The 111,475-nt window shown below is 72.5% G+C and carries 109 protein-coding genes, 1 tRNA gene, 1 pseudogene and 2 riboswitches (2 of these 113 running past the window's edge); of the genes and pseudogenes, 45 read left to right on the top strand and 66 right to left on the bottom strand.

Features of this window, described 5'->3' with window-relative positions:
* Nucleotides 1-465 carry the 3' portion of an N-acetyltransferase family protein gene (locus AC1DUE_RS00615; protein WP_477037442.1) on the top strand. Its footprint begins 636 nt before the window's first position, so only the last 465 of its 1,101 coding nucleotides appear in the window; the start codon falls outside the window, past its left edge; it ends in the stop codon at nucleotides 463-465.
* Nucleotides 466-496: 31 nt separating this feature from the next.
* Here the strand turns inward: AC1DUE_RS00615 and AC1DUE_RS00620 are convergent, their stop codons facing one another.
* On the bottom strand, nucleotides 497-1,450 hold the full coding sequence (locus tag AC1DUE_RS00620) for an AraC family transcriptional regulator (RefSeq protein WP_477037443.1): 954 nt from the start codon (nucleotides 1,448-1,450) through the stop codon (nucleotides 497-499).
* 80 nt (nucleotides 1,451-1,530) lie between these two features.
* Here AC1DUE_RS00620 and AC1DUE_RS00625 point away from each other — a divergent pair, with 80 nt between their 5' ends.
* Both AC1DUE_RS00625 and AC1DUE_RS00630 read left to right on the top strand, forming a co-directional pair.
* Nucleotides 1,531-2,319 (top strand): Rossmann-fold NAD(P)-binding domain-containing protein, encoded by a 789-nt coding sequence (locus AC1DUE_RS00625; RefSeq protein WP_477037444.1) that lies wholly within the window; start codon nucleotides 1,531-1,533, stop codon nucleotides 2,317-2,319.
* Entirely contained in the window at nucleotides 2,316-2,747 is a 432-nt protein-coding gene (locus AC1DUE_RS00630; RefSeq protein ID WP_477037445.1) for an anthrone oxygenase family protein, read from the top strand. Before AC1DUE_RS00625 ends, AC1DUE_RS00630 begins: the two co-directional genes overlap by 4 nt.
* On the opposite strand, the gene AC1DUE_RS00635 is transcribed toward AC1DUE_RS00630, so the two are convergent.
* From AC1DUE_RS00635 to AC1DUE_RS00650, 4 genes are all read right to left on the bottom strand, one after another.
* Nucleotides 2,734-3,498: a hypothetical protein gene (locus tag AC1DUE_RS00635; RefSeq protein ID WP_477037446.1), complete on the bottom strand. Its 765-nt coding sequence runs from the start codon at nucleotides 3,496-3,498 to the stop codon at nucleotides 2,734-2,736. The two genes, AC1DUE_RS00630 and AC1DUE_RS00635, sit on opposite strands and share 14 nt — an antisense overlap.
* 163 nt (nucleotides 3,499-3,661) lie before the next feature.
* Nucleotides 3,662-4,645: an ABC transporter ATP-binding protein gene (locus AC1DUE_RS00640; RefSeq protein ID WP_477037858.1), complete on the bottom strand. Its 984-nt coding sequence runs from the start codon at nucleotides 4,643-4,645 to the stop codon at nucleotides 3,662-3,664.
* On the bottom strand, nucleotides 4,639-6,378 hold the full coding sequence (locus tag AC1DUE_RS00645) for an ABC transporter permease (protein ID WP_477037447.1): 1,740 nt from the start codon (nucleotides 6,376-6,378) through the stop codon (nucleotides 4,639-4,641). The genes AC1DUE_RS00640 and AC1DUE_RS00645 overlap by 7 nt, the downstream gene beginning before the upstream one ends.
* Nucleotides 6,379-6,382: 4 nt before the next feature.
* Nucleotides 6,383-7,447, bottom strand: a complete 1,065-nt coding sequence (locus AC1DUE_RS00650) for a thiamine ABC transporter substrate-binding protein (RefSeq protein WP_477037448.1) — start codon at nucleotides 7,445-7,447, stop codon at nucleotides 6,383-6,385.
* A gap of 69 nt (nucleotides 7,448-7,516) precedes the next feature.
* Nucleotides 7,517-7,632, bottom strand: a riboswitch (TPP riboswitch).
* A 59-nt stretch (nucleotides 7,633-7,691) separates the two neighbouring features.
* Here AC1DUE_RS00650 and AC1DUE_RS00655 point away from each other — a divergent pair.
* The gene (locus AC1DUE_RS00655) at nucleotides 7,692-7,976 is read left to right on the top strand and encodes a DUF4235 domain-containing protein (protein WP_477037449.1); all 285 of its coding nucleotides are present in this window, start codon (nucleotides 7,692-7,694) and stop codon (nucleotides 7,974-7,976) included.
* Nucleotides 7,977-8,060: 84 nt separating this feature from the next.
* Here the strand turns inward: AC1DUE_RS00655 and mnhG are convergent, their stop codons facing one another.
* From mnhG to AC1DUE_RS00685, 6 genes are read right to left on the bottom strand one after another with little or no spacing between them, the layout of a single operon-like run.
* The gene (gene mnhG, locus AC1DUE_RS00660; RefSeq protein ID WP_477037450.1) at nucleotides 8,061-8,435 is read right to left on the bottom strand and encodes a monovalent cation/H(+) antiporter subunit G; all 375 of its coding nucleotides are present in this window, start codon (nucleotides 8,433-8,435) and stop codon (nucleotides 8,061-8,063) included.
* Nucleotides 8,432-8,830 carry an MrpF/PhaF family protein gene (locus AC1DUE_RS00665; RefSeq protein WP_477037451.1) on the bottom strand — a complete coding sequence of 133 codons (399 nt, stop codon included), beginning with the start codon at nucleotides 8,828-8,830 and terminating at the stop codon, nucleotides 8,432-8,434. Before AC1DUE_RS00665 ends, mnhG begins: the two co-directional genes overlap by 4 nt.
* Nucleotides 8,827-9,378, bottom strand: coding sequence for a Na+/H+ antiporter subunit E (locus AC1DUE_RS00670; RefSeq protein ID WP_477037452.1), 552 nt, complete (start codon nucleotides 9,376-9,378; stop codon nucleotides 8,827-8,829). Before AC1DUE_RS00670 ends, AC1DUE_RS00665 begins: the two co-directional genes overlap by 4 nt.
* Entirely contained in the window at nucleotides 9,375-10,916 is a 1,542-nt protein-coding gene (locus AC1DUE_RS00675; RefSeq protein ID WP_477037453.1) for a Na+/H+ antiporter subunit D, read from the bottom strand. Before AC1DUE_RS00675 ends, AC1DUE_RS00670 begins: the two co-directional genes overlap by 4 nt.
* Nucleotides 10,913-11,380 (bottom strand): Na(+)/H(+) antiporter subunit C, encoded by a 468-nt coding sequence (locus AC1DUE_RS00680; RefSeq protein WP_477037454.1) that lies wholly within the window; start codon nucleotides 11,378-11,380, stop codon nucleotides 10,913-10,915. Before AC1DUE_RS00680 ends, AC1DUE_RS00675 begins: the two co-directional genes overlap by 4 nt.
* Nucleotides 11,377-14,394: a Na+/H+ antiporter subunit A gene (locus tag AC1DUE_RS00685; RefSeq protein ID WP_477037455.1), complete on the bottom strand. Its 3,018-nt coding sequence runs from the start codon at nucleotides 14,392-14,394 to the stop codon at nucleotides 11,377-11,379. Before AC1DUE_RS00685 ends, AC1DUE_RS00680 begins: the two co-directional genes overlap by 4 nt.
* Before the next feature lie 244 nt (nucleotides 14,395-14,638).
* Here AC1DUE_RS00685 and AC1DUE_RS00690 point away from each other — a divergent pair, with 244 nt between their 5' ends.
* Together AC1DUE_RS00690 and AC1DUE_RS00695 are read left to right on the top strand one after the other, a co-directional pair.
* Nucleotides 14,639-16,741 carry a (Fe-S)-binding protein gene (locus AC1DUE_RS00690; protein ID WP_477037456.1) on the top strand — a complete coding sequence of 701 codons (2,103 nt, stop codon included), beginning with the start codon at nucleotides 14,639-14,641 and terminating at the stop codon, nucleotides 16,739-16,741.
* Nucleotides 16,742-16,838: 97 nt separating this feature from the next.
* Entirely contained in the window at nucleotides 16,839-17,321 is a 483-nt protein-coding gene (locus AC1DUE_RS00695; RefSeq protein WP_477037457.1) for a pyridoxamine 5'-phosphate oxidase family protein, read from the top strand.
* Here AC1DUE_RS00695 and AC1DUE_RS00700 read toward each other — a convergent pair.
* The 3 genes from AC1DUE_RS00700 to AC1DUE_RS00710 form a co-directional block, all read right to left on the bottom strand.
* Nucleotides 17,306-19,483 (bottom strand): eCIS core domain-containing protein, encoded by a 2,178-nt coding sequence (locus AC1DUE_RS00700; protein ID WP_477037458.1) that lies wholly within the window; start codon nucleotides 19,481-19,483, stop codon nucleotides 17,306-17,308. The genes AC1DUE_RS00695 and AC1DUE_RS00700 overlap by 16 nt on opposite strands.
* A gap of 95 nt (nucleotides 19,484-19,578) precedes the next feature.
* Nucleotides 19,579-20,844 (bottom strand): threonine/serine exporter family protein, encoded by a 1,266-nt coding sequence (locus AC1DUE_RS00705; RefSeq protein WP_477037459.1) that lies wholly within the window; start codon nucleotides 20,842-20,844, stop codon nucleotides 19,579-19,581.
* Between the two features lie 309 nt (nucleotides 20,845-21,153).
* Complete coding sequence (locus AC1DUE_RS00710) at nucleotides 21,154-21,570, bottom strand: MarR family winged helix-turn-helix transcriptional regulator (RefSeq protein ID WP_477037460.1); 417 nt, start codon at nucleotides 21,568-21,570, stop codon at nucleotides 21,154-21,156.
* A gap of 94 nt (nucleotides 21,571-21,664) precedes the next feature.
* On the opposite strand from AC1DUE_RS00710, the gene AC1DUE_RS00715 reads away from it, so the two are divergent.
* From AC1DUE_RS00715 to AC1DUE_RS00730, 4 genes are read left to right on the top strand one after another with little or no spacing between them, the layout of a single operon-like run.
* Entirely contained in the window at nucleotides 21,665-23,557 is a 1,893-nt protein-coding gene (locus tag AC1DUE_RS00715) for an ABC transporter ATP-binding protein (protein WP_477037461.1), read from the top strand.
* Nucleotides 23,554-23,901, top strand: a complete 348-nt coding sequence (locus tag AC1DUE_RS00720) for a VOC family protein (protein ID WP_477037462.1) — start codon at nucleotides 23,554-23,556, stop codon at nucleotides 23,899-23,901. The genes AC1DUE_RS00715 and AC1DUE_RS00720 overlap by 4 nt, the downstream gene beginning before the upstream one ends.
* Nucleotides 23,898-24,818 carry an RNA polymerase sigma factor gene (locus AC1DUE_RS00725; protein ID WP_477037463.1) on the top strand — a complete coding sequence of 307 codons (921 nt, stop codon included), beginning with the start codon at nucleotides 23,898-23,900 and terminating at the stop codon, nucleotides 24,816-24,818. Before AC1DUE_RS00720 ends, AC1DUE_RS00725 begins: the two co-directional genes overlap by 4 nt.
* A 52-nt stretch (nucleotides 24,819-24,870) precedes the next feature.
* Nucleotides 24,871-25,686, top strand: a complete 816-nt coding sequence (locus AC1DUE_RS00730; RefSeq protein WP_477037464.1) for an MBL fold metallo-hydrolase — start codon at nucleotides 24,871-24,873, stop codon at nucleotides 25,684-25,686.
* A gap of 1 nt (nucleotide 25,687) precedes the next feature.
* Here the strand turns inward: AC1DUE_RS00730 and AC1DUE_RS00735 are convergent, their stop codons facing one another.
* From AC1DUE_RS00735 to AC1DUE_RS00760, 6 genes are all read right to left on the bottom strand, one after another.
* Nucleotides 25,688-26,032, bottom strand: a complete 345-nt coding sequence (locus AC1DUE_RS00735) for a hypothetical protein (protein WP_477037465.1) — start codon at nucleotides 26,030-26,032, stop codon at nucleotides 25,688-25,690.
* Nucleotides 26,033-26,060: 28 nt separating this feature from the next.
* Entirely contained in the window at nucleotides 26,061-26,681 is a 621-nt protein-coding gene (locus tag AC1DUE_RS00740; RefSeq protein ID WP_477037466.1) for a hypothetical protein, read from the bottom strand.
* Nucleotides 26,682-26,751: 70 nt separating this feature from the next.
* Nucleotides 26,752-27,876, bottom strand: coding sequence for a hypothetical protein (locus AC1DUE_RS00745; RefSeq protein ID WP_477037467.1), 1,125 nt, complete (start codon nucleotides 27,874-27,876; stop codon nucleotides 26,752-26,754).
* Nucleotides 27,876-28,451, bottom strand: coding sequence for a dCTP deaminase (gene dcd, locus AC1DUE_RS00750; protein ID WP_477037468.1), 576 nt, complete (start codon nucleotides 28,449-28,451; stop codon nucleotides 27,876-27,878). Before dcd ends, AC1DUE_RS00745 begins: the two co-directional genes overlap by 1 nt.
* Before the next feature lie 22 nt (nucleotides 28,452-28,473).
* Nucleotides 28,474-29,121 (bottom strand): response regulator, encoded by a 648-nt coding sequence (locus tag AC1DUE_RS00755; protein ID WP_477037469.1) that lies wholly within the window; start codon nucleotides 29,119-29,121, stop codon nucleotides 28,474-28,476.
* Nucleotides 29,118-30,266 (bottom strand): sensor histidine kinase, encoded by a 1,149-nt coding sequence (locus AC1DUE_RS00760; protein ID WP_477037470.1) that lies wholly within the window; start codon nucleotides 30,264-30,266, stop codon nucleotides 29,118-29,120. Before AC1DUE_RS00760 ends, AC1DUE_RS00755 begins: the two co-directional genes overlap by 4 nt.
* 157 nt (nucleotides 30,267-30,423) lie before the next feature.
* Here AC1DUE_RS00760 and AC1DUE_RS00765 point away from each other — a divergent pair, with 157 nt between their 5' ends.
* The 6 genes from AC1DUE_RS00765 to AC1DUE_RS00790 all read left to right on the top strand — a co-directional run bounded on the left by AC1DUE_RS00765 (nucleotide 30,424) and on the right by AC1DUE_RS00790 (nucleotide 36,398).
* Nucleotides 30,424-30,807: a DUF6069 family protein gene (locus AC1DUE_RS00765; RefSeq protein WP_477037471.1), complete on the top strand. Its 384-nt coding sequence runs from the start codon at nucleotides 30,424-30,426 to the stop codon at nucleotides 30,805-30,807.
* Nucleotides 30,808-30,985: 178 nt separating this feature from the next.
* Entirely contained in the window at nucleotides 30,986-31,984 is a 999-nt protein-coding gene (locus AC1DUE_RS00770) for a hypothetical protein (RefSeq protein WP_477037472.1), read from the top strand.
* 193 nt (nucleotides 31,985-32,177) lie between these two features.
* Nucleotides 32,178-34,610, top strand: coding sequence for a glycoside hydrolase family 94 protein (locus AC1DUE_RS00775; RefSeq protein ID WP_477037473.1), 2,433 nt, complete (start codon nucleotides 32,178-32,180; stop codon nucleotides 34,608-34,610).
* Between the two features lie 87 nt (nucleotides 34,611-34,697).
* Nucleotides 34,698-35,504, top strand: coding sequence for an ion transporter (locus AC1DUE_RS00780; RefSeq protein ID WP_477037859.1), 807 nt, complete (start codon nucleotides 34,698-34,700; stop codon nucleotides 35,502-35,504).
* A 57-nt stretch (nucleotides 35,505-35,561) separates the two neighbouring features.
* Nucleotides 35,562-35,632, top strand: a tRNA-Gly gene (locus AC1DUE_RS00785).
* Between the two features lie 142 nt (nucleotides 35,633-35,774).
* Nucleotides 35,775-36,398 (top strand): hypothetical protein, encoded by a 624-nt coding sequence (locus AC1DUE_RS00790; protein ID WP_477037474.1) that lies wholly within the window; start codon nucleotides 35,775-35,777, stop codon nucleotides 36,396-36,398.
* Between the two features lie 188 nt (nucleotides 36,399-36,586).
* Here AC1DUE_RS00790 and AC1DUE_RS00795 read toward each other — a convergent pair whose 3' ends face one another.
* Nucleotides 36,587-37,192, bottom strand: coding sequence for an N-acetyltransferase family protein (locus tag AC1DUE_RS00795; protein WP_477037475.1), 606 nt, complete (start codon nucleotides 37,190-37,192; stop codon nucleotides 36,587-36,589).
* Nucleotides 37,193-37,248: 56 nt separating this feature from the next.
* Between AC1DUE_RS00795 and AC1DUE_RS00800 the strand changes: the two genes are divergently transcribed.
* Nucleotides 37,249-39,165, top strand: coding sequence for a glycoside hydrolase family 15 protein (locus AC1DUE_RS00800; RefSeq protein ID WP_477037476.1), 1,917 nt, complete (start codon nucleotides 37,249-37,251; stop codon nucleotides 39,163-39,165).
* Nucleotides 39,166-39,284: 119 nt separating this feature from the next.
* Here the strand turns inward: AC1DUE_RS00800 and AC1DUE_RS00805 are convergent, their stop codons facing one another.
* Entirely contained in the window at nucleotides 39,285-40,307 is a 1,023-nt protein-coding gene (locus AC1DUE_RS00805; protein WP_477037477.1) for an NADPH:quinone reductase, read from the bottom strand.
* 214 nt (nucleotides 40,308-40,521) lie between these two features.
* On the opposite strand from AC1DUE_RS00805, the gene AC1DUE_RS00810 reads away from it, so the two are divergent.
* A complete protein-coding gene (locus tag AC1DUE_RS00810) occupies nucleotides 40,522-41,325 on the top strand; it encodes an FRG domain-containing protein (protein WP_477037478.1) in 804 nt (267 codons plus the stop codon).
* 84 nt (nucleotides 41,326-41,409) lie between these two features.
* Here AC1DUE_RS00810 and AC1DUE_RS00815 read toward each other — a convergent pair whose 3' ends face one another.
* The 7 genes from AC1DUE_RS00815 to AC1DUE_RS00845 form a co-directional block, all read right to left on the bottom strand.
* The gene (locus tag AC1DUE_RS00815; RefSeq protein WP_477037479.1) at nucleotides 41,410-41,787 is read right to left on the bottom strand and encodes a nuclear transport factor 2 family protein; all 378 of its coding nucleotides are present in this window, start codon (nucleotides 41,785-41,787) and stop codon (nucleotides 41,410-41,412) included.
* Nucleotides 41,788-41,922: 135 nt separating this feature from the next.
* Complete coding sequence (locus tag AC1DUE_RS00820) at nucleotides 41,923-42,501, bottom strand: hypothetical protein (RefSeq protein WP_477037480.1); 579 nt, start codon at nucleotides 42,499-42,501, stop codon at nucleotides 41,923-41,925.
* Nucleotides 42,498-43,031 carry a DUF6286 domain-containing protein gene (locus AC1DUE_RS00825; RefSeq protein WP_477037481.1) on the bottom strand — a complete coding sequence of 178 codons (534 nt, stop codon included), beginning with the start codon at nucleotides 43,029-43,031 and terminating at the stop codon, nucleotides 42,498-42,500. Before AC1DUE_RS00825 ends, AC1DUE_RS00820 begins: the two co-directional genes overlap by 4 nt.
* Nucleotides 43,028-43,387 (bottom strand): Asp23/Gls24 family envelope stress response protein, encoded by a 360-nt coding sequence (locus AC1DUE_RS00830; protein WP_477037482.1) that lies wholly within the window; start codon nucleotides 43,385-43,387, stop codon nucleotides 43,028-43,030. Before AC1DUE_RS00830 ends, AC1DUE_RS00825 begins: the two co-directional genes overlap by 4 nt.
* Nucleotides 43,380-43,559: a DUF2273 domain-containing protein gene (locus AC1DUE_RS00835; RefSeq protein WP_477037483.1), complete on the bottom strand. Its 180-nt coding sequence runs from the start codon at nucleotides 43,557-43,559 to the stop codon at nucleotides 43,380-43,382. Before AC1DUE_RS00835 ends, AC1DUE_RS00830 begins: the two co-directional genes overlap by 8 nt.
* 14 nt (nucleotides 43,560-43,573) lie before the next feature.
* On the bottom strand, nucleotides 43,574-43,885 hold the full coding sequence (locus AC1DUE_RS00840; RefSeq protein WP_477037484.1) for an Asp23/Gls24 family envelope stress response protein: 312 nt from the start codon (nucleotides 43,883-43,885) through the stop codon (nucleotides 43,574-43,576).
* The gene (locus AC1DUE_RS00845; protein WP_477037485.1) at nucleotides 43,882-44,334 is read right to left on the bottom strand and encodes an Asp23/Gls24 family envelope stress response protein; all 453 of its coding nucleotides are present in this window, start codon (nucleotides 44,332-44,334) and stop codon (nucleotides 43,882-43,884) included. Before AC1DUE_RS00845 ends, AC1DUE_RS00840 begins: the two co-directional genes overlap by 4 nt.
* Before the next feature lie 161 nt (nucleotides 44,335-44,495).
* Between AC1DUE_RS00845 and AC1DUE_RS00850 the strand changes: the two genes are divergently transcribed.
* Both AC1DUE_RS00850 and AC1DUE_RS00855 read left to right on the top strand, forming a co-directional pair.
* Nucleotides 44,496-47,057, top strand: coding sequence for a circularly permuted type 2 ATP-grasp protein (locus AC1DUE_RS00850; protein ID WP_477037486.1), 2,562 nt, complete (start codon nucleotides 44,496-44,498; stop codon nucleotides 47,055-47,057).
* Complete coding sequence (locus AC1DUE_RS00855) at nucleotides 47,054-47,974, top strand: transglutaminase family protein (RefSeq protein WP_477037487.1); 921 nt, start codon at nucleotides 47,054-47,056, stop codon at nucleotides 47,972-47,974. The genes AC1DUE_RS00850 and AC1DUE_RS00855 overlap by 4 nt, the downstream gene beginning before the upstream one ends.
* Before the next feature lie 125 nt (nucleotides 47,975-48,099).
* On the opposite strand, the gene AC1DUE_RS00860 is transcribed toward AC1DUE_RS00855, so the two are convergent.
* From AC1DUE_RS00860 to AC1DUE_RS00880, 5 genes are all read right to left on the bottom strand, one after another.
* Entirely contained in the window at nucleotides 48,100-48,996 is an 897-nt protein-coding gene (locus AC1DUE_RS00860) for a hypothetical protein (protein ID WP_477037488.1), read from the bottom strand.
* Nucleotides 48,997-49,340: 344 nt separating this feature from the next.
* Nucleotides 49,341-49,871, bottom strand: coding sequence for a DinB family protein (locus AC1DUE_RS00865; RefSeq protein ID WP_477037489.1), 531 nt, complete (start codon nucleotides 49,869-49,871; stop codon nucleotides 49,341-49,343).
* Between the two features lie 84 nt (nucleotides 49,872-49,955).
* A complete protein-coding gene (locus tag AC1DUE_RS00870) occupies nucleotides 49,956-50,339 on the bottom strand; it encodes a DUF779 domain-containing protein (RefSeq protein ID WP_477037490.1) in 384 nt (127 codons plus the stop codon).
* A gap of 126 nt (nucleotides 50,340-50,465) precedes the next feature.
* Nucleotides 50,466-51,989 (bottom strand): acetaldehyde dehydrogenase ExaC, encoded by a 1,524-nt coding sequence (gene exaC, locus AC1DUE_RS00875; RefSeq protein ID WP_477037491.1) that lies wholly within the window; start codon nucleotides 51,987-51,989, stop codon nucleotides 50,466-50,468.
* Nucleotides 51,990-52,365: 376 nt separating this feature from the next.
* A complete protein-coding gene (locus AC1DUE_RS00880; RefSeq protein WP_477037492.1) occupies nucleotides 52,366-53,646 on the bottom strand; it encodes a response regulator transcription factor in 1,281 nt (426 codons plus the stop codon).
* A gap of 192 nt (nucleotides 53,647-53,838) precedes the next feature.
* Here AC1DUE_RS00880 and AC1DUE_RS00885 point away from each other — a divergent pair, with 192 nt between their 5' ends.
* The 3 genes from AC1DUE_RS00885 to AC1DUE_RS00895 all read left to right on the top strand — a co-directional run bounded on the left by AC1DUE_RS00885 (nucleotide 53,839) and on the right by AC1DUE_RS00895 (nucleotide 57,635).
* On the top strand, nucleotides 53,839-54,444 hold the full coding sequence (locus AC1DUE_RS00885) for a TetR/AcrR family transcriptional regulator (protein ID WP_477037493.1): 606 nt from the start codon (nucleotides 53,839-53,841) through the stop codon (nucleotides 54,442-54,444).
* Nucleotide 54,445: 1 nt separating this feature from the next.
* Entirely contained in the window at nucleotides 54,446-55,570 is a 1,125-nt protein-coding gene (locus AC1DUE_RS00890; protein ID WP_477037494.1) for a methyltransferase, read from the top strand.
* A gap of 85 nt (nucleotides 55,571-55,655) precedes the next feature.
* Nucleotides 55,656-57,635 (top strand): NHL domain-containing thioredoxin family protein, encoded by a 1,980-nt coding sequence (locus AC1DUE_RS00895; protein ID WP_477037495.1) that lies wholly within the window; start codon nucleotides 55,656-55,658, stop codon nucleotides 57,633-57,635.
* A gap of 97 nt (nucleotides 57,636-57,732) precedes the next feature.
* Here the strand turns inward: AC1DUE_RS00895 and AC1DUE_RS00900 are convergent, their stop codons facing one another.
* The 4 genes from AC1DUE_RS00900 to AC1DUE_RS00915 all read right to left on the bottom strand — a co-directional run bounded on the left by AC1DUE_RS00900 (nucleotide 57,733) and on the right by AC1DUE_RS00915 (nucleotide 61,457).
* Nucleotides 57,733-59,169, bottom strand: a complete 1,437-nt coding sequence (locus AC1DUE_RS00900; protein ID WP_477037496.1) for a GGDEF domain-containing protein — start codon at nucleotides 59,167-59,169, stop codon at nucleotides 57,733-57,735.
* A gap of 229 nt (nucleotides 59,170-59,398) precedes the next feature.
* Nucleotides 59,399-59,614, bottom strand: a complete 216-nt coding sequence (locus tag AC1DUE_RS00905) for a hypothetical protein (protein ID WP_477037497.1) — start codon at nucleotides 59,612-59,614, stop codon at nucleotides 59,399-59,401.
* A gap of 42 nt (nucleotides 59,615-59,656) precedes the next feature.
* Nucleotides 59,657-60,661, bottom strand: a complete 1,005-nt coding sequence (locus AC1DUE_RS00910) for a chymotrypsin family serine protease (RefSeq protein WP_477037498.1) — start codon at nucleotides 60,659-60,661, stop codon at nucleotides 59,657-59,659.
* A gap of 73 nt (nucleotides 60,662-60,734) precedes the next feature.
* Nucleotides 60,735-61,457 carry a helix-turn-helix transcriptional regulator gene (locus AC1DUE_RS00915; RefSeq protein WP_477037499.1) on the bottom strand — a complete coding sequence of 241 codons (723 nt, stop codon included), beginning with the start codon at nucleotides 61,455-61,457 and terminating at the stop codon, nucleotides 60,735-60,737.
* Nucleotides 61,458-61,522: 65 nt separating this feature from the next.
* Between AC1DUE_RS00915 and AC1DUE_RS00920 the strand changes: the two genes are divergently transcribed.
* The 3 genes from AC1DUE_RS00920 (at nucleotide 61,523) to AC1DUE_RS00930 (ending at nucleotide 63,815) form a co-directional block, all read left to right on the top strand.
* The gene (locus AC1DUE_RS00920; RefSeq protein ID WP_477037500.1) at nucleotides 61,523-62,230 is read left to right on the top strand and encodes an alpha/beta fold hydrolase; all 708 of its coding nucleotides are present in this window, start codon (nucleotides 61,523-61,525) and stop codon (nucleotides 62,228-62,230) included.
* Between the two features lie 78 nt (nucleotides 62,231-62,308).
* Nucleotides 62,309-63,136, top strand: coding sequence for a DUF4397 domain-containing protein (locus AC1DUE_RS00925; protein WP_477037501.1), 828 nt, complete (start codon nucleotides 62,309-62,311; stop codon nucleotides 63,134-63,136).
* 7 nt (nucleotides 63,137-63,143) lie between these two features.
* Nucleotides 63,144-63,815 carry a class F sortase gene (locus AC1DUE_RS00930; RefSeq protein WP_477037502.1) on the top strand — a complete coding sequence of 224 codons (672 nt, stop codon included), beginning with the start codon at nucleotides 63,144-63,146 and terminating at the stop codon, nucleotides 63,813-63,815.
* 51 nt (nucleotides 63,816-63,866) lie between these two features.
* Here the strand turns inward: AC1DUE_RS00930 and AC1DUE_RS00935 are convergent, their stop codons facing one another.
* The 4 genes from AC1DUE_RS00935 to AC1DUE_RS00950 all read right to left on the bottom strand — a co-directional run bounded on the left by AC1DUE_RS00935 (nucleotide 63,867) and on the right by AC1DUE_RS00950 (nucleotide 69,107).
* Nucleotides 63,867-64,121, bottom strand: coding sequence for a DUF6458 family protein (locus AC1DUE_RS00935; RefSeq protein ID WP_477037503.1), 255 nt, complete (start codon nucleotides 64,119-64,121; stop codon nucleotides 63,867-63,869).
* A gap of 94 nt (nucleotides 64,122-64,215) precedes the next feature.
* Entirely contained in the window at nucleotides 64,216-66,267 is a 2,052-nt protein-coding gene (locus AC1DUE_RS00940) for a S9 family peptidase (protein ID WP_477037504.1), read from the bottom strand.
* A gap of 60 nt (nucleotides 66,268-66,327) precedes the next feature.
* Entirely contained in the window at nucleotides 66,328-68,415 is a 2,088-nt protein-coding gene (locus tag AC1DUE_RS00945) for a bifunctional copper resistance protein CopD/cytochrome c oxidase assembly protein (protein ID WP_477037505.1), read from the bottom strand.
* Between the two features lie 23 nt (nucleotides 68,416-68,438).
* Nucleotides 68,439-69,107: a copper resistance CopC family protein gene (locus AC1DUE_RS00950; RefSeq protein ID WP_477037506.1), complete on the bottom strand. Its 669-nt coding sequence runs from the start codon at nucleotides 69,105-69,107 to the stop codon at nucleotides 68,439-68,441.
* Between the two features lie 156 nt (nucleotides 69,108-69,263).
* On the opposite strand from AC1DUE_RS00950, the gene AC1DUE_RS00955 reads away from it, so the two are divergent.
* From AC1DUE_RS00955 to AC1DUE_RS00965, 3 genes are all read left to right on the top strand, one after another.
* Nucleotides 69,264-71,066 (top strand): MDR family MFS transporter, encoded by a 1,803-nt coding sequence (locus tag AC1DUE_RS00955; RefSeq protein ID WP_477037507.1) that lies wholly within the window; start codon nucleotides 69,264-69,266, stop codon nucleotides 71,064-71,066.
* Between the two features lie 125 nt (nucleotides 71,067-71,191).
* A complete protein-coding gene (locus AC1DUE_RS00960; RefSeq protein ID WP_477037508.1) occupies nucleotides 71,192-71,683 on the top strand; it encodes a QcrA and Rieske domain-containing protein in 492 nt (163 codons plus the stop codon).
* 3 nt (nucleotides 71,684-71,686) lie between these two features.
* A complete protein-coding gene (locus AC1DUE_RS00965) occupies nucleotides 71,687-72,076 on the top strand; it encodes a hypothetical protein (RefSeq protein ID WP_477037509.1) in 390 nt (129 codons plus the stop codon).
* A 1-nt stretch (nucleotide 72,077) separates the two neighbouring features.
* Here the strand turns inward: AC1DUE_RS00965 and AC1DUE_RS00970 are convergent, their stop codons facing one another.
* The 5 genes from AC1DUE_RS00970 to hisC all read right to left on the bottom strand — a co-directional run bounded on the left by AC1DUE_RS00970 (nucleotide 72,078) and on the right by hisC (nucleotide 77,762).
* Nucleotides 72,078-72,764: a hypothetical protein gene (locus tag AC1DUE_RS00970; protein ID WP_477037510.1), complete on the bottom strand. Its 687-nt coding sequence runs from the start codon at nucleotides 72,762-72,764 to the stop codon at nucleotides 72,078-72,080.
* Between the two features lie 19 nt (nucleotides 72,765-72,783).
* The gene (locus AC1DUE_RS00975; protein ID WP_477037511.1) at nucleotides 72,784-74,304 is read right to left on the bottom strand and encodes a dihydrolipoamide acetyltransferase family protein; all 1,521 of its coding nucleotides are present in this window, start codon (nucleotides 74,302-74,304) and stop codon (nucleotides 72,784-72,786) included.
* A gap of 21 nt (nucleotides 74,305-74,325) precedes the next feature.
* The gene (locus AC1DUE_RS00980; protein ID WP_477037512.1) at nucleotides 74,326-75,348 is read right to left on the bottom strand and encodes an alpha-ketoacid dehydrogenase subunit beta; all 1,023 of its coding nucleotides are present in this window, start codon (nucleotides 75,346-75,348) and stop codon (nucleotides 74,326-74,328) included.
* Nucleotides 75,345-76,490: a pyruvate dehydrogenase (acetyl-transferring) E1 component subunit alpha gene (pdhA, locus tag AC1DUE_RS00985; protein WP_477037513.1), complete on the bottom strand. Its 1,146-nt coding sequence runs from the start codon at nucleotides 76,488-76,490 to the stop codon at nucleotides 75,345-75,347. The genes AC1DUE_RS00980 and pdhA overlap by 4 nt, the downstream gene beginning before the upstream one ends.
* A 204-nt stretch (nucleotides 76,491-76,694) precedes the next feature.
* Nucleotides 76,695-77,762: a histidinol-phosphate transaminase gene (gene hisC, locus AC1DUE_RS00990; RefSeq protein WP_477037514.1), complete on the bottom strand. Its 1,068-nt coding sequence runs from the start codon at nucleotides 77,760-77,762 to the stop codon at nucleotides 76,695-76,697.
* A gap of 92 nt (nucleotides 77,763-77,854) precedes the next feature.
* On the opposite strand from hisC, the gene AC1DUE_RS00995 reads away from it, so the two are divergent.
* Nucleotides 77,855-78,274, top strand: a complete 420-nt coding sequence (locus AC1DUE_RS00995; RefSeq protein ID WP_477037515.1) for a phage holin family protein — start codon at nucleotides 77,855-77,857, stop codon at nucleotides 78,272-78,274.
* Here the strand turns inward: AC1DUE_RS00995 and AC1DUE_RS01000 are convergent.
* From AC1DUE_RS01000 to AC1DUE_RS01030, 7 genes are all read right to left on the bottom strand, one after another.
* Nucleotides 78,268-79,647 carry a hypothetical protein gene (locus AC1DUE_RS01000; RefSeq protein WP_477037516.1) on the bottom strand — a complete coding sequence of 460 codons (1,380 nt, stop codon included), beginning with the start codon at nucleotides 79,645-79,647 and terminating at the stop codon, nucleotides 78,268-78,270. The two genes, AC1DUE_RS00995 and AC1DUE_RS01000, sit on opposite strands and share 7 nt — an antisense overlap.
* Nucleotides 79,644-79,877 (bottom strand): hypothetical protein, encoded by a 234-nt coding sequence (locus tag AC1DUE_RS01005; protein WP_477037517.1) that lies wholly within the window; start codon nucleotides 79,875-79,877, stop codon nucleotides 79,644-79,646. The genes AC1DUE_RS01000 and AC1DUE_RS01005 overlap by 4 nt, the downstream gene beginning before the upstream one ends.
* Before the next feature lie 78 nt (nucleotides 79,878-79,955).
* Nucleotides 79,956-80,510, bottom strand: a complete 555-nt coding sequence (locus tag AC1DUE_RS01010) for a hypothetical protein (protein WP_477037518.1) — start codon at nucleotides 80,508-80,510, stop codon at nucleotides 79,956-79,958.
* A complete protein-coding gene (locus AC1DUE_RS01015; protein ID WP_477037519.1) occupies nucleotides 80,507-81,781 on the bottom strand; it encodes a DUF58 domain-containing protein in 1,275 nt (424 codons plus the stop codon). Before AC1DUE_RS01015 ends, AC1DUE_RS01010 begins: the two co-directional genes overlap by 4 nt.
* A gap of 2 nt (nucleotides 81,782-81,783) precedes the next feature.
* The gene (locus AC1DUE_RS01020; RefSeq protein WP_477037520.1) at nucleotides 81,784-82,758 is read right to left on the bottom strand and encodes an AAA family ATPase; all 975 of its coding nucleotides are present in this window, start codon (nucleotides 82,756-82,758) and stop codon (nucleotides 81,784-81,786) included.
* On the bottom strand, nucleotides 82,755-83,228 hold the full coding sequence (locus AC1DUE_RS01025; protein ID WP_477037521.1) for a hypothetical protein: 474 nt from the start codon (nucleotides 83,226-83,228) through the stop codon (nucleotides 82,755-82,757). Before AC1DUE_RS01025 ends, AC1DUE_RS01020 begins: the two co-directional genes overlap by 4 nt.
* Entirely contained in the window at nucleotides 83,225-83,926 is a 702-nt protein-coding gene (locus AC1DUE_RS01030; RefSeq protein WP_477037522.1) for a DUF4129 domain-containing protein, read from the bottom strand. The genes AC1DUE_RS01025 and AC1DUE_RS01030 overlap by 4 nt, the downstream gene beginning before the upstream one ends.
* Nucleotides 83,927-84,031: 105 nt before the next feature.
* Between AC1DUE_RS01030 and purB the strand changes: the two genes are divergently transcribed.
* Complete coding sequence (gene purB, locus AC1DUE_RS01035) at nucleotides 84,032-85,480, top strand: adenylosuccinate lyase (RefSeq protein WP_477037523.1); 1,449 nt, start codon at nucleotides 84,032-84,034, stop codon at nucleotides 85,478-85,480.
* Nucleotides 85,481-85,830: 350 nt separating this feature from the next.
* Nucleotides 85,831-86,685 (top strand): hypothetical protein, encoded by an 855-nt coding sequence (locus AC1DUE_RS01040; RefSeq protein WP_477037860.1) that lies wholly within the window; start codon nucleotides 85,831-85,833, stop codon nucleotides 86,683-86,685.
* A gap of 124 nt (nucleotides 86,686-86,809) precedes the next feature.
* Here the strand turns inward: AC1DUE_RS01040 and AC1DUE_RS01045 are convergent.
* The 3 genes and pseudogenes from AC1DUE_RS01045 to AC1DUE_RS01055 all read right to left on the bottom strand — a co-directional run.
* Nucleotides 86,810-87,445, bottom strand: a pseudogene (locus AC1DUE_RS01045) (response regulator transcription factor); the annotation flags it as partial.
* Nucleotides 87,433-88,680 (bottom strand): sensor histidine kinase, encoded by a 1,248-nt coding sequence (locus AC1DUE_RS01050; protein WP_477037524.1) that lies wholly within the window; start codon nucleotides 88,678-88,680, stop codon nucleotides 87,433-87,435. The pseudogene AC1DUE_RS01045 and the gene AC1DUE_RS01050, both read right to left, overlap by 13 nt.
* Before the next feature lie 170 nt (nucleotides 88,681-88,850).
* Nucleotides 88,851-90,095 (bottom strand): glutamyl-tRNA reductase, encoded by a 1,245-nt coding sequence (locus tag AC1DUE_RS01055; RefSeq protein ID WP_477037525.1) that lies wholly within the window; start codon nucleotides 90,093-90,095, stop codon nucleotides 88,851-88,853.
* 46 nt (nucleotides 90,096-90,141) lie between these two features.
* Between AC1DUE_RS01055 and hemE the strand changes: the two genes are divergently transcribed.
* The 7 genes from hemE to hemL all read left to right on the top strand — a co-directional run bounded on the left by hemE (nucleotide 90,142) and on the right by hemL (nucleotide 97,118).
* Nucleotides 90,142-91,206, top strand: a complete 1,065-nt coding sequence (gene hemE / locus AC1DUE_RS01060) for a uroporphyrinogen decarboxylase (RefSeq protein ID WP_477037526.1) — start codon at nucleotides 90,142-90,144, stop codon at nucleotides 91,204-91,206.
* A 7-nt stretch (nucleotides 91,207-91,213) separates the two neighbouring features.
* Nucleotides 91,214-92,527, top strand: a complete 1,314-nt coding sequence (locus tag AC1DUE_RS01065; protein WP_477037527.1) for a protoporphyrinogen/coproporphyrinogen oxidase — start codon at nucleotides 91,214-91,216, stop codon at nucleotides 92,525-92,527.
* Nucleotides 92,528-92,698: 171 nt separating this feature from the next.
* A complete protein-coding gene (locus AC1DUE_RS01070) occupies nucleotides 92,699-93,070 on the top strand; it encodes a hypothetical protein (protein WP_477037528.1) in 372 nt (123 codons plus the stop codon).
* A gap of 18 nt (nucleotides 93,071-93,088) precedes the next feature.
* The gene (gene hemC, locus AC1DUE_RS01075) at nucleotides 93,089-94,009 is read left to right on the top strand and encodes a hydroxymethylbilane synthase (protein WP_477037529.1); all 921 of its coding nucleotides are present in this window, start codon (nucleotides 93,089-93,091) and stop codon (nucleotides 94,007-94,009) included.
* Entirely contained in the window at nucleotides 94,006-94,794 is a 789-nt protein-coding gene (locus AC1DUE_RS01080) for a uroporphyrinogen-III synthase (protein ID WP_477037530.1), read from the top strand. Before hemC ends, AC1DUE_RS01080 begins: the two co-directional genes overlap by 4 nt.
* A gap of 45 nt (nucleotides 94,795-94,839) precedes the next feature.
* Nucleotides 94,840-95,775 (top strand): porphobilinogen synthase, encoded by a 936-nt coding sequence (gene hemB, locus AC1DUE_RS01085; RefSeq protein ID WP_477037861.1) that lies wholly within the window; start codon nucleotides 94,840-94,842, stop codon nucleotides 95,773-95,775.
* Nucleotides 95,775-97,118 (top strand): glutamate-1-semialdehyde 2,1-aminomutase, encoded by a 1,344-nt coding sequence (gene hemL / locus AC1DUE_RS01090; protein ID WP_477037531.1) that lies wholly within the window; start codon nucleotides 95,775-95,777, stop codon nucleotides 97,116-97,118. The genes hemB and hemL overlap by 1 nt, the downstream gene beginning before the upstream one ends.
* Nucleotides 97,119-97,361: 243 nt before the next feature.
* On the opposite strand, the gene AC1DUE_RS01095 is transcribed toward hemL, so the two are convergent.
* Entirely contained in the window at nucleotides 97,362-97,820 is a 459-nt protein-coding gene (locus AC1DUE_RS01095) for an RrF2 family transcriptional regulator (RefSeq protein ID WP_477037532.1), read from the bottom strand.
* A 93-nt stretch (nucleotides 97,821-97,913) separates the two neighbouring features.
* On the opposite strand from AC1DUE_RS01095, the gene AC1DUE_RS01100 reads away from it, so the two are divergent.
* The 4 genes from AC1DUE_RS01100 to AC1DUE_RS01115 are packed head-to-tail and all read left to right on the top strand — an operon-like array spanning nucleotide 97,914 to nucleotide 101,800.
* Nucleotides 97,914-98,207 carry a metal-sensitive transcriptional regulator gene (locus AC1DUE_RS01100; RefSeq protein ID WP_477037533.1) on the top strand — a complete coding sequence of 98 codons (294 nt, stop codon included), beginning with the start codon at nucleotides 97,914-97,916 and terminating at the stop codon, nucleotides 98,205-98,207.
* A gap of 16 nt (nucleotides 98,208-98,223) precedes the next feature.
* Entirely contained in the window at nucleotides 98,224-98,454 is a 231-nt protein-coding gene (locus tag AC1DUE_RS01105; protein ID WP_477037534.1) for a heavy-metal-associated domain-containing protein, read from the top strand.
* A gap of 47 nt (nucleotides 98,455-98,501) precedes the next feature.
* A complete protein-coding gene (locus AC1DUE_RS01110) occupies nucleotides 98,502-100,913 on the top strand; it encodes a heavy metal translocating P-type ATPase (protein WP_477037862.1) in 2,412 nt (803 codons plus the stop codon).
* Nucleotides 100,914-100,963: 50 nt separating this feature from the next.
* On the top strand, nucleotides 100,964-101,800 hold the full coding sequence (locus tag AC1DUE_RS01115; protein WP_477037535.1) for a CPBP family intramembrane glutamic endopeptidase: 837 nt from the start codon (nucleotides 100,964-100,966) through the stop codon (nucleotides 101,798-101,800).
* Here AC1DUE_RS01115 and AC1DUE_RS01120 read toward each other — a convergent pair.
* Nucleotides 101,797-102,372 (bottom strand): HdeD family acid-resistance protein, encoded by a 576-nt coding sequence (locus tag AC1DUE_RS01120; RefSeq protein WP_477037536.1) that lies wholly within the window; start codon nucleotides 102,370-102,372, stop codon nucleotides 101,797-101,799. The two genes, AC1DUE_RS01115 and AC1DUE_RS01120, sit on opposite strands and share 4 nt — an antisense overlap.
* Nucleotides 102,373-102,568: 196 nt before the next feature.
* On the opposite strand from AC1DUE_RS01120, the gene AC1DUE_RS01125 reads away from it, so the two are divergent.
* Nucleotides 102,569-105,124 carry a flippase-like domain-containing protein gene (locus AC1DUE_RS01125; RefSeq protein ID WP_477037537.1) on the top strand — a complete coding sequence of 852 codons (2,556 nt, stop codon included), beginning with the start codon at nucleotides 102,569-102,571 and terminating at the stop codon, nucleotides 105,122-105,124.
* Between the two features lie 87 nt (nucleotides 105,125-105,211).
* On the opposite strand, the gene AC1DUE_RS01130 is transcribed toward AC1DUE_RS01125, so the two are convergent.
* The 3 genes from AC1DUE_RS01130 to AC1DUE_RS01140 all read right to left on the bottom strand — a co-directional run bounded on the left by AC1DUE_RS01130 (nucleotide 105,212) and on the right by AC1DUE_RS01140 (nucleotide 108,149).
* On the bottom strand, nucleotides 105,212-105,598 hold the full coding sequence (locus AC1DUE_RS01130) for an SHOCT domain-containing protein (RefSeq protein ID WP_477037538.1): 387 nt from the start codon (nucleotides 105,596-105,598) through the stop codon (nucleotides 105,212-105,214).
* 222 nt (nucleotides 105,599-105,820) lie between these two features.
* On the bottom strand, nucleotides 105,821-105,976 hold the full coding sequence (locus AC1DUE_RS01135) for a hypothetical protein (RefSeq protein ID WP_477037539.1): 156 nt from the start codon (nucleotides 105,974-105,976) through the stop codon (nucleotides 105,821-105,823).
* A gap of 16 nt (nucleotides 105,977-105,992) precedes the next feature.
* A riboswitch (cyclic di-GMP riboswitch) is annotated at nucleotides 105,993-106,067 on the bottom strand.
* 165 nt (nucleotides 106,068-106,232) lie between these two features.
* Nucleotides 106,233-108,149 carry a cytochrome c biogenesis protein DipZ gene (locus tag AC1DUE_RS01140; protein ID WP_477037540.1) on the bottom strand — a complete coding sequence of 639 codons (1,917 nt, stop codon included), beginning with the start codon at nucleotides 108,147-108,149 and terminating at the stop codon, nucleotides 106,233-106,235.
* A 214-nt stretch (nucleotides 108,150-108,363) separates the two neighbouring features.
* Here AC1DUE_RS01140 and AC1DUE_RS01145 point away from each other — a divergent pair, with 214 nt between their 5' ends.
* Nucleotides 108,364-109,041, top strand: coding sequence for a fasciclin domain-containing protein (locus tag AC1DUE_RS01145; RefSeq protein ID WP_477037541.1), 678 nt, complete (start codon nucleotides 108,364-108,366; stop codon nucleotides 109,039-109,041).
* A gap of 450 nt (nucleotides 109,042-109,491) precedes the next feature.
* Here the strand turns inward: AC1DUE_RS01145 and AC1DUE_RS01150 are convergent, their stop codons facing one another.
* The 4 genes from AC1DUE_RS01150 to AC1DUE_RS01165 form a co-directional block, all read right to left on the bottom strand.
* Complete coding sequence (locus tag AC1DUE_RS01150; RefSeq protein ID WP_477037542.1) at nucleotides 109,492-110,349, bottom strand: anti-sigma factor; 858 nt, start codon at nucleotides 110,347-110,349, stop codon at nucleotides 109,492-109,494.
* Nucleotides 110,346-110,954: an ECF RNA polymerase sigma factor SigK gene (gene sigK, locus AC1DUE_RS01155; protein WP_477037543.1), complete on the bottom strand. Its 609-nt coding sequence runs from the start codon at nucleotides 110,952-110,954 to the stop codon at nucleotides 110,346-110,348. The genes AC1DUE_RS01150 and sigK overlap by 4 nt, the downstream gene beginning before the upstream one ends.
* 189 nt (nucleotides 110,955-111,143) lie before the next feature.
* Nucleotides 111,144-111,350 (bottom strand): hypothetical protein, encoded by a 207-nt coding sequence (locus AC1DUE_RS01160; protein ID WP_477037544.1) that lies wholly within the window; start codon nucleotides 111,348-111,350, stop codon nucleotides 111,144-111,146.
* A gap of 1 nt (nucleotide 111,351) precedes the next feature.
* Nucleotides 111,352-111,475: the 3' portion of an ArsR/SmtB family transcription factor gene (locus AC1DUE_RS01165; protein WP_477037545.1), read on the bottom strand. Its footprint extends 542 nt past the window's final position; 124 of the gene's 666 nt are visible here — the last part of the coding sequence; the start codon falls outside the window, past its right edge — the gene reads right to left on this strand; it ends in the stop codon at nucleotides 111,352-111,354.

The raw sequence follows: 111,475 nt of genomic DNA on the forward strand, positions 1-111,475 counted from the left end.
GCGCACCACTGCCCCGAGGAGTGGCTCGACGGCTACGCGTACCTGGCCTCGCGGATGAGCACGGACACGCCGCTGGGCGAGCTCGAGCTCGACGCGGAGGTCTGGGACGGCGCCCGGATCCGCTCCACCGAGAAGCAGCTCGCGGAGCGCGGCCTGGGGCTCCTGGTGATGGCCGTGGAGCACGTCCCGACGCACACGCTCGCGGCGTTCACCGAGCTCATGACGGTGCCCGACAAGCCGGAGTTCGTCTACCAGAACGACACGCTCGTGCTCAAGGAGCACCGCGGTCACCGGCTCGGGATGCTGGTCAAGGCGGCGAACCTGCAGCGGCTCGCGTCCGAGCTCCCCGCCGTGCGACGCGTCGGCACCTGGAACGCCGAGGAGAACTCCTACATGCTCGCCATCAACGTCGGGCTCGGCTTCCGCCCGGCCGGCGGGTCGGGCGAGTGGCAGCTCAAGCTCTAGTCGCGACGAGGCGAGGTGCGGCCCCGCGCGCTCAGGCGGGCGTCGCGACGAGGTTCGCGCGGTACTGCTGCGGGCTGACCTGGTGCTCACGCTTGAACGCGGTGGAGAAGGCGAACGGCGTGCCGTACCCGACCTGCCGCGCGACGGACGCGACGGTCGCGGAGGGCTCCTCGAGCAGGTCGGCGGCGAGCGACATCCGCCAACCGGTCAGGTAGGACATGGGCGGCTCGCCGACGAGGGCCGTGAACCGCCGGGCGAACGCGGCGCGGGACAGCCCGGTCGTCGCGCCGAGGCCCTCGACCGTCCACGGCACGGCGGGCTGCTCCTGCATCAGGAGGAGGGCCTTCCCGACGACCGGGTCGGCCGATGCTCGGTACCAGCCGGCGGCGTCGGCATCGGCGTCGGCCGTGGACGCGAACCACCACCGCAGCACCGCGATGAGGACGAGGTCGAGCATGCGGTCCAGGACGGCGACCTGCCCGGGCTCGTCGCGGGAGATCTGGGCGGCCAGGTAGTCGATCAGGGCACTGGGCACGTGCTCCCGGGGCGCGACGACGATCGCCGGAAGCCCGGTCAGCACGCGCTTGCCGACCATCGTCTGCGACTCGTAGGCGCCGGTCAGGACGAGCGTGCTGCCGTCGGGCGAGTTGCCCCAGGTGCGGACGCCGAGCTCGGTCATCGGCGGGGCGTCGGACCCCAACCAGACGCAGACCTGGCCCGGGTCGATGCGGACCTGGGCCTCGGTGGAGGGGTCGTCGGCGATCGTGTAGTCCTGCGTCCCCCGCAGCACCGCGACGTCACCGGCCCGCAGCAGGACCGGATCGCCGTCCGTCGGGATCAGGTACGCATGACCGCGCACGAGGGCCAGGACGGTGAGCGGCGACCGGTCCTCGGCGCGCAGGGCCCAGGGCGGTTCGAGCGAGCAGCGCAGCACGAAGGCACCGCGGGCGGACGGCCCGGCGAGCACCGATGAGAGCGGGTCCATCCACCCAGCGTAGACGTTCACGTATGACAACGCGCTCCTCAACCATTCAGACGCTCGCCGAACAGGGCTCAGATGGACGCATGACAACCTTCATCGCCGGCGGCACCGGCAAGACCGGCAGCCGCGTCGCAGCTCGTCTGGAAGCCCGTGGACTCGACGTCCGACGCGGCTCACGTAACGGCACCCCGCCGTTCGACTGGGACCGACCCGACACGTGGGAGGCCGCCCTCGACGGCGTCGACCGGGCGTACATCGCCTACGCACCGGACGTCGCCGTCCCCACCGCGCCCGACCACCTGGCGGCGTTCGGCAAGCACGCGAGCCACCTCGACGCGATCACGCTCCTCTCCGGCCGCGGCGAGCCGCAGGCGCAGGAGGCCGAGGACGCGCTCCTGGAGGCTGCCCCGCAGACCACCGTCCTGCGCGCCAGCTGGTTCGCGCAGAACTTCTCGGAGGGACTGTTCCTCGAGGCGGTGCGCCACGGCGTCCTCGCGCTGCCCGTCGGCGACACCCCGGAGCCCTTCCTCGACGTCGACGACCTCGCGGACGCGGCGGTCGCGACCCTCGTCGACACCCGTCATGCCGGCGAGCTCTACGAGCTGACCGGACCTCGCCTGCTGTCGTTCGCCGACGCCGTGCGGGAGATCGCCGACGCCGCCGGGCGGGAGATCGCGTTCCGGAGCATCGCGCCCGAGGACTTCCGGCCCGAGGGGATGCCGCCGGACGACCTCGACCTGGTCCTCACGCTCTTCCGTGAGCTGTTCGACGGCCACAACGCGCACCTCAGCACGGGCGTCCACGACGTGCTGGGCCGCGAGCCGCGTGACTTCACGGCGTTCGCGCGGGCCAACGCGGACGTGTGGCGATGAAGCTCGCAGCAGCCGTCGGGTCCGCGGTGAGCGGCGGCATCCTCCTCGCGTTCTCCACGTTCGTCATGCCCGCGCTCAACCGGCTCGGCCCGGAGAGGGCCACGGTCGCGATGAGCTCGATCAACGTGACGGCGCAGCGGCCCCCGCTGATGATCGTGCTGTTCGGTACGGCCGTCCTGACGGTCGCGACCGGCATCGCCGGCGTCAGGCAGCGCGACGGGCTGCTGATCGTCGGCTCGGCTCTGTTCCTGGTCGGCGTGATCGGGACGACGGCCGGCATCAACGTGCCCCTCAACGACGCGCTCGCCCAGGGCACGACGACCTGGGTGGACTTCTACCGGTCCTGGATGGTCGCCAACCACGTCCGGTCGCTGGCCGGCATCGCGGCCGCGGTCCTCATCGGGACGGCGGCGATCAAGGCGTCCTGACGGACCGCGGCATCGACGCAGCCCACCAGTGGTCCCAGCGGTCGCGGACCTCGGCGAACGTGCCCTCGTCGAGACCGTACGTGGACAGGATGGCGCCGACGGTGCCGTGCGGCGGGGCGGCCGCCGCGGGCGTCTCCATGATGACGAAGTAGATCGCGCTGATCCCGTGCAGCCGCAGCCCGAACTGCATGGGCGTCATGTAGTCGACGGTGCCGCCGAGCAGGGTGCCGTCGGGTCGGCGGGCCTGCACGTGACCGCCGACGGGGACGCTGCGGATGTCGGCGATGCCGGCGTGGTCGAGGAGCCGGTCGCCCGGGCCGCCCGCGTCCAGGCCGAACACCGACAGCGTCCGTCGCTCCTCGCCGGGATGGACGGTGACGGCGAAGGCCAGCTGGTGCACGAACGCGATCCAGCCCTCGTCGACCTCGTCGCGGATCCCGTCGTACGACGACGTCCCCTGGTGGCTGCGGCGCGTGACCGACAGGCGCGTGTGGCCCGGCAGGGACACGGTCGACCGGGCGGTGAGCACGTCGTGGTGCGGCCAGGTCAGCGTGTGGATGGTGGCCTCGCCGACGACGTCGTGCGCCTCGACCGGCTCGGCGTCGAACATCGAGGCGATCTCGGCGTCGAGCCCCTCGTAGTCCCAGCCGAACCAGCGGTGCACGAGCCTCGGCTCGCGCAGGTACGGCCACAACGTCGCGAGCGGCACGGGGATGTCGACCGACACGACCTCACGGTTCTCCAGCGTCATCGCTGCTCACCTCGCCCTCTTCCCACCGACGGTAGCCCGGGGCGTCAGGAGGGGAAAGCCGGGGACGCTCGTCGACGAGGACTTCTCCACGACGATCACCAACGGCTCGTCGTGACCGATGTCCGCCTCGACCTTGCGGAGCCTCCCGTCCCGGTCGACGAGGTCAGAGCGGGAGGACGGCCAGCGCGTCCGGCTCGACGCCCAGCTCGACCACGTCGCCGGGCACCCAGCGACCGCCGACGGGACCGAGCGCCGTCACCGCGCCGATGCCGTCGACCTCGACGCGGACCTCCGAGCGGCCCCGGCGGGAGGCGACGCCCGTGACCGTGCCCTTGGCAACGCCGGACCGCCCGACGACGAACGCGCCCTCGGCGAGCGCGATCGTCGAGTCGTCCCGGAGCCGGGTGCCGAGGGCCTCGCGCAGCGGGGCGGCCGCGTCCACGGACGCGGGGACGAACGCCTCGTACCCGAGGAACGAGGCGACCTCGCGAGAGGCGGGTTCCCGCCACAGCACGGCCGGCTCGGCGACCTGCAGCAGGCGCCCGGCTGCCATCACGCCGACGCGGTCGGCGACGGCGAAGGCCTCGTCGTGGTCGTGCGTGACGAACAGGGCGGTCGTGCCGGTCGCGACGAGGGCAGCGCGCAGGTCGACGGCGAGCCGCTCGCGCAGCGTCCGGTCGAGGGCGGACAGCGGCTCGTCGAGGAGCAGCAGCCGCGGCTGCGGGGCGAGCGCCCGGGCGAGGGCGACGCGCTGGCGCTCACCGCCGGACAGGGTCTCGACGGACCGCGACCCGTACTCCGAGAGCCCAACGAGCTCCAGCAGGCCCGCGACCGACGACCCCCGCGGCAGGCCGTACGCGACGTTGCCGGCCACGTCCCGGTGCGCGAAGAGCTGGCCGTCCTGGAACATCAGGCCGAACCCGCGCCGGTGCACGGGCACCCCCGCCAGGGACGACCCGTCCCAGGAAACCGACCCGGAGGCCAACGGCTCGAGACCCGCGACCGCGCGCAGCAGCGACGACTTGCCGCAGCCGGACGGACCGAGCAGCGCGACGACCTCGCCGGCGTGCACCGCCAGCGAGACGTGGTCCACCGCAGTCGCCGGTCCGTACCGGACCACCACGTCGTCGATGTGCAGCGTCACCAGTCGCCTCCCGCCCCGGCCGTCCGCAGCTTCTCGCAGGTCGCGACGATGAGCGTGGTCAGCACTGCCAGCACCACCGACGCCGCGAGCGCCATGCCGTAGTTGTCGGGCCCGGGCCGGCCGATGAGCCGGAAGATCACCACGGGCAGGGTCGGCCGGTCGGGTCGGGCCAGGAACGACGTCGCGCCGAACTCCCCCAGCGACGCCGCGAACGCGAACCCGACGGCCAGCCCCAGCGACCGCAGGGCCAGCGAGAGGTCCACGGTCCGCAGCACCCGGAACGGCGAGGCGCCGAGCGTCGCGGCGGCCTCGCGCAGCCGCGGGTCGATCGCGCGCAGCACCGGCAGCACTGTGCGGACCACGAGCGGCACGGCGACGACGGCCTGCGCGATCGGCACGAGCAGCGGGCTCGTGCGCAGGTCCACGGGCAGCCCGAACGGGTGGTGCATCGACAGCAGGAACCCGAACCCGACAGTCACCGCGGACACCCCGAGCGGGAGCATGAAGAGCGCGTCCAGCCCGACGACGGCGCGTCGCGCGGCGGCGCGTCGAGGTCGTCGCGACACGACGAGGGCCACGAGCCCGCCGACCACGAGCGCGATCGTCGTCGCGTCGACCGCGATCCGCAGCGAGTTCAGCGCGGCCTGCCAGACGGTCACGGTCAGCGACCCGCCCGTCGTTCCGAGGGCGGTGTAGTTGTCCAGCGACCAGCCGCGCGGGGTGTGCAGCGACCGGACGACGAGGTTGACCAGCGGCGTCGCGATGAGAAGGACGACGACCGCCGTGACCGCCGCGGCCGCGAGCGACAGCCCGTGCCCGTCACCCGGCGGCATGCCGGCGGGCCGGCGCAACGACAGGGCACGTGCCGGCTCCGACGAGAGGGCCAGCGCGCGCTCTCGTCGCGACCTCGCCCGTCCGGCCACCACGAGCACCCCGGCGACGACGACGAGCTGGACGACGGACAGGACGGCGGCGGCGCGCAGGTCGAGGAACTGCGTGGTCTGGATCCAGATCTCGGTCTCGATGGTGCCGAACTGGAGACCGCCCAGGATGAGCACGGTGCCGAACGCGGTGGCGCAGAACAGGAACGCGAGCGAGGCGGCGGAGGCGATGGCGGGCGTCAGGGCCGGGAGCGTGACCGTCCGGAACGCCTTCCACGGGGAGGCGCCGAGCGCGCGGGCGGCCTGCTCGGCGCGCGGGTCGAGTCGCTCCCACAGCCCGCCGACCGCCCGCACGACGACCGCGTAGTTGAAGAACACGAGGGCCGCGACGATGGCCGCGAACGTGCCGTCGAGCTGCAGGAACCCGAGCGGTCCCCCGTCCACGAGCAGCGACCGGAACGCGACGCCGACCACGACCGTCGGCAGGACGAACGGCACGGTCACGAGCGCCCGGACCACCGCCCGCCCGCGGAACGAGTGCCGGTAGAGCACGTACGCGCCGGGCACCCCGAGGAGCACGGAGATGATCGTCGCCAACGTGGCCTGCGCGACCGTCAGCCCGATGATCCGCCAGGTCCGCTCGCGGGAGAACACCTCGGCGAACCCGGACAGGTCCAGGTGCCCGTCGACCACGAACCCCTTGCCGATCATCACCGCGACCGGCCAGGCGAAGAAGACGCCGAGGAACAGCAGCGGGACGACGACGGCCACCGTCCAGAAGGCGACGACGCGCGCCCGTCCCGACGACCGCGGCGCGTGGGCCGGGGTCGCGGGACGGGCGAGCGTCGTCGTCACGGGATCAGCCGATCACCGTGGCGGACCACTGCTCGAGCCACGCCTCACGGTTGGCGGTGATGTCGGCGGGGGAGACCTCGAAGGGCTCCGTCGCGAGCGGCGCCCACGACGCCCACTCGGCGGGCAGGTCGACGGACGAGCTGACCGGGTACATGTACATCGACCCGGGGATGTCGGCCTGCACCTGGTCGGAGAGCAGGAAGTCCAACAGCTTCTCGGCGCCGGTCGGGTTGGCGGCACCCGTCAGGACGCCCGCGTACTCGACCTGCCGGAAGCAGGTGTCGAGCAGCGCGCCGGTGGTCGGGTCGGTGCCGCCCTCGGGCACGGTGAACGGCGGCGACGACGAGTACGACAGGACGATCGGCCGCGGGCCGCCGCCCCCGCCGCCGGAGAAGTCGGTCTCGTAGGCGTCCGACCATCCGTCGGCGATCTGGACGCCGTTGGCCTTGAGGGCGGACCAGTACGGCAGGTACCCGTCCTCGCCGAACGCGCCGACGGTGGCCAGCAGGAACGCGAGCCCGGGCGACGAGGTGACCGCGTTGGGTACGACCGTCAGGTCCTTGTACGCCGGCTTGGTGAGGTCCTCGAGGGTCGCGGGCTCGGGCGTGCCGTGAGCCGCGAACCAGGCGTGGTCCACGTTGATGCAGACGTCGCCCTTGTCGATCGCCGTCAGGGCGTCCGAACCGGCCACCGCGTACTCGGCGGCATCCTTCGCCGCGGGCACGGTGGACACGTAGTCCTCGACCACGCCCTCGTCGATCGCGCGTGACGCGAACGAGTTGTCGATGCCGTAGACCAGGTCGCCCAGCGGTGCGTCCTTGGTGAGCACGAGCTGGTTGACCAGGGTGCCGGCGTCGCCGGGCTGGACGACCTTGACGGTCAGCCCGGTCTCCTCGGTGAACGTGTCCAGAAGGCCGTCGGACAACGCGAACGAGTCGTGCGTGACGAGCGTGACGGTGCCGGTGCTGCCCGACGACGACGGGTCGTCGCTCGTACCGATCGCCGAGCAGGCGGTGAGCGAGGCGGCCGCCAGAACCGCGACCGCGGTGAGCGAGAGTGTTCTCGCCATGGGTGATGCTCCTCCTTGGTCGAAAAGGAGGGGGTCGTCGCGGGAACGCCCCGAGGGACGCGACCACGAGGACTGAGAAGCCCGACTCCCTACGCCGGTATCAACCGGATCAGGTTCGAGGGTCTGCGGAGGCCCGCACTCTCAGCGTCCAGGCCCTGAGGCCTGACGCTCCCCTGTCGTTCGTCGGCGATCCTACGCCCGTACGGGGCGCGCCCGGGGCCTCGCGGCCAGTAGCGTGGCCCACATGTCCGAGAAGCCCAAGTCGTCCATCCTCGCGAAGATCATCGGCGCGGCCGCCACCCTGATCGCGGCGTGGCTGGTGCAGAAGGTCATCTCGAGCGTGTGGAAGGCCCAGACGGGCCACAAGCCGCCCACCGCCGACGACGACACCAACGCGAACCTGACCGAGCTGGTCACGGCCGCTGCGGTCACGGGCGCTCTCGTCGCGATCTCCCGGGTGCTCGCCACCCGCGGCGCCGCTCACGTGGTCGCCGCGATCGAGGACGACGACGACGACTACTTCGACTGACCGAGCCGCCACGACCAGGAGCGCCGCGCTGGCTGTTCGATCGGCGGGCGTCTCGATCTCGCCCAGAGCGCCGCGGGCGGCGGTCTAGTCCTCGCGCTCGGCGGACTGCTGGGTGGCCTGGGCCATGTCCGTGGTCAGCTCGTCGACCACCAGCAGGTCGTCGCGGATCTTGCGCGTGCGGTAGCCGGCCCGCCCGACCATGTGCGCGGCGACGGGTGCGGTGAGCATCTGGAACACGGCCACCAGCGCCAACGCCCAGACGGCACCCCCGGACCGCAGCCGCAGCGCGAGCCCGAGGAGCACGAGCACCAGCCCGAGCACCTGCGGCTTGGTGCCGGCGTGCATGCGCGAGAGCAGGTCGGGGAAGCGCAGCACGCCGACGCCGGCCGCGAACGCGAGGAACGCGCCGCCCAACAGGCAGATGGCCGACGCGACGTCGGCGACCGTGTCCCAGGTCATCGGACCTCCCCGTCGTGGCGCTCGTCGGCGTTCTCGCGGCGGCCCAGCCGGCGGGCCTCCTCGGCCTCGTCCTCCGCGGCGATCCGCTCGGCCTCCTCGGCGGCGATCTCCTCGCGGGTGCGCACGCGGCCCTCGCCCTCGGGCTCGACGGACGCGAAGCGGGCGATGGTCACCGACCCGACGAAGCCCACCATCGACAGGACGACGAGGATCGGCACCACGTCCGTGCGACGGTTGACGGCGGCGTAGATCGCCATCGCCGCGATCATCGTCGTGACCACGATGTCCAGGCCGACCGTCCGGTCGAGCATGGAGGGGCCCTTCTCCACGCGGATGATCGAGAGGGCCGCCCCGACGGTGAGCAGGACCCCGCAGATGATGACGACGACGGTCATGGTCGGCTCACCAGCCCTGCCGCCGCGAGCTCCTCGTCGGACGCGAACGCCCGCAGCACCCGCTCCTCCTGGTCGAGCACCGACTGCCGCGCCGCCTCGATGCCGCCGCTCTGGCGCACGTCGAGCACGTGCAGGTAGAGCTTGCCGGTGAGCCGGTGGGCCTCGACGACGAGCGAGCCGGGCACCAGCGACGTCAGCTCGGCGGTCATGGTCAGGTACAGGTCGGAATGGCTGCGCAGCTGCACGCCGATCACCGCGCCGCGCGGCTGGTAGCCGGGCCGCAGGGCGATGAGGCTGACCTCGAAGGACGCCCGCACGAGGTCGATCGCGAAGCGCGTGAACAGGCGGAGGATCCCCAGCGGCCGCAGGCGCCCGTGGAAGTCGATAGGGGCCATGCGCAGGCCGTTGGTGACCAGGAAGCCGATGATCAGGCCCGCGAGCACGTTGCCGACCGAGAGGTCGCCCCACAGCAGGACCCAGACGACGGTCAGCCACAGGACGGTCGGCCACTGGGTGTGCCAGCGCATCCGGCGGTGGTGAGGAGTCACCCGTGCCCACCTCCGCTCGCCGCATCGGCCGACTCGCCCTGCCCGCGCTCGCCGTCCGGGAGGACCGCGTCGATGTACGGGGTGCGCGCCTCCAAGGATGCCGCCGCCCGGTCGGTGTAGCCGTACAGCGGGCCGGCGAAGAATGTGAGCGCCAGGCCGACGCCGACGAGCGCCGCGGTCGGGGCCACCATGCCGAACGGCAGGCGGACGGGCGGGCGCACCTCCTCGGGGGTCTGCCAGAACGCCTTGTTCCACGCCTTCACCAGCGCGTAGAGCGTGAGCAGCGAGGTGACGACGCCACCTGCGACCAGGATGTACGTCAACGTGGTCCCTTGTTGTACGCCGGCCTCCAGGAGTCCGACCTTGCCCAGGAACCCGGACAGCGGTGGGATCCCGGAGAGGTTCATGGCGGGCACGAAGAAGAGGATCGCCAGCAGGGGTGCCGCCTTGGCCAGACCGCCCAGCCGGGTCAGCGACGTGGAGCCGCCCGCACGCTCCACCAGGCCCACCACCAGGAACAGTGCGGTCTGGACGGTGATGTGGTGCACGACGTAGTAGATCGACGCCGAGTAGCCGGCCTGCGTCGACAGGGCGATGCCGAACACCATGTAGCCGATGTGGCTGACCAGCGTGAACGAGAGCAGTCGCTTGATGTCGTCCTGCGCGACCGCGCCGAGGATGCCGACGAGCATCGTCGCCAGGGCGGCCCACATGAGCACGTCGTCGAGCTGGCCACCCGGGAACAGCAGCGTCTGCGTGCGGATGATCGCGTAGACGCCGACCTTGGTGAGCAGGCCGGCGAACACCGCGGTGACCGGTGCGGGTGCGGTCGGGTAGGAGTCCGGCAGCCACGCAGACAGCGGGAAGATGGCCGCCTTGATGGCGAACGCGAGCAGCAGCATCACCTGCAGGACCAGCCGGACGCCCGGGTCGATGTCGGGCAGGCGGAGGGCCAGCTGTGCCATGTTCACCGTGCCGCACGCGGCGTAGATCATCGCGATCGCGACGAGGAACAGCACCGAGCTCAGCAGGGCGACGACGATGTAGACCGTCCCCGCGCGGATGCGGTCGCCGCTGCCGCCCAGCGTGATGAGCACGTAGGACGCCGCGAGCAGCACCTCGAAGCCGACGTAGAGGTTGAACAGGTCCCCCGACAGGAAGGCGTTGGCGACGCCGGCGGCCAGCACCAGGTAGGTCGGGTGGTAGATCGAGACCGGAGCGGACTCCTCGTCGTCCTGCTGACCCTGCGCGAGCGAGTAGAGCAGGACGCAGAGCGTGACCGCCGCGGAGATGGTGAGCATGAGCGCGGAGAGCCGGTCCGCGACGAGGTTGATCCCCACCGGCGCGGCCCAGTCGCCGACGTCGACGACCACCGGACCGTCGTCGGCAAGCACGAGCAGGGTGATCGACGCCGCCAGCACCAGGCTGAGCGCCGTGACGCTGACGAGCCGCTGGAGGTTCGGGCGGCGGTAGAGCGCGAGCGCGAGGCCCGCGGAGAACAGCGGGATGACGACCGGGAGCGGGACGACCCAGCTCACAGGGCACCCCGATCCGTCTCGTCGCGGGCCTCGGCGGCCTCGTCGTCGAGCGACTCGCCGGTTCCCTCGGTGTCGGCGTCGGTCGTAGCCCGCTCGTCGCGCGCGGCGAGCCGGGCGATGCGGCGGTCCTCGACGTCGTCCTGCACCTCGTCGTGCTGGTGCAGCTGCCACGAGCGGTACGCCAGCGCGAGCAGGAACGCGGTCATGCCGAGCGTGATGACGATCGCCGTGAGCACCATGGCCTGCGGCAGCGGGTCGGACATCGGCCCCTCGCCCGACCCGACGATCGGGGGCCGGCCCGCGGCGCCGCCGGCGACGAGGAACAGCAGGTTGGCGCCGTTCCCGACGAGGATCACGCCGATCAGGACGCGGCTCAGCGACCTCTCCAGCAGCAGGTAGACGCCCGTCGCGAACAGCACGCCGATGGTGACGACGAGGACGAGGTTGGGGCTCATGTCGATCATCGAGCACCGCCGTCGTTGCTCGAACGAGCGCTGTAGGCGGTGATCCGCTCGGACGCGCCCACGCCGACCGGGTCCTCGCCCGTCTCGGCGCGACGGTCGATCTCCGCCCCGAGGCTGCGCAGGATGTCGAGCACCAGGCCGACGACGACGAGGTACACGCCGACGTCGAAGAACAGGCTCGTCACCAGGTGGAGGTCGCCGATGAGCGGGAGGTGGATGTCCCAGATCCACGACTCGAGCACCGACCCACCGACCAGCAGCGCGACGACGCCGACACCGGCCGACAGGAACAGCCCGAGGCCGAGCAGCAGGCCGGCCTGGACCGGAGCCGCCTCGCCGAGCTCGTACCGGCCGCCCGCGAGGTAGCGCACGATGAGCGCGATCCCGGTGACCAGGCCCGCCGCGAAGCCGCCGCCGGGCGCGTTGTGGCCGCTGAACAGGAGGAACACCGAGTAGACGATCATCGTGTGGAAGAGCAGCCGGACGACGACCTCGAAGACGATGGACCGCCGCTGCGGGGCGAGCGTCCGGCCCGCTTGCAGCCACTCGCGGTCGCGCGCAGCGCTGGACGGGACGTCGCCCTCGTCGTCGGCCGGCGGCCGGACCCGCAGCGCAGCAGCCGGGTCGCTCGACCCGCCCCACACCGCGCGGTCGCGCTTGGCGTCCTGCGCCCGGAAGATCGCGCCCGTCCGCCGGGAGAGGAAGACGAGCGACGCGACGCCGGTGGCCGCGACCAGCAGGACCGAGATCTCGCCCATCGTGTCCCAGGCCCGGATGTCGACCAGGGTCACGTTGACGATGTTCTTGCCGCCGCCCCAGGTCACGGCCTCGTCGGCGAAGTCCTTGGACACCGGCAGCTCGAGGCGTGCACCGGGCGCGACGAGTGCGACGCCGGCCACGACGAACCCGACCGCCAGCCCGATCCCGAGCCGCACCCACCGGCTGGCCACCAGGGGACGGTCGGAGAAGTACGGGGGCAGGCGTCGCAGCACCAGGACGAAGACCACGAGCGTGACGGTCTCGACGAGCACCTGCGTCAGCGCCAGGTCGGGCGCGCCGTGCAGCAGGTACAGGCCGGCCATCGCGTAGCCGCCGATGCCCAGCAGGATCACGGCCTTGAGGCGTCGCCGCGCGCGGGTCACCAGCAGCGCGGACGCGATCGCCGCCGCCGCGAACACGAGCTGGGCGGGGTCGTCCCACACGACGTAGTCGTCGGGAAGCTGCGTGCCGACGAGCAGCGGGCCACCCACCGCGACGACGAACACCATGAGGATCAGGCCGAGGTAGGTGGGCAGCGAGCCGCGCTGGGTGACGGCGGTGACGTCGGCGGCCACGTCGTCGAGGCGGCGCATGAACCGGCGGTAGACGTGGTCGGCCTCGGGGCCTCGATAGCGGTGCGACTGCCACCGCTCGACGCGGTCGCGCACCACGAACAGCAGCGCGCCGGACAGCAGGATCGCCAGGGTCAGCACGAAGGCCGGCGTGATCCCGGCCCACAGGGCCAGGTGCCCGGGCTCGCCCTCGGGGTAGGTGTCCGCGTACGGGAGCAGCAGGTGCTCGCCGAGCTGCGGCAGGAGCGCCACCGCGAGCCCGAGCACGCCGAGGATCATCGCGGGCCAGACCAGCAGCAGCGACGGGTGGCTGATCGGCGCCGGAGCCGCATCCTCCTGGCCGCCTGCGTGCAGCGAGACGCCCGGGGCGTTCTCGGTGACGCCCGCGGGGACCACCGCGTTCTTCGTCGCGAAGGCCCCCCACCACAGCCGCAGCCCGTACGCGACGGTCAGTGCCGAGCCGACGGCCACCGCCGCCAGGATCACCGGGTCGTGGTGCAGAGCCTCGAGCGCCGACTCCTTGGCCACGTACCCCGCGAACGGGATCAGGCCGATCATGCTCGCGGTCGCCAGGGCGCCGGCCAGCGCGGTGAGCGGCAGCACGCGGCCCACGCCGCTGAGCCGCCGCAGGTCACGCGTGCCGGTCGCGGCGTCCACCACGCCGACGACGAGGAACAGGGCGGCCTTGAACATCGCGTGCGCGCCGAGCATCGCCAGGCCCGCGAGCGCCGCGGCCCGTGTCCCGAGGCCCACCAGCAGGATGATCAGGCCGAGCTGGCTGACCGTGCCGAACGCGAGGATCAGCTTCAGGTCGTGCTGGCGCAGCGCCCGGTACCCGCCGAGCAGCAGGGTGCCGCACCCGAGGACGACGACGATCCAGTGCCACGTCGGGTCCAGCGAGTACGCGGGCGCGAACCGGGCGACGAGGTAGACACCGGCCTTCACCATCGCGGCCGCGTGCAGGTACGCGGATACGGGCGTGGGGGCGGCCATCGCCGCGGGCAGCCAGAAGTGGAACGGGATGAGCGCGGACTTGGTGATCGCCCCGGCCAGCAGGCACACGATGGCGACGGTCACCGCGGCGGTTCCCTGCGGCGGGTGCGCGATCACCTCCGACAGCCGGTAGGTGCCCGCGGCCTCGCCCAGCAGGATGATCCCGACGAGCATCGCCAGGCCGCCCGCGGTCGTGATGACGATCGCCTGCATGGCGGCGCGACGGCTCGCCTTGCGTTCCGCGTAGTGCCCGATGAGCAGGTACGACGTGACGGTGGTGAGCTCCCAGAAGACGAAGAGCATCATCATGTCGTCGGCCGTGACCAGCCCGAGCATCGCCCCCTCGAACGCGACGAACACCGCCGCGAACCGGCCCAGCCCGCTCGCGCTCGTCGTGAAGTAGGCCGAGCAGTAGACGAGGACGAGCGCGCCGACGCCGCCCACGATGAGCGTCATCAGCCACGACAGCGTGTCCAGGCGGAACGTCAGCTCGATGCCCAGCGACGGGATCCACTCGACGCTCTGCGTGGGACCGTCACCGCGCTGGACGGCCGACGTCCAGCTGAGCGCCCACACCGCCGCGCTGGCCGGTGCGAGGGCGAGGACCCAGAACGCCTTGCGACCCATGAGCCGGACGAGAGCGGGCGCGACGAGGGCGGCAACCACCTGGATGGCGAGAAGCAGCAGCAACGTCCGGCTCCGTCCTGTGGGGGCGGGGTCTGGGTCTGACTATGGGTCGATCTGTGGGCCGTTCTTGAACGCAGGGACAGGCATGCACGGCGAACGCGGTCAGCGCCCCCGTGATGCACAGCGGATTGGTGCCACCCTATCAACGCGCTCGAGGCAACCGTTTCCCGAGGCCCGTCCGCGGCTCCCTCGCCAGACGGGCCCGAGGTCGTGCGACGCGGGCGCGGGCGCCAGTAGCGTGGCGGCCGTGGATGCGCTGCAGATCGTGTGCCTCGGGATCGTCGTCGTCGCGACGCTGGTCGGCGTCGGCGTCTTCGCGCGCGGGGTCGCCGCGATCGTGCGGACCGTGCGGGTGGGGCGGGCGCTCGGCGGGAGGTGGACGCCGGTCGGGCCGCGGACGCGGACCCTGGTCCGGGAGGTCTTCGGGCACGGACGGTTCCAGCACCGGCCCGTGGTCAAGGTGGCGCACTGGGTCGTGATGATCTCGTTCCCGCTGCTCTTCGTCGCGCTGGTCACGGGCTACGGGCAGGTCGTCGACCCGACGTTCGCGCTGCCGATCCTGGGAAGCCTCGCGCCGCTGGAGTGGGCCATCGAGGCGTTCGCCTGGGCGGCGCTGGTCGGCATCGTCGCGCTGATCGTGCTGCGGATCCGGCTGCTGCCCCGGGAACCGGACCCGAGGAGGTCGCGGTTCTTCGGGTCGCACCAGCTGCGCGCGTTCTACGTCGAGGGCACCGTGCTCGCCGTGGTCCTGGCGGTCATCGTGATCCGCGCGCTGGAGTACGCGCTGGGTGCCGGGAGCGCCTGGCACTATCCGCTCACGGCGTGGCTGGGGTCGTCTCTCAGGGGGGTTCCGACGACGACGCTCGAGGCCGCCGTGGTTCTCGTCGCGACCGTGAAGATCGTCGTGTCGATGTCGTGGTTCGTGGTCATCGGGCTGCAGCCGACCATGGGTGTCGCGTGGCACCGGTTCCTCGCCGTGGTGAACGTCTACGCGCGTCGCGACGCCGACGGGTCCGTGGCCCTCGGCCCGCTCCAGCCGCTGCGCACGCCCGACGGCGCGGTCATCGACCTCGCAGCGCTGGAGGACCTGCCCGACGACGCACGCCTGGGCGTCGGGGCGATCGAGGACTTCACGTGGAAGGGCCTGCTCGACTTCTCGACGTGCACCGAGTGCGGCCGCTGCCAGGACCAGTGCCCGGCGTGGGCGACCGGCAAGCCGCTGAGCCCGAAGCTGGTGACGCTGGCGCTGCGCGACCACGCCGCGGCCACGGCTCCCTACCTCCAGGCGGGCCTCCCCCAGCCCGACGAGTCCCACGCCGGCATCGACCTGCTGGGCGGCGGCATCATCGACCCCGACGCCCTGTGGGCCTGCACCAGCTGCGGCGCGTGCGTCCAGCAGTGCCCGGTCGACATCGAGCACGTCGACGCGATCGTGGACATGCGCCGCTACCAGGTGCTTATGGAGTCGGCGTTCCCGAAGGAGCTCGGCGGCACGTTCACCAAGCTCGAGCGCCAGGGCAACCCGTGGGGCCTGCCCGCGCGGCAGCGGCTCGCCTGGGCCAAGGGACTGGACTTCGACGTGCCGGTGGTCGGGGTGGACGTCGAGTCGGCCGCGGAGATCGAGTACCTGTTCTGGGTGGGCTGCGCGGGTGCCTACGAGGACCGCGCGATCCGCACGACGAAGGCCGTCGCCGAGCTGCTGCACACGGCCGGCGTGAGCTTCGCGGTGCTGGGCGACGGGGAGTCCTGCACCGGCGACCCGGCACGCCGCGCGGGCAACGAGATCCTGTTCCAGATGCTCGCGAGCGCCAACGTCGAGATGCTCAACGAGGTCGGAGCCCAGCGGATCGTCGTGACCTGCGCGCACTGCTTCAACACGATCAGCCGCGAGTACCCGCAGCTGGGCGGTCGCTACGAGGTGGTGCACCACACCGAGCTCCTGAACACGCTGGTCGCGGACGGCCGGCTCACGCCGCTGCCCACGGACGACGCGCGCGCGATCACCTACCACGACCCCTGCTACCTCGGGCGGCACAACCAGGTCTACGCCCCGCCGCGCGACCTGCTCGGCGCGATCCCGGGCCTGACGGTCACGGAGATGCCGCGCAACAAGGAGCAGTCGTTCTGCTGCGGCGGCGGCGGCGCGCGCGTCTGGATGGAGGAGACCATCGGCACGCGGATCGGCACGGCCCGCGCGGAGGAGGCCCTCGCCACCGGCGCCACGACGATCGCGACCGCGTGCCCGTTCTGCACGGTCATGCTCACCGACGGCGTCGCGGCGGCCGGCGGCGGCGCCGAGGTGTCCGACATCGCCGTCCTGCTGCTCGACCGCGTCCGCGAGAAGCCCTGACCGGGCTCGCTGCCACGACGTCGTCGACAACCGGGACGTCGAGGCCGACCCTGGGCCACGATGGTCGTCGTCGACAAACGATCTCAGGAGGTACACCGTGTCCGAGCATCTCGGCCCGCGCGACACCGAGACCCGGCGGCAGGATGCGCTCTATCGCCTCGGCCACGACGTCGACGCCTGGGTCGCGACGACGGACACGGACACCGGCACCCCGCGCCTGACCCCGCTGTCGTTCCTGTGGCACGAGGACGCCCTGCTCTTCGCGACGACGACGAACAGCCCGACGGGCCGCAACCTCGCTGCGAACCCGGTGGTGCAGGTCGGGGTCGGCCTCACCCGGGACGTCGTGCTCGTGCGCGGAACCGTCGACGTCACCGCAGCGAGCGACCTCGATCCCACACTCGGCGACGCGTTCGCCGCCAAGGCGGGCTTCGATCCTCGTCGGCAGACCGAGCTCTACTCCTACTTCCGCGTCACGCCCGGGAGCATCCAGGTGTGGCGCGAGGAGGACGAGCTGGCCGGCCGCTGGATCATGCGCGACGGGACGTGGGTCCAGGCAGGACCTCAGTCCGTCCGGTAGCCGTCCTGCTTCGCGAACTTGGCGTCGTGCAGCGTGTCGATCTCGTCCATCAGGGGCTTGAACACGGAGCACCAGCTGAACTCGTACCGCTTGTCGTCAGCGTCCTTGTCGAGCGCCATGTGCATCGCGAAGAGCTTGCCGTCACCGACGTGGTACCAGTGGGTGTGGATCGGGTGCCACGTGCCGTCACCGTCGAACTGCATGCTGAGGAACCCGGTCATGGCCTGCCTGTCGGTGTTCTCCTGCGCGTTGGGGTTCGCGCTGGTCCGCCCGAACGGCTTGGCGTAGTCGTCGATCACGATCTTCGGTTTCGTTCCCGCCTCGAAGTGCGCGATCGCTCGCAGGGCGATCAGCTGGCCCTCCTCGTCCATGCGCTGCGTGTTCCGGTACTCCATGATCAGCTCGGCGTGCCGGGGGAGATCCGTGTCGAGCACCTTCAGCTTCAACGTCTCGCTCAGGGCGAGCGGAGTGTCCTTGAACCTCTCGCACAGCGTGAGCGTCTCCTCGAGCGTGTACACGGGATCCGGCTCACGCAGGAGCGTCAGGAGGCCGGAGAACTTGGCGTCCTTGTCGAGGGCCAGGTTGTAGATCCGTGGGAACTCCTTCTCAGTCTTCTTGCCCAGGAGCCACGCGATTCCGTCGGCCGACGGCTGCGGCGTCCAGGCCCAGGACGCTTGGAGGAGCGCTCTGGCCATGTCCGGCGTGTACTCCGTCCCTGCGAGCGGCACGCCCGCGGCGAGCGCCAGACCGACGGTTCCGGTCGCACCGGTGAGGTGCGCCAGAGCCAGGAATCCAGGGACGGACGCGGCCGGGATCAGGTCCGACGCCGCCGTCTTGCCGTGGACGGGGTACTGGATGGCCGCCAGCACGGACGCGGCTGGGACCCCCTTGAGGATCAGGGCCTTGACGATGTCCGCGGCGACGATCAGCTCGTCTCCACCGAGGAACGTGAGCCGTGTGTTGACCTCGGGGCTCGCGCCCGACTTCTTGACCCCGGCGCGGACCACGTCGTCCTTGGCCTGCTGCTCGGCCTTCGCCTTGTCCTCAGCCAGCGTCTTCGCCTTCGACTCCTCGGCGACCTTCTGCTCGTACTTGGCCTTCCGCTCCTGGTCCTTGGCCGCCTTCCGCTCCTGCTCGGTGAGCTTCCGGGGCTTGGAGCTCGTCTTCGTCGTCGCGACCTCGACGACCGGTTCCAGGGCTGCCTGCGCCAGCGCGACGCACTCGTCGGCGATCTCGGTCAGCCGCACGCCGTAGTCGATCGCGGGCTGCACCACCTTGCTGCGGTCGTCGACGTCGACGTACCCGTCCCACTGCTCGAAGAAGTCCTCGATCTTCTCGAGCTCCGCCAGACCGGCCACCCGCGCACTCTCCGGCTCCAGGGCCTCGATCGTCTCCCGGGCGTCCGCGATCGCCTGCTCGTAGCTCCTCGAGGCCTCGACCGCCTTGGCCAGTGCGGGGTCGACCTTGCCCTTCTTCTCCTCCGCCGTGGGCGCGAAGCTGAAGATGCGACGGATGACCGGCGCGGGCGTCCGGCGAAGTCGCGAGAGCCCGTGGCCGATGTCCGACCCGCGCACAGGGTCTGCGTCGACCGCGTGCCGCCGCAGCGTGGCCAGCACGGTCTCGGCCATCGCGTCCGCGGCGGCCTCCGCCGGGTCCGCGGCATGCCCGATCGTCGGCGCCGAGCCCGAGGCCGACAGGTGCACCCCCGACCTCGCCTGCACCACGTGCGCCAGCTCGTGCGCGAGCAGGCGCTGCCCGCTCTGCGTGCCCGGGGCGTAGGAGCCCTGCGTGAAGTAGATGTCCTGGCCGTGGGTGAACGCGGTGGCCTGCAGGGAGCGGGAGATCTGGTCGGCCTCCGGGTCCGCGTGCACCCGCACCGTGCTCAGGTCCGCGCCCATCGCCTCGCCCATGGGCCCGGCGACGGACTCGGGCAGCCGCGTACCGGCACCGCGGAGCCGTTCCAGCGCCGACGCCGTCTCGGACACCACGGCCGTCCCACCCAGCGCGTCGTCCGCGTCGGTCAGTCGGCGGACCGGGTGCACCAGGCCGGAGAGCGGGAACGGGGACCGCGGGCCCGCAACGACCGCCACGGCCGACGGCGCCGGCCGTGACCGCTCGACGGGCTCACGGCTGTGGATGCGTGCGGAACGGTCGATCGGCATGTCATGCCCCCTGGTGGCGCGTCACACCGGAGGATGACGCTGCTCAGCAGTCTCCGCCGCATCCGCGGCCGGGGCAATGGTCGTCCCTGCCCGGTTCAGCGGTCGTAGGCCCACGTGCGGTCGGTGAGCATGCGGGCGATGGCCAGGCCGATGGCCAGCGACGCGACGACGAGCGCGGCCTCGACGCCGGCGGCGAGGGCTTCCACGGTGTCGCCGTTCGAGATGTGGAAGACGCTCTGGTAGGCGAGCACGCCCGGGACCATGATCGTCACCGCCGGCACGTAGACCGTGATCCGCGGGACGTCGAGCCGCGGCGCGACGGCGGCGGTGACCAGCCCGACCAGCAGCGCGGCCAGCGCCGCCGCGACCTGCGGGGGCACGTCCGCCCCGACCAGGTAGAGGCGCGGGACGTTGGCGACCATGCCGATCACGGCGGCCGCGAGCGCGATCCGCCACGGGCTGTTGAACATCAGGGCGAACCCGAGCACGCCGACGAAGCTCGCGACGAACCGCAGGGCGAGGAGCGCGCCGGGCTCGAGCGCGGGGGCGGTCGGCGGGTCGGGGGTCAGCCCGACGACCAGCGACAGCGCCCAGACAGCGAGCGCCGCGGACGTCAGGACCATGAGCGCGTACGTCAGCCGGGCGACACCGGCCGAGAAGTCCATCTTCGCGAGGTCCAGGAAGCCGGTGACCAGCGGGAACCCTGGGATCAGGAAGAGCACCGCCGAGACGTAGCCCGCCTCGTGCGGCACGCCGGTGACGCCGACGAGCTCCAGCAGCGAGACGAACGCCAGGTACCCGAGGCACGCCACGAGAGCGCAGACCATCGTCGTCGCGAACGGGTTGAAGCGGCGGTGGACCATCGTGCGGCGCAGCGCCTGGCCGAGGAACGCCCCGAGGAAGACGCCGAGCACCTCGATCACGCCGCCGCTGTTCAGGAACGAGAACGCGGCGCAGGCGATCGCCGCCCAGAGCGCGTTGAGGACGAGGGGGTACAGCGGGGGCCGGGCCTCGAGCCGGTCCAGCGACGCCGAGACCTCGTCGACGGTCGCGCGACCCGTGGCGTCGAGGCGGCCGGCCAGGCGCTCGAGGGCGGCGAGCCGGTCGACGTTGATGCCGATGGAGCGGACCTCGGTCACCTCGGTGCGGAAGCTCGCGCCGCGGTGGGAGGTCGTCGTGATCTCGGTGAGCGTCACGTGCGCCTCGTGCCGCTCGATGCCCAGCGCCCGGGCCACCCGCGCCATCGACGCCTTGACCCGGTAGGAGCCGGTACCGGACGACAGGCTCAGCCGGCCGACGCGCAGCACGACGCCCGAGCGACGGATCAGCTCGAGCTCGTCGTCGTCCGGACGGGCGGTCACCGGACCATGCTCTCGTAGCGGGCCGTCCGGTCCATCACGCCGAGCCGGGGAGCGCGGCTGGCCGATCCGTCGATATCGGGTCAAAACCACCCTTGACCGTGGTCATGGCCCGCTGAATACTCCGAGTAGTCGAGCCCTGCCGACGACGCACCGGTCCCGTTCAGCCCCCGCACCGATGCCGCCGGCCGGGCGCGCGGTCACACTGCCGGGCACGCCTCGGATGCCGCCGAGGCCGGCCGACGAGCAGGCCGTGCGCCCGGCCGGCCTGCCTCGAACGGCACGGCGCGGGACGGCGCGGGACGGCCGGAGTCAGTCCGAGCCGACGACGCGCAGCAGCCGCAGGAGCTCGGCCTGCTCCGGCTCCGAGAGTCGCGCCAGGCGGGCCGCGATGTGCTCGTGCCGCTGGTGGGCGGACGCCGCCAGCAGCGAGCGCCCTGCGGGGGTCAGCTCGACGAGCGTCGCGCGGCGGTCGGTCGGGTCGGGCAGGCGCCGGACCAGCCCGTCTGCCTCGGCCAGGTCGACCTTCGACGTCACGGACCGCGGGGCCACGCCGAGCGCGTCGGCCAGCGCTCCGGGGCGCTGCGGACCGCCGCACCCGGCGAGCGTGCGCAGGAACCGCAGCTGCCCCGGGGCATGAGCCCCGGCCTCCCGTCGGACCCCGCGCAGGATCGCGTAGAGCAGCTCGAGGAGCTCCCCGGAAGCATCGGACCCGTGCTCGGTGTTCACACAGCAGAGGCTACCCGGTTGTGAGTCTGCAACATAGTGAGTTAACCTCAGCATTGCGCCAGGCCCCCGACAGGCGCACGCAAGGAGCGAACACATGTCGCAGTCAGCCCCCACGATGCGCGGCTTCTTCAAGGACCAGGCCGTCCGCGAGCACAAGCTCACCAAGGACACCCGCCGCCGGATCCTGCAGTTCGCGCGCCCGTACCGCGGCAGGCTCGCGATCTTCGTCGGCCTCATCGCGCTCGAGGCCGCCGCCGGAGCGGTCACCCCCCTGCTGTTCAAGAACCTCATCGACAACGGCATCACCGCGGGGAACACCGAGGTGGTGATCACCATCGCCGCCGCCGTCGCCGGCCTGGCGCTCCTCGGCGCGGGCCTGTCGGTCGCGGACCGCTGGGTGTCGTCCCAGGTGGGCGAGGGCCTCATCCTCGACCTGCGGACCGCCGTCTTCGACCACGTCCAGCGCATGCCGCTGGCGTTCTTCAGCCGCGCCAAGACCGGTGCGCTGGTGCAGCGGCTCAACGGCGACGTGCTCGGCGCCCAGCAGGCGTTCACCAGCACGCTGCAGAACGTCGTCAGCAACGCGCTGACCATCGTGTTCGTCCTCGCGGCGATGCTCAGCATGTCCTGGCAGCTGACCCTGCTGAGCCTGGTCCTGCTGCCCGCGTTCGTGCTCCCCGCCCGCTGGTTCGGCAAGAAGATCGCCAAGGTCACGCGCGAGAGCTACGAGCTCAACGCCGACGCCGCGCAGATCATGAACGAGCGGTTCAACGTGGCCGGAGCGCACCTGGTCAAGATCTTCGGCGACCCGCAGCGCGAGTCCGCCGCCTACGCGGCGCAGGTCGGCCGCGTCCGAGACATCGGCGTCACGCGCGCCCTGTACTCCACGTGGTTCCGGGTCGGGCTGACCACGCTCGCGTCGGTCGCCGTCGCGATCGTCTACGGCATCGGCGGCGTCATGGCCATCAACGGCCAGCTCACGGTCGGTGTGGTCGTCGCGCTGACCGCCTACCTCGGGCGCCTCTACGGCCCGCTCACCTCGATGTCCAACGTGCAGGTCGACATCATGACGGCCCTCGTCTCGTTCGAGCGGGTGCTCGAGGTCCTCGACCTGGAGCCGACGGTCGCGGACAGGGAGAACGCGAGCGACCTGACGATCCCCGTCAGGGCACAGGGAGCATCCGTCAGCCTCGACCACGTCGGCTTCCGCTACCCCAGCGCCGACGAGGTCTCGCTGGCGTCCCTGGAGTCCGTCGCGACCCTGACCAGGGAGGTCCACGAGGACACGCTCACCGACGTCAGCTTCGAGGTCCCCGCGGGCCACATGGTCGCGCTCGTCGGCCACTCGGGCGCGGGCAAGACGACGCTGTCGCAGCTGGTCACGCGCATGTACGACCCGACCCGCGGCTCGGTGAGGATCGCCGGGCAGGACCTGCGCGACGTCACGCAGGCGTCGCTGCGCGCCACGGTCGGCGTGGTCAGCCAGGAGGCCCACCTCTTCCACGACACCATCGCGGAGAACCTCCGCTACGCCCGCCCGGAGGCCACGGACCACGACATCGAGCGCGCGCTCGACCAGGCGCACATCGGCGCGCTGGTCCGGACGCTGCCCGACGGCATCCACACCGTCGTCGGCGACCGCGGCTACCGGCTGTCCGGCGGCGAGCGCCAGCGTCTGGCCATCGCGCGGATGCTGCTCAAGGCCCCGGACGTCGTGATCCTCGACGAGGCCACCGCGCACCTCGACTCCGGGTCCGAGGCCGCCGTCCAGGCCGCGCTCGACGTCGCGCTGACGGGCCGCACGAGCATCGTCATCGCGCACCGCCTGTCGACCATCCGGCAGGCCGACTCGATCGTCGTCCTGGAGCAGGGCCGGGTGATCGACCAGGGCACGCACACCGAGCTGCTCGCCCGCGGCGGCGTCTACGCGGAGCTGTACCGGACGCAGTTCGCACCGGCGGAGGTCACCGGTACCGTCGCCGCATGATCGGACGCATCGACGAGGTGGTCTTCGACTGCGCCAACCCGCCCGCGCTGGCGGCGTTCTGGGCGCAGGTGCTGGGGGGCGAGGCCAAGGGTCGCGACGACGACTGGTGGTACGTCGACCCGCCCGGCTGGACGCGCGTCGCGTTCCAGCGGGTCCCCGAGGGGAAGGCCGTGAAGAACCGCGTGCACCTGGACGTCGAGGTCGCCGACATCGCCGCGGCCACGGTCGAGGCGGAGGCGCTCGGGGCCGTGCGGCAGGGCGAGCTCCACGCCGACACCGCCGGGTCGTTCCAGGTGCTCCTCGACATCGAGGGCGACGAGTGGTGCGTGGTCAAGCCCGCGTGACCACCGATCCGCGCTCCGATCCCCGGACAGAGGACGCCTTCGCGCTCCTGTACGCCGAGACCTACGGCCGCATCGTCCGCTACGCGGCGCGCCGGGGTGCCGGCAACCCCGCCGACGTGGCGCAGGGCGTGTTCCGCCTCGCGTGGACCGCCGCCCTCCACGACGTCCCGGTAACGCTCGGCTGGCTGGTCGGGGCCGCGGACAGCCTGCTCCCCCGCAACGAGAACGGCCTCGAGCGGACCGTGCTGCGGATGCGGTTCTGGGACAGGCTGAGCATCACCGAGATCGCGACGGTGACCGGCCAGTCCCGCATGCAGGTCCACCGGACGCTGAGCGCGGCGCGGCGCGTGCCCGGCGAGCCCAACCCGGTACCCGAGGTCGAGGTGCCGCTGCCACCGCGTGCCTGGGACGAGCTGCGCGTCCTGACACCTCGGGCCGCGGCAGCCCTCGAGAAGGCCCCGCCGCGACGCAAGCGCCTCGGCACGCCCGTGCGCGTCGGCCTGGTCCTGGTCGGCCTCGCGATCGTCACGATGATCGCGCTCGCACCGCGGATGGCGCCGCCCGAGCTCGACGGCGTGCTCGACTTCCCGTTCTACACGTCGACCGACCAGCTCGAGGACGCCTCGGACACGATCGTCCGCGGCACCCTGGTGACACTCGACGAGGGCACCGGCACGATCGAGGTCACGGCCACGGCGAAGGGCTCGTCGACCACGGCGTTCACCTACGACGACCGCGCGGACGCACCGACCAGCGCCCTCGTCGTCGGCGACGAGTACGTCTTCCTGCTGGCCGACGGCGCGCTGGTGAACAGCGCCCAGGGCTTCTACGCGGTGCAGGACGGCACGGCGGTCCCGCAGACGACGAACACCGTCCCGCTGTCGTCGGCCACCCTGCAGGCGCTCGGCCTGGAGTAGGGACGGAGCGCGAGGGGTTGCCGCGCTGAGCGGTCCGGACCAGGGTCGGAGCATGACCTTCTGGATCTGCCGCACGTGCGGCGTGGAGCACTCGTCCCGGCCCGACGTCTGCGCGATCTGCGCCGACGAACGCCAGTGGGTCCCCGCCTCCGGCCAGGCGTGGGCGACGCTCGAGGAGCTGGCGGACGAGGGCTACGTGGCGTCCCTGTCGCAGCTGGAACCGGACCTCTACGCGATCACGAGCACGCCCGGCGCGGGCATCGGCCAGCAGTCCAAGCTGGTCCGCACCCCCGCGGGCAGCGTGCTGTGGGACCCGATCGGCTTCCTCGACGACTCCGTGGTGAACGCGATCCGCACCCTCGGACCGGTGGTCGCGATCGTCGCGAGCCACCCGCACATGTACGGCGTGCAGGTCGAGTGGAGCCGGCGGCTGGGCGACCCGCAGGTCCTCGTCGCCGAGTCCGACGTGCACTGGCTGGGCCGGCCGGACCCCGTCGTCGGGACCTGGTCCGGCGAACGCGAGCTCCTGCCCGGCCTGACCCTCAGCCAGCCCGGCGGGCACTTCCCGGGCAGCGCGGTGCTGCACTGGGCGGCGGGCGCCGACGGGCGCGGCGTCCTGCTCTCGGGCGACACCGTCTTCGCCAACCCCGACCGGAAGTCCGTGGCGTTCATGCGCAGCTTCCCCAACCACCTGCCGCTGTCGGCCGCGGTGGTCGAGCGCGTGACCACCCACCTCGAACGGTTCGCGTTCGACCGGCTCTACGGCAACTTCGCGAACGTCATCGACCACGATGCGCGAGCGGTCCTGCGGGCGTCGGCGGACCGCCACATCGCCTGGGTCCGCGGCGACCACGACGACCTGACCTGAGTCAGACGATCGTCAGGCGCTCCAGGTACATCGCGTAGACGTCACGCAGCGTCGCCGCGTACTCGACGTACCACTCGGTGAGCAGCCGGTCGGACTCCTTGAGCGCTTCCAGACGAAGGTCGACGGCCCGCTCGTGCAGCGACGCGAGCTTGTCGGGGATGCCGATCGGGTCGGGCCGCACCACGCCGTGCCGCACGAACGGCAGGACCATGTCAGCCACCCAGAGGTCCGCGAGCACGAGGTCGGCCTTGAAGTCGTCGTACGCCGGCTTGTGGCTCCCCGGCGGGAACGTCATGTCCCACCACCGGTCGACGGCGCTCACGAACTGCTCAGCACTCACCACCATGTGCGTGTCCCTTCGTCGGAGCGGAAATCTAGGGTCGGGGCGCGTCCACGTCCAGGACCGCCGGATGCGCCCCGCCGCGGACGGCGAGCAGCTCGGCGAGCGCGGCGCCCTGCAGGGACAGGCCGGGGTGCTGGCGGCGCAGCTCGCGCGACGGGAAGAGCCGCACGTCGAGCGTCCGGCCGTCGCGCGTCCGGAACCGGATGCCCTGGGCGCTGCGCGTGCCGAGCACGGCGATGTCGCGCTCGTCGACCTCGACCACGGCGGCCCACCGCAGCGCGACGAACCGGTCGGTGCCGAACCACAGCTCGACCCCGTCCCGCCCGTAGAGCAGGTTCGCCGGTCCTGGCTTGGTGGTGCCGTTGGCGGTGAGGGTGGCGGACACCTCGGCGCTCGGGAAGGCGTGCAGCACCGCCCAGCCGGGACGACCGGCCGTCAGCGCGGCGACCTGCTCGGCCTGCGCGCGCCTGTTGCGCCGGACCAGCACGGCGATGAGGACGGCGAACGACGCGGCCGCGATCAGGATCCCGCCGAAGAAGGCCACGAGAGCGGTCGGCAGCCCGTCGGCGCCGATCGCGCTCGCGGAGACGACCACGGCGAGCAGCCCGAGCAGTCCGCCGACGAGCAGGCCGGCGACCCGGACGACCTTCACGCCGCTGCTGCCGGCGCCGGCTGCCGCTCGGCGAGCTCCAGCATCGTGATGATCGGGCCCACCATGCGTCTCACACGTCCTCCGGATCGACCAGGAAGTCGGCCTCGTCGGCGATCTCCCCGCCGACCGCGGCGTGGATCGCGCGTGCGAGCGCCTGCACCTGGGGGGCCGCTCGGGACCGGGCGACGCGGTGCTCGAACGACGGCCTCTCGGCCTCGAGCTCCTCGATGAACCGCGGCTCCCAGTGCACGCGGTACGCGACGATGCCGCGCGTCGTCCAGGGCAGCCCGCGCAGCATCGGCGGCAGCTCGCTCTCGGCGGCCGCCTCGACCGACAAGATCCCGTCGTGTTCGAGGTCCACGAGCACCCCGAACGCCTCGGCGGGCGGCGGCGCGGCCATCATCAGCTCGTCGTAGGCGGACGACTCGTCCATCAGGTGCTGACGCTCGGCCGCGTCCTGGACGCCGTACCGCTCGAGGGCATCGCGCAGACCGGACCCGCCGACCTCGGCGACCCAGCCGGGGCGGGGCTGGGAGTCCCGGCCGGCGCCGGGCAGCGGACCGTCCCAGGTGCCGGCGGCCTCGCTGAGGCGGGCGCGCGGGTGCACCTGCTGCACCGCCGCGAGCGTCTCGTCGGGCTCGAGCCACCGGTCGGAGTAGACGGTCAGGTCGATCGCGCCGTCGATGTCCGGGACGAGCACGATGCCGTTGTCACCGATGCGCAGGGCACCCCCGAGCCTGCGGGCCGCCGCGATGACCCACTGCAGCACCCGCTCCTCCTCGCGGACCGGCATGCCCTCGGGGAACGACCGCTTGAGTCCGTCGCGGTCGCCGCCCGGGTACGGCTTGGCGCCGCGCTCACGGGGGGCGACGACGACGTAGGCGTACGTCGACCACGACGGAAGCCCCAGGCTGACGGCGTCGTCTGCCTCCACCGCGTACGGCCCGGTGAGCGTGGACAGCCGGGCGATGCGCAGGGTGCGCGCGGGGGTCATGTTCGCGTTCACCGTGCGGATGCCCAGCGCGGCGGTCATCGGACCCATGATCCCGCGGGGCTGCGGGATCTCGCCCTCCTCCCAGCGCGCCTGCGGGAACCGGCTGACCGCGAGCACCTCGACCTCGTCGTCCCCCACGTCCTCGGGGAGCACGAGCAGGTGCTGGGACTTCAGCCCCTTGGGCAGCCGGGGTGCGCTCATCAGACGTCCGTGCGGTGGAAGTTCTGCCAGGACCGCGACGCCGTCGGGCCGCGCTGGCCCTGGTAGCGCGAGCCGTACTGCGAGGAGCCGTAGGGGTGCTCGGACGCCGACGACAGGCGGAAGAAGCACATCTGGCCGATCTTCATGCCGGGCCAGAGCAGGATCGGCAGCGTCGCCACGTTGGACAGCTCGAGCGTCACGTGACCCGTGAAGCCGGGGTCGATGAACCCCGCGGTCGAGTGCGTGAGCAGGCCCAGCCGACCCAGCGACGACTTGCCCTCGAGCCGGGCGGCGATGTCGTCGGGAAGCGTCACGGCCTCGTACGTGGACCCCAGGACGAACTCGCCGGGGTGCAGCACGAACGACTCCCCGGCCTCGACCTCGACCAGGTGCGTAAGGTCCGGCTGGTCCATCGACGGGTCGATGTACGGGTACTTGTGGTTGTCGAAGAGCCGGAAGAACTTGTCCAGGCGCACGTCGATGCTCGACGGCTGGAGCATGGAGGCGTCGTAGGGCTCGAGGGCCACGCGGCCCGACTCGAGCTCGGCCCTGATGTCACGGTCGGAGAGCAGCACGGGGCCACGGTAGCCGGTGTGGCTATCCCTGTTGGGCGTCGTGCACGAGCAGGGCGATCTGGGTGCGGTTCTCCAGTCCGAGCTTGAGCAGGACGCTCGACACGTGGCTCTTGACCGTGGCCACCGAGAGGTACAGCTCGCGGCCGATGTCGGCGTTGCTGGCGCCGCGACCGATCGCCACGACGACGTCGCGCTCGCGCTCGGTCAGCGTGCTCAGCCGTTCGCGGGCGGCCAGGCGGCTGTCGCCGGTGCGGGCGCTCGTGTCCATCAGCCGGCGGGCCACGCGGGGCGAGAGGACGGGCTCGCCGGACGCCGCCGCCAGGACCGCCTCGACGATCCTCGCGGGCTCGGTGTCCTTGAGCAGGTAGCCGCTCGCGCCCGCCCGCATGGCGGCCTCGACCTCGTCGGCGGTGTCGAAGGTGGTGAGGACGACGACGGCGGGCGGGTCGGTCCTCTGGCGTGTCGCCCGCGTCGCCGCGATCCCGTCTGTACCCGGCATCCGCAGGTCCATGAGCACCACGTCGACCGGGTGCGCGTCGAGCAGGGCGGGCACCTCGGAGCCGTCGGCCGCCTGACCGACGACGACGATCCCGTTCGCCCCGTCGAGCATCAGGGTCAGGCCGGCGCGGACGAGGGCGTCGTCGTCGACGACGAGCACGCGGGTGGTCACGACTCCCACGGTAGCCACGCCTCGAGCCGGAACCCGTCCGGGGTCGGTCCGGCGTGGAGCCGGCCGCCGAGCAGCTCCACGCGTTCGGTCAGCCCGACCAGGCCGGTGCCGGTCCCGTTGCTCTCGCCCTTGCCGCCGCGGCCGTTGGCGACGACGACGCGCAGGCCGTCCTCGACCGCCACGTTCACGGTGACGCGCGAGCCCGGTGCGTGCCGACGCGCGTTCGTCAGCCCCTCCTGGCACGTGCGGTAGACGGCGAGGTCGAGGGCGGTCGGGAGGTCGAGCTCCGCGGCGTCCAGCACGACGTCGACGCCCGCCTTGCGGGTCTCGTCGACAAGCCGTGCCAGGTCCGCGAGACCCGGGGTGGGACGGAGCTCCTCGGGGCTCGTGCGCAGGACGCCGATCACCGTGCGCAGCTCCTCGAGGGCCTCGCTCGCATTGGCGCGGACCACGCCCGCGGCCGTCGCCACCTGCTCCGGGGACAGGTCCGAGCTGCGGTACTCCAGCGCACCGGCCGTCGTCGCGACGAGCGTGAGGCGGTGCGCCAAGGTGTCGTGCATCTCGCGCGCGATCCGCGTCCGCTCCGCCGTCCGGGCCTCCTCGACCCGGTGCTCCTGCTCGCGCTCCGCACGCCGGGCACGCTCGCGCAGCGACTGGACCAGCTCCGCCCGGGTCCGCAGCAGGGCACCCCAGGCGAGCAGCGCGGCGTGCACCGCGATGTCCCCGAGCAGCCACCACCGCAGCGGGATGCCGACGGCGTCGGACCACCACAGCGCCCGCAGACCGGTGCCGACGACCACGAGGCCGCCCACCTTGAGCGCGGTCGACAACCGGTACCAGCGGGCCGTCACGAACACCACCGACGCCGATGCGGGAGTGGCGACCGCGCTGATCGCCGTCAGCGCCGCGAGCATTGCCCCCGACACGATCGGTCGGGTCCGGACCAGCACCAGCGCGCCGAAGGATGCCGCCCAGATCACGAAGAGCAGCCAGGTGGGGATCGGGTTGGCGTCGTCGTTCACGGCGCCCCAGACGGCGCCCAGGCTGAAGAGCCCGAACAGGGCGAGCCATCCGGAACCGGCCTGGTTCCACCAGGGGCGGGTCTGGTCGTGCCAGGTGCGGGTGTCGCAGTCGTCGGTGGTCATGGGGCGAGCGTAGGAACGGGTCCGGCGGCGCGATACCTACCGAAGTCGGGGGTGCGGTGACCTTGTGACGGGTCGGCGCTGGCCGTCGGCCCGAGGCGCCGACGACCGGTACGACGCGACGGTTCTCGGGTACTGATCCCCGACCTCGGAGCCCACCATGACCAGCACCACCGTCACCACCACCGCCCGCCGCGTCCCCGTCTGGGCCGCCGTCGTCGGTGCACCGCTCGCCGCGCTCGCCGTCTGGGCGGTCGCATCCCTGCTCGACGTGACCCTCGTGGCCGGCGACCCGCCCGTCACCATCGGCTGGTCCAGCGTCGTGATCGTCTCGGTCGTCGTCGCGCTGGCCGCCTGGGGTGTCCGATCCCTCTTCTTCCGACGACACCGCACCGGCTGGTTCGTCACCTGCGGCGTTCTCCTGCTGATGTCGCTCCTGGGTCCGCTCGGCGCCGCGACCGCGTCCGCCACGCTCTGGCTGGCCCTGATGCACCTGGCGGTCGCCGCAGTCGTCGTCCCGGGCCTGGCCCCGCGCCGGTCGTGACGCCGGCCCCGGGCGCGACGGCTCCCGGTAGTCGCGACGGCGCCACAAGCACGGGGCGCCGTCGCGATTTGAGGGCGCCCTGGCCGGCGAGGGCATGTTCGGCGGGTCCTCCCTTCGTCGGACCCGGTCCGTCCTGCGGGGGTGCCGCGGCCCCCGTCCCCGTCGCGAGCATGGGTGGGTGACTACCGGAACCGACGTGAGGCGTCCGTGGCTGCTCGCGCTGCTGCTGCTCGTCGTCGCGCCGGTGTGCGCCGAGTACCTGACGGCCTACGACCCGGAGGTGACCGGGCAGGCGGCCGCGCTCGTCGGCGGTCTGCTCGTGCTCGGGCCGCTCTACGGAGCGCCGGCGATCCTGATCCGGGAGCTGGCCGCCCGCACCGCGATGCACTGGACCGGGATCCTCGCGCTCGCGGCCGCGTTCGGTGTCCTGCAGGCGGGGGTCGTGGACCAGTCGCTGTTCGCGACGCACTACCTGGGCTACGACGAGTGGGCCTCGGGGCGCGCCCTGACGCTCGTCGCGCCGCTCGGGGTCGGCGGTGCGTTCGCGCTGAACTTCCTGGTCGGGCACGCGGTCTGGAGCATCGGGGCACCGATCGCGCTGGTCGAGGCGCTCGACCGGCGGCCGGGTCCGCGCCGACCGTGGCTCGGGTCGGTCGGCATCGTCGTGCTGGTCGTGCTGTGGGTGCTGGCGTCGGCTGCGGTCTGGTGGGACGTCCGGGACGCGGGCAGCGACCAGGCCTCGCCCGCTCAGCTTGCGGGTGCCGTCCTCGTCGCCGCCGTCCTCGTCGTCGTCGCCTGCACCTTCGGCCGCCGCACCCTCCCGCCGCCCGACTCCCGACGCGTCCCGGCGCCGCTCGCAGTCCTGGGCCTGGCGCTCGTCGCCGCGAGCGGCTACCAGGTCATCCCCGGCACGTGGGTGGGCGTGGCGGTCGGGATAGCGATCCTCGTGGCGGCCGGGCTGGTCGTCACGCGGTGGTCGAGGTCGGCGGGCTGGGGGCGGCGGCACGTCGCGGCGGTCGCCGGCGCCGCCGTCCTCGCCCGGGCGCTGACCGGCTTCGTCTCGGTCGCGACGACGGAGCCGCGCCCGCCCGGCGGCTTCGCCCAGAACACGGTCCTGCTGTTCCTGGCGCTGGCGCTGGTCCTGGCCGCGCTCCGGCGGTCGCCCATCAGGACCTGACTGCACCCGCGCCCGGAAACGTTGCCGACCGCGCCCTGTCGAGTTCGACATTCCGTGCGCGCTCCGGAGCGGTTATGCTCGCGGCCGGGAGATGCATGGGAGCGCTCCCGCACGATTGCTGAACAGTGCCCTGCCGGGCTCCCCGCGACGACGCGGCCGGTGAGGCGCGCAGCCAGGCACCGAGGGATCAGCCATGCGGTACGGCCACTTCGACGACGACGCACGCGAGTACGTCATCACCACGCCCCACACCCCGTACCCGTGGATCAACTACCTCGGCTCCGAGCAGTTCTTCTCGCTGGTCTCGCACCAGGCGGGCGGCTACTCGTTCTACCGGGACGCCAAGATGCGGCGCCTCACGCGGTACCGCTACAACAACATCCCCGCCGACGCCGGCGGCCGGTACCTGTACGTCAACGACGGCGGCGACGTCTGGACGCCGTCGTGGCTGCCGGTCAAGGCGGACATGGACCACTTCGAGGCGGCACACGGGCTCGGCTACACGCGGATCACCGGAGAGCGCAGGGGGCTTTCCGTCGAGACGCTGCTGTTCGTCCCGCTCGGCGAGACCGCCGAGATCCAGCGGGTCACCGTCACCAACACGTCGGACGAGACCAAGAGCGTCAAGCTCTTCTCGTTCGTCGAGTTCTGCCTGTGGAACGCGCAGGACGACCAGACCAACTACCAGCGGAACCTGTCGATCGGCGAGGTGGAGGTCGAGCAGGAGGGACCGCACGGCTCGGCGATCTTCCACACCACCGAGTACCGCGAGCGCCGCGACCACTACGCGGTCTTCGGCGTCAACACGCAGGCCAGCGGCTTCGACACCGACCGCGACGCGTTCGTCGGCGCCTACAACGGGCTGGGCGAGGCGGCGGTGCCCCGCCGCGGGGCGAGCAGCAACTCTGTCGCCTCCGGGTGGTACCCGATCGGCTCGCACCAGGTCGACGTCACCCTGGAACCCGGCGCGTCGCGCACCCTCGTCTACGTCCTCGGCTACGTCGAGAACGAGGACAAGTGGGCCGACGACGCCCACCAGGTGGTTAACAAGGAGAAGGCGCACGCCCTCCTCGGACGCTTCGCGACGACGGAGCAGACCGACGAGGCGTTCGACCGCCTCACGGCGCACTGGCGTCGGCTGCTGAGCACCTACTCGGTCACCAGCACCGACGAGAAGCTCGACCGCATGGTCAACGTGTGGAACCAGTACCAGTGCATGGTCACGTTCAACATGTCCCGGTCGGCGTCGTTCTTCGAGACCGGGATCGGCCGCGGCATGGGCTTCCGCGACTCCAACCAGGACCTGCTCGGCTTCGTGCACCTGGTCCCCGAGCGTGCCCGCGAGCGCATCCTCGACATCGCCGCGACCCAGTTCCCCGACGGCTCGGCGTACCACCAGTACCAGCCGCTGACGAAGCGCGGGAACAACGACATCGGCTCCGGCTTCAACGACGACCCGCTGTGGCTGATCGCGGGCGTCGCGGCCTACGTCAAGGAGACCGGCGACTTCTCGATCCTCGACGAGCAGGTCCCCTTCGACAACGAGCCCGGCTCCGAGGAGACGCTCTTCGAGCACCTGACCCGGTCGTTCGAGTTCACCGTCACGCACCGCGGCCCGCACGGCCTGCCGCTCATCGGGCGCGCGGACTGGAACGACTGCCTCAACCTCAACTGCTTCTCGACGACGCCCGGCGAGTCCTTCCAGACGACGGAGAACCAGGCGGGCGGTGTCGCGGAGTCGGTGTTCATCGCGGCGCAGTTCGTGCTCTACGGAGCCGAGTACGCCGCCATCGCCGGGCGCAGGGGGCTGACCGAGGTCGCCTCGCAGGCCCTCAAGGTCGTCGACGAGGTCCGCCAGGCCGTCCTGGACCACGCCTGGGACGGCGACTGGTTCCTGCGCGCGTACGACTACTACGGCAACCCCGTCGGCACCGCCGCGGACACCGAGGGCCGCATCTGGATCGAGCCGCAGGGCTTCGCGGTCATGGCCGGCATCGGGGTCGACGACGGCCGTGCCCTCAAGGCGCTCGACGCGGTCGAGGAGCACCTCGGCACCCCGCACGGCATGGTGCTGCAGAGCCCCGCGTACAGGACCTACCGCGTCGAGCTGGGCGAGGTGTCGACCTACCCGCCGGGCTACAAGGAGAACGGCGGGATCTTCTGCCACAACAACCCGTGGGTGATCATCGCCGAGACGATGGTGGGCCGCGGCGACCGAGCGTTCGACCACTACAAGCGGATCACGCCGGCGTACCGCGAGGACATCTCCGACGTGCACCGCACCGAGCCGTACGTGTACGCGCAGATGATCGCCGGCAAGGAGGCGGTCCGGCACGGCGAGGCCAAGAACTCGTGGCTGACCGGCACGGCCGCCTGGAACTTCGTCGCGGTCTCGCAGCACCTGCTGGGCGTGCGGACGGACTACGACGGGCTTGTCGTCGACCCGCAGATCGGTGCGGAGGTCCCGGAGTTCACGGTGACGCGCGTGGCCCGCGGGGCGACGTACGTCATCCACGTGACGACGGGTCCGTCGCCGAGCGTCAGCGTCGACGGCGAGGCCCTCGACGGGCACCTCGTCCCGTACGCCCCCGCAGGTTCGACCGTCCGGGTCGAGGTCACGGTCTAGCCCTCGGCGGACGCCGCGGGCGGGTGCGCAGGGGCACACGCGCGTCGCCCTCGTCGCGAAACTCCTTCGTGGAACACTCCCCACGTGATGCAACGCAAGGAGCTGAAGAGCACCGGCTACGAGATCTTCATCGGCGCCCTCTCGCTGCTGTCGATCGTCAACCTCGGCCTCATCATCGTCACCGACAGCAAGGACCTGTCGACGATCCTCAAGGTGATGAACGCGATCTTCAGCGTCATCTTCCTGGCCGACTTCTCGTACCGTCTGGCCACCGCTCCCTCGCGCCGCGGGTACTTCTTCCGGCACTTCGGCTGGGCGGACCTGCTGGCCAGCGTGCCGCTGGCGTCGTTCAAGTTCCTGCGCATCTTCCGCCTGGTCCGGGTGGCCCGGCTCCTGCGCACGGTCGGCATCCGGGAGATCGGCCGCACGCTCATCCGCGACCGCGCGGGCAGCGCCCTGTACCTGCTGCTGCTCGCCGGAATCCTGGTCCTCGAGTTCGGCAGCCTCGAGATGCTCTACGTCGAGAAGGACGCCCCGGGCGCCAACATCACGACCGCCTCCGACTCCCTCTGGTACACGATCGTCACCATCTCGACCGTCGGCTACGGCGACCAGTACCCGGTGACCAACCTCGGGCGCTTCGTCGGCGTCGGCATCATCGTCGTCGGCGTCGGCATCTTCGGCACGTTCACCGGCTACCTGGCCAACCTCTTCCTCTCACCGAAGAGGTCCGACGACGCGCCGACGGTTCCCGTGGCAGAGGCGGTCGTCGACGAGCCGACGATCTCCCTGTCGGCGGTCCGTGAGCTCATCGCCCTGCCGGGCATCGGCCTCACGGACGTGGATCGCCTGCTGACCCTGTCGCAGTCACGATCGGCCGACCGTCCGGACTGACTTTCGTCTCAGACGAATGGTCCGGGTATGCTGTCCCGGCCGAAGCACGACGGGCATGCGGGTGTAGTTCAGTGGCAGAACTTCAGCTTCCCAAGCTGATAGCGCGAGTTCGATTCTCGTCACCCGCTCCCTCGAAGGGCCCCACATCGTGGGGCCCTTCGTCGTTCCCGGCGACGGCCATGACCTGGGCGATCGTCCAGGTGGACCGGTTCGGCCGTCTAGGTGAAACCACCCAAGTCATTTCATCTTGTGACCCAGTCTGTCGATGTCATGACCATGAAGACGACCTGGACTCTCGCCGTGTCGGCCGTCACCGCACTCTCCGCCGGAACCGCCGTCGCCGCCTCGGCCGCCGAGGCCGCGCCGCCGCCCCCCGCCGAGCACTCCAGGCAGTCCGACACCCCGCTCGTCAGGCTCGCCGAGGTCCCGCCCCCGCCCGTCGTCGGCGACACCGTGCCCGCCTCGGCGGTCGACGCGACGCGTGACGCCGGGCTGTCCGTGTTCGTCAGCCCGAGCGGCGACGGCTCCGGGCTCGTCATCGACCCGTACGCTCCGCTGCCCACTGTGATCGCTGCGGAGCTCGACGCGGTCAACGAGCCCATGACAGACCTGGAGGACGCCGCCCAGCAGCTGGTCCGGAGGTCCGCGATGCGCGCCGCGCTCGACGCCGCCGACACCAGCGTGCTGGTCGTCTACGCGACGCCGACGTTCGACGCCGACGGCACAGTCACAGGGGTGCAGTACGGGGTGTCCGGCAACCAGGAGGCGCCGCTCGAGTTCGCGACGAGCCACCAGCTGCGCCTCAGCCCGAGCCACGACCTCGCTGTCGCGACCTGGCAGCCGTTCCTGGCGAAGAACCCGCAGTTCACGCTGGTGGACACGACCCTGGAGTGATCGCGCAGGACCGCGCCTCACCCTCCTGAAGCGCGGCCCTGCGACGTCGGGGTCAGGATGCACCCGGGGTACATGTCGCGTCAATGAAATCGTGACGTCGGTCAGATCGGGAGACACCGGCCACGGCCTGGTCGGCCTCCGCGCCCTGAAGAATCTGCTCCCGTGGCTCGCGCAGGTCGGCGCCGGGCCTACAGAAGGTCGAGGGTGAGGAGGCTCGCTCCGCCGGTGGGGCCCGCGCTCGTGAAGCCCATGCGGTCGTAGAACGCGATGCCGCCGGTGTTGCGGGAGTCGACGCCGAGGTGCAGGCCGGGGACGCCACGCTCGCGCAGCGCGTCGGACAGGGTCTCGATCAGCCGGCGCCCGAGACCCTTGCGCTGGGCACGCGGCAGCAGGTCGATGTGCATGTGCGCGGGGTGGGTGCGGAACAGCGGCTTGTCGACCGGCGCGAACTCGTGGAACTGGCGGATCAGGCCGTGGTCCTGGGTGCCGTCGCGGGGGTCGTCGACGAGGGGGAACTCCTCGCGCAGCACGGGGAACCACGACTGGGCGAGCCAGCGCTCGAACCGGTAGGTGTCGGCGGTCGCGACGATGTAGCCGCACACGCCCTGCTCGTCGACGACGACGAACGACAGGCCCGGGTCGGCGACCGGGTACGGGCCGGCGTACATGTGACCGAGCAGGTCGGGGTCGCGGTACAGGTTCGTCGCATCGGCGCTGGCGTCACCGGTGAGCAGGCAGATGCGGTAGAGCGCGGGCAGGTCGGACGCGTGAAAGGGCCGGATCGTTTCGGGCATGTGACGACTTTGCCATCCCTGCTGACAACGGCGCTGCAGAGGACCACAGTGAGGTGATGGCGCCGGTCACCGAGCAACACCAGGAGACGCATCGTTCCGCGTTCCCGCCCATCGCGAGCTATGCGTTCCTGTCGGACTGCGAGTCCAACTGCCTGATCTCGCCCGCGGGTGCGGTCGAGTGGATGTGCGTCCCGCGGCCCGACTCACCGAGCATCTTCGCCTCGATCCTCGACCGGGGAGCCGGCTCGTTCCGCGTCGGTCCGCACGGGACCCGGGTCCCGTCGGCCCGCCGCTACCTGCCCGGCACGCTGGTGCTGGAGACGACGTGGCAGACGCCGACCGGCTGGCTCGTCGTGCGCGACGCGATGGTCATGGGCCCGTGGCACAACCAGGACGAGCGCTCGGTCACGCACCGCCGCACGCCCACCGACAACGACGCCGAGCACATCCTGCTGCGCACCGTCACGTGCGTCAGCGGGACCGTGGACCTCGAGGTCGAGTGCGACCCGTCGCACGACTACGGCCGGGACGGGACGCGCTGGGAGTACGACGGCACCGGCTACAACGCGATCCACGCGGACTCCGACAGCGGGCCCACCCTGCGCCTGACCAGCAGCCTGCGCCTGGGCATCGACGGCCGGACGGCGTCGGCCCGCACCCGCATGTCCAACGGCGACAAGGCGTTCATCGCCCTGTCGTGGTCGCCGCTGCCCGCGCCGACCACGTGGGACGCGGCCGCCGACCAGCTGTGGCGGACGCAGGAGTTCTGGCGCGAGTGGATCACGCAGGGTGTCTTCCCCGACCACCCGTGGCGCACGTACCTGCAGCGCAGCGCGCTCACGCTCAAGGGCCTGACGTACGCGCCGACGGGCGCCCTGCTGGCCGCAGCCACGACCAGCCTGCCGGAGACGCCCGGCGGAGAGCGCAACTGGGACTACCGGTACGCCTGGATCCGGGACTCGACCTTCGCCCTCTGGGGCCTCTACACGCTGGGCCTGGACCGCGAGGCCAACGATTTCTTCGCGTTCATCCACGACGTCTGCCGGGACAACAAGGACCTGCAGATCATGTACGGGGTCGGCGGGGAGGAGAAGCTCGACGAGTTCGAGCTGGGCCACCTGTCCGGGTACGAGGGCGCGCGTCCGGTGCGCATCGGCAACGCCGCCTACGACCAGCAGCAGCACGACGTCTGGGGCGCCGTCCTCGACTCCGTCTACCTGCACACCCGCTCCCGCGAGCAGCTGCCCGAGTCGCTGTGGCCGGTGCTGAAGCGCCAGGTCGAGGCCGCGATCAAGCACTGGCACCGGCCCGACCGCGGCATCTGGGAGGTGCGTGGCGAGCCGCAGCACTTCGTCTCCAGCAAGCTCATGTGCTGGGTGGCCCTCGACCGTGGCGCCCGCCTGGCCCGCATGCACGACGAGCTCGACTTCGCGGAGCAGTGGACCAAGCTGGCCGCCGAGATCCACGCCGACATCTGCGCCAACGGCGTGGATGAGCGCGGCGTCTTCGTGCAGCGGTACGGCTCCGACGCGCTGGACGCGTCCCTGCTCCTGGTCCCGCTGCTGCGCTTCCTGCCGCCGTCGGACCCGCGCGTCCGGGCCACGGTCCTGGCCATCGCCGACGAGCTCACCACCGACGGCCTGGTCCTGCGCTACCGCGTCGAGGAGACCGACGACGGGCTGTCCGGCGAGGAGGGCGCCTTCACCATCTGCTCGTTCTGGCTAGTGTCCGCCCTGGTCGAGATCGGCGAGCTCGACCGCGGCCGGGCCCTGTGCGAGCGGCTCCTGTCCTACGCCAGCACCCTCAACCTCTACGCCGAGGAGATCGACCCGCGCACCGGCCGGCACCTGGGCAACTTCCCGCAGGCGTTCACGCACCTCGCGCTCATCAACGCGGTCGTCCACGTCATCCGCGCCGAGGAGGCCTCCGGCCACGACGCCATGCACTTCGAACCGCCGAACCGCGGCGGCTGAGCGGCCGGCCTTCCGACGACGGCCGCCCTGTCGACGAGGGCCGCCACCTCGAGAACAACGTTATCGACGTCAAGACGGTCCATAACGTCGACAAGGTTGTTCTCGACGATGCCGGGCGGTCAGGTGTCGAGGTCGATCAGCACCTTGCCGACGATGCCCGACTCCACCGCGTCGTGCGCCGCCCCGGTGTCGACCAGCGAGAACCGCGTCACCGGCAGCCCGTGCTCGATCCCGACCCGCAGCGCTCCGTCGGCCAGGGCGTGCGAGACGCCGGCGACGGCCTGCTGCTTGCGTTCGTCGGACACCGTGTACGTCAGGACGAACTGCACGGCGACGTTCTTCCCCATCAGCGGCATCACCGGCAGCGTCACCTCGTCGAGGTCGGCGGTGGCGTACGCGGCGATGGTCCCGTTGGCGGCGACCGCGGCGACGACGGTCGCCGCGTTGCGCGCGATGTCGACGTCCACGACGACGTCGACGCCCGCCGGCACGATCGCCCGAACCGCCGAGGCGACATCCTCGGTGCGGTAGTTCACGACGTGGTGCGCGCCCGCCGCACGCGCCAGGTCGGCCTTCTCCGGCGAGCTGATCGTCGTGATCACGGTGGCGCCCGCCCACACGGCCAGCTGGATCGCGGCGTGCCCGACCGCGCCCGCCCCGCCGGTCACCAGGACCCACCGGCCATGCAGAGCGCCGCGGGCGAGACGCGCCGGCCCTGCGGCCGAGGCAGTGAGCGCTTCGTGCGCGGTGAGCGCGGGGATGCCCAGCGACGCGCCCGCGTCGAAGCTCTCCGAGTCCGGCAGCGCGACGACGTGCGAGGCCGGCAACGTGACCAGCTCCTGCGCGGTTCCCTCATCGCTGCGCCAGGCGACGTCCCACAGCCAGACGCGGTCCCCCGGCCGGAGCCCGACGACGTCCGAGCCGACCGCGTCGACGACACCTGCGCCGTCCTGGTTGGGCACCTTGGCGTGCTCGAACGACGCACCGTCCCCGCGACCCTTGCGGGCCTTCCAGTCCGTCGGGTTCACGCCGGAGACCGCGACCCGCACCCGGACCTCGTCGGCACCCGGATCCCGCGGTGGACGCTCGACCACGGTGAGGGCGGCGGACGGACCCGTGCGGTCGTAGACGACAGCCTTCATGGATCGAGCCTACGGACTGGTCAGGCTCGACGCGTCCGCACGTCGGCCAGGGGCGCGACCCTCGTCGGCAACCCCGCCGGTGGTTGATCCACCCCGCTTGCGCGCCAGTAGCGCTCGGCGATCTTGATCGTGGCAAACACGTCTCGCGAATCCTGGATCTCGAGGCATCGTCCGTCTAGCCTGGCCCAGGCAGAATCGGTCTTAGGCAAGGATTATGGCGATCAGAATGCAGGAACTTGCCGAGGAGGTTCTGCGCGGTATCCAGCAGGACAGCGACCTGACTGGTGTTGTGCATGTTTGGCGCGGCCAGGGTGATGCGTCATGGCCCCTGTACCCGGGGATCTACCGTCGATTGCTCGCGGTCAGGAGCGCCGGCGAGGTTACCGAGGAGCTCGTCCGGAAGTACGAATTGGACATGCTTTGCGAAGCGAATGGTTTTGGGTACTACACGCGTGGCAGGCTTCCGACGTTGGTGCGAGTTCAGCATTACGGGGGCGCGACGCGCTTCTTGGATGTCACTCGTGACCCGTTGACGGCGCTTTGGTTCGCGACTGATCCTGCGTTGACGTCGAGACATGGGGCCGTGTACCACTTTCAAGTCCCGCTCGAGTGTTTGCTTACCGAGGGGACCCTGGACACGCTCGACGAGCTCGACGAGATCGTCGAGCGAGCGGGCGCGGCGCTGCTCTTTCCTAAGCCCGACGAAGAACGAGTAGCGGCACAGCGGGCCGGCTTCCTGGTGCCGTCCATCGGCGAAACCCTCGCCGCGACGGCTCTATTCGAGCGTGGCGCCTCCGGGATTGTCGTCTCCAAGGTAATGGTGTCGGCCGAGACCAAGGCGACCTCGCGGCGGCACCTCGAGATCTCCGCCGGGATATCTGCGCGATCGCTGTTCCCTGGTATCGCCGGGTATGCGATGGCGCAGTCAGTTGGTGAGCCCTTTGCTCGAGGCGAGGACGAGTTGCACGACGGGTCCAACGGCATCTTCCCTGGACGCGGGGTTCTGCGGGTGCCCTAGGGCCGCCACCGTGCCCCCGACCGTCCACCCTCGGGGGAGACCCGGTTACGAAAGGATGGGGCCCACCGGGTTGGCGAACACGACTTACGTCTCGCTCGACACCGTGTACGGCTTGTCCGGCCAGTACGCCCACTCCTCGAAGACCTCGGCGCGACCGTCGGGGGCGAACGTGATGACCCACAGGTCGCGGTACTCCTGCGGCTTGTCGCCGGTGTACTGGACGTGGACGCGGACCACGGCGTTCGCGCCGTCGGCGGCGATGACGGTCGCGGTCATCTCGAACGGGGTGTCGTCGAGCCAGAAGCCGCGGATGGCGTCGAGGCCCTCGAGCGGTTCGGCGTCATAGGGCGAGCGCAGGTACCGCGCGTTCTCCGTGAACAAGCGGTTGAGGTCGTCGACGTCCTGCGCCCGCCACGCACGCTCGTAGTGCTCGACCCAGCCGGTGACGGCGTCCCTGCCCATGTCGGCGCTCCCCGCGGTTCGTCGGACGTCCCGGTCCGAGTGTCCCCCGGCACGTCCCGACACGCCCGAGCAATTCGTCAGGCGCGCGTGAGCGGTGGCAGTCGGTACGTGTCAGTCACGGTTTCGACCCTCACCTCACTGCACGCGCGAACGCTCCGGGGCCCGACGAAGCACGGTCAGCTCGACGCGGGACGTGAGCTGCTCATCGGGCAGGACGCGGGCGAGGTCGGCGAGCACCTGGTCGCAGGCGGCGGCCACCCCGCCGAGGTCCGCGTCCGGGTAGCAGGTGACGCGCAGGCGGACGACGGTCGCCTTGCGCTCCCGCAGCACGGCGCCACGGGCAGACAGGATGCGCGGGTCGTCCTCCAGGACGTCGGCGGCGGTCGCGACGGCCGGCCCGGGCTCGACGGTGAGCACGCCGGGGACGTCGCCGCCCTCGAGGCGCAGCGGGCCGACGCCGCGGCGGGGGATGTGCGCGCCGAGCCACCAGCCGCCGAGGCCGATGAGGATCGCTCCGGCGGCGATGGCGATCGCCACGAAGCTGTCGGAGCCGGTGACCTGGCCGCTGTCGACGTCCACCGACCCGGGGACCGACGGCCAGAGATCGTCGAGGAATCCCGTCTGCCAGCCGATCGCCGCCACGCCCAGCGCGATGAGGACGAGCCCGAGCAGGAAGACGATCACCCGGTCGACGCCCAGCACCCCGCGCCTCATCGCATACCTGCCACGTGCCGGGTCGAGACGTGCACGGTGACCGGGACGGCCAGCCGCTCGAGCCGCGCCTGGACCGCCGCGCGGACGGCGTCGTCCACGTCGTCGCCCTCCAGGGCCGTCACGCTCACGCTCACCGACTTCCGGCGGGCCGACGAGTGCGCGGACAGGACGTACGGCACGTCCTCGGCGCTCGTGCTGGCCAGTCGCGCGAGGTCGGAGATGCCGATGGTGGTGCCGGGGGCGTCGAGGGGCAGGCGAGTGCGGACGCGTCGGCCGAGCGCGACGAGCACGAGCCAGAGGCCGAGCAGTGCGACGAGGCCGCCCACGACGGAGACGACCGTCGACGGTTCCATTCCGTCGGTGTCGTCGACGAGCGGGACCAGCCACGTCTCCCCGTCGATCTGGCCGCCAATCACCAGCGCGTCGCGGATCACGAGCACGCCGAGGGCGATGACGAGCACCGCCAGGACGATGCCGATCCAGCCCACCCGACCGGCGCGGGTGGCGGGCGGCGCGGGCGCGAAGCTCATCGGACCCTCGGCGCGACCGCGGCGCGCGGCGGGCGCACGACGTCACGCACGGCGACGGTCACCGCGTCCAGGTCCTGCGCGGCCTGCCGCACGAGCTCCCGGCCGACCGTGGTCTGCACCTCGCGGGCCACGTCGGCGGACGACGACGGCCAGACGATGGTGACCTCGAGCGACACGCGCGCTCGGTGCCCGAGCCGCTGCCAGTCGACCTTCGGGTAGGCCGGGGCGACGCCCGGCACCCCGAGCGCGACCTGGCCGGCGATCCGCTTGAGGGCCTGGTCGGTGATCGTCAGCGTGCCCCGGGGCTCGTCGACCTCGAGCTCGAGCACCTCGGTGTCGACGGTGTCCTCAGCCACGGCGACGCCCGGCGACGACCCCGCTCAGGTCCAGGCGGCCGTCGACGACCAGCGCGACGACCACGCCGATCGCGCCGAGGACGACGGCCAGCAGGAACATGTCGAACCCTCCGACGGCGGCGACGAGCGCGAGCAGGATGCCCGCGAACAGCCCGGTGGCGACAGACGACATGGGTCAGCTCCTTCTCATGGGACGTCGATGTCCTCGACGTGCACGTGCACGGGCATGGGGGCGATCGCGGACACGGCCCGTTGCACGAGTCCGGCGGTAGCGGTGACGGGTCGGGACGCGTCGACGACGATGTGCACCTCGGTGCCGCCCGCCTCGTCGTCGATCCGGACGCCCGTGACGCGACGACCGGGCAGGTACGTGCCGAGCCCGCCGAACCGGCCGCCGTCCATCCGGACGACCCCGGGCACGGCGAGCACGACGGCCTCCACCTGCTCCGCGAGCGTGACGGGGTCGGGGCCGACGACGAGCATCGGCGGCTCGGTCACTGGACCCGGGCCTCCACGACCACAGGGACGGTCTCCTCGTCGGGAAGGTGCACGTCGTTGACGACGACGTTGACCTCGACGACGCGCAGACCCGTCATCCGCTCCACGGCGCTGATCACGTTGCGCCGGATCCCGGTGGCGAGGTCCGCGATCGACACCCCGTACTCAGCGACGAGGTCCAGGTCGACGGCCGCCTCGGTCTCGCCGACCTCGACGGAGACGCCCTGGGCGTGGTTGGTCCGGGCGCCCGGGATGCGCTCGCGGATGGCGCCGAGCGCGCGCCCGCCACCGCCGCCGAGCGCGTAGACGCCCGTGACCTCCTTGGCGGCGATGCCGGCGATCTTGCTGACGACGGTGTCGGCGATCGTCGTCGTGCCCTCGGTGCTCACCAACGCGCTCGGGCGGCGCGCGGCGGCGGCCTTCGTCGGGACGGGGGTGGTCTCGCTCATGATGACCTCATTCGTGCAGACGGGTCCGACGAGGTGGGCCCCCGCCGCTCTCACAGTGCGCCCCCGACGCGTCATCCGCACCCCAGGAGTCACCTGATCCTTGTGCACGAACCGCGCGCCGACCAGCCCCGCGACCGCCATCGGCAAGGCAGACTCACCCTGTGACCGACCTGCTCTCCTCGCCGCGTCCCGCCGGCGGCGTCCTGGAGCACGCGGCCGACTGGTCCTGGCTGCCGGATCCCGCCGACGTGCCGACGTCGTCGACCCTGAGCCACGCGCGCGACGAGGCCGAGCGGCTGCTCGCGGACCACGGCGTCACGTACGGCGCGGACCGCCCGGACGGCGACCACCCCTGGCACCTGGACCCCCTGCCGGTCACCATCGACGAACCGGAGTGGGCGCGTCTCGACACCGCCCTGGTGCAGCGCGCCGAGCTGCTCGACGCGATCCTGCAGGACGCCTACGGACCCCGGAGGCTGCTCACCGACCGGCTGCTGCCCCCGACGGTCGTGCTCGGGCATCCCGGGTTCGAGCGGGCGGTCGACGGCCTGCGGCTCCCGGGTGGGCGCGAGCTCGTGCTCACGGCCACGGACATCGTGCGCGACGGTGACGGCGCGTGGTGCGCGGTCGCCGACCGGACGCAGGCGCCCTCCGGCGTCGGGTACGCGATGGAGGACCGGCGAGTCGTCGCGCAGGTCCTCTCCGGGGTCTACCGGCAGGCGTCGATCCAGCGGCTCGGACCGTTCTTCCGCTCGCTGCGGCTCGCGCTGCGCTCGGCGGCCCCCGGGAGCTCGGAGCACCCGCGGATCGTCCTGCTCACCTCCGGCCCGGGCAGCGAGACCGCGTTCGACCAGGCGTACCTCGCGAGCATGCTGGGACTTCCGCTCGTCGAGGGCCCCGACCTGCTCGTCCGCGAGGGTCGCGTCTGGATGCGCGGCGTCGAGGGGCTCGAGCCCGTCGACGTGATCCTGCGTCGCGTGGACGCCGAGTGGTGCGACCCGCTGGACCTGCGGCAGGGGTCGCGGATCGGCGTCCCCGGCCTGGTCCGGGCCGTGCGCGCAGGCACCGTCAGCGTGGTCAACCCGCTGGGCAGCTCCGTCCTGGAGAACCCTGCGCTGCTCACCTACCTGCCGCGCCTAGCCCGCGTGGTGCTCGACCAGGACCTCGCGCTGGCCTCGGCGGCCACCTGGTGGTGCGGCGAGGAGCGCTCGCTCAGGCACGTGATCACCCACCTCGAAGAGCTCGTGATCTTGCCGACGGTGCGCGGCACCGACGTCGGGACGATCCTCGGCTGGACCCTGAGCCGTCGCGAGCGCGAGACCCTCGCGGCCCGCATCACCGCCGAGCCGTGGCTGTGGGTGGCGCAGGAGCCCGTCGGTCCCGCGGGTCCGACGGTGGACGGCACTCCGGTGGGCGTCGGCAGCGACCTGCCCAGCTCCGAGGGGGTCGGTCCGGCAGACCTCGGCCCGCGCGCGGCGGTGCTGCGCACGTACGCGGTCGCCCACGACGGCTCGTACACGGTCATGGCCGGCGGGCTCGCGCGGGTGGCCGAGGGGCACGTCGTCTCGTCGGCTCTCGGCGCGGCCGCCAAGGACGTCTGGGTCCTCTCCTCGCAGCCCGAGGCCCCGCTCGAGCCGTGGGTGCCGTCCGACGAGTCGTCGTCGGGTGAGGCCGCCCAGCCGCGCCGGCCCGCGACCGGAATCTCGCCGCGCACCGCGGAGAACCTCTACTGGATGGGCCGGTACGCAGAGCGCGCCGAGGACACCGCACGCACGATGCGCGTCGTCATCGACCGCTGGGACGACTTCCACCGCCTGCCCGCGTCCGCAGGTGGCCGGGCTCTGCAGGTGCTGCTGGAACCGCTCGGCGAGTCGCCCGCTCTGCGTGACCTTGTGCTCGACCGCCGCAGGGTCGGCACGGTCGCGCGCTCGATCCGGTTGCTCGGATCGTCGGCCGCGGCCGTCCGCGACCAGCTCTCCACCGACACGTTCGGGCCGTTGGCGCGCATCGAACGGGCACTTCGCGACGAGCGCAGCAAGCAGCGCGGCCGCACCCAGACCGACGCCCTCGACCTGGGCACCCTGCGCGCGAACGCGGCGACCGCGGGCCTGCGGCCGGTGCTCGACAAGGTGCTCGAGGGTCTCCTCGCAGTGGCCGGCATCGCCGCCGAAGGGCTCGTGCGCGACGTCGGCTGGCACTTCCTCGACGCGGGCAGGCGCATCGAGCGCGCGCAGAACCTCGTCGAGAGCCTGCTCGCGTCCGTGGTCGTGCGGCGACCCGCCGACGTCGACGCGCTCGTGCTCGAGTCGGTGCTGCTGGGCCACGAGTCGGCGATCACCTACCGCAGGCGACACCAGGCCGTGCCGGCAGTGCCGGACGTGCTCGAGCTGCTCCTGCACGACGGGTCCAACCCGCGGTCGCTGGCGTTCCAGCTGGACCGGCTGCGCGAGGCGCTCGCCGCGATCCCCCTGGCCGGACGCTCCCCCGACCAGCGCGACCACCTGCTCGCGGACGTCGTCGACCTGCTCGAGGAGCTCGACACCGTCTCGTTCACGGCCGCGGTCACCGACGACGGCCGACGCGCCCGCCTGGCCGAGGCTCTCGAGTCGATGCTCTGGCGCCTGCGCTCGACGGCCGACGAGATCGAGCGCGTGCACTTCGTGAAGGTCTCGCTGAGCCAGGCGCTCGAGGACCCCTGGGACGCGCGGACCGGTGCCGCATGACCGAGCCCCGCCGCTACGACCTCGTGCACCGGACGACCTACGTCTACCCCGACGTGGTCACCGACTCGTACGGGCGCACCACGATGACGCCCCGCGACGTCCCCGGCCAGACGTGCATCGAGACCGTCGTCGAGATCTCGCCGGCCCCGTCGGACACCGCCGCCCACCTGGACTACTTCGGCAACCGGACCACGTACTTCGGGGTCACGACGCCGCACACCGAGCTCGTCGTCACCGCCCGCTCGACCATCGAGGTCACCCGCCCGACCCCGGCCGCCGAGTCGCTGCCGAGGGTCGGCTGGCAGGAGGTGGCGCGGCGCGTGGCCGCCGGGGACGTGGACCGGCTGGACCCCGAGCTCGCGGACCTGCGTGAGGCGGTCCTGCCGTCCGCGCACGTCGCGTTCGCCGACGAGGTGCGCGAGTGGGCCGCCCCGACGTTCTCGGTCGACCGGCCGCTGGCCGACGTGCTCGTCGAGCTGGCCCACCGCATCCGCACCGAGCTCGCGTACCGGTCCGGGTCGACCACCGTGCACACCACCCAGGCGCAGCTGCTCGCCCAGAAGGCCGGCGTCTGCCAGGACTTCGCGCACCTGATGATCGCGGCCCTGCGCGTCCACGGGCTGCCCGCACGGTACTCGTCGGGGTACATCGAGACGCGGCCCGCGGCAGGCCGTCAGAAGCTGCGGGGCGCCGACGCCTCGCACGCCTGGGTGTCCGCGTGGATCCCCGGCGCCGGGTGGATCGAGGTCGACCCGACCAACGACCAGCTGGTCAACGACCAGTACGTGCTGCTCGGCTGGGGTCGCGACTACGACGACGTGCCGCCGCTGCGCGGGGTCATCTTCACCGAGGGGTCGGGTGCTCGGCTGAAGGTCGCGGTGGACCTGGCGCCGGCGGGCAGCCCCCGCTTCGACTGAGCCGCCGATCGAGCGGCGGTGGCCATGTCCCTCAGCTCGCCCGGTTGCACCACGAACCCACAGTGCTATCGAGCGGCGGTGGCCATGTCTCTCAGCTCGCCCGGTTGCACCACGAACCCGCAGTGCTATCGAGCGGCGGTGGCCATGTCCCTCAGCTCGCCCGGTTGCACCACGAACCCGCCGCTGTCCACCACCGTCCCACCCGCGCCCCGCCACAGCGCCGCCGCGATGCGCGCGACCGACGACTGCACGCGCGAGCGCGCGATGAGGTGCAGCTGTGAGGGCGTCTCGGTGCGCAGCTCCTCGGGATCGGGCGGCTCCCACGTCACGTGGTACGCCCACGGGCCGTACTCGCCGGCGTCGAGCGTCGACAGCGCGACGGGGATCTCGCGCGAGCGGGCCAGCCGCACGCTGATCGCCCCGTCGTACTCGAAGGTCGCCGTCACGGTGAGCGTCCCGTCGCCGGGCTCGACGGGCCGGCCGACGCGCGCGCCGCTCATCGCCGGCCGGACCAGCGGGAGCGCGTCGGTCGCGGTGAGCGCGACCGGTGACCAGAGGGTCAGGTCCACGGCCGCGCCGGGGTCCGGGGTGACCAGGCGCGAGCGATCGGCGGGGACGATGCCGCCCGCGACCCGGCGGGCGGCCGCGGACATCCAGCCGTAGACGAGGGCGATGCCGGACGCGTCCGTCGAGTCGAGCGCGTAGAGGTCGACGTCGCGGGCGCCGAGCCCGGCCTGGCGGGCGTCGTCGCTGTCGAGCGCGGTCGGACCTTCGAGAGTCGCGCCCGGAACGAGAGCCAGCAGGCCGGTGGTCGACGAGGGCGTCGTCTCGGCGACCATCCCGCGGAAGCGCGCACCGGTCATCGGGCGCGGGACCGTGGCCGACGCCGCGACAGGGCTGCGCGCCCAGGACGCCGACGGGAACCACGCCGTCGCCAGCGCGACCGCGTCGGTGTCCCGCGGCAGGACGAGAACGTTCCTGCCGTCGACCTGCTCGGGGAGCCTCACCTGCGCGTGGTCCATGGCGGCGGACCGTACACAGCATTTGATGCGGGCGTGTTTCGGCCCGGCGAGTCGTGGGGTGTGTACACACAAGTTCGCGCGGCCGTCGTCGCAGGTCAGGCGGGTGAGGCTTGGTCCGATCGAGTGGTCGTCCACCGCCGGGGCCGCCTGTGCACAGGCCTGTGGACAACGCCTGTGGACAAACCCCGGCGCCGGTGGACACCGAACCCCCAGGACGCCCGACCCTTCGCCTCGGCTCCGCACGACACGCTGCACATGATGTGGACAAGTGCTGTGGACAACTACTGCAACGTCCCGGATCGTGCAGTGCGCACAGGACCTAGGTCCCCCTTTCGGGGACGCGGTCAGCCGCGCACGTCGTGCAGGTGGTGGACCACGTCGTGCAGGAAGTACTGCCCGAGCGTCAGGACCGTGAACTGCGACCCGTTCGAGCGCGTGCCGGCGCGGTCCCACTGGTCGTCCTGCACGCTGTCGAAGCGGTCCGCGATCACGACCGCCGCGTCGGCGAGGTGCGTCGCGACGACCGCGGGGTCCTGCTGGTCGTAGCGGTCCGCGAGCGCCGTGGCGTCCTGGTCCCAGTTCTCGAACGCGGGGTCGTCCTGCGTGAGCAGCAGCTCGAGGCGGCCGTCGAAGATCCGCAGCACGTCGCGCACGTGGGCGCCGTACTCGAGCGTGGACCAGGTGGTGGGCGAGGGCCTGGTGCGAGCATCGTCGCGACCGAGGGCCTCGACCCACCGCGGCGCGAGCCCGCGCACGACGCCGCCGATGGCCGGCCCGTCGACGTCCGCAGCGATGAACCCGCACTCGGGGCACTGCTCGGCCAGGACCCAGGTCCAGTCCTTGGTGTCGGGCTCGGGGATCGCGTTCGTCGTCATGCGTGGAGGCTAGCCGCCGCCGGGCGTCGTCCCCAGCGAGGAAACGCCTCGTCCCGACGACATCCGGCCAACTCCCCCGTGCCCTCAGAGGATGCCGGCCAGGCGGAGGTCGGCGACCTCGTCGTCGGTGAGGAGTCGGGAGCGGATGAGGAACCGGACGCCCTCGGGGGCCTCCAGCGAGAAGCCCGCCCCGCGACCGGGCACCACGTCCACCGTCAGGTGCGTGTGCTTCCAGTACTCGTACTGCGCCTTGCTCATCCAGAAGGGCACCGTCACACCGTCGCCGAGGGGCAGGTCGCCCAGGTGCTCGTCGGAGTCGCCGGTGAGGAAGTCACCGTCGGCGAAGCACATGGGCGACGACCCGTCGCAGCAGCCGCCCGACTGGTGGAACATCAGCTCGCCGTGCTGCTCGCGCAGCGACCGCAGCATGGACGCCGCGGCGTCGGTCAGGTCGACCCGGTCGGTCATGAGCACGCTCCTCTCGTCGGAAAGCCTCCCGGGAACCGGGGAACCCGCACGCGTGCCTCGTGCGGATCCCCCGGTCCCGGGTCTGGGAAAAGGGGCCCGGGCGGAGGGACCCGGACCCCGGCCCGGTCAGAAGAAGCCGTCCTTCTCCGCCTTGTAGGAGACGAGCAGGTTCTTCGTCTGCTGGTAGTGGTCGAGCATCATCTTGTGGTTCTCGCGGCCGACGCCCGAGCCCTTGTAGCCGCCGAACGCCGCCCCGGCGGGGTACGCGTGGTAGCAGTTGGTCCACACGCGACCGGCCTGGATGTCGCGCCCGGCCCGGTAGGCCAGGTTCGACTCCCGCGACCAGACGCCCGCGCCGAGCCCGTAGAGCGTGTCGTTGGCGGTCGAGATGGCGTCGGAGTAGTCCGAGAACGACGTCACCGAGACGACCGGCCCGAAGATCTCCTCCTGGAAGATGCGCATGGAGTTCTTGCCCTCGAAGATCGTCGGCTGCACGTAGTAGCCGCCCTCGAGGTCGCCGCCCAGCGAGGCTCGGGCGCCGCCCGTGAGCACCTTGGCGCCCTCGGCCCGGCCGATGTCCAGGTACGACAGGATCTTCTCGAGCTGGTCGTTGGACGCCTGCGCGCCGATCTGCGTCTCCGTGTCCAGCGGGTTGCCCTGGATGATCGCCTCGGTGCGCGCCACGGCATCCGTGATGAACCCGTCGTAGATCGACTCCTGGATGAGCGCGCGCGACGGGCACGTGCAGACCTCGCCCTGGTTGAACGCGAACATCGCGAAGCCCTCGAGCGCCTTGTCGTAGAAGGCGTCCTTCTCGCGCGCGACGTCCTCGAAGAACAGGTTCGGGCTCTTGCCGCCCAGCTCGAGGGTCACCGGGATGAGGTTCTGCGAGGCGTACTGCATGATCAGCCGCCCGGTCGTCGTCTCACCGGTGAAGGCGATCTTGGCGATCCGCGGCGACGACGCCAGCGGCTTGCCCGCCTCGGCGCCGAACCCGTTGACCACGTTCACCACGCCCGGCGGCAGCAGGTCGGCGATCAGCTCCATGAGCACGAGGATCGAGGCCGGCGTCTGCTCGGCGGGCTTGAGCACCACGGCGTTGCCGGCCGCGAGCGCGGGCGCCAGCTTCCAGGTGGCCATGAGCAGCGGGAAGTTCCACGGGATGATCTGGCCGACGACACCCAGGGGCTCGTGGAAGTGGTAGGCGATCATGTCGCCGTCGATCGGCGAGATCGAGCCCTCCTGGGCGCGGATCGCGGCCGCGAAGTAGCGGAAGTGGTCGACGACGAGCGGGATGTCGGCCCCGACCGTCTCCCGGATCGGTTTGCCGTTCTCCCACGTCTCGGCGACGGCGAGCATCTCGACGTTCGCCTCGATGCGGTCGGCGATCCGGTTGAGCACGTTGGCCCGCTCGGTCTCGCTCGTCTTGCCCCAGCTCCGGGCGGCGCCGTGCGCGGCGTCGAGGGCCCGGTCGATGTCGGCGGCGTCGCCCCGGGCGACCTCGCAGAACGTCTTGCCGTTCACCGGGCTGGGATTCTCGAAGTAGCGGCCGGCGGCGGGGGCGACGTACTCGCCGCCGATCCAGTGGTCGTACCGCTCGCGGTAGGTGACAAGGCTCCCGGGCCGGCCGGGTGCGGCGTAGACAGTCATCGCGACTCCTTGCTCCTGCTGACGCGGCACCGTTGCCTCGTCTGCCCGCACGGTAGGTCGGGAAGCGTTGCAGGAACGTTGTGGCCCTGGTCGCAGGTGTGGGGGTGGTGCGTCGCGGTCGGACGACGGATCCCCTCCACCCGTCGCCCGACCGGTCCCGCCTCTTTCAGCCGGGAGCGTCCGCCCCTCGCGGTTGCTCCGGCCGGAAAAAAGCCGACTACTGCAGCACATCCCCTCGGCCGTCCTTGCGGTCGGCCGTCTGCGGGCGCAGCCCTAGAGCAGAGCCCGATCACAACGTACGGAGCGCAACGTTGCAGGACCGTTGCACGAGTCAGCGGACCGTTGACCCGGGCTATCCGGCCGGGCGCAGCCTCGGCTACCGACGGTCCGGCGGCGCTCCGAGACGGCGGCCGAGGAGGTCGAGCCGACCCACCGCCTGGACGTGCGCGGGTGTGCCACGCGGGGCCAGCCAGGCGAGCCGCTCCCATGCCTGCCAGTCGTCGGAGCCCTCGTCGGACGAGACCCACCGGCTCAGGACGCCGGGCAGCGAGCTGGCCAGGACGGCGGCGCGGATGTCCGCGGAGAGCTCCTCGCGCACGCGCTCGACCCCGGGCGCGACCGACCGGGCCAGCACGTTGCCGGGGTAGTTGGACAGCGCCGCCTCGATGTCGCCGGCGGCGAGCAGCTCGCGCACGAGGTCGACGTCGGTGCGCAGCGGCGAGGTCAGCCGGTAGGGCCGGGACTCACTGAGCATCGGTCCGACGATGCGCCGCAGCCGCGAGACCTCCGCACGCACGGTGACGTCGGAGAGCATCTGGTCACTGAGCAGGACCGCGAGCTCGTCGGCGCTGAGGCCGACGGGGTGCCGGGCGAGCAGCAGCAGGATCTCGGCGTGCCGCAGGCTCAGGCGCGCGTCGACGCCGCCCACCCGGACCGTCGGGGCGGTGGACAGCACGCGCAGGCGCGGCATGACGTCCAGGTCGCCGCCGGAGCGCACGATCAGCCGGCTGGAACGGGTGGTCTGCTCGGCGGCGATGCGCGCCAGCTCGGCCTCGACGGCGGCGACGGTGGCGCGGACCAACGACATGACCACGGCGGACGCCACGACGGGTCCGCCCGTCACGTCGAGCACGCCGAGCACCTGACCGGTCGGCGCGTGCACGGGCACGGCGGCGCAGTTCCACGGGTGCACCTTGCGCGCGTAGTGCTCGTAGCCGACCACCTGCAACGGCTGGTCGATGGCGAGCGCCGTGCCCAGCGCGTTGGTGCCGGCGCAGTCCTCACGCCACACCGAGCCCTCGACGAACCCGACACCCTCCATCTGCCGGCGCACACCCTGCTCGCCCTCGACCCACAGCAGCCGGCCGGCGTCGTCGGTCAGGGCCGTGACCCAGCCGGCGTCCGAGCCCGGGGAGACGAGCAGCTCACGGACCACCGGCATCGCCGCGGCGACCGCCAGGGCTCTGCGGTAGGTGGTCAGCGACCGGCCCGCCATGTCGACGGGCGCGTTCTGCACCTCGGGGTCCACGCCGCTGCGCTGGCTCCGTCGCCACGAGTCGGCGACGACCGGACGCACGTGCCGACCCGGGACGCGGCCCGTGGTGACGAACTTCTCGTGGGCAGCGCTGACGTTGGCGGCGTCTGCAAGCTCCGTCATCCGTCTCCCGTCGACCGCGTCGTCGAGCGCTGCCCTCGTCGCGGATCGTGGGGGCTCGCGGCGAAGTTCTGGTCGAAGTGTACGAAGATTCCGCGCGATTGCGCTTCACCCGTCGGCCCCGGGATTGTCGGCCCCGGGAGATCCCGCTCACCTGGGCGCGATCTTCGTGACAGAACGTGCGACGATGTCACCATGCCCAAGATCATCGGCGGCTCGTTGCACGAGCACCGCGAGCAGACGCGCCAGAAGCTCTTCGCGGCGCTCTCCGCGCTCATGGCCGAGCAAGGGTTCGACGCCATCACGCTCGCCGAGATCGCTGCCGCGGCCGGGGTCGGGCGCACCGCCGTCTACAACCACTTCCCCGACAAGGAGTCGCTCCTGCTCGGGTTCATCACGCACGAGACCGAGCAGTACGCCGCGACGCTGCAGCGTTCGCTCGACGACATCGACGACCCCACCGAGCAGCTCCAGATGTACGTCCGGCAGCAGGCGGCGCTGACCCGCGTCTACCACCTGGCGCCGGGACCCGAGCTGCGGTCGGTGCTCTCGCGCGGGACGCAGCAGCGCGTGCGCGAGCACGTCGTGGTCGTCGAGCAGATCCTGCGCCGCATCCTGGCCGCGGGGATCGACTCCGGCGCGTTCCCGTCGCAGGACCTCGACGTGACCGTCCCCCTGATCAACGCGTGCCTGTCCGGTCGCGGCGTCCCCGCCGACGGCCCGGAGCGCGAGCGTGCGATCCAGCAGACCGAGCAGTTCGTGCTCCGCGCCGTCGGCGCCCTCGCGCCCGTCCCGGCCTGACGTGCCCAGGAACCGCAAGAACCGCAGCGCAGCCCCGCCCGCCCACCACGGCAGCCACCCCACCTCACGCCGGCCCGGGGTCCGGCCCACCGCGCGGCGTGCGGTCGCCGTCGAGCTCACCTTCCTGCCCGGGCTGGGGGACGTGCTCGCCGACGAGGCCTCGACGCTCCTCACCAGCGGGCCGCCCGAGCCCGTGCCCGGCCGCGACGACGCCCTCGAGGTCGCCCTGCTCGGACCGCTCGCCGACCTCACCGCGCTGCGGACGGCCGTCGCCGCGTTCGTCGTCCTGCGGTTCGACGTCCCCCGCCCCAAGTCGCTGACCAGCGGCGACCACCTGCAGCGCATCATCGACGCGATGGGCTGGTCGCTGCGCGTGGACCGCTCGTCGTCGTTCCGGATCGAGGCCGCGGGGGCCGACTCGGCCGTGTTCCAGCGGCTCGCGTCCCTGCTCTCGGAGGCCACCGGACTGCCGTACGACGAGAAGAGCGGCGAGCTGGTGCTGCGGGTGCGCCGCGGGGTGGTGACCGGCCCGTCCGGCGACAACGGCTGGGACGTGCTCGTCCGCATCGGCCCGCGGCCGCTGTCCGCGCGACCCTGGCGGGTGGCCGACTACCCCGGCGCCGCCAACGCGACGATCGCCGCTGCGATGGTCCGCCTCGGCGGCGTCGTGCCCACCGACCGCGTGCTCAACCTCATGTGCGGGTCGGGCACGCTGCTGGTGGAGCGGCTCCTCGCGGGTCCCGCGTCCGAGGCGGTCGGTGTGGACCTGTCCGAGGCTGCCGTCGCCGCCTCGACGGCCAACCTCGCCGCCGCCGGCCTCACCGCGCAGGTGCTGCAGGGTGACGCGCTCGCCCCCGTGCCCGGCTCGTTCGACCTCCTGCTGGCCGACCCGCCGTGGGGCACGCTGCACGGGTCGCACGAGAGCAACGCCGCGCTGCACGCCGGGCTGCTGACCGCCGCCTACGAGGCCGCGGCCCCGGGCGCCCGGCTCGTCGTCCTCACGCACGAGATCAAGATCATGGAGCGCGCCGTGCGCGACGCCGACGCCCTCTGGCACGTACGCGACCAGGTCCGCGTGTTCGCCAAGGGGCACCACCCGCGGATCTACGTGCTGGACCGCACCTAGTCCGTGCAGCGTGGTCCCATGCTTGCGACGTCCGAGCAGAAGCGGGTCAGGGGCCACATCTGCTCGGACGTTGGAGAATGGGGGCGTGCGTGAGAGTCGACTGCCCAGGGTCCGTGCGTCCGAGCTGGTCGGGCGGGGGTGGCTGAACACCGGCGGCGCCTCCCTCAGCCTGGCCGACCTGCGCGGGAAGATCGTCATCCTCGACTTCTGGACGTTCTGCTGCATCAACTGCCTGCACGTCCTCGACGAGCTGCGTGAGCTCGAGGAGCGGTACCGCGACGTCCTGGTGATCGTCGGGGTGCACTCGCCGAAGTTCGCGCACGAGGCCGACCCGGTCGCGCTGGCGGCGGCCGTCGAACGCTACGAGGTGCACCACCCCGTGCTCGACGACCCCGCCCTGACCACCTGGTCCGCCTACACCGCGCGGGCCTGGCCGACGCTCGTCGTCATCGACCCCGAGGGGTACGTCGTCGCGCAGATGGCGGGCGAGGGGCACCGTCGCAACGTCGAGATCCTGGTCGAGGAGCTCGTCGCCAAGCACGAGGCCGCCGGGACCCTCCACCGCGGCGACGGGCCGTACGTGCCGCCCGCCCCGACCGACGGGACGCTGCGGTTCCCCGCCAAGGTGATCGCGCTGCCGAACGGGAACCTGCTGGTCGCCGACGCGGGGCACCATAGCCTCGCGGAGCTGCTGCCGGACGGGGAGACGCTGGTCCGGCGGATCGGGTCGGGCACGCGCGGACTCGTCGACGGTCCCTGCGACGAGGCCCGGTTCAGCGAGCCCAACGGGCTGTGCCTGGTGCCGGAGGAGCTGCGGCCGGGGTTCGGCTACGACGTGCTCGTCGCCGACACGGTCAACCACGCCCTGCGCGGCGTGCGACTGTCGGACGGGCTGGTGACCACCGTGGCCGGCACGGGTGAGCAGTACATGGTCGGCGCCGCCGACAACTTCCTGCCGTTCGACGACGAGGAGCCCGACGAGTCGCTCGCCTTCGAGCCGGTGATCGGCGAGCCCGGCGACGCGTCGGCGGCGCTCGGCTCGACGGTGTCCGACGACTCCTCCGACTTCGTCCCCGGTCCTCGTCGGCAGAAGCTCTCCTCGCCGTGGGACGTGGCGTGGTCGCCCGCGCTGGGCGGGTTCGTCGTCGCCATGGCGGGCAACCACACGCTCTGGGAGCTCGACGACAGGCAGGGGTCGATCAACCAGCTCGCCGGCACGCTGAACGAGGGCCTTCTCGACGGGCCGTTCGACGAGGCGTGGTTCGCACAGCCGTCCGGGCTCGCCGTGGGCGCCGACGACAAGATCTGGGTGGCCGACTCCGAGACGTCGGCGCTGCGCTGGGTGGACCCGGTGGAGCGGACCGTGCACACCGCGATCGGTGAGGGGCTGTTCGACTTCGGTCACCGGGACGGCCCGGCCTCCGAGGCGCGCCTCCAGCACCCCCTCGGCGTCGCGGTGCTGCCCGACGGGTCGGTGCTGATCGCCGACACCTACAACGGCGCGGTCCGCCGATTCGGTTCCGGGAGCACCAACGGTTCCGAGAGCCCCGTCGGTTCCGTGAGCACCATCGCCGACGACCTGGCCGAGCCCAGCGGGCTGCTCGTCCTGGACGACTCGGTGCTCGTCGTCGAGTCCGCGGCCCACCGCCTGACGCGGCTGCCGCTGCACGGTGTCGGCCGGGTCGAGGACCACGGGGCGCACCGCACGCGGCGACCTGTCACCGAGCTCGCCCCGGGCGAGGTGCGGCTCGATGTCGTGTTCACGCCCGCGACCGGGCAGAAGTACGACGACCGCTACGGACCCTCGACCCGCCTGCAGGTGTCCTCGACGCCGCCCGGCCTGCTGCTCGACGGCGCCGGGGACGACGTGCCGCTCGACCGCGTGCTCCGACTCGACCCGTCGGTGCCCGAGGGCGTCCTGCACGTCACCGCGCACGCAGCGTCGTGCGACGCCGACCCGGCGATCGAGTACCCGGCCTGCCACCTGAACGCCCAGGACTGGGGAGTGCCGGTCCGGCTGGTCGACGGCGGCGCGACGACCCTGACGCTGCCGCTGCACGGCTGAGCCTCCCGACGTCCCGGTGCGGGGACCGGTGCCACATCGCACCCGTCCCCGCACCGATCACGTCGCGGCGCCCGCGCTCCCGCGGCGGGCGCTGCTGCTAGCGGGCTCCTCGCACAGCCACGCCCGCGAGCGCGTCCAGCGAGGTGAGCACGACGTCGCCGGTGGCGGCGGTCGCGGACATGCCGATCTCGACGAGCCACGGGCCGTAGCCGACGACGACCGTCGCGAACTGGGCGCCCACCTCGGCCGGGCTGCCCCCACGGGCGACCGCGGCGGCGGGCTCGTCGGGCGAGGAGCCCTCCCGGCGGGTCAGGACGGTCCACGTGGAACCGCCGAGCGTCTCGGTCGCGGCCGCGGCGAACGCGCACAGGCGCGGCACGACCCCCGACTGGGCGGCCGCGATGGCCGACGAGCCGGCGACGATCACGCGCTCGGCGGTGACGTTCGGGTCGGCCGTGGCGGGGACGGTCGCGCGCAGGGCCCGGGCTCGGGCGCGCTTGGCCTTGTACTGCGCGGCGTCGGCCTGCCGGAAGAGGTGCCGCGCGGAGACCGAGCCGGTGACGGCGGTCGAGGCGATGCCGTAGGAGATCGCGGCGCCGTGCGGGAGCGGGAACGCTGCCACCGTCGAGGCCATGATCTCGGCGACCTCGGCGCGACGGCGTCCCACGGTGACCAGGCAGAACTCGTCGCCGCCGATGCGGGCGGCGGTCGACCCCGGCAGCGCGTCCGCGGCACGGCTCAGCACGTCCGCGACCGAGCGCAGCAGGTCGTCGCCGGCGTCGTGGCCCATGTCGTCGTTGACGCGCTTGAGCCCGTCGACGTCGCACATGACGATGCAGGTCTCGTGGCCGGACTCGAGCGCCGACTCGGCCTCGGAGTCCGCGACGCGGCGGTTGGCCAGGCCGGTGAGCGGGTCGTCGGCGACCAGGTGGCGCACCTGCGCCTCGAGGTCGACGCGCGCCACGGCGCCGGCGACGAGCGCCGCGAGCACCTCGGCCCGGGCGACGTCGTCGACCCGGAACGGGATGCCGGGGCGGCCGCGCGTCGCGATGATCTGGCCCCACACCGTGCCGTTGACGATGAGCGGCGATCCCAGACCGGTCGAGGCGTCGACCTCACGCAGCGACGCGACCTCGATCGGGTCGCCCGCGTCGGGGTCGTCGTCGGCCGTCGGCTCGTCGTGGACGGTGCGAGCGTGCGCGACCCAGCTGGCGCGGTCACGGATCATGTTGCGCAGGGCCGGCCGGTCGTTGGCGCGGTAGGACGCGCGAGACAGCCAGACGAGCCGCGGGTCGGTCGGCCGGGGCTCGACCGCGACGACCCGGCACGTGTCCTGGTCGATCCGGCAGAACGCGACGCTCGTGGCGTCGAGGACCTCGAGGGCGGTCGACGTGGCGACGTGGGCGACCTCGTCGATGGAACGGCAGCGGTCCAGACGGTGCGCGGCAAGGGCGAGCGCGCGCACGCCGACGGTGCTCGCCGCGGACCTGCTGTCCGAGCGCGCACTCTGAGCCGTAATGCCGCGACGCGTCACGGGGCAATCATCGTCCCTCGCCGCCCGTCGGGGCGATCTCGAAGCATGAGAGGTCTATGAGATCACCCGTCCTGCCGCAACAAATCGCCCGAACCGCGCGACATTCGAGCAGTTCCCGACACGTGGGAACAAGAACACTCGCCGACCGTCAGGCGATTCACACTCGAATGGCGCAGCGCAACTGCCGTCAGAAGGGCTCTGACCACGGCGGAAGGCGCCGGGGCGCTGTTCAGGCGCTCGCCCGGACCGCGCCGACGACCCGGACATGAACGTCCACACCGTCGACCATGCCGGGGAGGTCGTGACGTCCGTCCCGCGAGACGTTGACGCGGATCTCGTACCCGTCGCCCGCCCTCGCGATGCCGATCCCGCGCACGTCGGAGCGCCCCTGCAGGGTCGTGCGCAGCCGCTCTTTCGCGGCCCGCGCCTGCTGGATGTCCGCCACCGTGCACCGCCTCCCACGAGCCGTGAGGGCCACGAGGACCCCCTAGACGAGGGTCGCACCGAACGCGGCGAGCACGGCATCGATCGGGTTGACATAGGTCAGCCCTGACCCATTGTCACCCCCGGACTCCGACCCCGCAAAGAGCAGTCCGATCGCGACCCCGTCCTCACGGTAGACCAGCGCCCCGGAGTCACCCCCGCGGGAGAACGGTCCGGAGCCCGTGGACTCGACCTCGATCTGGTTGTCGAAGCTCAGCTCACCCAGCTCGTCGCCGTAGCCGACGACCACGTCGTCGAGCTCGATCGCGGTCACGCGGCCGTGCGTGACGGCCGTCGTCCGGCCGATCTTGCCGACGGACTCGCCGCCGAGCGCCACGGCCGTCGTCGTGACCCGGCCGACGGGGTACTGCAGGTCGGGTTCGGCGAGCTCCTGGTCCAGGCGCGCGACCGCGCAGTCGACAGTGGCGTGCCCGTGGGGCTCCAGGTCCACCCGGGCGGCCAGCGTGCCGACCCGGTCCCGCGGCGCCACGCCGCCGTCCGCCGGTCCGGGCTGGACGACGACGTCGCCGACCTTCGCCTGCGGCGTGCCCGAGAGCACGTGGTAGTTCGACAGCACGTGGACCGCGCCGTCCACGTGCACGAACGCCCCCAGCGTCCCGGCGCTGACGTCGACGTGCGCGATGGACGCACCCGGTCGCAGCGGCCGCACGCGGCCGGTCTCGCCCAGGGACTGCGCACGGATCACCGGCGGTCGGGGCCGGACGGTCGTGTCGTCCGCGAGCGTCGCGATCCGGCCCGTCCGGCGGACGTCTGCGTCCTCGGGACCGACCTTGTCCACGACCTTGCGGGCGACCGCCCGCACGGAGGACAGCCCGAGCCGGTACCGCACCGCGAGCCGGTACGACCCGTCCGGCTGCCGCGCCAGCCCCAGCGCGAGGACCGGCCCGCCGGCGGCAGCGACCTCCGACGGGCGCACGACCCGCTCGGACAGCTGCCGTGCGTAGTCCGCCATCTGCGCCTTGACCTCGCGCGCCTCGCGTTCCTCCACGTGTCCCCCACCTGCTCGCAATGCCCGGTCTGTCCGGGCGGAGCCAGTCTGCCGGTCCCCACCCACACGCGCCTCATGCCACGGGCGGGTCCGACGGTCGCGCCGAGACCGGGCTGGCGTCGGGCGGAGGTTCGCCGACGGACGCGACCGGCCGCGGCTCGTACCGCTCCGGGGTGAGGTCGGCCCGCAGGACCCTGTCGAGGCGGAACCAGCGCAGGTCCTCGCGCAGCCGGCACCACGCGACCAGGTACCAGGCGCCGCCGGTGCGCGCGAGCAGGACGGGCTCGATCCGCCTCCGGCTGACCGACCCGTTCGACGAGCCGTACTCGATCGCGACCACCAGCGACCGGTCCAGCGACTCCTCGACCGCGCGCAGGACGCCGGCGGGCGGACCGTCGGCGGATGCGGACCGCGACCAGACCCGGGCAGCGAGCGCGTCGGCACGCCGCCGGGCGTCGGGCGGCAGGGCGTCGAGGACCTTGGCCCGGGCGGCGTCGGCGTCGGCCCCGAACGGGCTCCCGGGCGGCAGCGCACGGACCGCGAGCGCGAGCGCGACCGCCTGCGCGGGCGTGAAGTTGACCGGCGGCAGGCCGACCGACGCCTCGAGCACGTAGCCGCCGCCGAGACCCGCCTGCGCCGCGACCGGGAGGCCCGCCTGCTGCAGCGCGGACACGTCCCGCTTGACCGTGCGCGCCGACACCTCGAAAAGCCGGGCGAGCCGGGCACTGGTGGTGCCGGCCGGCCCGACGCGGCGCAGCTCTTCCGCGAGCGCGTACAGACGATCGGTGCGGTTCATGGTTCCCATCATGGTGACACGAAGGTGACACAGGGGTGTCACCAGGACCGCGCGATGCTGGAGGCATGACCACACAGACCTCAGTCATCCTCGTCCCCGGCGCCTGGCTCGGCGGATGGGCGTGGGACCGCATACTCGGGCCGCTCCGCGACGAGGGCCTCGCCGCCTACCCCGTCACGCTGCCCGGGCTCGACCCGGACGACACCGACCGCGGCTCGATCACGCTCGACGACCACGCGCGGGCCGTCGTCGACCTCGTCGACACCCTGGACGGCGACGTCGTGCTCGTCGGGCACAGCGCCGGCGGCTCGGTGCTGAGCGAGGTGGTCGACCAGCGGCCCGACCGCATCCGCCGGGCGATCTACGTCGACAGCGGACCGCAGCAGGACGGCGCGGTGCCCAACCCCGAGGTCGGCCCGGACCAGGCCGTCGAGGACCTTCCGCCGTGGGAGGCGCTCGGCGAGCAGAGCCTGCAGGGGCTCTCCGACGACGACCTCGCCGAGTTCGCCCGACGAGCGGTCCCGCACCCCGGGGCGGTGCGCCGCGGCCCGGTGCACGTCGGCAACCCCGCGCGGTTCACGGTGCCGGTGACGGCCATCTGCACGAGCCTGTCGTCCGAGCAGCTCAAGCCGATGGCGCACGGCGGACCGCCGTTCTTCACGGAGCTGTCCGAGTTCGACGTCACGTACGTCGACCTGCCGACCGGCCACTGGCCGATGTGGTCCCGCCCGGACGACCTCGCCGCGGCGATCGTGGACGCGACTCGTGCCTGAGAGACCTGCCCGAGATGTCCGGTTCCTGGGAGGGTGGTGTGCGTCAGCACCTCGGACCTGCCCCGCGAAGGATCCTCCATGCGCGCTCGACTCCTCGCCGCCCTCGCCGTCGGCACCCTGGGCGTCACCGCCCTGACCGTCCTCCCCGCCACCGCCGCGTCGTCGGCCACCCTGTCCGTGCTGCACGCGATCGACGGCCAGAACGTCGACGTGTACGTGAACAAGAAGCTCACCATCGACAACTTCACGCCCGGGTCGCTGGCCGGACCGCTCACGATCGCCGAGGGCACGTCGACGGTCGTCATCACGGCGCCGGACGCCGTCGACGACTCCGTCGCGCTCGTCGGCCCTATCGAGGTCACGGCCGTCGCCGGACAGAGCTACACGCTCGTGGCGCACCAGGACGCCGCCGGCGCGAAGACGGCGACGCTGTTCACCAACGACATCTCGCGGACGCCCGCCGGCCAGGGTCGGGTGACGGTCCGGCACGTCGCCGTCGCACCCCCGGTCGACGTGATCGTGGGCGGCGTGGTCGTCGTCGCCGCGGTGCCCAACAAGGCCGAGAAGGTCCTGACCCTGCCCGCCGGCACGATCTCGGCGATCGTGACGTCCGCGGGGACGACGACTCCCGTGCTCGCCGGCCCCGCGGACGTGCCCGTGAAGGAAGGCAGCAACACGATCCTCTACGCCTGGGGACCCGCGCCGACCTCGCTCTCGCTCGCCACGCAGACGATCGACGGGCTGCAGGACGACCCAGCGGGCGTCAATGCCGGCGAGCTCGGGCTGGTGGCCGATCCCGCCGGGCCGCCCGTCTGGCCGTTCGCGATCGTCGGACTGCTCGTCGTCGGGCTCGTCGGCGCCGCCCTGGCTCGTCGGCGGTCGTCCGACCCGGCCGGTCGCGCCTGACACCGCTGTGGGACAGGGCCTGGAGCACGCCGGCCGGCGCAGCCGCGCCCTTGCCATGGTCGTCGCGAGCCTCGTCGCAGCCACCCTCGCGGGGTGCGGTGCGTCGGACTGGGCGACGGGCGGACCCATGCCCGCACCCGTCTCGGCCCCCACGTCGGTGCCCGCTCCGGCGCTCGTCCCCGCGGTCCAGATCCGGGATGCGACCCTCCGTCAGGAGCCCGCACCGGCGCCCGCGCCCGTACGGCTCGAGGTGCCCGACGTCGGGATCGACATGGCCGTCGACCCGGTCGGCGTGACGGACGCCGGCGAGATGGCCCTCCCGTCGGACGCCGACCGCGCCGGCTGGTACGAGTTCGGACCGACCCCGTCGGACCCTGCGGGCTCGACGGTCGTGGCGGCGCACGTGGACAGCCGGCAGACCGGGATCGGACCGTTCGCCCGGCTGCGCGACGTCGCGGTCGGGTCGGCGGTGACCGTGACGACCTCCGACGGCACCCCGCACCGGTACGTCGTCGTGTCGGTGCGGACGACCCCCAAGGACCAGGCGCCCGTGCCGGAGTGGTTCGACCGGACCGGCGTCCCGCAGATCGTGCTCATCACCTGCGGCGGCCAGTGGCGGCCCGACGTCGGCCACTACACGGACAACGTCGTGGTGACCGCCTCGCCCGTCTCCGGGTGACGACGAACGCCGCCGACCTCGTGCCCGGGTCGGCGGCGTTCGTGTGAGGGGTCAGACGGCCGGCGGTGCCGGCGGTGCGGGCGGCGCGGGGGGCGCCTGCGGGGTGGTCCGCTGCTCGACGACCTCACGGTGCGTCGTGTTGTTGCGCTGGGCGTTCATGATGATCGCGAGGATCAACGCGATCACGCCCGCACCCATGCAGATGTAGCCGATCACGGTCAGGTTCACGCCGTCGATGCGGTCGCTGATCCCGAACGACAAGATCGCGCCCACCACGATGAGGGCGATTCCGCCTCCGATACCCATGTCGGTCCTCCGTCCCGGCGGGCATGTGGTCGCCCGTCCATGACCGGCGAGTCTGGTCCCGCAGGCGCCGGACCGCACGTCGAGACGGCGGACATCACCCCAACGTGTCCGGGTAGAGGACCTCCTCCTCGAGCACGTGCTGGGCCAGGAAGGCCTCGACGACCTGGTACCAGACGACCGCGTGCTGCGGGCTGAGCACCCAGTGGTTCTCGTCGGGGAAGTACAGGAACCGGTGCGGGCTCCTGCCCTCGTCGTCGGCGGGGAGCCCGCTGCTGGACAGCAGCTCGTACCAGAGCCGCAGCCCCTCGCCGATGGGCACGCGGTAGTCCTTGTCGCCGTGCACGACGAGCATCGGCGTGGTGATCGACCCGACGTGCCGGTGCGGGGAGTTGTCGTGCGCCATCTGCTCGGTCATCTCGCGGCCCCAGTAGTAGGCCACGTCCGTCGTCGGGCCGAACTGGTCCAGCGCCCACAGGCTCGCGTGCGTCACGATCGCCCGGAACCGGTCGGTGTGGCCGGCCACCCAGTTGGCCATGTAGCCGCCGAACGAGCCGCCCATCGCGGCCGTGCGGGTCGCGTCGATGTCGTCACGGGCCTCCGCCGCGTCCGTGATCGCGAGCAGGTCCGTGTACGGCGCCGCGCCCCAGGCTCCCCAGCCGTCCTGGACGAACTGCTGCCCGTAGCCGGTGGACAGCGCCGGGTCCGGCAGCAGCACCGCGTACCCGCGCGCGACGAGGATCCACGGGTTCCAGCGCCACGACCACGCGTTCCAGGAGCCGAGCGGACCGCCGTGGATCCACAGGACGAGCGGGACCTTCTCCGTCCCCTGCGGCCGTGCCAGCCAGGCACGGACGCGGCGACCGTCGGTGATCGACTCGACCTCCTCCAGGACACCCGGCAGCTCGATCGGCGCGACCGGGCTCGGCAGCGGCGTGCTGGCCACCGGACCGCTCTGCGTCAGGTCGATCCGGACCGGGTGCGACGGAGCCGTGTACGAGGTCCGCAGCGCGTACGCGGTCCGGCCGTCGGGGCTGACGCTCACGTCCGTGAAGACGGCGTCGTCGCTGGTCACCCTGCTGACGTCGTCCGAGGCCAGGTCGATGCGGAAGATCGGCCCGCGTCCGTCGTCGTCGGCCGTGACCAGCAGCGCGTCCGAGTCCGGCAGCCAGACCGGCCCGTGCGGCCAGCGGTCCCAGGCATCGGCCAGGATCCGCGGCTCGCCACCCTGCAGGGCCACCACCGCGAGCCGCACGACCGGCGCCTTGTACGGCGTCGACAACGTCTCGCGCGCGTACGCGACCCAGCGTCCGTCGGGCGAGACCACCGGGCCCCACAGGTCGGCCTCGGGATCGTCGACGAGGACGCGGCGCTCGCCCGTCTCGACGTCGATCGCCACCAGCACGCTGCGGCTCGCACCGGCCTTCTGCGGGACCATCCAGCCGCTGACGACGGTCTTCCCGTCGGGGCTGATCGACGACGACTGGTCCATCAGGTGCCGCCGTCCGTCCGGCGTGGCGTCCGTCAGGGTCAGCCGCGGGTCCGTCGCGCCGGCGAGCGGGTGCGTGACGTGCTCGCTCAGGGTCGCCGTGAACAGGTGCGGCGACGCCGGCCCGAGGTCGTGGTCCCAGTACCGGACCGGGAACCCGTCGTGCAGGATCGCCGAGACCTTCTTGTCCTTACGCGCCTTGCGCAGCTTCTCGTCGGCCTCGTCGTCGGTCGCCGACGGCAGCACGTCCGACCCGAGCAGCACCACCGGCGCGTCCCGCGCCACCCGGACGTCCCCGAGCCCGGCACCCCGGTCCGCGACCACGCGAGCCTCCGCACCGTCACGCGGCAGGAGCCAGAGCGCGGGCACCGGGTCGTCGTCGTCGGTCTTGTCCGGGTCGGGCCGCGCGCTGGTGAACAGCAGGTCTCCGTCGTGCGTGAACGCCGCGCTGGCCTCGCCCTTCGCGCTCCTGGTCAGCCGCCGCGGCGCGTTCTCACCGGCCGGGTCCACCTCCCAGAGCGCGGTGACGAACTTGGTCTTCTTGCTGTCGAGCGTCGCGACGCTCGTCACCAGCCGCGTCCCGTCCTTGCTGAGCACCAGCCCGCTCAGCCGCGGGATCGAAACATAGTCGTCGAGGTCGTGGAACGAGGTCTCACCCATGCGCACCGTCCTATCACGCCCGCTCGACCGGGCGGGATGCCGGCGCCCGCGCCGGTCCCCTCAGGGAGCCGGCGGCTTCTCCGCGTCCCGGGCGGCCAGGGACGCCAGCATCGCGTTGTACTCGTCCATCTCGACGTCGCCGTCGCGGTCGACGCGGCGGTCCCGGCGGCGGGCCGCGCGCTCGTCATCGCGCGACCACTGCACCGCCACCACCACGGCGAGGATCAGGGTGGGCAGCTCGCCGATGCCCCAGGCGAACGCGCCGCCGGCCTGCTGGTCGGCGATGGCCGACGCACCCCAGGGCCGACCCATGAGGCCGAACCAGTCGGCGACGAACAGGGCGTCGCTGGTGACGAGCGTGACCCCGAAGAACGCGTGGAACACCATCGTGCCGAACAGCAGGAGGATCCGCTGCGGGTAGCCCCACCGGCGCGGCCCGGGGTCGATGCCGACGAGCGCGTTGACGAACAGGTACCCGGCGAGCGAGAAGTGCAGCACCATCGCGAGGTGCCCGACGTCGGTGCGCAGCGACCACTCGAACAGGCCGGAGTAGTAGAAGAGCACCATCGAGCCGATGAAGTTCACGGCCGCGACCAGCGGGTTCGCCAGGAACGTCCCGACGTGGCTGTGCACGAGGACGAGGATCCACTCGCGCGGCCCGCGGGAGTCGTCGGACCGCAGCAGAGACGACCGGACCGGCAGGGCGCGCAGGGCCAGGGTGACGGGCGCGGACAGCACGATGAAGAGCGGCACCAGCATGGCCAGCGTCATGTGCTGGATCATGTGGCCGCTGAACAGCACGTGCCCGTACAGGTTGGGCGCGCCGTTCGTCGCCCAGCCGAACAGCAGCACGCCGACGGTCCACGAGATCGCCCGGGCCATGGGCCACGTGTCCCCGCGGCGTCGCAGCCGCAGCACCCAGCGCCAGTAGACGACGAGCCCGGCACCGACCGCGAACGCGAGCACCAGGTCCCAGCGCCACTCGGTGATCCAGCGCAGCGCGGTCGGCTCGGGCGGCAGCGGGTGCCCGGTGATCTGGTAGGCCGGCGTCGGGTCGGCGGGTGGTTCCTCGGCGACGGGCGGGGCGGTGGCGCCGAGCGCGACCGCGACGCCGGAGACGGCGCCCATGACGACCAGCTCGACGAGCACGAGCCGCCAGAACAGCAGCCCGCCGACCCGCTTCAGGGACCCCGCGGAGCCACCCGCCAGCCGCGGCAGGACCCGCCGCCGGTGCGCCAGGCCGAGCAGGCCGAGCACCCCGAACAGGGCGGCCTTGGCGATCAGAAGGACGCCGTACGTCGTCGTGAGGTCCGACCATCCGCCGGTGCGCAGCAGGCCGTTGACCAGGCCGGACACCCCGACGGCGACGAAGCACCAGCCGGCGACGACGGAGTACCGGGCGACCGCCACGGACAGGTCGGTGCCGATGCGCGTGACCAGCAGCGCCAGCGCCGCGAGCGCGCCGATCCAGAGCGCGGCGCCGATGAGGTGGACCACCATCGACGACGTCGCGATGCTGTGCCCGGACGCCCCGGCGGCGTGCCCGAGCTGCGCCTGCTGGTACAGCGCGATCAGCACCAGGAGCCCCGTCCACGCGGCACCGGTCGGGGTCGCGACCACGAGCGACAGGGCCGTGACGACGGCTGCGACGGTGGTGATCATCAGGAGCGTGCGGCCGAGGTCGAGCTCGGTGACGAACACCCCGAGCTGCTGCCCGAAGTCCGCCGACGACACCGGCTGCCCCGCCACGTCGGCGTAGGTGAGGACCAGGTGCACGATCGACAGCACGGTCCAGGTGCCCGCGGCGACGCCGGCGACCAGGAGGCTGCGCGGATACGCGGACCCGTCGGCGGTGCCGATGCCCGACCGGGCGTTGCGCGCAGGTCCGGCCGACAGCCGCGGCAGGATGCCCACCGCCAGGAACAGCGCCCCGAGCGTCACCGACCCGGCGATCTCCGACAGCGCCGACGACGCCGGAAGGCCCCACCGGACGAGCGGTCCGGGGTCGCGAAGGACGGTCGCGACCGCGGCACCCGAGAACCAGATGCCGAGCAGCGCGAACACCACGGCGGCCGCCGGCAGGACGACGACCCGCCACGGACCCAAAGCGGCGCCGGTCCGACCGGCGCTCGTCGCCGGCGCACTCACCCGCTCAGCCTAGGTTGCCGCAGTCAGTCCAGCGGACGGCGCCGCATGAGCAGCACCGCCGTCAGGCCACCCGCGGCGACGAGGACCGCGACGACCGCGACGAGCAGGCCTGCGGGCACCTGCCGGGCTTCCGCGACGACCGGGTCGGCCACGGGCGGCGCCGAGGCGTCCGGAGCGGTCGACGCGGTCGCCGAGGGGGTCGCCGGCACCATCGTCCCGTGGTCCATGACCATCGGCTGCTCCGCGACCGGCTCCCCGGCGACGTCGACCGGCGCGGCGAGGGCCTGGATCGTCGTCGCCGTCTGCGTGGTGAAGGTGTACTCACCCTCGATCGCGTGGCCGTCGTCGGACGTCACCCGCCACATGACCCGGTAGAGGCCTGCGGGCAGGTCGCCGGCGATCGCCTGCGTGACCACAGGTCCCTCGGTCGTCGGGACCCCGACGTTGACGATCGCCTGGTCGGGCCGGTGCACCATGAGCGCCACACCCAGCGGCGAGACGTCCTCCGCGAAGGTGAGCGTGATGTGGTCCGGCATCACCGCGAGGACTGCATCGGCGGGCGGGTCGGTGCCGACCAGCTGGTTGTGGGCCTGGGCCGCCTGGGCGCCCAGCAGGACAAGTGCGCAGAGTCCGACGACGACCGCGACTACGCGCCGGACGGCCCTGCGCAGGGCCGTCATTGGCTCGGACATGCCGGACACGGTAGCCGCTCGCCCGGGGGAAGGCCTCGGGTGACCGGGAACACATCCGGGCCCGTTGGTTGTTGGCTCTTGAGTGCGGGATGGTTGTCCTGCGCAACCAGTTGCCCCCTCGCCTCGCGCGTTCCCCCCGTTTCGAGAAGGCCCCCCGTGACCCAGCAGAGCACTGAGACGAGCACCGACGCGCCGTCCTCGTCCGGCTTCACCGCCCCCACGCACCGCGAGATCCTCACGATCCTCGGCGGCCTGATGCTCGGCATGTTCATGGCCGCGCTGGACCAGACGATCGTCGCCACGTCGATCCGGACGATCGGCGACGACCTCAACGGGCTCTCGCTGCAGGCGTGGGTGACCACCGCGTACCTGCTCACCGCGACCATCTCGACGCCGCTGTACGGCAAGCTCTCCGACATCTACGGGCGCAAGCCGCTCTACATGATCGCGATCTCGCTGTTCGTGCTCGGGTCGCTGCTGTCCGGCACGTCGAACTCGATGTACGAGCTGGCCGGGTACCGCGCGCTGCAGGGCCTCGGCGCGGGCGGTCTGATGGCGCTGGCCATCACGATCCTCGGCGACCTGGTGCCGCCCCGCGAGCGCGCCCGCTACCAGGGCTACTTCCTCGCGGTCTTCGGAGTCTCCAGCGTGCTCGGCCCCGTGGTGGGTGGCTTCTTCGCCGGCGCCGAGACGATCCTCGGCATCGCCGGGTGGCGCTGGGTGTTCCTCATCAACGTGCCGATCGGCATCATCGCGCTCGTCGTCATCTCGCGCGTCCTGCACCTGCCGCCGCTCAAGAAGGTCGCGCACCGCATCGACTGGCCCGGCGCCCTGCTGCTGGTCGTGACGCTCGTCCCGCTGCTGCTCGTCGCCGAGCAGGGCCGCGAGTGGGGCTGGGACTCCGCCAACGCCATCACCTGCTACGCCATCACGGTGGTCGGCCTGATCGCGTTCATCGTCGCGGAGCGCTTCGCCAAGGGCGACGCGATCCTGCCGCTCTACCTCTTCTCCAACAAGACCTTCTCGATCGGCGCGGGCGCCAACGTGGTCATCGGCCTCGGCATGTTCGGCGGCCTGGCGACGCTGCCGCTCTACCTCCAGATCGTCAAGGGCCAGACCCCGACCTCGGCCGGCCTGACGCTCATCCCGTTCACGCTCGGCATCATGGCCGGCTCGATCATCGCCGGGCAGTTCACCTCGCGGACCGGCCGCTACAAGTTCCTGCCGGTCTTCGGCACGGTGCTCATGGCCGGCGGGTCGCTGATGTTCTCCCGCATCCAGACCGACACGTCGCTCAACTTCATCTTCGCCTGCTCGATCGTCTTCGGCCTCGGTCTCGGCTTCACGATGCAGCCGCTCGTGCTGGCCGTGCAGAACGCCGTGCCGGTGCGCGACATGGGTGTCGCGACGTCGTCCTCCCTGTTCTTCCGGCAGATGGGCGGCACGCTCGGCACCGCCGTGTTCCTGTCGATCCTGTTCTCCACGGTCGGGGACAACATCAAGGCGGCCTTCGCGACGGCACTCGGGACCCCGTCGTTCCAGGCGGCGCTGGCCGACCCCGCGGTGCAGGCGAACCCCGCCAACGCGCCCGTGCTCGACCTGGTGAACGGCGCCGGCGGCACGCTGCCGTCGCTCAACGACTCGTCGTTCATCAACAACCTGGACCCCCGGCTGGCCATGCCGTTCCTCGACGGCTTCTCGGAGTCCATCGACCTCGTGCTGCTGGTCGCGGCCTGCATCATCGCCCTCGGCATCCTGCTGACCGCGCTCCTGCCCGAGCTGCCGCTGCGCAACGTGTCCGGCATCCAGGGGCGCATGGACGCCGACGCGGCCGACGCCGCGGCCGCGGCCGCGCCTGCTGCGGCGGCGGGGGCGACCGCCGTCGGCGGGGTCTCGGCGATCGTCGCGGACCAGGCCGCCGTCGAACGGGCGGAAACAGAACCGGCCCAGGGCAGCTGAACCCGAGCGCGTCACAGGTCAGGCGGCTAGCGTCGTCGCAACCGGTGCCGCGCGCGGTGAACCATCGCGACCTCCGTCTCGTGACAACGGGTGACCGCTCGTCCCGCTCGCCCACGGAGGTGGAGATGTCCCCGCTGCTGGAATCCCCCGAGACGCTCGACTCGCACGACGCCGGGTGCACCGGCTGCCTGGACCGACGCCAGGTGCTGATGCGCGCCGGCATGGTGACCATGGGCGTCGCGGCGGCCGGCGTGCTGGCGGCGTGCGGAGGCAGCGGCTCGGACACCGGTTCCGACGGGGGCGCCACGGGCGGGTCCAGCGACGGCACCCTCGCGCAGCTCTCCGACATCCCCGAGGGCGGCGCTCTCGCCGCGACGGGCGCGGACGGCAAGCCGATCATCCTGACCCAGCCGGAGGCGGGGACGGTCGTCGCCCTCTCGGCGATCTGCACGCACCAGGGCTGCACGGTCAAGCCGGACGGCAAGGAGCTGAAGTGCCCGTGCCACGGGTCGATCTACGACCTGTCCGGCAAGAACGTCTCGGGACCGGCCCCGTCGCCGCTACCGGAGATCGACGTGCACGTCACCGACGGTGCCGTCGTGGCGGGGAAGGCCTGAGCCGTGGACACGCGGCGGACCACGTCGGACGTCCTGCGCGCGCTCCTGTGCGCCTGCCTGATGCTGTCGGCGGTCGTGCACCTGGACCTGTGGGCGAACGGCATGAAGAACCTCGACGTGGTCGGACCCGCGTTCCTGCTCAACGGCGTCGGCGGCATCGTGCTCGGCGTGCTGGTCCTGGTCTGGCACCACTGGCTGCCGCTGCTGGGCGCGATCGGTTTCGGCGTCCTGACGCTCACCGCGTTCATCATCTCGACGACCCCCGGCGGGTTCTTCGAGGTGCACGAGCGGTGGGAGGGCATCCCGGTGTGGCTCGCGGCGATCTCCGAGATCGGGGCGATCGTGCTGGGCATCGCGGCGATCCTCGTCGAACGGCGCCCCCGGACCGCCTGACTCAGTCGTCGCCGAGCAGCCTGCGCTCGTAGGCCGCGACCACCTGCGCGGGGGTCCAGTCCTCGGTGCCGACGGCCTGCGAGCGGCCCAGGTAGGACCCGCGTCCCCGCTCCGCGCCGAGCCAGCACGCCTCGTCGAGGAACACGGCCCGCGCCTGCGCGATCGACCCTGAGCTGAACAGGACGTTCGCCACGCCGCCCTCCCGGTACGACACGACGAACGAGTCAGGGCGGGCCTCGAACACGATGCAGTCGTCGCCGGTGGCCTGGCTGGCACCGGTGACCGAGAAGTCGACCCCGTCCTTCAGGTCGTTGTCGAGGGCGTCGACGCGCAGGTCGGCGAGGTCCCGGGGCACGACCTCCGGGATCTCGACGGGGTCGGTCAGGAGCGCGAAGGGCGGTGCGTCGGCGTCGGCCACCTTGACCAGGATGCGGAATCGGCGCAGGTCACGGACGCTCAGCGGCACCCGGTTGGTGTCGAGGAACCGGTACGACAGCACGGCGCCGGACGGGTCCGAGGTCGTCTCGATCAGCACCAGTCCGTCGGCCACGAGACTGCTGCGCGCGTCGACCCGGTACCGGTGCGCGGCGGTCGACCCGAGGTCCGGCCCCAGCACGAAGCCGCGCTCGTAGCCCACGCGCGCGAGCGCGAGCTCGTCGAGGGCCGTCAGGGTACGCACGCCATTCATGCGCGGAGCCTGTCACACGTCATCCCCAGACGAGACCCTGTGCCGGGTCGTGCAGCACGCGCGCGACGTCCGCCAGCACGCGCGACCCCAGCTCGCCGTCGACCAGCCGGTGGTCGAAGCTCAGCGCGAGCTGCGTGACGTGGCGGATCTTGATCTTGCCCTTGTGCACCCACGGCTGCTCACGGATCGCCCCGAACGCGAGGATCGCCGCCTCGCCCGGGTTGAGGATCGGCGTGCCGGTGTCGATCCCGAACACCCCGACGTTGGTGATCGTGATCGTGCCGTCGGACATGTCGGCGGGGGTGGTGCGGCCGGCCCGCGCGGTGCCGGTCAGCTCCGCCAGCGAGATCGCCAGCTCCTTGAGGCTCAGCCGGTGCGCGTCCTTGATGTTCGGCACGACGAGCCCGCGGGGGGTCGCCGCCGCGATCCCGAGGTTGATGTAGTGCTTGTAGACGATCTCCTGCGACTGCTCGTCCCAGGAGCCGTTGATCTCCGGGTGCCGACGCACCGCGAGCATGAGCGCCTTGGCGGCGATCAGCAGCGGGGTCACGCGGACGTCGGTGAACTCGCGGTCGTTGCGCAGGCGCTCGACGAGCTTCATCGTGGCGGTGACGTCGATCGTGTGGAACACCGTGACGTGCGGAGCGCTGAACGCGCTGGCGACCATCGCCTCGGCGGTCCGCTTGCGCACCGACTTCACCGGGACGCGCGTCTGGCGGCCGTCCGGCGAGACCGTGCCGCTGGCCAGCCAGGGGGCGTCGTCGCCGGGGTAGGTCGCCAGGGTCCGGGCCTCCGCCTGGGCAGCCCGGCCGAGCACGTCCTCACGCGTGACGATCCCGCCGGGGCCGGTCGGGGAGACCGAGTCGAGGTCGACGCCCAGCTCGCGGGCCAGCTTGCGGACCGGCGGCTTGGCCAGCGCGTGCGGGCGGTTGCCCTGCGCCCCTCCGTTGACCACGCGTTCGCGACGCGCGGCGCCGGCCTCGGCCACGCCGTAGCCGACGAGGACGGCCTTGCGCTCGGTGGGCGCCTCGACCTTCTCGGGTTCCGACTCCTCGGGTTCGGACTCCGCAGGTTCGGACTCCTCGGGCTCCGACGTGGCGACCGGCGCCGCCACCGGCTCGCCCGCGCGGCCCGCACGAGCCGCCTCGATCTCGTCGGAACCGCCGGGCTCCACGCCCTGGTGCCGGTTGGGACGCCCGCGGTGCCCGTGCTCGATGGCGCCGCCGCTGCCCTCGTCGGCGATCCTCGCCCGGGACTGCGGGAGCTCCGCCCCGTCGTCGGCGGGCGTGCCGGCCGGGTCGGTGTCGACCTCGATGATCGGGGTGCCGACGTCGACGGTCTGCCCGGGCTGGACCAGGAGTCGCGTGACGACGCCCGACCAGGGGCTCGGCAGGTCCACGAGCGACTTGGCGGTCTCGATCTCGACGATCGTCTGGTTGACCGTGACCTCGTCGCCGACGGCCACGTGCCACGCGACGATCTCGGCCTCGGTCAGACCCTCACCGGCGTCGGGGAGCGGAAACTGCTGGTAGGTCGGCACTTGGGGAAGCTCCTCAGGGGACTAGAAGGCGAGCGAACGGTCCACGGCGTCGAGGACTCGGTCCAGCCCGGGCAGGTAGTCGTGCTCGATCTTGGCGACGGGGTACGGAGCGTGGAACCCGCCGACCCGGAGCACCGGAGCCTGCAGGTGGTAGAAGCAGTCCTCGGCGATCCGCGCGGCCACCTCGGCGCCGGTGCCGTACAGCACGGGGGCCTCGTGGACGACGACGCAGCGGCCGGTCTTCTTGACCGACGTCGCGACGGTCGCGGTGTCGAGCGGGGAGAGAGCACGCAGGTCGACGACCTCGATCGACGTGCCCTCGGCGCCCGCGACCTCGGCGGCCTTGAGCGCGGTCTGGACGGTCGGGCCGTACGCGACGAGCGTGACGTCGGTGCCCTGGCGCAGCACCTTGGCGGTGTCCAGGCCGGGGTGCGGGGCGCCGAGCGCGGCGTCGAGGTCGACCGGGCCCTTCTCCCAGTACCGGCCCTTGGGCTCGAAGAACAGCACCGGGTCCGGCGACGCGATCGCCTGCTGGATCATCGTGAAGGCCTCGGCGGGGCTCGACGGGCTGACCACGCGCAGGCCGGCCGTGTGCGCGAACAACGCCTCCGGCGACTCGCTGTGGTGCTCGATCGCGCCGATGCCGCCGCCGTACGGCACGCGGATGACGACCGGGAGGTTCAGGCGGCCGCGGGAGCGGTAGTGCATCTTGGCCAGCTGCGTGGTGATCTGGTCGAACGCCGGGAAGATGAAGCCGTCGAACTGGATCTCGCACACGGGCCGGTAGCCGCGCAGGGCCAGCCCGATCGCGGTGCCGACGATGCCCGACTCCGCCAGCGGGGTGTCCACGACGCGATCGCCGCCGAAGTCCTTCTGCAGGCCGTCGGTGATCCGGAAGACGCCGCCGAGGGCCCCGATGTCCTCGCCCATGAGGAGCACCTTGGGGCTCGACTCCAGCGACCGGCGCAGGCCCAGGTTGATCGCCTTGGCCATCGTGAGCGTCTGCACGCCGGTGGCGGGGCTCGTCTGTACGGGCGCGTTCATCGGTGGCTCCCCTCGCCGGAGTGGCTGGCGTCCATGAACGACGCCTCGTACTGCTCGAACCAGGCGCGCTCGGCCTCGACCACCGAGTGCGGCGCGGAGTAGACGTGCTCGAACATCGACGCGGCCGACGGGCGGCCCATCCCCTTCACGGTCGCACGAAGGCGCTCGCCCAGCTCGGCGGCGTCGTCGTCGAGCCTGGCGACGAAGGCCGCGGGCAGCTCGTCGCGCTCCTCCAGGTGCGTGCGCAGGCGGTCGATCGGGTCGCGCTGACGCCAGTACTCCTCCTCCGCGGCCGAGCGGTACCGGCTCGGGTCGTCGGAGGTGGTGTGCGCGCCCATGCGGTACGTGAACGCCTCGATGAACGTGGGGCCGCCGCCGCTGCGGGCCCGCTCGAGCGCCTCGGCGGTGACCGCGTAGGACGCCAGCACGTCGTTGCCGTCGACCCGGACGCTCGGGATGCCGAAGCCCTTGCCGCGGTCGGCCAGCGGGACGCGGGACTGCCTGGTCGTCGGCTCGGAGATGGCCCACTGGTTGTTCTGGCAGAAGAACACGACCGGGGCGTTGTTCACGGCCGCGAAGACGAGGGCCTCGTTGACGTCGCCCTGCGAGGTCGACCCGTCGCCGAAGTACACGACGACCGCCGAGTCCCGGTCCGGGTCGCCCGTGCCGACCGCGCCGTCGCGCTGCAGGCCCATCGCGTAGCCCGTGGCGTGCAGCGTGTGCGAGCCGATGACCAGCGTGTACAGGTGGAAGCCGAGCTTCTCGGAGTCCCAGCCGCCGTGGTCGATGCCGCGGAACAGCCGCAGGAGGTCCGAGAGGTCGACACCGCGGGTGTGCGCCACGCCGTGCTCGCGGTAGCTCGGGAAGACCTGGTCGTGCTTGGCGAGCGCGCGACCCGAACCGATCTGCGCCGCCTCCTGCCCGAGGCTCTGCGCGTACAGGGCCAGCTCGCCCTGACGCTGCAGGGAGGTGGCCTCGTTGTCGAACCGGCGGACCAGCACCATGTCGCGGTAGAAGCCACGCAGGGCCTCGGCGTCCAGGTGCGCCACACGGGAGTCGTAGTCGGGATGGGCCGTGCGCTGGCCGGCGGGGGTCAGCAGCTGGACGAGTCCGTCCTCGGTGACAGGGCCGTTCGGGGCCACGCGGTTCTCCTTCGCGTGCAGCGGTGGGGGGCCGCTCGGATGGGTCGGGCTCGAGCGCCTGGCTCGTAACCTACGACACCGTAGCCTACGGAACCGTAGGTTGTGCCGACAGAGTGTCAGCACGGTCGGTTGTGGAGTCGCCACAGAGAGGCTCGGCGACGAGAGCCCCGCCGACGGTCACCGGACGGTGCCGGCGCGCACGGCTCAGCGGGCGAGCCAGGCCGCCGTGACCTCGAGGAGCAGCTCGGTGGCCTCCGGCTCGCCGACGCTGACGCGGACACCGTCACCGGCGAACGGCCGGACGAGCACCCCGGACCGGCCCGCACCCTCGGCGAACGCCGACGCCTGGTCCCCCAGCGCCAGCCACACGAAGTTGGCCTCGCTGTCGGGCACGGTCCAGCCCTGCCTGCGCAGACCGGCGAGCATCCTGGACCGCTCGGCGACGATCTGGTCGACGCGAGCCAGCAGCTCGCGCCCGGCCCGCAACGAGGCGAGCGCGGCCAGCTGACCGACGTGCGAGACGCCGAACGGCGTCGACGCCACCCGGATCCCGGCGGCAAGGCGAGGCCGCGCGACCGCGTAGCCGACGCGCAGGCCGGCCAGGCCGTAGGCCTTGGAGAACGTCCGCAGCAGGACGACGTTGGGGTGCTCCGCGAACACGGCGAGCCCGTCGGCGACCTGCGGGTCGCGGACGAACTCGACGTAGGCCTCGTCCAGGACGATGAGCACGTCGCTCGGCACCGCGTCGACGAACGTGGCCAGCTCGTCGGCGCGCACCGCCGGACCCGTCGGGTTGTTCGGCGTGCAGACCAGCACGACCTTGGTCCGCGGCGTGACGGCCGCGGCCATCGCCTCGAGGTCGAGGCGCCCGTCGTCGCCGACCGGCACCCGCACGCCGACCCCGCCCGCGAGCGTGATCGCGATCGGGTACGCCTCGAACGAGCGCCACGGCAGGACGACCTCGTCGCCGGGCTCGCAGACCGCGGCGAGCACGTGGCCCAGCACGGCGACCGACCCGCAGCCGGTGACGACGTTCTCCGGGGCGACGCCGAGGGACTCCGCGATCGCGCCGACCAGCTCGGTCGAGTACATGTCGGGATAGCGGTTCACGTCCGCCGCGGCGTCCGAGATCGCCATGAGCACCGACGGCAGCGGCGGGAACGGGTTCTCGTTCGACGACAGCTTGTACGCCGCCGCTCCGACCGGGACGCGAGCCCCCGGCACGTAGGGCGGGAGATCGGCGAGGGCCTGGCGAAGCGGGACGCGACTCACGCGCACAGCATGCCATTGCCTGGGTCCGATCCACGGTGGACAGGCTGGCGACCATCGAGCAGACACGGGCCGACCGATGGCAGGATCGACGCATGGCCTTCGTCCTGCGCGTACTCATCAACGGCGTCGCGATCTGGTTCGCGCAGCTCGTCCTGCCCGGTCTGTCGATCGTCGGCGCCGACACCGGCTGGCAGCAGCTCGGGATCATCCTGCTCGTCGCGCTGGTGTTCGGGATCGTGAACGCGATCGTGAAGCCGATCGTCGCGTTCCTGTCGATCCCGCTCTACATCCTCACGCTCGGCCTGTTCTCCATCATCGTGAACGCGCTGATGCTCATGCTCACCGCCTGGATCACGGAGGCGACCGGCTGGGGCCTGCGGATCGCGAACTTCGGCACCGCGTGCTGGGCCGCGATCATCGTCTCGATCGTCAGCCTCGTCCTCTCGGTCCTGATCCCCGGCCCGCGCCCGCAGGGCCAGCAGATCCAGAGCAGCAGCACCTACAACTACTGAGACCCGGGCGCCGGGCGGATCGTCGGCTGGATCGAGGCCACGACCTGCGGGTCGCGCGTCGCCTCGAACTGCAGGGTGACGGCGGTGGTGCCGGGCGGACCGAGCACGCCGGCCGCGGCGTCGTCGAACGGCTTCATGAACGGGTCGTCCGCCAGCGCGGCCTGTGCCTGCCCGGCGGTCTCGGCGTAGAGCTCCGCCCGGTGCGCCTCGGACGGCGTCGCGTCCCGCGGGCCACCGGTCCGGCCCAGGTCCCGACGGACGACGGTCTCGTGCGACGAGTGCCGGTCGCCGGCTCCGTCGAGCTGCGGGACCAGGTCCTCGTCGTGCACGTAGCGGCGCACGTGGACGCCGGGCGGCACCGCTTGCGGGATGTCCGGTGACCCGGCGGTGACCACGGCTTTGACCGCGTACACGGGCGCCACGAGCGCCGCCGCGGCGAGCGCTGCCATGCCGCCCTGGCTGTGCCCGGCGAGCATGACGGGCTCGTCGGCGCCGATCCCCGCGGCCCGCATCGCGTGCACGACGGCGGTGCTCATGTCGTCGGGTAGCGCGCCCATGAGACGCAGGTTCGTGGTCAGGTCCAGGGGCGTCGACGAGCCGGGGCGCCAGTCCTCGGTCCCCGGGACCTCGATCACCCAGGCGCGCGTGCCGTCGGGATGGGTCAGCTGCTGCACGGTGATCACGCCCTTACGGGTGCCCTCGACCCCGGCGGAGATGGACCCGTCGTAGCTGCGGCCGACGTTCGCGAGCACGTCCGCCACGGTGCGCGGCACCGGCAGCCGCGGAGGGTTGGGTACCGGGACGGTCGCCGTGGGACCGGCCGGCCCGAGCAGAGCGTCCAGGTCGCGTGCGGCCGACGGCACGGGGTCGAGCGTGGGGACCTGGAGCCCGGGCTTCAGGGCGCGCATGAAGGACGCGGCGCCGAGCATCGCGGTCGACGCCCGCTCGTCGGCGAGCACGGACGGGTCGACGAGCTCGGCGACCGCTAGCGCCCCGGCGGCACCCAGCCCCAGCAACGGGCCGAAGGTGAGCGACTCGGCCGCGGCGCTCGCCGCCAGGACGACCGTCGACCGGACCGCACCCGCGACCGTCGACTCGGCGTCGGCGTAGCTCGCGATCGCGCGCCGCAGCCGTGCCGCGAGCGCGCGCACGTCGTCGGCCGCGGCCCATGCGCCCCGCTGAGCGGCCCTGATCGACTCGTGCGCCGCGTGGTTGGCGGCCGAGACCGCCCGGTCTAGCCCGAGCCCGCCGGCCAGGTCGTGGCCCGCGGTCGAGAGGCGCTGGGCGGTGGCCTCGAGGATCCGGCACGCCTGGGCGAGCTCGTCGAGGTCTGCGACGGTCGGCGTCCCGATCAGCCGGTACCCGTCGCTCAACGGCCCGGCCAGGCGGTGGGCGCCCCGCAGCGGGCCTCCGTCGTCGGGACCGCCACGACCGCGTCCTCGAGCAGCCGCGCGACCTGGCGGACTCCTGCCGCGGCCTCGTCGACCGCGCGCCGGTAGCGGTCGGCGGCCGTGGACGACCAGGTCACGGTCGTCGCGCGGACGAGCGCTCGCCGCGCCTCCTCCACCTCGTAGCTCGCCGATCTCAGCGCTGCCGTCACCATGCGATCGACGCTAGGCGGGAGGTCTCGACGGAGACGGGCCGGCGGCGGTACGGCCGACAGGACGGGGCTGTGGGCGGCTCAGGGCCCCGCCGGGACCTTCGGGAGCACCAGCACGGTCAACGCCATCGCGCCGATCGCCGCGACCGCCCGCCAGACGTCGGCGATGCCCAACGGGCTGACCAGCACCGTCGCGACCACGGCGAGCGACAGCACGAACACCTGGACGACCGCCACCTCACGCAGTCCCCGCCCGATCACGGCCCACTCGATCGACGCCCGCCACGTGGTCCGGGTGGCGAGCGTCGCGGTCCACAGGGTCAGGTGCACCAGCACGACGAGCGCCAGCACCGCTCCCAGCGACGGCGGGTCGAAGAGCAGCACGCGCACGCCGGCGATCCCGACGACGAGCCCGACCAGCCCGACCTCCGGCCGCAGCACGACCGCCACGACGAGCGCGAACAGCGCGGCCGCCACCAGACGGTGGGCGCCGGGCCCAGGGCCGACGAACGCCACGGTGAGCGTCGCCAGCCCCAGCACGCCGAGCGCGAGCCGGACCACGAGGGCCGGGATGCTCGGGCCGGTCGGGACGACGACCTCGCGCGACGAACGGGGCGGCAGGAACGGGATCCTCATCGCGACGCCCCCGCCCGCCGGTGCGTCCGCCGCGCCAGCCCGGCCAGCGCCACCGACGGTGCATCGCGCCAGGCCACCAGCTCGACGTCCTGGTCCGCCAGACCCGCCAGGCGGTCCTCGCGCGCGATCCGGATCAGCCGCAGCGCGAGCCGCTCCCGGTCGGCCAGGTGCAGCTCGCGGACGGTCGGCAGGACGTCGACCGCGACCACCCGGTGCCCGGCGCGTCGCCAGATCGCGGCCACCTGCGCGGCCTCGTCGTCGAGGAACGTGGAGAAGACGAAGACGAGCGCGCCCGACGGGATCTGCGGCGGCCGCAGCCGGCGCGGCGGGTCGCCCTCGGGATGGGTGAGCGCGAGCGCGTGCCGGATCCGGGAGAGCTGCCGGCGCCCGCCACCGGGCGGGAGCGGGCGGCGCACGATGCCGAGGTCGTCGAGACCCACCCGGTCGCCCAGACCGAGGAACCCCGAGGCGACGGACGCCGCCGCCTGCCGGGCGAGGTCGAGCGAGGTGGGGTCCTGCGGTCGCGGCTGGATCGAGCCGCGCCACGTCATCGGGTCGGGGCCGACCTCGTCGCGCGAGTCGACGACGAGCATCACGACCGCTTCGGCGAGCGCGTGCTCCCGGCGGACGTAGAGCTCGTGCAGGTCGGGGGCGCGACGGGCGGTCACGCGCCAGTCGATGCGGCGCAGCCGGTCGCCGGGCGCGTACGGGTGCACGTCGCGCAGGCCGCCGCCCTCGCCGGGTCGTCGGGACTCGTGCGCGCCGGTCAGCCCGCGCAGTCGGGGCGGCAGCGGGAGGTCGCCGAGCGGCCGGGTCGAGGGCAGGACGAGCGCCGTCCGCGACGAGGGCGCGGACGCCTCCGACACGCTCGCGGCACCCGGCCCGACGCCCTGCACGTCCACGACCGCGACCTCCTGCGGCCCGGTGCGGACCGTGTGCACGGTGATCGGCAGCGTGCGCGTGCCGTCGACGGCCACGAGGACCTCGGCGATGTCCCGCAGTCCTCGTCGGACCCCGACGACGACCGCGTCGCTGGGCGAGCTGATGACGGCCTCGACCTGCAGGGCTCCCGGCGTCGGCACGTCCGAGGACGGCTCGACGTGCACCGACGGCCCGGTCGACGGTCGTCGTCGCCAGTCCCAGAACCCCGCGACCACGGGGGCGGCGCCGAGCACGGCCACGTCCGGCCGCCCGGCGAACGCTCCGACGGCGAGGAGCGCGAGGCCGACGGCGACCCCGACCACCGCCGTGCTGGAGCGGGTCCACTCCATGGTCAGGCCGAGCGCCGCGTCGTCGTCGGACCCGCGACCCGCCGCAGCACGTCGGTGACGACACCCTCCGGCGCCGCGCCCGTCGCCCACGCCTGCGGCGTCAGGGAGAGCCGGTGAGCCAGGGCCGGCACCGCGACCGCCTTGACGTCCTCGGGCGTCACGAAGTCCCGCCCGTTGAGCACCGCGAGCGACCGCGCGACGAGCACGAGCGCCTGCGACCCGCGCGGCGACGCCCCCACCTCGACCGCGTCGTGCTCGCGGGTGGCCGCCGCCAGGTCGACGCAGTAGCGCAGGATGTCGCCCTCGACGTTGACGGCCTCGACGCCGGCCTGCATGGCGAGCAGGGTCTGGGAGTCGACGATCGTGCGGACCGTCCCGACCTCCGTGCGTCGTGCGAGCCGCCTCGACAGCACGTCGACCTCGTCGTCGCGCACCGGGTACCCGACGGCGAGCCGCACCATGAACCGGTCGAGCTGCGCCTCCGGCAGCGGGTACGTGCCCTCGTACTCGACGGGGTTGGAGGTCGCGACGACGTGGAACGGGGCCGCCAGCGGATATGTCGTCCCGTCCACGGTCACCTGCCGCTCGGCCATGGCCTCGAGCAGAGCCGACTGCGTCTTCGGGGCGGTCCGGTTGATCTCGTCGGCAAGAAGGAGCCCCGCGAACACCGGGCCCGGCCGGAACGTGAAGCTCGACGACGCGGGGTCGAAGACGCTCGACCCCGTGATGTCCGACGGCAGCAGGTCCGGCGTGCACTGCACCCGGCGGAACGTCAGCCCGAGCGCGGTCGCCAGGCTGCGCGCGGCCAGCGTCTTGCCCAGCCCCGGCACGTCCTCGAAGAGCACGTGCCCGCCGGCCAGCACGGCCGCGAGCGCGGCCTTCAGCGGGTCGCGCATGCCGACGACGAGCGTCGCGACCTCGTCGAGGATCGCCCCGCCCTTCTCGGCCACCTGCGCGACGGTCAGTGTCTCGGTCATGTGTCCCCGCTCTTCCTCGTGGTGCCGATCCGGTCCAGCGCGTCGACGGCCTGCGTGATCTCGGACATCTTCGGGTGCGGCGAGCCGCTGCGCGTGAGCGTACGGAAGGCCCTGGTGCCGACGAGCTCCTCGATCGCCGGTGCGTCCGCGGGCTCGTCGATGTCGAGCCCGTGGCGCGCGAGCCGGCTCCTGGAGAGCTCGCGCACCCGGCGCAGCATGCGCTCGCTGGCCCGTCCGTCGCGCGCGACCATCGCCCACGCCAGCTCCTGCACCTCGCCGCGGGCGCCGTGCCGCCGGTCGTGCCGCTTCCGGTCGAACCCGGGGTCGGGCCGCACGTCGAACCGCGTGAGCACGAGGACCCCGGCGACCGCCGCGACCCCGACGAACGCCGACGTCACGGCCGCGAGCCCCGCCATCCATCCGAGTGCGGCCGCCAGGACCCCCGCGACCCACGGCCTCCAGTCCTTCACGACCCCAGCCCCTGGGCGATCGCCGCGAGACTCGTCCTCGCGCTGTTCACGTCCTCCTGCGTGAGCCGGTGCTCGCTGTACCGCGCGGCCAGGTAGAGGTCGAGCAGCCGCTGCGCGGCCACCGGGTCCGCGTGCGTGCTCTGCAGGACCTCGAGCGTGAACTCCGTCGCGGTCTGCGCGCGGTCGCGGTGGATGCCGCTCTTCTCGGCCGACGACTCCAGGGCCACCCATGCGGCGATCACCGCATCGCCGGGCGGGACCTCCTGCTCGAGCACCTGCGCGGCGTGCTGCGCGCCCTCCCGCATCGCCGCGGTCGCGACGTCGACGACGTCACCCTCCAGCCCGATGTCCGGGTCGGCCGCGTCGCGGTCCTTGCCCACCGCGCGCTCGCGCAGCTTCTGCGCGATCTTGCGGAACACCAGGGCGAGGACGACGACCGCCAGCACACCGAGCGCGGTCAGCAGCACCAGGATGATCCAGCGCTCCTGCTCGATGGGCATCATCTCGGGCCCCGCGGTCGTGCTCGGCTGCGGCGCCTGGGTCTGCGCCTGCGTGGGCACGTCGACCACCGGGATCTCGGCGTCCGGCAGGTTCCGGTGCGCGACGTCCCACGGCCCGGCCAGCGCCGCCATCAGCACCGCGACCGCGACGAGCGCACCGACCAGGAGCACGGGTCCGGGCTTGCGGGCGGGCGTCACCTGGCTCCTTGCTCGACGGACGGACGGGCGGCTGGGATCCGGACAGGCTACTGACTCCGACGGACTCTTCAGCGACGACGCCACAGGCTCTGGGATGATGGGTGCATGGCCACCCCGAACGGTTCCGACGTCCCTGCGCGCGTGCGGCTTGCCGATGTCACGCCGCCGATCGCGCTCGGACCGCTGGACGGGCGCTACCGGTCCGCGGTCGCGCCGCTCGTCGACCACCTGAGCGAGGCAGCGCTGAACCGCGAGCGCGTGCACGTCGAGGTCGAGTGGCTGATCCACCTGACGACGAACGGCGTCGTGCCGGGCGCGCCCACGCTGTCCGGCGAGGACAAGGTCTACCTGCGCACCATCGTCGAGACGTTCGGGCCCGACGAGGTCGCCGAGCTGGCCGAGATCGAGCGCGTGACCGTGCACGACGTGAAGGCCGTCGAGTACTTCCTCAAGAAGCGGCTCGCGGACGCACCGGCGGACTCCCCGCTGCAGGGCGTCGGCGAGCTCGTGCACTTCGCCTGCACCAGCGAGGACATCAACAACCTGTCGTACGCGCTCATGGTCCGCGGCGCGGTCACGCAGGAGTGGCTGCCCCGGGCCCGGGCGCTGGTCGACCAGGTCGCCGAGCTCGCGCGCGAGGAAGCGTCCCAGCCTCTGCTCGCCCTCACGCACGGGCAGCCGGCCACGCCGACGACGCTCGGCAAGGAGCTCGCCGTCCTCGCGCACCGGCTCGACCGGCAGCTCAAGCGGATCGCGGCCGACGAGTACCTCGGCAAGCTCAACGGCGCGACCGGCACGTTCGGCGCGCACGTCGTCGCGGTTCCCGGTGCCGACTGGGCCGCCGTGTCCAAGTCCTTCGTCGAGCACCTCGGCCTCACCTGGAACCCGCTGACCACGCAGATCGAGTCGCACGACTGGCAGGCCGAGCTGTACGCCGACGTCGCGCGGTTCAACCGGGTGCTGCACAACCTGGCCACCGACGTCTGGACCTACATCTCGCGCGGCGTCTTCATCCAGATCCCGGTGGCCGGCGCGACGGGCTCCTCGACCATGCCGCACAAGGTCAACCCGATCCGGTTCGAGAACGCCGAGGCCAACCTCGAGCTCTCGTCGGCACTCCTGGACACCCTGGCCTCGACGCTGGTGACGAGCCGGCTCCAGCGCGACCTGACCGACTCGACGACCCAACGCAACATCGGGCCGGCGTTCGGGCACTCGCTGCTCGCCATCGACAACGTCGCCCGCGGCCTGCGGGCACTCTCGGTGGACCGGGAGCTGCTGGCGCGCGAGCTCGACGAGAACTGGGAGGTCCTCGGCGAGCCCGTCCAGTCCGCCATGCGCGCGGCCTCCGTCGCGGGTGTCACCGGCATGGAGAACCCGTACGAGCGGCTCAAGGAGCTGACGCGGGGTCGTCGCCTCACCGCCGACGACATGCGGGAGTTCATCGGCGGTCTCGGGCTTCCCGACGAGGTCGCGGCGCGGCTCGTCGAGCTGACGCCGGCGTCCTACACGGGCATCGCGGCGGAGCTCGTGGAGACGTACCTCGACGCCTGACCCGTCAGGGCGCGAGGCGTGCTCAGATCCTCCATGGCGAGAGCCGTCGAGGGCCGGACGGACGCGGATCTGTCGCTCCGCGGAGCGTCTTGACGGGACCTGTCTAGACCCAGCGCGCGACCTGGGCTCTTTTGTCCGAGTTTCGGCAGAAGTTTTCACTCGTTCGTGTGCGCGTTCGTGAGACGGGAACAGGGCCCTGACCTGCTACGTCACCCGGATGCGTGTCGCCATCTGGACAGGTGCCCGGTACGGCCTGCACAATCGTGCACCGAGCCGTCCTTTTCATCCGGTTCATCCCCTCGATTCATCCTGTTCATCCCCTCATGGCAAGGATGCCCATCGTGACGCTCATGCAGAAGGCGATCACGCCAGCGCTGACCCGCGCGCACCTCACAGCGGGCCACGATCGCCTGGCGGGGTATGTCGTGCGCGCCGAGGACGTCGCGTTCGCGACCACTCCGGCACAGCTGTTCGAGGTCCACGGCCTCGGCTACGAGGGCTCACCGTTCAGCCCTTACGACCGGTCCATCGACGTCCTGCGCTTCGAGAGCTCCCCGCAGCTCCAGTACCGCGACGTCCCGGGCTACATCCTTCCGCTGTGGTGGCTGCGCCACTCGCGCATCCCCCCGGGCGCCGAGCTCGTCCGCATCTACGACAACGGCACGTCCACGCTCCTGGCCCGCTACGGCGACGTCGGCGCCGGCTGGACCGTGACGCAGCTGGGCGCACCGCGCCCGTCGCTGGCATCGCTCTCGCGCTGCGTCGGCCCCGTAGCGAAGTGGCACGGCGCCTACCTCGAGGCCGACGTCGTCGACAACGGCCACACCGTCGTCCTCGCCCTGGCCAACCCTCCGCTCGCCGAGACCGGGTTCCACCAGTCGCCGTCCGGACGCTGGTTCCGTCGCGTCGCTCGCGACGAGGTCAGCGAGCTGTTCGAGCTGGACCTCACCGCCCGGTGGAACGGCCTGCACGTTCGCGTGGTCGACCAGTGGCAGGACGCGCAGCGCTACGTCGTCGCACGGATCTCGCACCTGGGCGACGACATCGAGCGCGCGGAGCGCCTGCAGCTCAACCGCGTCGAGGCTGGCGTGTACGAAGGAATCGTCTACGCTGCGGAGCTGACGGACATCCAGACCAACCAGGTCGTGCCGCACACGTGGGCCCCCGGGCCTGCCGCGCAGCAGCAGGTCGTCCGCTCCAGCTAACCCTTGCAACACCCCGATCTGGGGTCCCGACGACGATGTCGAGGCTCCGACGGGCGCGTGCCGGGCCAGRCCCTCCCCCCCGTTCTGGCCCGGCACCCTGTGCGTCGTGGACGAAGCGGGCCACCTGGACGCGGTTCGTCACGCGCAGCTTGGTGAACAGGCTGCCGACGTGCGTCTTGACGGTCGCGACACCCATGTAGAGGTCGCGCGCGATCTCGGAGTTCGTCTTGCCCTCGCTCACGGCGACCGCCACCTCGCGCTCGCGGTCGGTCAGCCGCGCCATCGCGGAGCGCGCGGCTCGTCGGCGCTCGTCGTCCTGCGGCTTGGTGACGGCGGCGATCAGCTGGGACGTGACGCTCGGCGAGAGCATCGGGTCACCGGCCGCGACGCGACGGACCGCGGCGATCAGCTCGACGGGCGGCGTGTCCTTGAGCAGGAACCCCGACGCGCCGTTCTGCAGCGCGGTGAGCACCATCTCGTCGGTGTCGAAGGTGGTCAGCACGATGACGCGGGTTCCCGACCCGCGCAGCGCCCGGGTGGCCTGCAGGCCGTCCATCCGCGGCATCCGGATGTCCATGAGGACCACGTCCGGCCGCTCCTTGGCGACGAGCTCGATCCCCGCCTGCCCGTCGGCCGCCTCGCCGACGATCTCCAGGTCGGGGGCGCCGCCGAGGATCATCCGCAGGCCGGCGAGCACCAGGCGGTCGTCGTCGACGAGCAGGACCCGAATGGGTGACGGGCTCGGTGTCACGGACTCCACGGCAACCTCGCTCTCACCAGGAACGACCCATCGGGCTGTCCTCCGTACGCCAGTGCTCCGCCGGCCAGCTCGGCCCGTTCGGTCATGCCCGTCAGCCCGACACCCGCTGGGCCGCCGCCGACCACCGCGACCCCGACCCGGTTGCGCACCTCGACCTCGAGGAACGCTCCGGGTTCGCCGGCCAGCCGCAGCGACACCGGCTGGCCGGGCGCGTGCTTGCGGGCGTTCGTCAGCGCCTCCTGGACGATGCGGAACGTGGTGCGCGACAGGGTCACGGGGATGCTGGCGAGGTCGCGCTCGCGCAGGCCGAGCACGTCGAGCCCCACTTGCGAGCCCGCCTCGCGCACGTCGGCCATCAGCGCGGGCAGCTCGGCGAGCGTGGGCTGGGGAGCCTCGACCCCGTCGGCCACCTGTCCGGCCCGTAGGACGCCGAGCACCTGCCGCAGCTCGGCCAGGGCCAGCTGCGCGTTGGCCTGGATCGTCGCGGCGGTCTCGGCGGTCTGGTCGCGGGTCAGGTCCTCGCGGTAGGCCAGCGCGCCGGCGTGCATCGCGACGAGGGAGATCCGGTGAGCGAGCACGTCGTGCATCTCGCGGGCGATGCGGGTCCGCTCGGCGTCGCGCGCAGCCTCTGTCGTCAGGGCCTGCTCGCGCTCAGCCGTGAGCAGGCGCTCGTTCAGGGACGCGACGAGCTCGCGCCGGGCCCGGACGTAGAAGCCGGTGACGATCGCCAGGCCGAAGAAGACGAGGCTGAGCAGCTGGTTCGCCAGCTGCGCGTAGAGGTTGTCGTCCGTCGGGGCCACACCGCGGGCGGTGAAGACGAACAGGGAGAGGATTCCCGAGGCGAACCACGCGATCGCCGTCACGATCACCCAGTTGCGGCGCCGCCACGTGGCCATCGAGACGACGGCCAGGGTCGCTGCACCGACGCTCGCCGTCGAGAAGGCGGTGCAGGCGATGGTCACGCACGCGACGAGGAACGGGCGCTTGCGCCGCAGCGGGAGCAGCGCGACCGACACCGCGCCCAGGAGCAGGTCGGCCACGAGCCAGATCCCGATGATGTCCTGCTCGGCGGCGCTCGGCACCGAGCTCAGCTGCTCGGCCGACGTCAGCGCCCACGCGACCAGCCCACCGAACACGGCCAGCAGGTACCGCCAGGTCCGCGACCACGCCTGGAGCTGCGGGTGCAGCAGCTCCTCGGGGACGGGGGTCACCCGGATCTCGGCGGCAGTGGACACACGAGCAGCCTAGGAGGCACATCGCGGCACGGGATCAGCCGCGTGGGCTGCTCCGGGTCCTCCCAGCGGTGGAGGGGCGTCCATCGCCGACGGAGGGTCGAGGCGGCTCACGCAGGGTGGTGCACGGTGATCCGTGGGTGGTGCGGACGTCCGTCGGTCGGGTCGTGCGCTCAGACCGCGTCGGTGAGCGACGGGACCGGGATCGAGGCCAGCTCGGCGAGCGCCTGCGCGTAGGTGGCGGCGTCACCGGCGCGGGCGGCCTCGCGGGCGCGGACGGTCGGGCCGTGCAGGGTCGCGCGGGTGCGGCGACGCAGGGCCCGGACCGCACGCTCGTCGGAGAGGTCCACGAGCCCGCTCTCGAGGCCGCCGAGCACGCGGGTGCGTTCCGCGACCACGGCCGGGTTCCACTCGCGGACGCGGCGCTCGGCCTCGTAGGCGTCGGCCGCGGCGGTGACCACCTCGTGCGCGGCACCGACGGCGGAGTGCTCGGCGGGCGCGTACTCGGCGACGGTGTGCAGGCTGACCAGGCGCACGCCGGGCAGCGACCGGACGCCGGGGTCCACGTCGTGCCGCAGGGCGAGGTCCACCACCGTCAGAGGGCGCGCGCCCTGCAGGCGGGCCGCCGCGAGCGCATCGACCCCGAGGACGGCACCCGCGGCCCCGCTGCACGCGACGACCAGGTCGACGTCGGAGACCTCGGCGGCCAGGTCGGCGCCGGAGGGCAGGGACCGGACCCCGCGTGCGGCGGCGAACGCGCGGGCGCGACCTGTGGTCGAGAACACGCGGATGTCGGTGCAGCCGCGGGCCTTGAGCTGCGCGAGGGAGGCGCCCGCGTAGGAGCCGGTGCCGATGAGCACGACGCGGACCGCGGACCAGTCGGGCAGCTCGGACTCGGCGATGTCGAGCGCGACGCCCACCACGGAGCGCCCGGTGGCACCCAGGCCGGTGCGCGCCTCGACGTCCCGCGAGACGCGCGAGGCCGCCTGGAACAGGGACTCCAGACCGCTCGTGGTGGTCCCCTCGCGGCGTGCCGTGGTCAGCGCCCGGCGGACCTGGCCCGCGATCTCGCGCTCGCCGACGACCATCGAGTCGAGCCCGCTCGCGACGGCGAACAGGTGCTCGGCGGCCACGGTCCCGGTGAGAACCCGCAGGTGGGAGACCACCTGGTCCTCCGTGTAGCCCGAACGCTGGGCGACGGTCGCGGCGGCGGCGGCACGGGCCTGCGGGGTGTCCTGCGCGTCGTCGACCTCCAGGTACAGCTCGAACCGGTTGCACGTCGCCAGGACGACGGCACCGGACACGGACGCAGCGGAGTGCACGAGCTCGGACGCGACGGCCTGGACGTCCGACGAGAGACGTTCCAGCACATCGAGGTCGAGGTCGTGGTGACTGGCGGCGAGGGACAGCAGCACCACGTGCCCGATTCAATCATCTGTTCATTTGTCCGGCACAATCGCAGACGTGAACCTTCCTTCCTCGCACCCCCTCGTCGACGGCCGCACGGCGCATTCTTCGCTGGTCCGTGCATATTCCGGCGAGCGCCCTTCCCGACGGCCGGTGTGGTTCATGCGACAGGCCGGGCGGTCGCTGCCGGAGTACCGGGCGGCGCGCGAGGGCACGGCGATGCTCGACGCGTGCCTGACCCCGTCGCTGGCGAGCGAGATCACCCTGCAGCCGGTCCGCCGGCACAACGTCGACGCGGCGATCTTCTTCTCCGACATCGTGGTCCCGCTCAAGCTCGCGGGCGTCGACGTGGAGATCAAGCCGGGCGTCGGCCCGGTCATGGGGTCGGCCGTGCGGTCCAAGGACGACGTCGCTCGTCTCAGAGACCTCGGGCCGCTCACCCCCGAGGCCTTGGCGCCCGTCTCCGAGGGCGTCGCGCTCACGGTCGACGCGCTCGGCGGCACCCCGCTCATCGGGTTCGCCGGCGCGCCCTTCACGCTGGCCGCGTACCTCGTCGAGGGCGGTCCGTCGCGCGACCACCTGGCCGCTCGCACGCTCATGCACTCCGACCCGGTCACCTGGGCCGAGCTGACCGACTGGGCCGCCGACGTCACGGGCGCCTTCCTGCGCGCGCAGGTGATGGCCGGGGCCAGCGCCGCGCAGCTGTTCGACTCCTGGGCGGGGTCTCTGGGCCTGTCCGACTACACGGCGCACGTCGCTCCCGCCTCGTCGCGGGCCCTGAGCCACATCGCCGACCTGGGCGTGAAGAAGGTCCACTTCGGCACCGGCACGAGCGAGCTGCTGGGCGCGATGCGCGACGTCGGTGCGGACGTCATCGGCGTCGACTACCGCCTGCACCTGGACGAGGCGAACCGTCGCCTGGGCGGCACGACGCCGCTGCAGGGCAACATCGACCCGGCCCTGCTCGCCGCTCCGTGGCCCGTGCTGGAGGCGCACGTCCGCGACGTCGTGGCCCGCGGCGAGGTCGCGCCCGGGCACGTGGTGAACCTCGGCCACGGGGTCCCGCCGGACACCGACCCGACCGTGCTGACGCGCGTGGTCGAGCTGGTCCACGGGCTCTGAACCCTCGATGAGCACCTGGGACGCGATCGTCGTCGGCGGCGGGGTCGCCGGCCTCGTCGCTGCCCGGTCGCTCGCCCTGGAGGGGCACCGGGTGCTGGTGCTCGAGGCCGCACCCGAGCCCGGCGGGGCCGTCCGCGGGCACACGGTCGACGGCCTGCGCCTCGACGCCGGGGCGGAGTCGTTCGCGACCCGCCAGGGCGTCGTCGCGCCGCTGCTGAGCGAGCTCGGCCTCCCGGTCGTCTCGCCCGAACGCGTCGGCTCCTGGGTGCACCTGCCGTCCGGCGACGGCCCCCTGCCGCGCACCGGCCTGCTCGGCATCCCGGGCCACCCGTGGGCGCGGGACGTCCGGCAGACCCTCGGCCTCGTGGGCGCCGCGCGGGCCTCGCTCGACCTTGTCCTGCCGCGGTCCGACGACCCGCCCACGCTCGGCGCTCTGGTCAGGCGACGCATGGGCAGCCGCGTCGTGGACCGGCTCGTGCGACCGATCGTCGGCGGAGTCCACGCGGCCGACCCCGACGACCTCGCCGTGGACGCGGTCGCGCCCGGCCTGTCCGCGGCGCGCGACCGCGGGTCCCTGGCGCGCGCCGTGCGCACGATGCGCGCGAGCACGCCGGCCGGGGCGGCCGCGCAGGGGATCGAGGGCGGGATGCACCGCCTCGTTGACGCGCTCGTCGCCGACCTGCGGCGCAGCGGCGGCGAGATCCGCACGAGCTCGCCGGTGAGCGACGTGCAGCGGTCCGACGACGCCTGGCACGTGAGCACCGAGAGCGCCCCTCGGCTGGTCGTGGCGACTCCCCAGGCGCCCGCGCTGCTCGGGCTCACCGGGATCACGACCGACCCCGGCGCCGAGGTCACGCTGGTCACGCTCGTGCTCGAGGCGCCCGCGCTCGACGACGCCCCCCGCGGCACGGGCGTCCTGGTGCCGCCCGGCTCCGCCGACGTCACGGCCAAGGCGCTCACGCATGCCACCGCCAAGTGGGCCTGGCTCGCGCGCGCAGCCGGCCCCGGACGGCACGTCGTCCGGCTCTCCTACGGCCGGGCCGGCGAGGACGCCCCCGAGCCGACGGTCCGTACCGCGCTCGCCGACGCGAGCGTCCTGCTCGGCGTCCCGCTCACCGAGGAGCAGGTCCGCGGGCACGCCACCGTGCAGTGGTCGCAGGCGCTGCCACGGCCGAGCGCGGCGCACCGGGCGGCCGTGGCGCAGGTGCGCGCGGCCGTGGCCGAGCTGCCCGGTCTGGCGGTCTGCGGGGCCTGGGTCGCGGGCAACGGCCTCGCGTCCGTGGTGCCCGACGCGCAGGCCACCGCGCGCGCCGTCCGCTAATGCGAGGCGCGTCACACAAATGACGCCGCAAATCACTTTCTGACGACTCGTCGTCAAAACTCACAGAATGACGTCGCTCACATTCTTAGGGTGCCCTCACGGGAATATGCTGACAGTTTGTCAGGACCGGGTCGCGACGAATTCCCACGGCACCCGCTAGCGTCGTCGGCAATGACCCCGCAGACCGCGCCCGCCCGACCGAGCCGGGTGGTCGGCTGCCTGCTGCCCGCCCTGACGGTCGCGTTCGGTCTGCTGTTCGTGCTCATGGGCCTGGTCGCGTACGTGTTGCCCCTGCTCGGGCCGTGGGACGCGGTCCAGCAGTGCACCACCGCGCGGGACGTCGCACCGGGCACCGACCTCGGTCCGGTGACCGTCACGCGGCACTTCCTGCCGGCCGGGCTGACGTGCCACTGGACGCAGGAGCCCGGCGTCACGACCGAGCTGTTCGACCCCAGCAGCACGAGGTGGGCGTTCGGGCTCGTCGTGGTCGGCGTGGTCCTGGTGGCCGCCCCGGTCGCCTGGCGTTTCGCGCGGCGCAGGTAGAGAGAGAGACTGGACGACATGCCTCAGCAGGTGCTCGTCGGGACGCGTGCCAGCGCGCTCGCGACGACGCAGACAGGTCACGTGGTCGACGCGCTCGCCGCCGCCGGCGACCTGACCCTCTCGACCGTCCACATCCGCACCGACGGCGACCGCCTCAAGGGCTCCCTATCGAGCCTCGGCGGCACGGGCGTGTTCGTGACCGCCCTGCGCGACGCCCTGCTCGACGGCCGCTGCGACGTCGCGGTCCACTCGCTCAAGGACCTGCCGACGGGCGACGCCGAGGGTCTGGTCATCGGCGCGATCCCGGTGCGCGAGGACCCCGCCGACGCCCTCTGCGCCCGCGACGGCCTCAAGCTTGCCGACCTGCCCCTGGGCGCTCGCGTGGGCACCGGCTCGCCGAGGCGCCGGGCCCAGCTGCTCGCCGCCCGGCCCGACCTCGACGTCGTCGACATCCGCGGGAACGTCGACACCCGCCTGGGCCGCATCACGACCGACCTCGACGCGGTGGTCCTGGCGCGTGCCGGCCTCGCGCGTCTGGGACGCCTCGACGCCGTGACCGAGGCGTTCGGCCCGGACGTCATGGCACCGGCACCCGGGCAGGGCGCGCTGGCCATCGAGGTCCGGGCGGACGTCGACGGTCCGCTCGCGGACGCCCTGCGTGCGCTGGACCACCGGCCCACCCGGTTCGCGGTGACGGCCGAGCGCGCCCTGCTCGCCCGGCTGGAGGCGGGCTGCGCGGCACCGATCGGCGCCTGGGCGTCGCTCCAGGGCTCGACGATTCGCCTCGATGCTGTCGTCGCGCGCCCCGACGGCACGGCGACGCTCAAGCGCGGGCTGTCCGCGCAGGCCGAGACCGAGGACGACGCGCGGGCACTCGGGAGCGCCCTCGCCGACGAGCTCCTCGAGCACGGCGCCGCGGACCTGGCGGGCCTGCGATGACCACCCTGCCGCTCACCGGCTGGCGCGTGCTGGTCCCCCGTCCCACCGCGGGGCGCAGCCCGGCCGTCGTCGCGCTCGCCGCCGCAGGCGCCGAGGCCGTCGTCGTGCCGCTCATCGAGACGGTGCCGCCCGAGGACACCCAGCCGCTGGACGACACCCTGCTCGCGCTCGAGGCGGGTTGGTACGAGTGGCTCGTGGTGACCAGCGCCGCCGCCGTGCCGATCCTCGTCGAGCGTGGGCTGACCCCTGCGTACACGCACGTCGCCGCCGTCGGACCGGGCACCGCCCGGGCGCTGCGGGAGGCCGGCGTCCACGTCGACCTGGTCCCGCGCGGCGAGTCGACCGCGAGCGCGCTGGTCGCACAGTTCCCTGCGCCCGGCGCCAGGAACCGGGTCCTGTTCCCCCGCGGCGACCTCGCCGCACCGACGCTCGCCGACGGCCTGCGTGCCCGCGGCTGGCAGGTGGACGACGTCGTCGCGTACCGCACGGTCTCCGCCGAGGCACCCAGCGCCGAGATCCGCGAGGCGTGGGTGGACGGGACGATCCGCGGTGCCCTCCTCACCTCGGCCAGCACGGTCCGCGAGCTCAACACCCAGCTCGGCCCGCCGCCGACGAGCACCCTGCTGGTCGGCATCGGCCCGACGACCGCCGCCGAGGCCGCCCGCCTGGGACTCCCGCTCGCGGGCGTCGCCACCGAGCAGACCATGACCGGCCTCGTCGACGCGCTGGCCAAGGCCGCGAACACCGCGATGCCCGAACCGATCCCCAGCCCCGAGGAGGACTGAGTGAACCGACGCATCCGCCCCCGCCGTCTGCGCTCGACGCCGGCCATGCGGAGGCTGACGGCGGAGACGCGCCTGCACGCCTCGCAGCTCGTCCTGCCCGTGTTCGTCAAGGAGGGACTCACCGAGCCGCGCCCGATCGCGTCGATGCCGGGCGTGGTCCAGCACTCGCGCGACTCGCTGCGCAAGGCGGTCGCCGAGGCCGCAGGCGCGGGCCTCGGCGGCGTGATGCTCTTCGCCATCCCTCTCGAGCGCGACGCCGTCGGCTCGCAAGCCACGTCGGAGACCGGGATCCTCAACGTCGCGATCGCCGACACGGTCGCCGAGGTGGGCGACGCGCTCGTCGTGCAGGCCGACCTCTGCCTCGACGAGTTCACCGACCACGGCCACTGCGGGGTCCTCACCCCTTCGGGCGTCGTCGACAACGACGCGACCCTCGTCCGGTACGCCGAGATGGCCCTGGCCCAGGCGTCGGCAGGCGCTCACATGGTCGGCCTGTCCGGGATGATGGACGGCCAGGTCGGGTACGTCCGGGACGCGCTGGACGCCGCGGGCCGTTCCGACGTGGCGGTCCTCGCGTACGCCGCCAAGTACGCCTCCGCCTTCTACGGACCTTTCCGTGACGCCGTGGAGTCCCAGCTCGACGGGGATCGGCGGACCTACCAGATGGACCCCGCGAATCGTCGCGAAGCCGTCCGTGAGGTGGCCATCGACATCGCCGAGGGGGCCGACGTCGTCATGGTCAAGCCCGCGCTCGCGTACCTCGACATCCTCGCCGACGTCGCCGCGACGAGCACCGTTCCCGTCGCGGCCTACCAGGTGTCGGGGGAGTACGCGATGATCGAGGCTGCGGCCGAACGGGGGTGGATCGAGCGCAGACGGGCGATCCTTGAGTCTGTGCTCAGCATCCGCCGCGCAGGTGCCGACAACGTGCTTACGTACTCTGCGACTGAGCTGGCCGGATGGCTGGCAGAGGAGATCTGATGAGTGTCCACGCCACCACCTCGGACCTGACGACGAGCGCTGCCGCCTTCGAGCGCGCGCAGGCCGTCATCCCCGGAGGGGTGAACTCGCCCGTGCGAGCGTTCGGCAACGTCGGCGGCACGCCCCGGTTCCTCGCGTCCGCCCGCGGCGCCTACGTCACCGACGTCGACGGCAACGAGTACGTGGACCTCGTCGGCTCGTGGGGCCCAGCGCTCCTGGGCCACGCGCACCCCGCCGTCGTCGAGGCCGTGCAGGAGGCGGCCGCCCGCGGTCTGAGCTTCGGCGCCCCGACAGTCACCGAGGTCGAGCTCGTCGACGAGATCCGCTTCCGCGTGCCGCCGGCCGAGAAGGTCCGCCTGGTGTCCACCGGCACCGAGGCGACCATGACCGCGCTGCGTCTGGCGCGCGCCTTCACCGGCCGCGACGTCGTGATCAAGTTCGCCGGCAACTACCACGGGCACGTCGACGCGCTGCTGGCCTCCGCCGGCTCGGGCGTCGCCACCCTCGGCCTGCCCGACTCCGCGGGGGTCTCCGCCGCGGTCGCCGCCGAGACGATCGTGCTGCCCTACAACTCCGTCGAGGCCGTCGAGACCGCGTTCACCATGCACGGTCCGCGGATCGCCGCCGTGATCATGGAGGCGGCACCCGCCAACATGGGCGTCGTCCCGCCTCTGCCCGGGTTCAACGCGGCCCTGCGCCGCCTGACCCTCGAGCACGGCGCGCTGCTCATCCAGGACGAGGTGCTCACCGGCTTCCGGGTCGGGTACTCCGGCTGGTGGGGGCTCGAGGGCCTCCGCGAGGGCTGGTCCGCCGACCTGTACACGTTCGGCAAGGTCATCGGCGGCGGCCTGCCCGTCGCCGCGCTCGGTGGTCGCCGCGACGTCATGTCCCAGCTGGCCCCCGTCGGCCCCGTCTACCAGGCGGGCACGCTCTCGGGGAACCCGGTGGCCACCGCCGCCGGCCTGGCCACGCTGCGTGCCGCCGACCAGTCCGTGTACGAGCGCGTCGACGCCGTCTCCGCGCAGCTGCGCGCCGAGCTCAACGCCGCGATGGCCCACGAGGGCCTGCCGCACACGATCCAGTGGGCCGGCAACCTGTTCAGCACGTTCTTCGGCGCCGACGCCGCCCGCCACGGTGCCCGCGACTACGCCTCCGTGCTGGCCACCGAGTCGTGGCGGTACGCGCCGTTCTTCCACTCGCTGCTGGACTCCGGCGTCTACGCACCGCCCTCGCCGTTCGAGGCCTGGTTCGTCTCGGCCGCGCACGACGACTCCGCGGTCGACCACATCGTCAGCGCCCTCCCGGCGGCCGTGCACGCCGCCGCAACCGCGACACAGCCGTAAGGACGCTTCGACCGGGCCCGCGCCACACCGGCGCGGGCTTCGTCGTGTCCAGGCGGTCGCCGTCGCGACCCCGTCCCGTGCGGACCTAGCCGCACTTGTGACGGGTGGCGGCTCCTGAGGCACCCGAGACGCCCCACGCGTTTACTCGTGTCCCAGATGCGGCTAGGTCGACACAGGCAGGGTCGCGACGACGTGCGCGGGGGCTCCTGCTCCTGACGAACCGCGTCGGGCCGGGCTTGATCGCTACGGGTTGACCCAGGCGTCGGCGCGGGCGGCCTGCTCGTGGACCTCGGGCGGGAGCTCGCCCGAGACCAGGCCGGCGAGCGTCACCCGGTCGAGGACGTCGCGGACGCTGACGCGCAGTGCGACCCAGACCTCGAGCAGGGCCTGGGCCGATCCGGCGTACTCCAGGGCGGTCGGGCGCTCGTCGCGGACGGTGACCAGCGGGCCGTCGACGGCCCGGATGATGTCGGCGAGCGTGATCTGGTCGGCGGGGCGCGCCAGGCGGTAGCCGCCCGAGCGCCCGCGGACCGAGGCGACCACGTCACCGCGGCGCAGGTCGCCGAGGATCCGCTCGAGGAACGCGACCGGCAGCTGCTGCCCGACGGCCAGGTCGTCGGCGCGCACCGGGTCGCCCTGCGGGGACGCCGCCAGCTCGGCGCACGCACGCACCGCATAGTCCGCCTTCGCCGATACCCGCATGCCGACGATTGTGCCGGTTCCCGACGGCGGGAATACCCCCTAGGGGTATGCTGGTTGCAGCCGACGAGCAACCTTCACCCTCTGGAGACCACGATGCAGCCTCACCCGCCCGGTTACACCGACGCCAAGGACGACTACCTCAAGCGCCTGCGACGCGTCGAGGGGCAGGTCCGCGGCATCGCCCGGATGGTCGACGAGGACGTCTACTGCATCGACGTGCTCACCCAGATCGCCGCGGTGACCAAGGCGCTCCAGGCCGTCTCGATCGGCCTGGTCGAGGACCACCTCGCGCACTGCGTCGTCGACGCCGCCCGCCAGTCCCCCGAGGAGGGCGCGGCCAAGGTCCGCGAGGCCTCCGACGCCATCGCGCGTCTCGTCCGTTCCTGAGCCCGAGGAGACCACCATGTCCACCACCACCTTCGGCGTCGACGGCATGACCTGCGGCCACTGCGTCTCCGCGGTCACCTCCGAGCTGTCCGCCCTCCCCGGCGTCCACGACGTCGTCATCCAGCTGACGGTCGGCGGCTCGTCGACCGTGTCCGTCACCTCCGACAGCCCGCTCGCCCCCGACGACATCGCCGAGGCCGTCGTCGAGGCGGGGTACGCGGTGACGCCGAGGCGGTCCCTGCTGTGACGACCGACCAGCACGCCCCGCACACCGTCGACCTCGCGATCGAGGGCATGACCTGCGCCTCCTGCGTCGCGCGCGTCGAACGCAAGCTCAACCGCCTGCCCGGGGTCGAGGCCACGGTGAACCTCCCGCTGGAGTCGGCGCACGTCCGGCTCTCCGACGAGGGCGCGCCGCTGCCCGACACCGACGCGCTGATCGCCGCGGTCCGCTCCGCGGGCTACGACGCCACGGTCACCCGCACGTCGACGCCCCCCGCCCACCACCACGCCCCCGTGGCGCCCGAGGTGCCCGGTCACGACCTCGCGGACCACGGGATGTCCGGGCACGACATGTCCGGCCACACGATGGCCGGGCACGACATGGACCCGTACGAGCACGCGCTGTCGGGGCACTCGATGGCGCCGGGCCACGACATGGACCCGTCCGAGGACACGTCCGCGCCGACCGACGCGCGCGGAGCTGACCTCCGCCGGCGCCTGCGCGTCGCCACGACGCTGAGCGTCCCGGTCCTGCTGCTGTCGATGATCCCCGCGCTGCAGTTCACCGGCTGGCAGTGGGTCGTCGCGGCCCTGGCGCTGCCGGTGGCCACCTGGGGCGCCTGGCCGTTCCACCGGGCCGCCGCCCGCGCGGCCCGGCACGGCGCGTCGACCATGGACACGCTCGTCTCCATCGGGATCATCGCCGCGACGGGCTGGTCGCTGTGGGCCCTGCTCTTCGGGGGAGCCGGCGAGCTCGGCACGACCATGACCCCGTCGCTCTGGCCGGCCGCGGACAGCGAGATGGCCGTGCCCGAGCTCTACTTCGAGGTCGCGGCCGTCGTCACCACGTTCCTGCTGGCCGGCCGGTACGCCGAGCACCGCTCGCGCCGCCGCGCGGGCGACGCCCTGCGCGCGCTGCTCGACCTCGGCGCCAAGGACGTCGCGCTCCTGGTCGACGGGACCGAGCGACGCGTACCGATCACGCAGCTCACGGCAGGCAGCGAGTTCGTCGTGCGGCCCGGCGAGAAGGTCGCCACCGACGGCGTGGTCGTCAGCGGCACGTCCGCGCTCGACACGTCGTTGCTGACCGGCGAACCCGTGCCCGTCGACGTCGGCCCCGGCGACGAGGTCACCGGCGCGACGATCAACACCTCCGGCGCGCTGGTCGTGCGCGCCACCCGCGTCGGCGAGGAGACGCGCCTCGCGCAGATCGGGCGCCTGGTCGCTGCCGCGCAGACCGGCAAGGCCCCGGTCCAGCGGCTGGCCGACCGCATCTCGGCCGTGTTCGTGCCGATCGTCCTGGTCCTGGCGGTGGCCACGCTGGCGATCTGGCTCGTGTCGGGGAGCAGCACGCAGGCCGCCTTCACCGCCGCCGTCGCCGTGCTGATCATCGCCTGCCCGTGCGCCCTCGGGCTGGCCACGCCGACCGCGCTCCTGGTGGGCACCGGCCGCGGCGCCCAGCTGGGCATCCTCATCAAGGGACCGGAGGTCCTCGAGCAGACGCGCACGGTCGACACCGTGGTGCTCGACAAGACCGGCACGGTCACCGAGGGCCGGATGGCGCTCGTCGAGGTGCTGGGCGGCGGCGAGGTGCTGCGCCTCGCGGCGGCCGTCGAGCAGCTGGCCGAGCACCCGATCGGCCGGGCGATCGCGGCCTCGGTCACCGGGCAGCAGGGCCAGACCGGCGGCGACGGTGTCGTCATCGGCTCCGACCAGGTGCACGACTTCCGGGCCGAGGCCGGTCACGGCGTGTCTGGAGTGGTGCGGACCGCGCACGCGGGCGTCGGGCTGGGCCGGCGCGTCCTCGTCGGGAAGCCTGCCTGGCTGACCGCGCAGGGGGTTCCGACGAGCGAGTGGCAGCAGCCGTTCGAGGCCGCCGAGGCCGACGGCGCGACCGCGGTCATGGTCGCCTGGGACGGCAGCGCACGCGGCGTCCTCGTGCTGCGCGACCCGGTCAAGGCGACGTCCGCGCAGGCCGTCGAGGAGCTCCGTGCGCTCGGCCTGCGACCCGTCCTGCTCACGGGCGACAGCCGCGGTGCGGCCCTGCAGGCCGCGGCCGCGGTGGGCATCCGCGACCAGGACGTGTTCGCCCAGGTCCTGCCGGCCGACAAGGTCGACGTCGTCGCGCGGCTCCAGGCGCAGGGCAGGCGGGTCGCGATGGTCGGCGACGGGGTCAACGACGCCGCCGCCCTCGCCACCGCCGACCTCGGCCTGGCCATGGGCACCGGCACCGACGTGGCCATCGAGGCCGCCGACGTGACGCTCGTGCGCGGAGACCTGCGCGCGGCCGGCGACGCGATCCGGCTGTCCCGTCGGACCCTGCGCGTGATCAAGCAGAACCTGTTCTGGGCGTTCGCGTACAACGTGGCGGCCATCCCGCTGGCGGCGTTCGGGCTCTTGAACCCGATGATCGCGGGCGCCGCCATGGCGTTCTCGTCGGTGCTCGTGGTGGGCAACTCGCTGCGGCTGCGCTCGTTCCGCTGACCCAGCGGGCGTCCAGCGAACGTCCAGCATGGGGTCCTACTCTTCGGATCATGACAGCGCCGCCGACGCCCCCTGCCGGGCTGCCCTCCGAGGGCGCGGTCGCCGTCGCGACGCCGCCGATCAGCGAGAAGGCCTACCGCCGGCGGCTCACGACCGAGATCTGGATCGTCCTCGGGCTGTCGCTCGGCAAGTCCGGGATCTACGCCGTGGTCGCGATCATCGACCGGCTCACGCGCGCGGAGTCGCTCGGGTCGCAGTCGACGACCCTGAACCCGAGCAGGTCACCGCGGCCGTGGCTCGACCTGACGTACCAGCTGCTGCAGATCGGGTTCGCGCTCATCCCGGTCGCGCTGGCCCTGTACCTGCTGTCCGCCAACGGGCGCTCCGCGGTGCGGCGGATCGGCCTCACGTTCACGCGACCCCTGCGCGACCTCGGCGTCGGCGTCGCGCTGGCCGCCTGCATCGGCATCCCCGGCCTGGCGCTCTACGCCGGGGCGCGGGCGCTCGGGCTCGCCGTCGAGGTGCAGGCCTCCGCGCTCAACGCCGCGTGGTGGACCATCCCGGTCCTGCTCTTCGCGGCGATCCAGAACGCGCTGCTGGAGGAGGTCATCGTCGTCGGCTACCTCATGGAGCGGCTGCGCGAGCTGCGGTGGGCCGTGCCGGCGTCGATCGCGGCCAGCGCCCTGCTGCGCGGCTCGTACCACCTCTACCAGGGCTGGGGCGGCTTCGTCGGCAACGCGATCATGGGCGTGCTGTTCGCGTTCTACTACACGCGCAGACGGCGGGTCATGCCGTTGGTCGTCGCGCACACCATCATGGACATGGTCGTGTTCGTCGGCTACGCCCTGATACCCGCCGCCTGGCTGGCAGCGCTGCACTTCAACTAGCTGGTGACGGCCTTGTTCGCCTGGCTCTTCGCCGCGAAGCCGCCGACCACCAGGAGCACGCCCGCGGCAAACGCGAACAGGCCCAGGATCACGATGATGAACTTCACCGAGTCCGTCGGGTGCGTGACGAGCAGCAGGCCGATCAGGAACGAGACCAGGCCCGACGCGAGGATCCAGCTCCAGTTGTCGTCCTTGGCGCGGTAGCGGATCACTGCGGCGATGATCTGCAGGATGCCCACCAGCAGGACCCAGATCGCGATCAGCCAGAACACGAACGTGGCGGTCTTCTCGGTCCAGATCACGGCCACCAGACCGATCACCAGGCTCACGATGCCGGAGAGCAGCCACCAGCCGGCTCCGGTCTCCTTGCGCTGCGTGAACCACTCGGCGATCGCGACGATGCCGTCGATGATCGCGAAGATGCCGAAGATCCAGACGAGCGCGGTGACGGACCACAGCGGGTTGGCGAGCATGATCCCGCCCAGGATCAGCAGGAAGACTCCGCGCAGGACGGGCACCCACCAGATGCGCTTGATCTCGGCCGCCTCGGCGGGGGAAAGCGGAGTGGACATCGTGGCCTCCAGTCGGAGCGACAGCGCCCTCGCGCCGGCTCGTGCGCCACGCTAGTGGAACGACCCGGTCAGATCCCGCATCTCGGCACCAGCGGGACCGCAGGTCAGGGCGTCGGCCGAGGTGTGCGCAGGGCCACCCCTGCGCGGGGGGCGCAAGAGCCGGGCGATCGGGGCCAGGCTGCCTAGACTCGCCCCTATGTCCGCGACGCCGTCCGCCAGTCGCGCGGCGGCCACCGACCCCGCCGCCGCGGACGTCGCGACGAATCCCGACGACATCCCGACGGTCCGCATCGACGTGCGCACCCCGATCGAGGTCGTGGACATCCCGGTCGCGCGCGTGCACCACCCGAGCGACCTGCTGGGCATGATCCTGTCGGCGCTGGCCATCGTGCTGGTCATGGCGCTGGCCACCTACGCGCACAACACGACGACAGGCGTGGCCGAGGACGTGCAGGGGTTCGCCACCCTGCTCTCCGAGATCCTGTTCGTGCCCGTGCAGGTGCTCGAGGGCTTCGTGACCCTCGTCGTCCCGCTGGCCGTGATCACCGAGCTCGCGATCCGACGGCTCGGGCGGCAGCTGCTCGAAGGCATGCTGGCCGCCGTCGTGGCGGTGCTGCTCAACGAGATCGTCCGGTACGGCATCGAGAACTTCGCGTCCGACGAGCTCGCGGTCGGCCTGTCGATCCGGTCCGCCGGCGCCTGGGTGGTCACGCTGCCCGGCTACGTCGCGCTGCTGGTCGGGCTCCTGACCGTCGTCGGACCCCGTGGTCGTCGTCGGACCGTGAAGTGGTCGTGGAACCTGCTCTGGGTCGCGGCCGGCGTGCTGCTGATCACCGCCGGGGTCTCGCTGCCCGGCCTGATGGTCTCGTTCTTCATCGGACGCGTGGCCGGTCTGGGCGTGCGGTACCTGTCGGGCGTGCGCTCCGAGCGCGCCTACGGCGAGAGCCTCGTCGGGGGCGTCCGCCGCGCCGGCTTCGAGCCCGCGCGCATGGTGCGCGTCGCCGACCTGACCACCGACGCCGAGGCCCGCGACTCCCGGGTCCCGCTGCCCGACCTGGGCACCGACCCGGGCGCCCGGGCGCTGACCCGCTCGACCCGCGACCGCGTGTACCTGCTCACCACCGACTCCGGCGACGAGCTCGACCTCGTGGTCATCGACGGTGACCGCCAGGTGGTCGGCATGCTCACGCGCCTGTGGCGGACGCTGCGGATGCGCGGCATCGAGGGGCGGTCGGTCGTCTCGCTGCGGCAGGCGAGCGAGCGCGCGGCCCTGCTCGCCTACGCGGCCCGCGCCGCCGGCGTCCGCACCCCCAAGCTGCTGAGCATGGCCGAGGCCGACGACTCGATGCTCCTGGTCCAGGAGCGACCCGGCCACGCGGTGCCGCTCGCCGACCTGGCTCCTGAGCAGTTCACCGACGAGCTGCTGGCCGAGATCTGGGCGCAGCTGCGCCTCGCGCACGAGGCCGGGATCGCGCACCGCGCGCTGACCAGCGACGTGATCCTCGTCGAGGACGTCGTCGGCCGACCGGTCGTGTGGATCACGTCGTGGGAGCTCGGCGACGTCGCCTCGTCCGAGCTGGCCCGTCGCATGGACGTCACGCAGCTCGTCGCGCTCCTGGCCCTGCGCGTCGGCGCGGCGCGGGCGGTCGGGTCCGCGGTCGACGTCCTGCCCGACCACGACATCGGCGCCATCGGCCCCCTCCTGCAGACGATCTCCCTGCCGCGGCTCACCCGCGACGAGATGCGCGCGCACAAGCAGGTGCTGGCCGAGCTGCGCTCGGCGCTCGTCGCACGGCTCCCCGAGGCCGACGTCGAGCCGCAGCAGCTGGTCCGGTTCGGCGCGCGGACCGTGCTCACCGTCGTCGTGCCGATCGTCGCCGTGCTGTTCGTCATCACCTCGATCAACATCGACGAGATCTCGAACGCCCTGGCCCAGAGCGACTGGCGCTGGACCGCGCTGGCGTTCGTGCTCGGCATGATCACGCTGCTCGGGGCGGCCCTCGCGTTCGTCGCGTTCTCCCCCGTCAAGCTGCGCCTCTGGACCACGATCCTCGTGCAGACCGCGGCCGCGTTCGTCGCCATCGCCGCGCCCGCGGGGCTCGGGCCGGCCGCGCTCAACCTGCGCATGCTCACCAAGCGCGGCGTCTCGGCCACCCTGTCGGCCGCGACCGTCGCGCTCGTGCAGGTCAGCCAGCTCATCGTGACGCTCGGGCTGCTCGTCGTGCTCACGCTCGCGTCCGGCAACAAGGAGTCCGCGCTGCCGATCTCGCCGGCGGTGCTGGTCGTCATCGGCATCGTCGCCGCCCTCGTCGCCGCGTCGCTGCTGATCCCGCGCGTGCGCCAGTGGGTGCTCGCCAAGACGCTGCCCACCCTGCGCCAGACCTGGCCCCGGCTCATCGAGGTCCTCGGTCAGCCGTGGCGCCTGGCCCTCGCGCTCGCCGGCAACCTGCTCATGACCCTCGGTTTCATCTTCGCGTTCTACGCCTCGATGCAGGCCTTCGGGCAGGAGGCGACGCTCATCCAGGTGGCGCTCGTCTACCTCGTCGGCAACACCGCCGGCGCCCTGATCCCGACGCCCGGCGGCATGGGCACCATCGAGCTGGCGCTCGCCGGTGCGCTCACCAGCATCACCGGCATCAACGCCGGTATCGCGACCTCGATCGCCGTGGTCTTCCGCGTGGTCACCTACTGGCTGCGCATCCCGATCGGCTGGGTCGCGATGCAGTACCTGCAGAAGCGCGGCGAGCTCTGAGCTGACGCCCGCTCCTGGTCCGGACAGACCTCCGGGCCGGTACGACGCGCGTACCGGCCCGGAGGTTCGTTGCTGTGCTGCTGCAGGTCAGGCGGCGAGCGCCTTGGCCTTGAGCTGGTCGTACTCCGCCTGCGAGATCGCGCCGGAGTCCAGCAGTGCCTTCGCGTCGGAGATGTGGTCGGCGGGCGACTTGCTGGTGCCGGCGACCGAGCGGACGTAGGCGTCCGTGCTGGCCTGCGCATCCGCGACAGCCTTCACCTGGCGCTCCGCCATGCCCCTGCCACGCGCGATCAGGTAGATCAGCGCGGTGAGGAACGGGGCGACGACGAGGAAGATGATCCAGACCGCCTTCCACCAGCCGCTGAGCTTGTGGTCGCGGAACAGGTCTCCGATGATCTGGAAAAGGATCATCAGGTAGACGACGAACAGGAACCACCAGATCAGCAGCCAGAACCACTGAGAAAAGCTGTTCATGCGACCCTCTCTCCACCTGGACCCGCCCCGAGTGGTGGGCCCGCTGGGCTGAGGCTAACCGACAAAGCGCAAAATCTGCACAAGGCCGTCACAATCGGTCGCCGGAGGCACCCGGTTGGCTCTGGCCCCGTCGAAGGGCCTGCAGCCCTGCGCCTCTGCGCAGAGAAAGACCCCCGAGTCGGTGTGACCGGGGGTCTTGTCTACTGCTGAGCAGTGAAGTGCTCAGGCAGCGGCGTGCTCGCGCTGCGCCGGGATGAGCTCGATCGCCTTGCCACGAGCGGCGAGTCCGGCCCACGCCTGGAGGCGGGTAGCGGGAAACGCGTTCTTGACCGGGAGCGATGCCTCGGACGGGTCGACTGAGTACCCACGCTGGTCCATGTGGCTTTCCTGTCTGTTCGGTAGCCCGGCTGACCGTGTAGGTCCCGTGGCTTTGCGTCCCCTCCTTGCAGAGGGTTTGCCGTTTCGCTGACAGGTCTGACAGTAGAGGACAGGTGTCCGTGACGGAATAGATCGGACCCGCTCAACTTCGGACACGTGTCCATTTCACCCGGTTGGCGGTATCTGAGAGCCTCCTGAGCCCTCGTTGTGCCTTCACCCGGTGCAATCCGGACGGTCGACCTGCGCTCTGACCTGCTCATCCGAACGTGAGCGAGTACACCTGGACGCCCTCAGGCACGTGCAGCTCGAGGGTTCCCTCGGCGGTCTCCGAGACGCTGACCAGCGGATACGCCCGTGGTGATCCGGCGACATCTACGACGAGATCGTCGGTGGAGTCGTCATTTGGCCGCGAAATCCGTACCGTGACAGCGCCATTACCACCGATTACAGCCTGAACGACCGCGGCGTGGTAGCGCAGGCGGATGACCGCATCGGGTCCCGCAGTCGCCCCCTGGTAGTCGGTGGTCCACGTTCCACCGAGTGCAATCGTGTTCGGTTTCTGGTCGGAAGGGAGCGTGTAGGTGGCCAGACCCTCCTGGTAGTCGCCGTCGACGTTGCGGTGTTTGCTCACCGACAGGAACGTCTCTTGCGTGACATCGTCGACCGGTGTCGTGTCGTCGACCGCCGTCGATGCCGGCAGCGTGACCGACGGGTCGGCGTCCTGGAGCAGCTGGCGGATGAGCTTCTCGGTCGCCTCGTAGCCACCCTCGCCCTGCGAGACCTGCCGGATCGTCCCGGTCGCGTCGATCAGGTAGTGCGCCGGCCAGAAGCGGTTCCGGTACGCGGTCCACGTGGCGTACGAGTTGTCCTGGGCGACCGGGTAGGTGATGCCGAGGCGCTGCGCACCGTCGACGACGTTGCGGGTCTCGCGCTCGAACGCGTACTCCGGCGTGTGCACCCCGATCACGACCAGGCCGGCATCGCGGTAGGCCTTGTCCCAGGCGGTCACGTGCGGGACCGAGCGCTGGCAGTTGATGCAGGAGTACGCCCAGAAGTCGAGCAGGACGACCTTGCCCTTGAGGTCCGCGAGATCCACGGCGGCGCCGTCCGGGGTGTTCAGCCAGGTGTCGATGCCGCGCAGCGCCGGCGCCGGCCCGCAGTCCTCCAGCGACGCGGAGTTGTTCGTGCAGTCGCCGATCTTCTCGTTCTCCGCGGTCACGAGCCCGCCGAGGTCGAGCTGCTCCTGGACGGTCTCGTTCGAGGCGACCTTCGACTGCAGCGCGTCGGTGTACCCGGGCAGCGCCCGCTGGATCGCGTCGGTGACGTTGAACGTCAGGGCGAGGGCCAGCAGGATCATCAGCACCCCGCCCGCTGCGCGGATGCCGCGCTGGTGGGTCCGGAACGCCGCGATGCGCTCCGCCACCCTGCGGCCCGCGAGCGCGAGGATCAGCAGCGGGATCGCCGCGCCGAGCGCGAACGTCACCGTGAGGACGATGGTGCCCGGGCCGACGCTGCCGGTCGCGCCGGCCACCGTGATCGCCGCGAGCACCGGACCCGCGCACGGCACGTAGACCGCGCCGAGGCCGAGCCCCAGGACGAACCCGCCCCGTCCCTTGCCCGGCACCCGGTTCGGGGTCAGCCGCTGGAACGGGCGCTCGAGCAGCTCCTCGAACCGCGGTACCAGCAGGCCGAACCCCAGCAGCCCGAGCACGATGATCCCCGCCCAGCGCAGCAGGTCCTGCGGCAGGCCGAGCAGGTTGAGCACCACGGTTCCGACGAGCGTCACCAGCGTGAAGCTGGTGACCAGGCCGGCGATCACGAGGTACGGGCGGCGGGCCGCGGCGCGGTCACGCTTCGGGTCCGGCTCCGGTGCGTCGAGCACGGCGACCGGGCTTGCCGACGAGGAGCCGGCGTCTCCCGCCGACGGCGAGCGCGTGAGGAAGGACGGCTGCGCCATCGCGCCCACGACCATCCCCTTCGGCGCGGCGGTCCGGGTCGCGACGACGGGCCGGCGTTCGGCGTCGCCGGGACTCTTCGAGGTCGGCTTCGGGTCCCGGGCCGCCTCCACGCCGCCGGCGAAGAACACGACCGGCAGCACCGGGAGGATGCACGGCGAGATGCCGGTGATGAGGCCACCGACGAGGCCGATGAGCGCGAGCGTGAGGAGGTCCATGGCGTCAGTTCGCGGCGGCACCCCTGCCGGATGGGCTGCCAGGCCCACCAATCGCGTGGCTCGGCAGCGCCGGACCCGCTCGATCGGGCGGCCGGGTCGGTCGTCGAGAACTCGTGGCGATCCGGACCCATCCGGGCCGCGGGCTGCCCCGAACCACCCTGCGACAGGGGACGACCGGGCCACCGCCCGGACCACGACCACAGGGAGAGTCACCATGCGCACCACGAACCGCACCCGCATCGCCGCCGTCCTGATCGCCGGCGTCACGGGCCTCGCGCTCACCGCCTGCTCCAGCTCGTCCAACGACGACACGGCGGGCTCCGACAGCTCCGAGATGGCGACGCCGATGGAGACACCGGACGCCATGGCCAGCGACGACGCGATGATGGCCGACCCGGCCGCAGACCTCGTCGGCCCCGGCTGTGCCGACTACGCCGCGACCGTGCCGGACGGACCCGGCTCCGTCACCGGCATGTCGACCGACCCCGTCGCCGTGGCCGCGTCGAACAACCCGCTGCTGACCACGCTCACGGCGGCGGTCTCCGGCCAGCTCAACCCGGACGTCAACCTCGTCGACACGCTGAACGGCAGCGAGTTCACGGTGTTCGCCCCGGTCGACGAGGCGTTCGGCAAGATCGACGCCGCGACGATCGACTCCCTCAAGACCGACTCGGCGACGCTGACCAAGATCCTGACCTACCACGTGGTGCCCGGGCAGCTGTCGCCCGACATGATCGACGGCACGCAGACGACCGTCGAGGGCGGCACGGTCGAGGTCGCCGGCTCCGGCGACTCGATGACCGTGAACGGCGCCAAGGTCATCTGCGGTGGCGTCCACACCGCGAACGCGACCGTCTACCTCATCGACACGGTGCTCATGCCGACGATGTGACACCCGCACCCTCCCGGTCTCTCCCCTGACGACCGGTGAGCACGAAGCCCCCGCGCTGGGTACGGCGCGGGGGTTTCGTCGTGCCAGGACGACCTCGCGCCGCGCGCCGTCGGCTCGCGACAGCTGCCAGGCTTCGGAAACCAATCCCCGACGCCGCAGCCATGGCACCGCGGACGGCACGGCCGTCGTGATGTCGGACGGCAACAGCGGCGGGAACCCAGCAGTGGAACCGCAGCCGACGCGTTCCTGACCGGCTCTGTGGGCGTCGGACCCCGGGGTGCGACGCCACCGTGTCTCTGGCTCCCGTCGCGACGAGAGCGGCACATCATGTCGAGAGCGGCACGAGCAACTGCCGCTCTCGCGGGGAGCTGCCGCTCTTGCGGCGAACTGCCGCTCTCGCGGGGAGCTGCCGCTCTCGCCTTCACCGACCGGGCCGCGTCGCGCCGGACGTCAGGTGGCGGAGAGGACCAGGATCGGGTCGGTCGTCGGCTGGTCGGAGCCGCCCGCCGGCTCGACCGTCACCGCGAGGGCGTCGCCCGGGGCGAAGTCGTCCGTCAGCGCGCGGGCGCTGCCGCCGCTCTCGGCGAGGATCCCCGCCGACGCCGCCTCGTCGCCGCTGATCACCCAGAGCTGGTAGACGTGCCCCGCCGACGGGTCCGGGAGGCCGGACGCGTCGAGCAGGGCCTGCGAGTCGGTCAGGACCGCGGTCGCCGTCCCGCCGCCGGCCACCGTGCCGTGCACGACGACCGCCGAGGGATCGGTCAGCAGGTCGGCGAGCGCCTGCTGCTGCTGCTCGAGGTGGTCCGCCCGCTGCATCTGCTGGACGGCGAGCGCGGTCGGGATCGCGGCGCCGACCACGACGGCCGCGGCGATCGCGAACCAGCGCGTCGTCGGGCGGCGTCGCGACGAGAGGTCGGTGACGGGCGCCGGCTCGGGGACGGTCTCGGTCGGCCTCAGCGGCTGCGTCGTCCCGGGGGCCGACGGGGAAGCAACGACCGCCGTCTCGGCCAGAACCTCCGGCGCCGCGTGGCGGGGTCCGGCGAGCGGGCCGACCTGCCGGACGCCCGCGATCTCGTCGAGGACGGACGCGCGCAGTGCCGGCGGTGGGTCGGCGGCGACGGCGTCGCCGAGGGTAGCGGCGACGGCCACCAGCGACGCGAGCTCGCGTGCGGCCTCGGGGTCGGCGGCCACGAGGGCCTCGACCGCGGCCCGCTCGTCGGCGTCGACGGCGTCCAGGGCGTAGGCGCCGAGGAGCGACCGGACGTCGTCGGAGGACGACCCGTCGTCGACGGGGCGGGTCTCGCTCATGCGCTCACCCCCAAGCAGTCGCGGAGGCGGAGCAGCCCGTCCCGGATGCGCGACTTCACGGTCGGCAGCGGCGCGGCCAGCTCGTCGGCCACCTCACGGTAGGTCCGTCCGCCGTAGTAGGCGAGGACGACGGCCTCGTGCTGGGTCGGCGTCAGCGTGCCCAGGCAGTCGCGGACGCGGGTCTGCTCGAGGGCGGACTCGACCTCGTCGGCCACCACGTCGAACGGACGCTCGGCGCTGAGGTCGAGGTCGCGCTGGTCGCGGTCGCGCTGCGACTGGACCGAGCGGACACGGTCGACGGCCCGGCGGTGCGCGAGGGTCAGCGCCCAGGTCTTGGCGGACCCCCGGCCGGCGTCGAACCGCGGCGCCTGCCGCCAGACCTCGACCCAGACCTCCTGCGCGACCTCGGCCGCGTGGTCGGGGTCGCGCAGCACGCCCAGGCAGGTGCCGAACACGCTGCGTCCGAGCACGTCGTAGAGCGCGGCGAACGCGGTGTCGTCCCCGCCGGCGACGGCCGTGAGCAGCTGCTCGGCGGTGTCGATCGGTCCGGGTGCGGACGCGACGGGATCAGCGGCGGGACCGGACGGTCTCGAGGCTGGCTCCACGCGGGCCAGTGTGCCCCACCGTTCCGCGGCCCGCTCTGCGGCGGGGCCGCGGGCAGGCGCGACGGTGCACACCGTGGCTGCGGGCGGGACGAGGGACATGGGGAGCACCGGGTGTCGACGGGACGTGTCACAGGGTGTTCGGGACCGACACCCGCCCGGATGGCTCCCGCAAGGCTGAAGATGCCGGCGTCAGACGCCGGTACCCGCCCGCAGCGCCAGCGACGCGTCGCGGTGCGCCTCGCGGCGACGCTCGGTGGCGTCGAGCTCGGTGCGCGCCCAGTGCGGCGCCGGGGTCACCGACGGACGCAGGCGCCGAAGTCGTTCGCGGCCGGCGCCGAGCACGAGTCGGGGGATCGGGATGCGCACCGTGCGCACGTCGTACGTGAGCGCGACCATGTCACGCCTCCTCGGTGGAGTTCGGGACGTTCTGCTGGGGGGCGTCGGACGCCTCCGGACCGGGTGTGTCGGGGTAGGCAGGATCGGGGTGGCTGGTGGAGAACCAGCGCATGAGCCGGGCACCG

It is taken from the genome of Cellulomonas sp. P4_A2 (assembly GCF_056402515.1).

Bases quoted from the DNA above. Each gene is read 5' to 3' on its own strand.
- AC1DUE_RS01150 (WP_477037542.1), bottom strand. From the start codon at position 110,349: ATGAGCGAGACCCGCCCCGTCGACGACGGGTCGTCCTCCGACGACGTC.
- AC1DUE_RS01120 (WP_477037536.1), bottom strand. From the start codon at position 102,372: ATGTCCACTCCGCTTTCCCCCGCCGAGGCGGCCGAGATCAAGCGCATC.
- AC1DUE_RS00980 (WP_477037512.1), bottom strand. From the start codon at position 75,348: ATGAACGCGCCCGTACAGACGAGCCCCGCCACCGGCGTGCAGACGCTC.
- AC1DUE_RS00630 (WP_477037445.1), top strand. From the start codon at position 2,316: ATGAAGCTCGCAGCAGCCGTCGGGTCCGCGGTGAGCGGCGGCATCCTC.
- AC1DUE_RS00815 (WP_477037479.1), bottom strand. From the start codon at position 41,787: ATGGGCAGGGACGCCGTCACCGGCTGGGTCGAGCACTACGAGCGTGCG.
- AC1DUE_RS01130 (WP_477037538.1), bottom strand. From the start codon at position 105,598: ATGAACAGCTTTTCTCAGTGGTTCTGGCTGCTGATCTGGTGGTTCCTG.
- AC1DUE_RS00765 (WP_477037471.1), top strand. From the start codon at position 30,424: ATGACCAGCACCACCGTCACCACCACCGCCCGCCGCGTCCCCGTCTGG.
- AC1DUE_RS00885 (WP_477037493.1), top strand. From the start codon at position 53,839: ATGCCCAAGATCATCGGCGGCTCGTTGCACGAGCACCGCGAGCAGACG.
- AC1DUE_RS01095 (WP_477037532.1), bottom strand. From the start codon at position 97,820: ATGCGGGTATCGGCGAAGGCGGACTATGCGGTGCGTGCGTGCGCCGAG.
- AC1DUE_RS00820 (WP_477037480.1), bottom strand. From the start codon at position 42,501: ATGAGGCGCGGGGTGCTGGGCGTCGACCGGGTGATCGTCTTCCTGCTC.
- exaC (WP_477037491.1), bottom strand. From the start codon at position 51,989: ATGACTGTCTACGCCGCACCCGGCCGGCCCGGGAGCCTTGTCACCTAC.
- AC1DUE_RS01070 (WP_477037528.1), top strand. From the start codon at position 92,699: ATGACCCCGCAGACCGCGCCCGCCCGACCGAGCCGGGTGGTCGGCTGC.
- AC1DUE_RS01080 (WP_477037530.1), top strand. From the start codon at position 94,006: ATGACCACCCTGCCGCTCACCGGCTGGCGCGTGCTGGTCCCCCGTCCC.
- mnhG (WP_477037450.1), bottom strand. From the start codon at position 8,435: ATGACCTGGGACACGGTCGCCGACGTCGCGTCGGCCATCTGCCTGTTG.
- AC1DUE_RS00995 (WP_477037515.1), top strand. From the start codon at position 77,855: ATGGCCTTCGTCCTGCGCGTACTCATCAACGGCGTCGCGATCTGGTTC.
- AC1DUE_RS00880 (WP_477037492.1), bottom strand. From the start codon at position 53,646: ATGACGGAGCTTGCAGACGCCGCCAACGTCAGCGCTGCCCACGAGAAG.
- hemL (WP_477037531.1), top strand. From the start codon at position 95,775: ATGAGTGTCCACGCCACCACCTCGGACCTGACGACGAGCGCTGCCGCC.
- AC1DUE_RS00805 (WP_477037477.1), bottom strand. From the start codon at position 40,307: ATGAAGGCTGTCGTCTACGACCGCACGGGTCCGTCCGCCGCCCTCACC.
- AC1DUE_RS01065 (WP_477037527.1), top strand. From the start codon at position 91,214: ATGAGCACCTGGGACGCGATCGTCGTCGGCGGCGGGGTCGCCGGCCTC.
- AC1DUE_RS00790 (WP_477037474.1), top strand. From the start codon at position 35,775: ATGACCATGAAGACGACCTGGACTCTCGCCGTGTCGGCCGTCACCGCA.
- AC1DUE_RS00780 (WP_477037859.1), top strand. From the start codon at position 34,698: ATGCAACGCAAGGAGCTGAAGAGCACCGGCTACGAGATCTTCATCGGC.
- AC1DUE_RS00745 (WP_477037467.1), bottom strand. From the start codon at position 27,876: ATGAGCGCACCCCGGCTGCCCAAGGGGCTGAAGTCCCAGCACCTGCTC.
- AC1DUE_RS00920 (WP_477037500.1), top strand. From the start codon at position 61,523: ATGACCACACAGACCTCAGTCATCCTCGTCCCCGGCGCCTGGCTCGGC.
- AC1DUE_RS00795 (WP_477037475.1), bottom strand. From the start codon at position 37,192: ATGCCCGAAACGATCCGGCCCTTTCACGCGTCCGACCTGCCCGCGCTC.
- AC1DUE_RS00775 (WP_477037473.1), top strand. From the start codon at position 32,178: ATGCGGTACGGCCACTTCGACGACGACGCACGCGAGTACGTCATCACC.
- hemB (WP_477037861.1), top strand. From the start codon at position 94,840: ATGCGGAGGCTGACGGCGGAGACGCGCCTGCACGCCTCGCAGCTCGTC.
- AC1DUE_RS01015 (WP_477037519.1), bottom strand. From the start codon at position 81,781: ATGGAGTGGACCCGCTCCAGCACGGCGGTGGTCGGGGTCGCCGTCGGC.
- AC1DUE_RS00915 (WP_477037499.1), bottom strand. From the start codon at position 61,457: ATGAACCGCACCGATCGTCTGTACGCGCTCGCGGAAGAGCTGCGCCGC.
- AC1DUE_RS00950 (WP_477037506.1), bottom strand. From the start codon at position 69,107: ATGTCCGAGCCAATGACGGCCCTGCGCAGGGCCGTCCGGCGCGTAGTC.
- AC1DUE_RS01140 (WP_477037540.1), bottom strand. From the start codon at position 108,149: ATGGACCTCCTCACGCTCGCGCTCATCGGCCTCGTCGGTGGCCTCATC.
- AC1DUE_RS01040 (WP_477037860.1), top strand. From the start codon at position 85,831: ATGCAGAAGGCGATCACGCCAGCGCTGACCCGCGCGCACCTCACAGCG.
- AC1DUE_RS00835 (WP_477037483.1), bottom strand. From the start codon at position 43,559: ATGTCGTCTGTCGCCACCGGGCTGTTCGCGGGCATCCTGCTCGCGCTC.
- AC1DUE_RS01105 (WP_477037534.1), top strand. From the start codon at position 98,224: ATGTCCACCACCACCTTCGGCGTCGACGGCATGACCTGCGGCCACTGC.
- AC1DUE_RS00760 (WP_477037470.1), bottom strand. From the start codon at position 30,266: ATGACCACCGACGACTGCGACACCCGCACCTGGCACGACCAGACCCGC.
- AC1DUE_RS00855 (WP_477037487.1), top strand. From the start codon at position 47,054: ATGACCGAGCCCCGCCGCTACGACCTCGTGCACCGGACGACCTACGTC.
- AC1DUE_RS00700 (WP_477037458.1), bottom strand. From the start codon at position 19,483: ATGCCGATCGACCGTTCCGCACGCATCCACAGCCGTGAGCCCGTCGAG.
- AC1DUE_RS01005 (WP_477037517.1), bottom strand. From the start codon at position 79,877: ATGGTGACGGCAGCGCTGAGATCGGCGAGCTACGAGGTGGAGGAGGCG.
- AC1DUE_RS00970 (WP_477037510.1), bottom strand. From the start codon at position 72,764: ATGAATGGCGTGCGTACCCTGACGGCCCTCGACGAGCTCGCGCTCGCG.
- AC1DUE_RS00865 (WP_477037489.1), bottom strand. From the start codon at position 49,871: ATGACGACGAACGCGATCCCCGAGCCCGACACCAAGGACTGGACCTGG.
- AC1DUE_RS00625 (WP_477037444.1), top strand. From the start codon at position 1,531: ATGACAACCTTCATCGCCGGCGGCACCGGCAAGACCGGCAGCCGCGTC.
- AC1DUE_RS01115 (WP_477037535.1), top strand. From the start codon at position 100,964: ATGACAGCGCCGCCGACGCCCCCTGCCGGGCTGCCCTCCGAGGGCGCG.
- AC1DUE_RS00845 (WP_477037485.1), bottom strand. From the start codon at position 44,334: ATGAGCGAGACCACCCCCGTCCCGACGAAGGCCGCCGCCGCGCGCCGC.
- AC1DUE_RS00735 (WP_477037465.1), bottom strand. From the start codon at position 26,032: ATGGTGGTGAGTGCTGAGCAGTTCGTGAGCGCCGTCGACCGGTGGTGG.
- AC1DUE_RS00715 (WP_477037461.1), top strand. From the start codon at position 21,665: ATGTCGCAGTCAGCCCCCACGATGCGCGGCTTCTTCAAGGACCAGGCC.
- AC1DUE_RS00730 (WP_477037464.1), top strand. From the start codon at position 24,871: ATGACCTTCTGGATCTGCCGCACGTGCGGCGTGGAGCACTCGTCCCGG.
- AC1DUE_RS01135 (WP_477037539.1), bottom strand. From the start codon at position 105,976: ATGGACCAGCGTGGGTACTCAGTCGACCCGTCCGAGGCATCGCTCCCG.
- AC1DUE_RS00940 (WP_477037504.1), bottom strand. From the start codon at position 66,267: ATGGGTGAGACCTCGTTCCACGACCTCGACGACTATGTTTCGATCCCG.
- hemC (WP_477037529.1), top strand. From the start codon at position 93,089: ATGCCTCAGCAGGTGCTCGTCGGGACGCGTGCCAGCGCGCTCGCGACG.
- AC1DUE_RS00960 (WP_477037508.1), top strand. From the start codon at position 71,192: ATGTCCCCGCTGCTGGAATCCCCCGAGACGCTCGACTCGCACGACGCC.
- AC1DUE_RS01125 (WP_477037537.1), top strand. From the start codon at position 102,569: ATGTCCGCGACGCCGTCCGCCAGTCGCGCGGCGGCCACCGACCCCGCC.
- AC1DUE_RS00935 (WP_477037503.1), bottom strand. From the start codon at position 64,121: ATGGGTATCGGAGGCGGAATCGCCCTCATCGTGGTGGGCGCGATCTTG.
- AC1DUE_RS01145 (WP_477037541.1), top strand. From the start codon at position 108,364: ATGCGCACCACGAACCGCACCCGCATCGCCGCCGTCCTGATCGCCGGC.
- AC1DUE_RS00925 (WP_477037501.1), top strand. From the start codon at position 62,309: ATGCGCGCTCGACTCCTCGCCGCCCTCGCCGTCGGCACCCTGGGCGTC.
- AC1DUE_RS01020 (WP_477037520.1), bottom strand. From the start codon at position 82,758: ATGACCGAGACACTGACCGTCGCGCAGGTGGCCGAGAAGGGCGGGGCG.
- AC1DUE_RS00680 (WP_477037454.1), bottom strand. From the start codon at position 11,380: ATGATCGACATGAGCCCCAACCTCGTCCTCGTCGTCACCATCGGCGTG.
- AC1DUE_RS00720 (WP_477037462.1), top strand. From the start codon at position 23,554: ATGATCGGACGCATCGACGAGGTGGTCTTCGACTGCGCCAACCCGCCC.
- AC1DUE_RS01160 (WP_477037544.1), bottom strand. From the start codon at position 111,350: ATGGTCGCGCTCACGTACGACGTGCGCACGGTGCGCATCCCGATCCCC.
- AC1DUE_RS00650 (WP_477037448.1), bottom strand. From the start codon at position 7,447: ATGGCGAGAACACTCTCGCTCACCGCGGTCGCGGTTCTGGCGGCCGCC.
- AC1DUE_RS00655 (WP_477037449.1), top strand. From the start codon at position 7,692: ATGTCCGAGAAGCCCAAGTCGTCCATCCTCGCGAAGATCATCGGCGCG.
- AC1DUE_RS00800 (WP_477037476.1), top strand. From the start codon at position 37,249: ATGGCGCCGGTCACCGAGCAACACCAGGAGACGCATCGTTCCGCGTTC.
- AC1DUE_RS00870 (WP_477037490.1), bottom strand. From the start codon at position 50,339: ATGACCGACCGGGTCGACCTGACCGACGCCGCGGCGTCCATGCTGCGG.
- AC1DUE_RS01010 (WP_477037518.1), bottom strand. From the start codon at position 80,510: ATGAGGATCCCGTTCCTGCCGCCCCGTTCGTCGCGCGAGGTCGTCGTC.
- AC1DUE_RS01100 (WP_477037533.1), top strand. From the start codon at position 97,914: ATGCAGCCTCACCCGCCCGGTTACACCGACGCCAAGGACGACTACCTC.
- purB (WP_477037523.1), top strand. From the start codon at position 84,032: ATGGCCACCCCGAACGGTTCCGACGTCCCTGCGCGCGTGCGGCTTGCC.
- AC1DUE_RS00620 (WP_477037443.1), bottom strand. From the start codon at position 1,450: ATGGACCCGCTCTCATCGGTGCTCGCCGGGCCGTCCGCCCGCGGTGCC.
- AC1DUE_RS01110 (WP_477037862.1), top strand. From the start codon at position 98,502: ATGACCTGCGCCTCCTGCGTCGCGCGCGTCGAACGCAAGCTCAACCGC.
- AC1DUE_RS00860 (WP_477037488.1), bottom strand. From the start codon at position 48,996: ATGGACCACGCGCAGGTGAGGCTCCCCGAGCAGGTCGACGGCAGGAAC.
- AC1DUE_RS00665 (WP_477037451.1), bottom strand. From the start codon at position 8,830: ATGACCGTCGTCGTCATCATCTGCGGGGTCCTGCTCACCGTCGGGGCG.
- AC1DUE_RS00635 (WP_477037446.1), bottom strand. From the start codon at position 3,498: ATGACGCTGGAGAACCGTGAGGTCGTGTCGGTCGACATCCCCGTGCCG.
- AC1DUE_RS00825 (WP_477037481.1), bottom strand. From the start codon at position 43,031: ATGAGCTTCGCGCCCGCGCCGCCCGCCACCCGCGCCGGTCGGGTGGGC.
- AC1DUE_RS00810 (WP_477037478.1), top strand. From the start codon at position 40,522: ATGGCGATCAGAATGCAGGAACTTGCCGAGGAGGTTCTGCGCGGTATC.